General features: G+C 71.2%; 88 protein-coding genes and 7 pseudogenes (1 of these 95 running past the window's edge). 37 read left to right on the plus strand and 58 right to left on the minus strand.

Annotated features, from left to right (window positions below; genetic code table 11):
* The 4 genes and pseudogenes from ACFV8T_RS17510 to ACFV8T_RS17525 all read left to right on the plus strand — a co-directional run.
* A pseudogene (locus tag ACFV8T_RS17510) lies at positions 1 to 141 on the plus strand (electron transfer flavoprotein subunit beta); the annotation flags it as partial.
* A 72-nt stretch (positions 142 to 213) separates the two neighbouring features.
* On the plus strand, positions 214 to 1176 hold the full coding sequence (locus ACFV8T_RS17515; protein WP_385328354.1) for an electron transfer flavoprotein subunit alpha/FixB family protein: 963 nt from the start codon (positions 214 to 216) through the stop codon (positions 1174 to 1176).
* Positions 1177 to 1482: 306 nt separating this feature from the next.
* Entirely contained in the window at positions 1483 to 2517 is a 1035-nt protein-coding gene (locus tag ACFV8T_RS17520; RefSeq protein WP_385328356.1) for a sporulation protein, read from the plus strand.
* Positions 2517 to 2774: a twin-arginine translocase TatA/TatE family subunit gene (locus tag ACFV8T_RS17525; protein ID WP_385328357.1), complete on the plus strand. Its 258-nt coding sequence runs from the start codon at positions 2517 to 2519 to the stop codon at positions 2772 to 2774. Before ACFV8T_RS17520 ends, ACFV8T_RS17525 begins: the two co-directional genes overlap by 1 nt.
* Before the next feature lie 202 nt (positions 2775 to 2976).
* Here the strand turns inward: ACFV8T_RS17525 and ACFV8T_RS17530 are convergent, their stop codons facing one another.
* Both ACFV8T_RS17530 and ACFV8T_RS17535 read right to left on the minus strand, forming a co-directional pair.
* Positions 2977 to 4002 (minus strand): endonuclease/exonuclease/phosphatase family protein, encoded by a 1026-nt coding sequence (locus ACFV8T_RS17530; protein WP_385328359.1) that lies wholly within the window; start codon positions 4000 to 4002, stop codon positions 2977 to 2979.
* A gap of 54 nt (positions 4003 to 4056) precedes the next feature.
* Positions 4057 to 4701 carry a M15 family metallopeptidase gene (locus ACFV8T_RS17535; protein WP_385328360.1) on the minus strand — a complete coding sequence of 215 codons (645 nt, stop codon included), beginning with the start codon at positions 4699 to 4701 and terminating at the stop codon, positions 4057 to 4059.
* A gap of 186 nt (positions 4702 to 4887) precedes the next feature.
* Between ACFV8T_RS17535 and ACFV8T_RS17540 the strand changes: the two genes are divergently transcribed.
* The 3 genes from ACFV8T_RS17540 to ACFV8T_RS17550 all read left to right on the plus strand — a co-directional run bounded on the left by ACFV8T_RS17540 (position 4888) and on the right by ACFV8T_RS17550 (position 7912).
* Entirely contained in the window at positions 4888 to 5583 is a 696-nt protein-coding gene (locus ACFV8T_RS17540; protein ID WP_385328362.1) for a response regulator transcription factor, read from the plus strand.
* On the plus strand, positions 5580 to 6770 hold the full coding sequence (locus tag ACFV8T_RS17545) for a sensor histidine kinase (RefSeq protein WP_385328364.1): 1191 nt from the start codon (positions 5580 to 5582) through the stop codon (positions 6768 to 6770). The genes ACFV8T_RS17540 and ACFV8T_RS17545 overlap by 4 nt, the downstream gene beginning before the upstream one ends.
* 86 nt (positions 6771 to 6856) lie before the next feature.
* The gene (locus ACFV8T_RS17550) at positions 6857 to 7912 is read left to right on the plus strand and encodes a biotin/lipoate A/B protein ligase family protein (protein ID WP_385328366.1); all 1056 of its coding nucleotides are present in this window, start codon (positions 6857 to 6859) and stop codon (positions 7910 to 7912) included.
* Positions 7913 to 7943: 31 nt separating this feature from the next.
* Here ACFV8T_RS17550 and ACFV8T_RS17555 read toward each other — a convergent pair whose 3' ends face one another.
* Together ACFV8T_RS17555 and ACFV8T_RS17560 are read right to left on the minus strand one after the other, a co-directional pair.
* Positions 7944 to 10460, minus strand: coding sequence for a SpoIIE family protein phosphatase (locus ACFV8T_RS17555; protein WP_385328786.1), 2517 nt, complete (start codon positions 10458 to 10460; stop codon positions 7944 to 7946).
* 83 nt (positions 10461 to 10543) lie between these two features.
* Positions 10544 to 12022 carry an amidase gene (locus tag ACFV8T_RS17560; protein ID WP_385328367.1) on the minus strand — a complete coding sequence of 493 codons (1479 nt, stop codon included), beginning with the start codon at positions 12020 to 12022 and terminating at the stop codon, positions 10544 to 10546.
* A gap of 234 nt (positions 12023 to 12256) precedes the next feature.
* Here ACFV8T_RS17560 and ACFV8T_RS17565 point away from each other — a divergent pair, with 234 nt between their 5' ends.
* Together ACFV8T_RS17565 and ACFV8T_RS17570 are read left to right on the plus strand one after the other, a co-directional pair.
* Positions 12257 to 12919, plus strand: coding sequence for a hypothetical protein (locus ACFV8T_RS17565; RefSeq protein ID WP_385328369.1), 663 nt, complete (start codon positions 12257 to 12259; stop codon positions 12917 to 12919).
* Positions 12916 to 13956: a nucleotidyl transferase AbiEii/AbiGii toxin family protein gene (locus tag ACFV8T_RS17570; protein ID WP_385328371.1), complete on the plus strand. Its 1041-nt coding sequence runs from the start codon at positions 12916 to 12918 to the stop codon at positions 13954 to 13956. Before ACFV8T_RS17565 ends, ACFV8T_RS17570 begins: the two co-directional genes overlap by 4 nt.
* Positions 13957 to 14017: 61 nt before the next feature.
* On the opposite strand, the gene ACFV8T_RS17575 is transcribed toward ACFV8T_RS17570, so the two are convergent.
* Positions 14018 to 14371: a hypothetical protein gene (locus tag ACFV8T_RS17575; RefSeq protein WP_266429075.1), complete on the minus strand. Its 354-nt coding sequence runs from the start codon at positions 14369 to 14371 to the stop codon at positions 14018 to 14020.
* Between the two features lie 220 nt (positions 14372 to 14591).
* On the opposite strand from ACFV8T_RS17575, the gene ACFV8T_RS17580 reads away from it, so the two are divergent.
* Positions 14592 to 15368 (plus strand): hypothetical protein, encoded by a 777-nt coding sequence (locus ACFV8T_RS17580; protein ID WP_385328373.1) that lies wholly within the window; start codon positions 14592 to 14594, stop codon positions 15366 to 15368.
* On the opposite strand, the gene ACFV8T_RS17585 is transcribed toward ACFV8T_RS17580, so the two are convergent.
* From ACFV8T_RS17585 to hydA, 3 genes are all read right to left on the minus strand, one after another.
* Positions 15331 to 16881: an NCS1 family nucleobase:cation symporter-1 gene (locus ACFV8T_RS17585; RefSeq protein ID WP_385328374.1), complete on the minus strand. Its 1551-nt coding sequence runs from the start codon at positions 16879 to 16881 to the stop codon at positions 15331 to 15333. The two genes, ACFV8T_RS17580 and ACFV8T_RS17585, sit on opposite strands and share 38 nt — an antisense overlap.
* A 118-nt stretch (positions 16882 to 16999) precedes the next feature.
* The gene (locus ACFV8T_RS17590) at positions 17000 to 18001 is read right to left on the minus strand and encodes a TIGR03842 family LLM class F420-dependent oxidoreductase (protein WP_385328375.1); all 1002 of its coding nucleotides are present in this window, start codon (positions 17999 to 18001) and stop codon (positions 17000 to 17002) included.
* Between the two features lie 11 nt (positions 18002 to 18012).
* The gene (gene hydA, locus ACFV8T_RS17595) at positions 18013 to 19413 is read right to left on the minus strand and encodes a dihydropyrimidinase (RefSeq protein ID WP_385328377.1); all 1401 of its coding nucleotides are present in this window, start codon (positions 19411 to 19413) and stop codon (positions 18013 to 18015) included.
* A gap of 339 nt (positions 19414 to 19752) precedes the next feature.
* Between hydA and ACFV8T_RS17600 the strand changes: the two genes are divergently transcribed.
* The 5 genes from ACFV8T_RS17600 (at position 19753) to ACFV8T_RS17620 (ending at position 27386) form a co-directional block, all read left to right on the plus strand.
* Complete coding sequence (locus tag ACFV8T_RS17600; protein ID WP_385328379.1) at positions 19753 to 21639, plus strand: alkaline phosphatase family protein; 1887 nt, start codon at positions 19753 to 19755, stop codon at positions 21637 to 21639.
* Positions 21640 to 21909: 270 nt separating this feature from the next.
* Entirely contained in the window at positions 21910 to 23274 is a 1365-nt protein-coding gene (locus tag ACFV8T_RS17605; RefSeq protein WP_385328381.1) for an MFS transporter, read from the plus strand.
* Between the two features lie 106 nt (positions 23275 to 23380).
* Complete coding sequence (locus ACFV8T_RS17610) at positions 23381 to 24697, plus strand: hydantoinase/oxoprolinase family protein (RefSeq protein WP_385328382.1); 1317 nt, start codon at positions 23381 to 23383, stop codon at positions 24695 to 24697.
* Positions 24694 to 25824 (plus strand): DUF917 domain-containing protein, encoded by a 1131-nt coding sequence (locus tag ACFV8T_RS17615; protein WP_385328383.1) that lies wholly within the window; start codon positions 24694 to 24696, stop codon positions 25822 to 25824. The genes ACFV8T_RS17610 and ACFV8T_RS17615 overlap by 4 nt, the downstream gene beginning before the upstream one ends.
* On the plus strand, positions 25818 to 27386 hold the full coding sequence (locus tag ACFV8T_RS17620) for a helix-turn-helix domain-containing protein (RefSeq protein ID WP_385328385.1): 1569 nt from the start codon (positions 25818 to 25820) through the stop codon (positions 27384 to 27386). The genes ACFV8T_RS17615 and ACFV8T_RS17620 overlap by 7 nt, the downstream gene beginning before the upstream one ends.
* 111 nt (positions 27387 to 27497) lie before the next feature.
* On the opposite strand, the gene ACFV8T_RS17625 is transcribed toward ACFV8T_RS17620, so the two are convergent.
* From ACFV8T_RS17625 to ACFV8T_RS17645, 5 genes are all read right to left on the minus strand, one after another.
* Entirely contained in the window at positions 27498 to 29195 is a 1698-nt protein-coding gene (locus ACFV8T_RS17625; RefSeq protein WP_385328387.1) for a hydantoinase B/oxoprolinase family protein, read from the minus strand.
* Positions 29192 to 31234, minus strand: a complete 2043-nt coding sequence (locus ACFV8T_RS17630) for a hydantoinase/oxoprolinase family protein (protein WP_385328389.1) — start codon at positions 31232 to 31234, stop codon at positions 29192 to 29194. The genes ACFV8T_RS17625 and ACFV8T_RS17630 overlap by 4 nt, the downstream gene beginning before the upstream one ends.
* A 110-nt stretch (positions 31235 to 31344) precedes the next feature.
* On the minus strand, positions 31345 to 31809 hold the full coding sequence (locus ACFV8T_RS17635; protein ID WP_385328390.1) for a nuclear transport factor 2 family protein: 465 nt from the start codon (positions 31807 to 31809) through the stop codon (positions 31345 to 31347).
* Between the two features lie 85 nt (positions 31810 to 31894).
* Positions 31895 to 33178, minus strand: a complete 1284-nt coding sequence (locus tag ACFV8T_RS17640) for an aspartate aminotransferase family protein (RefSeq protein WP_385328392.1) — start codon at positions 33176 to 33178, stop codon at positions 31895 to 31897.
* Positions 33175 to 34017 (minus strand): nitrilase-related carbon-nitrogen hydrolase, encoded by an 843-nt coding sequence (locus tag ACFV8T_RS17645; RefSeq protein WP_385328394.1) that lies wholly within the window; start codon positions 34015 to 34017, stop codon positions 33175 to 33177. Before ACFV8T_RS17645 ends, ACFV8T_RS17640 begins: the two co-directional genes overlap by 4 nt.
* A gap of 277 nt (positions 34018 to 34294) precedes the next feature.
* On the opposite strand from ACFV8T_RS17645, the gene ACFV8T_RS17650 reads away from it, so the two are divergent.
* The 3 genes and pseudogenes from ACFV8T_RS17650 to ACFV8T_RS17660 form a co-directional block, all read left to right on the plus strand.
* Positions 34295 to 35563, plus strand: a complete 1269-nt coding sequence (locus ACFV8T_RS17650; protein WP_385328396.1) for an aminotransferase class I/II-fold pyridoxal phosphate-dependent enzyme — start codon at positions 34295 to 34297, stop codon at positions 35561 to 35563.
* Between the two features lie 114 nt (positions 35564 to 35677).
* Entirely contained in the window at positions 35678 to 36772 is a 1095-nt protein-coding gene (locus tag ACFV8T_RS17655; protein ID WP_385328397.1) for a Rieske 2Fe-2S domain-containing protein, read from the plus strand.
* Positions 36773 to 36950: 178 nt separating this feature from the next.
* Positions 36951 to 37151 (plus strand): annotated as a pseudogene (locus ACFV8T_RS17660) (serine/threonine protein kinase); the annotation flags it as partial.
* Here the strand turns inward: ACFV8T_RS17660 and ACFV8T_RS17665 are convergent.
* Both ACFV8T_RS17665 and ACFV8T_RS17670 read right to left on the minus strand, forming a co-directional pair.
* Positions 37139 to 38502, minus strand: a pseudogene (locus ACFV8T_RS17665) (hypothetical protein). The pseudogenes ACFV8T_RS17660 and ACFV8T_RS17665 overlap by 13 nt on opposite strands.
* A 160-nt stretch (positions 38503 to 38662) precedes the next feature.
* A complete protein-coding gene (locus ACFV8T_RS17670) occupies positions 38663 to 38932 on the minus strand; it encodes a helix-turn-helix domain-containing protein (protein ID WP_266429042.1) in 270 nt (89 codons plus the stop codon).
* Positions 38933 to 38973: 41 nt separating this feature from the next.
* Here ACFV8T_RS17670 and map point away from each other — a divergent pair, with 41 nt between their 5' ends.
* Positions 38974 to 39741: a type I methionyl aminopeptidase gene (map, locus tag ACFV8T_RS17675; RefSeq protein WP_385328398.1), complete on the plus strand. Its 768-nt coding sequence runs from the start codon at positions 38974 to 38976 to the stop codon at positions 39739 to 39741.
* 28 nt (positions 39742 to 39769) lie between these two features.
* On the opposite strand, the gene ACFV8T_RS17680 is transcribed toward map, so the two are convergent.
* Both ACFV8T_RS17680 and ggt read right to left on the minus strand, forming a co-directional pair.
* Complete coding sequence (locus ACFV8T_RS17680) at positions 39770 to 40498, minus strand: glycoside hydrolase family 75 protein (protein ID WP_385328400.1); 729 nt, start codon at positions 40496 to 40498, stop codon at positions 39770 to 39772.
* A gap of 178 nt (positions 40499 to 40676) precedes the next feature.
* Positions 40677 to 42485 (minus strand): gamma-glutamyltransferase, encoded by a 1809-nt coding sequence (gene ggt, locus ACFV8T_RS17685; RefSeq protein WP_385328402.1) that lies wholly within the window; start codon positions 42483 to 42485, stop codon positions 40677 to 40679.
* A gap of 140 nt (positions 42486 to 42625) precedes the next feature.
* On the opposite strand from ggt, the pseudogene ACFV8T_RS17690 reads away from it, so the two are divergent.
* Positions 42626 to 42811, plus strand: a pseudogene (locus ACFV8T_RS17690) (hypothetical protein); the annotation flags it as partial.
* An 89-nt stretch (positions 42812 to 42900) separates the two neighbouring features.
* On the opposite strand, the pseudogene ACFV8T_RS17695 reads toward ACFV8T_RS17690, so the two are convergent.
* The 6 genes and pseudogenes from ACFV8T_RS17695 to ACFV8T_RS17720 form a co-directional block, all read right to left on the minus strand.
* Positions 42901 to 43141: pseudogene (locus ACFV8T_RS17695) on the minus strand (IS5/IS1182 family transposase); the annotation flags it as partial.
* 25 nt (positions 43142 to 43166) lie between these two features.
* Positions 43167 to 43688, minus strand: a complete 522-nt coding sequence (locus ACFV8T_RS17700; protein WP_385328404.1) for a transposase — start codon at positions 43686 to 43688, stop codon at positions 43167 to 43169.
* 53 nt (positions 43689 to 43741) lie between these two features.
* Positions 43742 to 44254, minus strand: coding sequence for an Ig-like domain-containing protein (locus ACFV8T_RS17705; protein WP_385328406.1), 513 nt, complete (start codon positions 44252 to 44254; stop codon positions 43742 to 43744).
* A gap of 211 nt (positions 44255 to 44465) precedes the next feature.
* The gene (locus ACFV8T_RS17710; RefSeq protein ID WP_385328408.1) at positions 44466 to 45482 is read right to left on the minus strand and encodes an IPT/TIG domain-containing protein; all 1017 of its coding nucleotides are present in this window, start codon (positions 45480 to 45482) and stop codon (positions 44466 to 44468) included.
* A gap of 150 nt (positions 45483 to 45632) precedes the next feature.
* Positions 45633 to 46379 (minus strand): IPT/TIG domain-containing protein, encoded by a 747-nt coding sequence (locus ACFV8T_RS17715; protein WP_385328409.1) that lies wholly within the window; start codon positions 46377 to 46379, stop codon positions 45633 to 45635.
* An 804-nt stretch (positions 46380 to 47183) separates the two neighbouring features.
* On the minus strand, positions 47184 to 47570 hold the full coding sequence (locus ACFV8T_RS17720; RefSeq protein ID WP_385328411.1) for a winged helix-turn-helix transcriptional regulator: 387 nt from the start codon (positions 47568 to 47570) through the stop codon (positions 47184 to 47186).
* 151 nt (positions 47571 to 47721) lie between these two features.
* On the opposite strand from ACFV8T_RS17720, the gene ACFV8T_RS17725 reads away from it, so the two are divergent.
* Together ACFV8T_RS17725 and ACFV8T_RS17730 are read left to right on the plus strand one after the other, a co-directional pair.
* Entirely contained in the window at positions 47722 to 48345 is a 624-nt protein-coding gene (locus ACFV8T_RS17725) for an NAD(P)-dependent oxidoreductase (protein WP_385328412.1), read from the plus strand.
* Complete coding sequence (locus ACFV8T_RS17730; RefSeq protein WP_385328414.1) at positions 48342 to 48956, plus strand: LysR substrate-binding domain-containing protein; 615 nt, start codon at positions 48342 to 48344, stop codon at positions 48954 to 48956. The genes ACFV8T_RS17725 and ACFV8T_RS17730 overlap by 4 nt, the downstream gene beginning before the upstream one ends.
* Before the next feature lie 291 nt (positions 48957 to 49247).
* On the opposite strand, the gene ACFV8T_RS17735 is transcribed toward ACFV8T_RS17730, so the two are convergent.
* Together ACFV8T_RS17735 and ACFV8T_RS17740 are read right to left on the minus strand one after the other, a co-directional pair.
* Positions 49248 to 50039 carry an SAM-dependent methyltransferase gene (locus ACFV8T_RS17735; RefSeq protein ID WP_385328416.1) on the minus strand — a complete coding sequence of 264 codons (792 nt, stop codon included), beginning with the start codon at positions 50037 to 50039 and terminating at the stop codon, positions 49248 to 49250.
* Between the two features lie 565 nt (positions 50040 to 50604).
* Positions 50605 to 51777: a cytochrome P450 gene (locus ACFV8T_RS17740; protein ID WP_385328418.1), complete on the minus strand. Its 1173-nt coding sequence runs from the start codon at positions 51775 to 51777 to the stop codon at positions 50605 to 50607.
* Positions 51778 to 52665: 888 nt separating this feature from the next.
* Between ACFV8T_RS17740 and ACFV8T_RS17745 the strand changes: the two genes are divergently transcribed.
* Positions 52666 to 52860, plus strand: a complete 195-nt coding sequence (locus ACFV8T_RS17745; protein ID WP_385328420.1) for a hypothetical protein — start codon at positions 52666 to 52668, stop codon at positions 52858 to 52860.
* 46 nt (positions 52861 to 52906) lie between these two features.
* Positions 52907 to 53008, plus strand: a pseudogene (locus ACFV8T_RS17750) (IS5/IS1182 family transposase); the annotation flags it as partial.
* A gap of 189 nt (positions 53009 to 53197) precedes the next feature.
* Here the strand turns inward: ACFV8T_RS17750 and ACFV8T_RS17755 are convergent.
* On the minus strand, positions 53198 to 54322 hold the full coding sequence (locus ACFV8T_RS17755) for an amidinotransferase (protein WP_385328421.1): 1125 nt from the start codon (positions 54320 to 54322) through the stop codon (positions 53198 to 53200).
* A gap of 625 nt (positions 54323 to 54947) precedes the next feature.
* On the opposite strand from ACFV8T_RS17755, the gene ACFV8T_RS17760 reads away from it, so the two are divergent.
* Complete coding sequence (locus tag ACFV8T_RS17760; protein WP_385328423.1) at positions 54948 to 56816, plus strand: PQQ-binding-like beta-propeller repeat protein; 1869 nt, start codon at positions 54948 to 54950, stop codon at positions 56814 to 56816.
* A gap of 265 nt (positions 56817 to 57081) precedes the next feature.
* Here the strand turns inward: ACFV8T_RS17760 and ACFV8T_RS17765 are convergent, their stop codons facing one another.
* The 5 genes from ACFV8T_RS17765 to ACFV8T_RS17785 all read right to left on the minus strand — a co-directional run bounded on the left by ACFV8T_RS17765 (position 57082) and on the right by ACFV8T_RS17785 (position 62617).
* Complete coding sequence (locus ACFV8T_RS17765; protein WP_385328425.1) at positions 57082 to 57612, minus strand: hypothetical protein; 531 nt, start codon at positions 57610 to 57612, stop codon at positions 57082 to 57084.
* Entirely contained in the window at positions 57609 to 59045 is a 1437-nt protein-coding gene (locus tag ACFV8T_RS17770) for a sensor histidine kinase (RefSeq protein WP_385328426.1), read from the minus strand. The genes ACFV8T_RS17765 and ACFV8T_RS17770 overlap by 4 nt, the downstream gene beginning before the upstream one ends.
* Entirely contained in the window at positions 59042 to 59725 is a 684-nt protein-coding gene (locus tag ACFV8T_RS17775) for a response regulator (RefSeq protein ID WP_385328428.1), read from the minus strand. The genes ACFV8T_RS17770 and ACFV8T_RS17775 overlap by 4 nt, the downstream gene beginning before the upstream one ends.
* A 67-nt stretch (positions 59726 to 59792) precedes the next feature.
* On the minus strand, positions 59793 to 61457 hold the full coding sequence (gene murJ / locus ACFV8T_RS17780) for a murein biosynthesis integral membrane protein MurJ (protein WP_385328430.1): 1665 nt from the start codon (positions 61455 to 61457) through the stop codon (positions 59793 to 59795).
* Complete coding sequence (locus ACFV8T_RS17785) at positions 61454 to 62617, minus strand: lipid II:glycine glycyltransferase FemX (RefSeq protein ID WP_385328431.1); 1164 nt, start codon at positions 62615 to 62617, stop codon at positions 61454 to 61456. Before ACFV8T_RS17785 ends, murJ begins: the two co-directional genes overlap by 4 nt.
* 225 nt (positions 62618 to 62842) lie before the next feature.
* Between ACFV8T_RS17785 and ACFV8T_RS17790 the strand changes: the two genes are divergently transcribed.
* Together ACFV8T_RS17790 and ACFV8T_RS17795 are read left to right on the plus strand one after the other, a co-directional pair.
* Positions 62843 to 64051 (plus strand): Ig-like domain-containing protein, encoded by a 1209-nt coding sequence (locus tag ACFV8T_RS17790; protein ID WP_385328433.1) that lies wholly within the window; start codon positions 62843 to 62845, stop codon positions 64049 to 64051.
* 68 nt (positions 64052 to 64119) lie between these two features.
* Positions 64120 to 64461 (plus strand): annotated as a pseudogene (locus ACFV8T_RS17795) (CocE/NonD family hydrolase C-terminal non-catalytic domain-containing protein); the annotation flags it as partial.
* A 58-nt stretch (positions 64462 to 64519) separates the two neighbouring features.
* Here ACFV8T_RS17795 and ACFV8T_RS17800 read toward each other — a convergent pair.
* The 6 genes from ACFV8T_RS17800 to ACFV8T_RS17825 all read right to left on the minus strand — a co-directional run bounded on the left by ACFV8T_RS17800 (position 64520) and on the right by ACFV8T_RS17825 (position 69051).
* Positions 64520 to 65392, minus strand: a complete 873-nt coding sequence (locus ACFV8T_RS17800) for an amino acid ABC transporter permease (RefSeq protein ID WP_385328434.1) — start codon at positions 65390 to 65392, stop codon at positions 64520 to 64522.
* Positions 65389 to 66033, minus strand: coding sequence for an amino acid ABC transporter permease (locus ACFV8T_RS17805; RefSeq protein ID WP_385328435.1), 645 nt, complete (start codon positions 66031 to 66033; stop codon positions 65389 to 65391). The genes ACFV8T_RS17800 and ACFV8T_RS17805 overlap by 4 nt, the downstream gene beginning before the upstream one ends.
* 17 nt (positions 66034 to 66050) lie before the next feature.
* On the minus strand, positions 66051 to 66962 hold the full coding sequence (locus tag ACFV8T_RS17810) for a glutamate ABC transporter substrate-binding protein (protein ID WP_385328788.1): 912 nt from the start codon (positions 66960 to 66962) through the stop codon (positions 66051 to 66053).
* A 14-nt stretch (positions 66963 to 66976) separates the two neighbouring features.
* Positions 66977 to 67720 carry an amino acid ABC transporter ATP-binding protein gene (locus tag ACFV8T_RS17815; RefSeq protein WP_266428985.1) on the minus strand — a complete coding sequence of 248 codons (744 nt, stop codon included), beginning with the start codon at positions 67718 to 67720 and terminating at the stop codon, positions 66977 to 66979.
* A gap of 123 nt (positions 67721 to 67843) precedes the next feature.
* Entirely contained in the window at positions 67844 to 68284 is a 441-nt protein-coding gene (locus ACFV8T_RS17820; protein ID WP_385328437.1) for a DUF6278 family protein, read from the minus strand.
* Positions 68285 to 68418: 134 nt separating this feature from the next.
* Complete coding sequence (locus ACFV8T_RS17825) at positions 68419 to 69051, minus strand: TetR/AcrR family transcriptional regulator (RefSeq protein WP_385328438.1); 633 nt, start codon at positions 69049 to 69051, stop codon at positions 68419 to 68421.
* Between the two features lie 566 nt (positions 69052 to 69617).
* On the opposite strand from ACFV8T_RS17825, the gene ACFV8T_RS17830 reads away from it, so the two are divergent.
* A complete protein-coding gene (locus ACFV8T_RS17830; protein ID WP_385328440.1) occupies positions 69618 to 70796 on the plus strand; it encodes a Cmx/CmrA family chloramphenicol efflux MFS transporter in 1179 nt (392 codons plus the stop codon).
* Between the two features lie 124 nt (positions 70797 to 70920).
* Here ACFV8T_RS17830 and ACFV8T_RS17835 read toward each other — a convergent pair whose 3' ends face one another.
* The 3 genes from ACFV8T_RS17835 to pcaC are packed head-to-tail and all read right to left on the minus strand — an operon-like array spanning position 70921 to position 73696.
* A complete protein-coding gene (locus tag ACFV8T_RS17835) occupies positions 70921 to 71700 on the minus strand; it encodes an exodeoxyribonuclease III (protein WP_385328442.1) in 780 nt (259 codons plus the stop codon).
* A 48-nt stretch (positions 71701 to 71748) separates the two neighbouring features.
* Entirely contained in the window at positions 71749 to 72405 is a 657-nt protein-coding gene (locus ACFV8T_RS17840; RefSeq protein ID WP_385328443.1) for an MBL fold metallo-hydrolase, read from the minus strand.
* A gap of 13 nt (positions 72406 to 72418) precedes the next feature.
* Positions 72419 to 73696, minus strand: a complete 1278-nt coding sequence (gene pcaC / locus ACFV8T_RS17845) for a 4-carboxymuconolactone decarboxylase (protein ID WP_385328445.1) — start codon at positions 73694 to 73696, stop codon at positions 72419 to 72421.
* Between the two features lie 702 nt (positions 73697 to 74398).
* Here pcaC and ACFV8T_RS17850 point away from each other — a divergent pair.
* Positions 74399 to 77005, plus strand: coding sequence for an SdrD B-like domain-containing protein (locus ACFV8T_RS17850; RefSeq protein WP_385328447.1), 2607 nt, complete (start codon positions 74399 to 74401; stop codon positions 77003 to 77005).
* A gap of 186 nt (positions 77006 to 77191) precedes the next feature.
* Positions 77192 to 78013 (plus strand): hypothetical protein, encoded by an 822-nt coding sequence (locus ACFV8T_RS17855; RefSeq protein ID WP_385328448.1) that lies wholly within the window; start codon positions 77192 to 77194, stop codon positions 78011 to 78013.
* A 108-nt stretch (positions 78014 to 78121) separates the two neighbouring features.
* Here the strand turns inward: ACFV8T_RS17855 and ACFV8T_RS17860 are convergent, their stop codons facing one another.
* Complete coding sequence (locus tag ACFV8T_RS17860; RefSeq protein WP_385328450.1) at positions 78122 to 79462, minus strand: right-handed parallel beta-helix repeat-containing protein; 1341 nt, start codon at positions 79460 to 79462, stop codon at positions 78122 to 78124.
* Positions 79463 to 79519: 57 nt separating this feature from the next.
* On the opposite strand from ACFV8T_RS17860, the gene ACFV8T_RS17865 reads away from it, so the two are divergent.
* Complete coding sequence (locus tag ACFV8T_RS17865) at positions 79520 to 80731, plus strand: Dyp-type peroxidase (protein WP_385328452.1); 1212 nt, start codon at positions 79520 to 79522, stop codon at positions 80729 to 80731.
* 254 nt (positions 80732 to 80985) lie between these two features.
* Here the strand turns inward: ACFV8T_RS17865 and ACFV8T_RS17870 are convergent, their stop codons facing one another.
* Together ACFV8T_RS17870 and ctaD are read right to left on the minus strand one after the other, a co-directional pair.
* The gene (locus ACFV8T_RS17870; RefSeq protein ID WP_385328454.1) at positions 80986 to 81345 is read right to left on the minus strand and encodes a hypothetical protein; all 360 of its coding nucleotides are present in this window, start codon (positions 81343 to 81345) and stop codon (positions 80986 to 80988) included.
* A gap of 49 nt (positions 81346 to 81394) precedes the next feature.
* Positions 81395 to 83179, minus strand: a complete 1785-nt coding sequence (gene ctaD / locus ACFV8T_RS17875) for a cytochrome c oxidase subunit I (protein ID WP_385328790.1) — start codon at positions 83177 to 83179, stop codon at positions 81395 to 81397.
* A 522-nt stretch (positions 83180 to 83701) separates the two neighbouring features.
* Here ctaD and ACFV8T_RS17880 point away from each other — a divergent pair.
* Entirely contained in the window at positions 83702 to 85396 is a 1695-nt protein-coding gene (locus ACFV8T_RS17880; protein WP_385328456.1) for a GAF domain-containing protein, read from the plus strand.
* Positions 85397 to 85410: 14 nt separating this feature from the next.
* On the opposite strand, the gene ACFV8T_RS17885 is transcribed toward ACFV8T_RS17880, so the two are convergent.
* On the minus strand, positions 85411 to 86148 hold the full coding sequence (locus tag ACFV8T_RS17885) for a response regulator (RefSeq protein ID WP_385328792.1): 738 nt from the start codon (positions 86146 to 86148) through the stop codon (positions 85411 to 85413).
* Positions 86149 to 86414: 266 nt separating this feature from the next.
* Between ACFV8T_RS17885 and ACFV8T_RS17890 the strand changes: the two genes are divergently transcribed.
* Positions 86415 to 87752 carry a globin domain-containing protein gene (locus ACFV8T_RS17890; protein ID WP_385328458.1) on the plus strand — a complete coding sequence of 446 codons (1338 nt, stop codon included), beginning with the start codon at positions 86415 to 86417 and terminating at the stop codon, positions 87750 to 87752.
* Here the strand turns inward: ACFV8T_RS17890 and ACFV8T_RS17895 are convergent.
* Positions 87703 to 88383 (minus strand): vitamin K epoxide reductase family protein, encoded by a 681-nt coding sequence (locus ACFV8T_RS17895; protein ID WP_385328460.1) that lies wholly within the window; start codon positions 88381 to 88383, stop codon positions 87703 to 87705. The genes ACFV8T_RS17890 and ACFV8T_RS17895 overlap by 50 nt on opposite strands.
* Positions 88380 to 88859, minus strand: a complete 480-nt coding sequence (locus tag ACFV8T_RS17900) for a hypothetical protein (RefSeq protein ID WP_385328462.1) — start codon at positions 88857 to 88859, stop codon at positions 88380 to 88382. The genes ACFV8T_RS17895 and ACFV8T_RS17900 overlap by 4 nt, the downstream gene beginning before the upstream one ends.
* A 220-nt stretch (positions 88860 to 89079) precedes the next feature.
* On the opposite strand from ACFV8T_RS17900, the gene ACFV8T_RS17905 reads away from it, so the two are divergent.
* Positions 89080 to 89538, plus strand: a complete 459-nt coding sequence (locus ACFV8T_RS17905) for a pyridoxamine 5'-phosphate oxidase family protein (RefSeq protein WP_385328793.1) — start codon at positions 89080 to 89082, stop codon at positions 89536 to 89538.
* Between the two features lie 201 nt (positions 89539 to 89739).
* On the plus strand, positions 89740 to 90588 hold the full coding sequence (argB, locus tag ACFV8T_RS17910; protein WP_385328464.1) for an acetylglutamate kinase: 849 nt from the start codon (positions 89740 to 89742) through the stop codon (positions 90586 to 90588).
* 90 nt (positions 90589 to 90678) lie between these two features.
* On the opposite strand, the gene ACFV8T_RS17915 is transcribed toward argB, so the two are convergent.
* Positions 90679 to 91200 (minus strand): GNAT family N-acetyltransferase, encoded by a 522-nt coding sequence (locus ACFV8T_RS17915; protein WP_385328466.1) that lies wholly within the window; start codon positions 91198 to 91200, stop codon positions 90679 to 90681.
* 121 nt (positions 91201 to 91321) lie between these two features.
* A complete protein-coding gene (locus ACFV8T_RS17920) occupies positions 91322 to 91531 on the minus strand; it encodes an MbtH family protein (protein WP_385328468.1) in 210 nt (69 codons plus the stop codon).
* A gap of 268 nt (positions 91532 to 91799) precedes the next feature.
* Here ACFV8T_RS17920 and ACFV8T_RS17925 point away from each other — a divergent pair, with 268 nt between their 5' ends.
* Complete coding sequence (locus tag ACFV8T_RS17925) at positions 91800 to 92912, plus strand: alpha/beta hydrolase-fold protein (RefSeq protein ID WP_385328470.1); 1113 nt, start codon at positions 91800 to 91802, stop codon at positions 92910 to 92912.
* A gap of 48 nt (positions 92913 to 92960) precedes the next feature.
* Here the strand turns inward: ACFV8T_RS17925 and ACFV8T_RS17930 are convergent, their stop codons facing one another.
* The 8 genes from ACFV8T_RS17930 to ACFV8T_RS17965 form a co-directional block, all read right to left on the minus strand.
* Positions 92961 to 94661: an ABC transporter ATP-binding protein gene (locus ACFV8T_RS17930; RefSeq protein WP_385328472.1), complete on the minus strand. Its 1701-nt coding sequence runs from the start codon at positions 94659 to 94661 to the stop codon at positions 92961 to 92963.
* A complete protein-coding gene (locus ACFV8T_RS17935; protein ID WP_385328474.1) occupies positions 94648 to 105531 on the minus strand; it encodes an amino acid adenylation domain-containing protein in 10884 nt (3627 codons plus the stop codon). The genes ACFV8T_RS17930 and ACFV8T_RS17935 overlap by 14 nt, the downstream gene beginning before the upstream one ends.
* A gap of 57 nt (positions 105532 to 105588) precedes the next feature.
* Positions 105589 to 107376, minus strand: a complete 1788-nt coding sequence (locus ACFV8T_RS17940; protein ID WP_385328476.1) for an ABC transporter ATP-binding protein — start codon at positions 107374 to 107376, stop codon at positions 105589 to 105591.
* 46 nt (positions 107377 to 107422) lie between these two features.
* The gene (locus tag ACFV8T_RS17945; RefSeq protein ID WP_385328477.1) at positions 107423 to 108472 is read right to left on the minus strand and encodes an iron-siderophore ABC transporter substrate-binding protein; all 1050 of its coding nucleotides are present in this window, start codon (positions 108470 to 108472) and stop codon (positions 107423 to 107425) included.
* A 154-nt stretch (positions 108473 to 108626) separates the two neighbouring features.
* Complete coding sequence (locus ACFV8T_RS17950; RefSeq protein WP_385328479.1) at positions 108627 to 109469, minus strand: ABC transporter ATP-binding protein; 843 nt, start codon at positions 109467 to 109469, stop codon at positions 108627 to 108629.
* 38 nt (positions 109470 to 109507) lie between these two features.
* Complete coding sequence (locus ACFV8T_RS17955; RefSeq protein WP_385328481.1) at positions 109508 to 110569, minus strand: FecCD family ABC transporter permease; 1062 nt, start codon at positions 110567 to 110569, stop codon at positions 109508 to 109510.
* The gene (locus ACFV8T_RS17960) at positions 110566 to 111624 is read right to left on the minus strand and encodes a FecCD family ABC transporter permease (RefSeq protein WP_385328483.1); all 1059 of its coding nucleotides are present in this window, start codon (positions 111622 to 111624) and stop codon (positions 110566 to 110568) included. Before ACFV8T_RS17960 ends, ACFV8T_RS17955 begins: the two co-directional genes overlap by 4 nt.
* Before the next feature lie 11 nt (positions 111625 to 111635).
* Positions 111636 to 112988 carry a lysine N(6)-hydroxylase/L-ornithine N(5)-oxygenase family protein gene (locus tag ACFV8T_RS17965; protein WP_385328485.1) on the minus strand — a complete coding sequence of 451 codons (1353 nt, stop codon included), beginning with the start codon at positions 112986 to 112988 and terminating at the stop codon, positions 111636 to 111638.
* A gap of 244 nt (positions 112989 to 113232) precedes the next feature.
* On the opposite strand from ACFV8T_RS17965, the gene ACFV8T_RS17970 reads away from it, so the two are divergent.
* A complete protein-coding gene (locus ACFV8T_RS17970) occupies positions 113233 to 114180 on the plus strand; it encodes a methionyl-tRNA formyltransferase (RefSeq protein ID WP_385328487.1) in 948 nt (315 codons plus the stop codon).
* A gap of 144 nt (positions 114181 to 114324) precedes the next feature.
* Here the strand turns inward: ACFV8T_RS17970 and ACFV8T_RS17975 are convergent, their stop codons facing one another.
* Entirely contained in the window at positions 114325 to 114915 is a 591-nt protein-coding gene (locus ACFV8T_RS17975) for a hypothetical protein (RefSeq protein ID WP_385328489.1), read from the minus strand.
* Between the two features lie 14 nt (positions 114916 to 114929).
* Positions 114930 to 115343, minus strand: the final stretch of a protein-coding gene (locus tag ACFV8T_RS17980) for an ROK family glucokinase (RefSeq protein ID WP_376216758.1). The gene runs 750 nt beyond the window's last position; the window shows 414 of its 1164 coding nt (coding positions 751–1164); its start codon lies off the right edge, out of view; it ends in the stop codon at positions 114930 to 114932.

Consider the following 115343-nt stretch of genomic DNA (forward strand, 5'->3'; position numbering starts at 1 on the left):
GAGGTCGGTCTGGCGGGTGCGTGGACCGTGGTGGACTGCGCTGCGCAGCGTCCGGCCCGCAGTGCGGGCACGATCGTGAAGGACGAGGGTGAGGGTGGCCGCCGGTTGGCGGAGTTCCTCGCGGGTCAGAAGTTCATCTGATCGGGCGCGCCGTTTCGTTCGGTTCCTTTCCTCTTCCCTTCTTCTTTGCTACTCGCAGGAGTTTGAAGTCTCATGGCTGAAGTTCTCGTCTTTGTCGATCACGTGGACGGTGCGGTCCGTAAGCCCACGCTGGAGTTGTTGACGCTGGCGCGTCGGGTCGGTGAGCCGGTCGCGCTGGCGGTGGGTGCGGGTGCTGCCGGTACGGCCGGGGTGCTGGCCGAGCACGGTGCGGTCAGGGTGCTGACCGTGGAGGCGCCGGAGTTCGGTGAGTATCTCGTGGTGCCGAAGGTGGATGCGTTGCAGGCGGCGTGCGAGGTGGTGTCGCCGGTGGCGGTGCTGGTGCCGTCGTCGGCGGAGGGCAAGGAGATCGCGGCGCGTCTGGCGGTGCGTATCGGGTCGGGGATCATCACCGATGCGGTGGATCTGGAGGCGGGTGAGGGGGGTCCGGTCGCGACGCAGTCGGCGTTCGCGGCGTCGTTCACGACCCGGTCCCGGGTCTCCCGGGGTGTCCCGGTGATCACGGTCAAGCCGAACTCGGCTGCGGTGGAGGCGGCTGCGGCGGCGGGTGCGGTCGAGGCGCTGGAGGTGTCGTTCTCGGCGCAGGCGACGGGCACGAGGGTGACCGCGCGGACGCCGCGTGAGTCGACGGGGCGTCCGGAGCTGACCGAGGCCGCGATCGTCGTGTCCGGTGGGCGTGGTGTGAACGGTGCGGAGAACTTCCACCTCATCGAGTCGCTGGCCGACTCCCTCGGTGCGGCGGTCGGTGCCTCGCGTGCCGCGGTGGACGCGGGGTGGTACCCGCACTCCAGCCAGGTCGGCCAGACCGGCAAGTCCGTCTCGCCGCAGCTGTACATCGCGTCGGGCATCTCGGGCGCGATCCAGCACCGGGCCGGCATGCAGACGTCCAAGACGATCGTCGCGATCAACAAGGACGCCGAGGCCCCGATCTTCGACCTCGTCGACTACGGCGTCGTCGGCGACCTCTTCCAGGTCGTCCCCCAGCTCACCGACGAGGTCAACGCCCGCAAGGGCTGACCCGCGGCGGAACCGCAGGACACGTCCGACGGTCCGGGGCCGTGCGGTGCACACGCACCACACGGCCCCGCACCCTTTCCGACCACCATCCCGTACGGTAAAAGCACGGCAAAACACGCACGTCAAGCAGCTACCCGGACCTCCTGAGCGATCCTTTTCGGACTTTCCCGTCCGCCGAGCCCTCACGGCTCCGGAAGCCTCGCCACCGGCCCTATGCTCTACACGTCTGTAGAGAACGGGAGCCGCCGCAGGCGTTCCCGGACTCCCCCGCACCCCTCGTACGCACGTAAGGGAGTGAACGCCTCAATGGTGTTCAAACGACTGCTCGGCTCGCTCGGCGTGGGCGGCCCCACCGTCGACACCGTCCTCACCACCGGGGCGGCCGCTCCCGGCGGTCCCCTGTCCGGCCAGGTCCATCTCAAGGGCGGCAGCGCCGACTTCGACATCGACCACATCGCGCTGGAACTCGTCGCACGGGTGGAGGCCGAGCACGAGGAGGGCGAGGACGAGCACGTCGTGGCCTTCGAGCGTTTCGTCGTCGGCGGCGGCTTCCGGCTGGCCGAGGGCGAGCAGCTCAGTGTGCCGTTCACGGTCGCGCTGCCGTGGGAGACGCCGATCACCGAGCTGTACGGGCAGAGCCTGGGCATCGTGCTCGGCGTACGCACGGAGCTGGCGGTCGCCGGTGCCAAGGACAAGGGCGATCTCGATCAGCTCGCGGTGGGCCCGTTGCCGGTGCAGGAGGTGATCCTCGAAGCGTTCGGACAGCTCGGCTTCGGCTTCAAGTCCGCGGATCTGGAGTACGGCCGCATCGGCGGCACCGGCCAGCAACTCCCCTTCTACCAGGAGATCGAGCTGACCCCGTCGCCGCAGTACGCGCACGCGGTCAACGAGATCGAGGTGACCTTCCTCGCCACCGCGGGCGGCATGGAGGTGGTCCTGGAGGCCGACAGGCGCGGTGGACTCCTCTCCGGCGGGCACGACGCACTCACCCGGTTCACGGTCGCGCACGACGGCATCCACCATCAGGACTGGCGGGCTCTGGTCGACGGCTGGCTCCGGCAGCTGATCGAGCACCGGTCGGCGTACGCGGAAGGCTCCGCGTACGGACACGGCGATCCGTACGCCGGGCACCACGGCCACGAGCCCGCTCACGGCCACCACGGCGACCACCACCACGACGGCGGTCACCGCTCCGGGCCGGGCCTGGGAACGGCCGTCGCGGTGGGCGCGGCCGGACTCGCGGTCGGCGTCGTCGGCGGCATGGTCGCCGCCGAAGTCGTGGACGAGGTGGGGGACTTCTTCGAGGACGACAACGATGACGACGGGGACGGGGACGACTGATGTTCGGAATCAGCGAGATCGCGATCATTCTGATCGTGGTCATACTCGTCCTGGGCGCCAAGAAGCTCCCCGAACTGGCCCGTTCCGCCGGCAAGTCGGCCCGCATCCTCAAGGCCGAGGCGAAGGCGATGAAGGAGACGACCGGCGCCGAGGGGGAAGCGGGGGAGCCTCGCGTCATCCGCGGCGAGACCGTCGCCCGGCACGACGCCGGGGACCCGCAGCGGGATTTGGGGCCGCGGTCCCGGGACCGCACATGAGTCACCCGGCCCGGTAGGCGTCCACGCCGGAGTCCGTCCGGTGCCGACGCGCTTGCTGCCCGATCGCCGGGGTCCTTCATCCGCGGCACCGCCGCTGTTCGTCCATGGTCCCCACCCCGTGCCCTCCGGCCGAACGGTCGCGGCCCGGTGTGCCCGCGCCGGCCTGTGCACGGGGCCCGGCGGGGTCCGCCCGCTGTACGGCCTACGCCCTGAGCCTGGCGGCGACCGGCCGGTGGTCGCTGGCGGTGGCGGGGAGGGTCCAGGCGTCGGTGGGGGTGACGCCCCGGGTGAGAATGTGGTCGATACGGGCGATCGGGAAGGCCGCGGGCCAGCTGAAGCCGAAGCCGGTGCCGGCCTCGTCCTCGGCCGGCGTCAGCCGGGACACCAGGGGCGCGAGGTTGCGGTCGGTGGTGGTGCCGTTGAGGTCGCCCAGCAGGAGGACCTTCTTCTGCTCCTCGTGGTCGAGGGCCCGGTCGAGGGCGGTGAGGGTGTCATCGCGCCGGGCGATGGTGAAACCGGATACGCCGACGCGGACCGAGGGCAGATGGACCACGTAGACGGCGACGGGGCCGTTCGGTCCCTGGATCCGGGCGCGCAGCGAGCGGCTCCAGCCGGGATCGATGGTGAGGCGCCGGGACTCGGTGATGGGGTAGCGGCTCCACAGGGCGACGGTGCCGATGTGCACGGAGTGGGTGAGCCGGGGGTCCAGCACCTTCCGGTAGGCGGGCAGGGCGTCGCCGGTGATTTCTTCCAGGGCCACCAGATCGGGGTCGGCGGCCAGCAGCGTCCGGACGGTCGCGGCGGGGTCGGGGTTGGTGGCGTTGACGTTGTGGGTGACCACGGTCAGGTTCGGCTCGGCATCGCTGTGCCCGCCCAGGAACAGGGACGCGAACACGGCGCACCACACGGCGCCGAGAAGGAGGGCGGCGATGACGGCCGGCACGGACCTGCGGAGCAGGGCGGCCAGGAGCAGCACCGGTACGGCCAGGCCGGTCCAGGGCAGCACGGTTTCCAGCAGGCTGCCCAGGTTGCCCGGCGAGTTGGGCACGAACGAGTGGCAGACCATCACGAGCCCCGTCGCCACCGCGACGGCGCCCGCAATCCAGTTCCTGCGCCGTCCCGGGCCGGGCCGGCCGGGACCCTGGTCGGCGGGCGGTGTCCCGGCGGGATCGGAGAAGCCGCCTCCGATGTGCACATCCGGGTAGGGGTCCTCGCGCGGATCGGCCATGGCATGTCCTTCGGAAGGGGGCGGCGCTGACTCACGGGCTGAACGCATCGCCGGTCAGCCGGCGGCGTTGCTCAGGGGAGCCGGGCAGGTGCCACCGGGGCCGGTCAGGAGCTCGAAGTGCCACATCTCGTTGCTGTAGACCTGGCACAGGCCGTAGTCGGAGCCGTTGCGGATGAGCCAGTCGTCGGCATCGGTGGGACCGATGTCGACCGCCTTTCCGGACACGTGTGTCGACTTCTGCGGGGTGTTCACGAACTGCCTGGCCTTCTCCGGGCTTCCGTACTTCTCGATGCCCTCGTCCAGCAGGCGCTGCTGGTGCTCCTTGCTACGCCATCCCGAGGTGACCCGGAGTTCGATGCCGTCGTCACGGGCGTCCCGGGCCGCCGCCTGGACGGCCTTCAGCAACGGTTCGTCCAGCCGCCCGATGGCCGGGTACCGGGTGTCGAAGGGGGTGAGCTCCCGACCGCTCGGTATGTCGCCGCCTTCGGTACCCTCGGGAGTGGCCTCCGTGGTCGCTTCGCCGCCGTCCCGCTCGTGGTCCGCCGCCGCGGCGGCACGCGCGGCCGGTTCGCTCCGGGCCGTCACGCCCCATGTCGCCGCCAGTGCCACCACGACGACCGCACCGACTCCTGCCACCATCCGGCCGGGGAAGGGGCGCGCTGCCGTGGTGGAGCTGTTCGCGGTGGGGTCGTCGTGCATGGTGGCCTCCGGGCATCTCGGACGTGGCGGCGGGTGCCGCGGACGGATGCTTCGAGTGAACGGCAGGCCATGTTGTCGGGCCGTTTCGATTTCCCGATACGTTTTCGATATCCCCGGACCGTTCCCATGGGAACGGTCCGGCAGGCCGGCGAACGGCCGGGTGAGGCGCAGAGCAGGAGAGACCGTATGCGGGTGCTGATTGTCGAGGACGAGTTGTATCTCGCCGAGGCGGTGCAGGCGGGGCTGAGGCTCGAAGCCATCGCCTCCGACATCGCCGGGGACGGCGACACCGCCCTGGAACGCCTCGACGTGAACGAGTACGACGTCGTCGTACTCGACCGCGACATCCCCGGCACCCACGGTGACGACGTGTGCCGGATCATCGTGGAACGGCGCCTCGGCTGCCGCGTGCTCATGCTGACCGCGGCGGCCCTGATCAACGAGAAGGTCACCGGGTTCGAGATCGGCGCCGACGACTACCTGACGAAGCCCTTCGACCTGAAGGAGCTGGTCGTACGTCTGCGCTCACTGGCCCGCCGGCCCAAGGACGGCACACCCCCCGTCATCGACTACGCGGGAATCCGGCTGGACCCGTTCCGGCGTGAGGTCTTCCGCGACGGGAGGTACGTGGCGCTCACCAGGAAGCAGTTCGCCGTCCTGGAAGTCCTCATGACCGCACGAGGCGGCGTCGTCAGCGCGGAGACGCTGCTGGAGCGGGCCTGGGACGAGAACGCCGACCCGTTCACCAACGCGGTCCGCATCACCATGTCCACGCTCCGCAAACGGCTCGGTGATCCGTCGGCCATCCACACCGTGCCCGGCGTCGGATACCGTCTCGACGAGCCGGCGGGGCAGAACGAGCGGACGGGGCACGCGCAGTGAACCGCCGGACGGCACCCCACCTGGACGGCGACGCGGACACGGCCGGTGGCCCGGCACGGTCCGGGCGGCCGCGGCGGCTGACCGCCCGCATGAAGCTCACCCTCACCTACGCCCTGTTCGTCGTCGTCGCCGGGGCGTTCAGCCTGGTCGTGGTGTACCTGGCCATGCGCTTCGTGCCCAACTACCCGCTGGGCGACGTGAACCCGCAGGCCGCGGCCGTCGCCACCCGGCCGGACATCCTCCAGGCCCTGGCCAAGGCCTCCGGCGTCACCCTGCTGCTCCTCGCGCTGATCGGGCTCGGCGGCGGCTGGCTCATCGCGGGCCGCGTCCTGCGCCCCCTGCAGGACATCACCTCGGCGGCCCGCCGGGCCGCCGACGGCTCCCTGGACCACCGCATCGGACTCACCGGCCCGCGGGACGAGTTCACCGACCTCTCCGACACCTTCGACGACATGCTCGCCCGCCTGCAGCGGTCCTTCGACGCCCAGCAGCGCTTCGCCGCCAACGCCTCGCACGAACTGCGCACTCCGCTCGCCGTCAGCCGCACCATGCTCGACGTGGCCGTCGCCGATCCGGACGGCCAGAACTACCGCCGGCTCGTTTCCCGGCTCCGCGAGACCAACCAGCGCGGCATCGACATCACCGACGCCCTGCTGCAACTCTCCGCCCTCGATCACACCCCGCCCACCACGGAGCACCTCGACCTCGCCGACACCGCCCGAGCAGCCGTCGACACCGTCCGCGAGGAGGCCAGGACACGCGACATCACCGTCTCCGCCGACACCCGCCCGGCCCCGGCCACCGGCAACGACGTACTGCTGCGCCAGCTCGTCCTGAACCTGCTCCACAACGCCGTACGGCACAACCTGCCCACGGGCGGATCGCTCGCCCTCACCACCGGCCCCGACCCGGCACGTCCCGGCCGCGCCCTCCTGACCGTCACCAACACCGGACCGCCCCTGTCCGGCACGGTCGACCGCCTCACCGAACCGTTCCTGCGCGGCAGCGGGCGCCTGGCCGAGCAGGACCCCACGCGCCGCGGCCACGGCCTCGGCCTGGCGATCGTCTCCAGCATCGTCCGCGCCCACCACGCGGACCTGAACCTGACCCCCAACCCCGGCGGGGGACTCACCGTCCGGGTATCCGTGCCCGGCGCTCCGCAGGGCGCCGCACCTCCGTCACGCTGAGCGCGGGAACTAAACCGCACAGTGGTGACGTTATGGGTGTTCGGTGCCGATTCGTAGAGCGGTCGGGCGGATGTGGAGGCAAGGCTGTGCACGGTGAGTACAAGGTCCCCGGCGGCAAGCTCGTCGTGGTGGATCTCGATGTCGAGGGCGGGGCGCTGCGCAACGTACGGGTCGCCGGGGACTTCTTCCTCGAACCGGACGAGGCGATCCTCGCGATCGACGCGGCGCTGGAGGGCGCACCGGCCAACACCGACACCGCCGGTCTCGCCGCCCGGATCGACGCGGCCCTGCCCGCCTCGACGGTGATGTTCGGCCTCACCTCCGAGGGCGTCGCCGTCGCCGTACGCCGGGCCCTCGCGCACGCCACCGAGTGGAGCGACTACGACTGGCAGCTCATCCACGAGGCTCCGCAGTCGCCCGCGCTCCACATGGCCCTCGACGAGGTCATCACCGCCGAGGTCGCCGCGGGGCGCCGCCCGCCCACGCTCCGGGTCTGGGAGTGGGACTCCCCCGCCGTGATCATCGGCAGCTTCCAGTCCCTGCGCAACGAGGTCGACCCGCAGGGCGCCGAACGCCACGGCGTCACGGTCGTGCGCCGGGTGTCCGGCGGCGGGGCCATGTTCGTGGAGCCCGGCAACACCATCACGTACTCGCTCTCGGTCCCGGACGCCCTGGTCTCCGGCCTGTCGTTCGCCGACAGCTACGCCTACCTCGACGACTGGGTGCTCGGGGCGCTCGGCGAGATGGGCATCAGGGCCTGGTACCAGCCGCTCAACGACATCGCCACGGACGCCGGGAAGATCGCGGGCGCGGCCCAGAAGCGTGTGGTCGGCGGGGAGGGGGCCGTGCTGCACCACGTGACCATGTCGTACGACATCGATGCCGACAAGATGCTGGAGGTGCTGCGGATCGGCAAGGAGAAGCTCTCCGACAAGGGCACCAGGAGCGCGAAGAAGCGCGTCGACCCGCTGCGCCGTCAGACGGGGCTGGCGCGCGAGGCCGTCATCGAGCGGATGATCGAATCCTTCCGTACCCGGCACGGCCTCACCCGGGGCAGGGTGACGGACGAGGAGATGGCGCGGGCCGAGGAGCTGGTACGGACGAAGTTCGGCACGGAGGAATGGACCGCTCGGGTGTCGTGAGGGAGTAGTGGGGACGGCTCGGCCCGAAGTCTCAGGTTCCCGTCGCCGGGAGCTCCTGCTCGGTCCAGATGATCTTGCCTTCGGCCGTGTAGCGGGTGCCCCAGCGGCGGGTGAGCTGGGCGACGAGGAAGAGGCCGCGGCCGCCCTCGTCCGTGGTGCGGGCGTGCCTGAGCCGCGGCGAGGTGCTGCTGGTGTCGGAGACCTCGCAGATCAGCGCGGACTGGCGCAGCAGCCGGAGCCGGATCGGCCCGGTGGCGTAGCGGACCGCGTTGGTGACCAGCTCGCTGACGATCAGCTCGGTCGTCATCTCCAGTTCCTCCAGGCCCCAGGTCCGCAGCAGCTGGGCGGTCCGGGCCCGGACCCCGGCGACGGCGGCCGGGTCGTCGGGGACTTCCCACGAGGCGACGTGGTCGGCGCTCAGCTCGTGGGTACGGGCGAGCAGCAGAGCGACGTCATCGGGCTGGGGCACCGAGACCAGCTGCTCCACGACCGACGCGCACAGGGCGTCGAGCGGTAGTCCGCGCTGGGCCAGGGCGCCGCCGAGCCGGGACATGCCGAGATCGGGGTCCCAGTCCCTGCCCTCGATGAGTCCGTCGGTGTAGAGGCCGATCAGGCTCCCTTCCGGCAGGGTGATCTCCGCCGTCTCGAACGGCATTCCGCCCAGGCCCAGCGGGGGTCCCGCGGGCAGTTCGGGAAAGCTGACGCGCCCGTCCGGGGCTACGACGACGGGCGGCGGGTGGCCTGCGCGTGCCATGGTGCACTGCTGGGTGACCGGGTCGTACACGGCGTACAGGCAGGTGGCGCCGAGCACGGGTGTGCCGCCGCCCTCCTCACCCTCGGGTTCCGCGTCGCTCAGGCGGAGCACGAGGTCGTCGAGGTGGGCGAGGAGCTCGTCGGGCGGCAGGTCCATGTCGGCGAGGGTGTGGACCGCGGTGCGGAGCCGGCCCATGGTGGCCGCGGCGCCGATGCCGTGGCCGACGACGTCGCCTACGACCAGGGCGACCCGGGCGCCGGACAGCGGGATCACGTCGAACCAGTCGCCGCCGACACCGTCCTTGGCATCCGCCGGGAGGTAGGCGGAGGCCACGTCCAGGGCCATTCCGCCGGGCAGTGAATGCGGGAGCAGACTGCGCTGCAGGGTCAGCGCCGCGATGTGCTCGTGGGTGTAGCGGCGGGCGTTGTCCACGCACACGGCCGCCCGTGCCACCATCTCGCGGGCCGGAAGTACGTCGTCCGGTTCGAAAGGGGCGGGATTCACCGACCGGATGAACGTGGTCAGGCCGAGCACCGTGTCCCGGGCCCGCATCGGTACGGAGATGAGGGAATGGAGTCCGTATTCGCGGATGCGCGCCGCCCTGTCGGGCTGTTCGGCCGACCACGCGTGGTTGTCGGGGTCGAGGACCGGGATGAGGACGGGTTCGCCGTCGATCAGGAACCGCATGTCGTGGGGCGGGGGCACGAAGTCCACCGGCTCCCCGACCCGGCTGACCGCCTCCGGGCAGCCCTCGTGCACCGAACTCATCCCCGCACGGCGCATCCTCGGCCGGGAGGAGCCGGTGAGGGCACCGGAACGGGCGAGCTCCGGCCCGGACAGCCCCGTGCCCGGGAGCCACGGGCCGGGCTCATCAGGCCTGGCGACCGTCTCCAGCAGGTCGACGACGACGAAGTCGGCGAACCGCGGCACCGCGAAGTCGGCCAGCTCCTGAGCCGTACGCATCACGTCCAGGGTGGAGCCGATACTGGCTCCGGCATCGTTGACCATGGCCAGGCGCTGCTGGGCATTCCACCGGTCGGTGACATCCATCACCATGTAGCAGACGCCGGTGACACGGCCGTCGCTGTCGGTCAGCGGGAGGTACGACGTGGAGTAGGCGCGCTTGCGGCGCGGATCGGCCCAGGTCCAGCCCAGGTACTCGTAGTCGATGACGGGGATGCCGGTGTCCAGCACACCGCGCATGAGCGTCTCGATGGCCTCGGCCTCCAGCCCCGGGAGCACTTCGCTCAGTCGGCGGCCCATGCGGTCCTCGCGCGGAACGCCGCCGAGGCGTTCCAGGGTGTCGTTCATCCAGGTGTAGCGAAGGGCCGGGTTCAGCACCGCTATGCCGATCGGCGAGCCGGTCAGGAAGGCGTCCAGCACGGACTGCCCGACCGTCCACTCCGGCCGCCGTTCGCGTCCGGAGACCAGGAAGCACTCCCGGCCGTCCAGGTGAAAGGAGGCCGAGACCCGGAGGTCCAGCTCGACCTGGCCGCCGTCGCGCCGCCGCACGTCGGCGACGCCCCGCCACCCCACGCCCGCGCGGCAGCGCTCGGCGATCCCGGCCACCCGGACCGGGTCCTCGGGCATGGCGAGCAGGAAACCGGCGGACCGCCCGACCACCTCCGCGGCCCGGTACCCCAGCAGGTCCTGCGCGCTGTGCGTCCAGCCCACGACCGTTCCGGTGTCGGCGACCACCGCGGTCGCGTCGGTCGCCGTGTCGTAGGAGTGCCGGGGAGTGCTGGGCGGCGAGGGCTCGGCGCCGGGCGCCGACTGCGGACCTGCACACGCCATACTGGCCACCACCCATCCACTCCTTGTCCATGATCCCGCCTCCCGCGCTCAGGTGCGAGCGACCATGGGCGGGCACGGGGTGGTCAGTCCCCGGCCCCACCCGGCGCCGGCCCGACGGTCGAGGCCGGGGGCCGGTGCTCGTACCAACGCCGGTCGGCCTCCAGCTGGGCGGCGAGCGAGATCAGCCGCTCCTCGCTGCGGGACGGACCGAGCAGCTGCGCCCCGACGGGCAGCCCGTCGGCGGTGAACCCGGCCGGTACGTTGATGCCGGGCCAGCCCAGAACGTTCCAGGGCCAGGCGTACGGGCATGCCTCGGTCATCGCCAGATCGGTGCGCCAGGCGCTCAGCCCGTCGAACCGGCCGATCGGGGGCGGCGGCAGGGCGGTCGTCGGGGTCAGCAGTACGTCGTACCCGGCGCGGCCCCGGGACGGACGGAAGAACGCGCCGATCCTGCGGTGCTGACGCACCTCCCGCTCCCTGGCCGCTCGTACCACCCGGCCGCCGAGCCGGGTGCCGGTGCGCAGCGCGCTGCGGGTGCGCGGGTCGAGGAGGGCGGGGTCGGGGTGGCGGGCGGCGAGTTCGGCGATCCCTGCGGTGGCGCGGGGGACGAAACCGAGGCCGATCAGCCCGTACTGGGGTCTCGCCTCCTCCACGTCGTGGCCCAGTCGGGTGAGGGTCTCGGCCAGGGCGAGGACGGCCCGCCGCACCTCGGGGTGGGGGGCGGAGCCGGTGAGGGTGAGCGGGGGGCGCCAGGCGAGGGCGATGCGCAGTCGGCCGGGGTCGCGGCGGGCGGCGGTCGCGGCGGCGACGGGGGGCGGCCGGTGCGGGTCGTCGGGATGGGATCCGGCGACCGCGTCGAGCAGCAGTGCGGCGTCGGCGACGGTCCTGGCGAGCGGCCCGTTGACGGTCAGGCCCTGGAAGGCGTCGATGTGCGGGTGGCCGGAGATCCGGCCGCGCTGGGGCTTGATGCCGACGAGATGGGTCCAGGCCGCCGGGATCCGGACGGACCCGGCGCCGTCCGAGCCGAGCGCGGCGGGTACGAGACCGGCCGCGACGGCCGCCGCGGAGCCGCCGGACGAGCCGCCGGGGGTGTGGCCGGTGTGCCACGGATTGCGGGTGGCGCCGAAGGCGGGGCCCTCGGTGAACGGCCACTGGCCGAGCTCGCAGGAGTTGGTCTTCCCGACGATCACGGCCCCGGCCGCCCGCAGTCGGCGTACGGCCTCGCTGTCCGCGGTCGCGGCGGGCAGATCGCCGTCGCAGCCGAAGTAGGTCGGCATCCCGAGGACATCCGTGTCGTCCTTGACGGCCACCGGCACGCCGAGCAGGGGCAGCCGCTCCCCCGCCGCGAGCCGTCGGTCGGCCTCGGCGGCCTCGGCGAGCGCGGCCTCGGCGCGCAGATGCCTGAAGGCGTTGAGGGTGCCCTGGCTCGCTTCGATACGGCGCAGCGCGGCGGACACCTGCCCGACCGAGGTGGTGCGGCCCTCGGCCAGCTCCCGTGCGCTGTCGGCCAGCCCCGTCGGGCCGGCCGGTCCGGTGGTTTCCACGGCTTCCGTTGAGGACATGGGCTGACTGCCTTCCTCGTATCGGCAGAGGCGCGCGACGCGTCTGTGGGCCCGAAGCATCTGTGTGCCTGCAGCATCTGTATGCCCGAACGAACTTACCGGAGGGTAACGAGTAGTGAGCGGTCCGCTCAACCGTTCGGTGGAACGTGGGCGGGCAGCGCTCCGGAGAGTGTCAGTGCCACTTGCTACGTTCCCCGGTGGAAACGGGCGGCGAAAGCACTGCTGGAGGGGTACGTGGAAGCGGAGTTCGAGGGCGAATTCGAGACTCACCTGACGGTGCGGTTCGATCCCCGGGCCGACGGGGCGGCGGAGGGCGAGCGGCTGGCGCGCTGGGCGGAGCGGCACGGCCTGAAGCTCACCCGCATCGTCCTGGACCGCGGTGCCGTGCCCGACCAGCCCATGCTGACCGAGCAGGGGCGGGGTTCGCTCTCCCGGCAGCGGGCCGCCGCGGGGCTCCGGGCGGACGCGCTGCGCACGGCGGGGTTCCCCGTCGTGCGCGTGAAGATCGAGGCCGCGCCGTGGAACGAGGACATACCGGGGACGGCCGACGAGGCCGCCGCGCTGTCCCCCGACTGCCACTTCGAGCACCACGTCAAGCTGCTGCTCTCCGGCGAACCCGACCTCGCCGCCGCGCGGGCTGCGGCCGAGCGGCACAGCGCGCACCTGTCGCACAACGCCCGCCGCACCGACGGGCAGGGGCGCCACGAGCGGTTCGTCACGCAGCGCTGCCGCGCGATCGGCCGGTCCGGGGCGCGGGCCCGGCTCGACGCGCTCCTGCGCGCGCTGGACGGCGCGGGGCTCGAAGTCCTGGAGATCGAGGAGGAGTTCGTGGTGCACGACGACCATCCGGCGGTGGACGCGGGCTGGATCGACGAGCGGGCCGGGGCGGCGCTGTGAGCACGGGCGACCGCCCCGTTCCCGGGGAGCCGGCCTTCGACGACCCGGCGCTCGCTCCGCGCTGGCGGGCCGCCCGGCGCGCCGTCCAGGACCATCTGCTGCGCGTGATCGCCGGGTCGCCGTGGGGCGACCAACTGGTCCTGCGCGGCAGCCTCCCGCTCCAGGCGTGGGTGGGCGCGGCGGCACGGGAGCCGGGCGATCTGGACTGGGTCGTGTTCGGGCCGTCGGCGGAGGAGTTCGTGGACCGCCTCGACCCCTACCCGTACGTCGACGGGATCGAGACGGTCCAGCACTGGCCGGAAGCCGCGCACGGCGCCGCCGCTGCCGAGCTGTGGACGGACGAGGAGAGCCACGAGACCGCCGGCGCCCGGCCCGTGCTCGCCCCCGAGGGGCTGCGCTGGGTCGAGATCGAGGGCCCCGACGACATCGATCCGCCCTCCTCCCCCACCGAGGAGGTCGTCGCCGCCCTGACGGCCGGGCCGCTGCCGCCCGAGGGGATACGCATCGAGCCGAGCCGGGTGACGTCGGACGGGGTGTGGATGTACCGGGAGTACGACACGCCCGGCGTGCGGGTCGTCGTGCCCTGGCAGGCCGACGGCCTGCCGCCGGGCGAGCTGCGGATGGACTTCGCCCAGGACGAGCGGCTGCCCCGGGCCCCGGTGTGGACGGCCTGTCCGCGTGGTGACGGCGGGCCGCCGACACCGGTCCGCACCGCGGACCCGGGGCTCTCGCTCGCCTGGAAGCTGCTGTGGCTCGCCGAGGACCAGGAGGCGGAGGGCCGGTCGGCGGCCAAGGACCTGTACGACGCGGTGCTGCTCGCGGAGTACCGCAGGACGCGGCTCCCGCCCCGCCTGCTGCACACCGTGCTCGGCCCGCACGCGGAGGGCTTCACGCCCCGGGCGGTGCTGGACTGGCCGGTGGACTGGGCCCGGTTCCACGCCGCGCACCCGTGGGTGGACAGCGGTCCGGACCGGCTGCGGGAGCGGCTGGCCGCCGCGCTGCCGCGGCTGCTGGAGTGGAGCGCCCCGCAGCCATGACGGCCGGACCGGACCGGCCACCGGGACACGGCGGCCGGTCCGGCGGAGGTGCGGACGCGGCCTACGGCTGGACGGTGATCTCACCGATGCCGGTGCCGAGGCCGGCACAGTGCGCGGTGGACTGACCGGACTGCCCGGGGGCGAGTGTGACGTGCTCACCGTCCACGTCCGGGGACCAGCCGCAGACCAGGTGCACCCAGAAGGTCTGCGTCGTGCTGCCGTCGTTGCGGCACAGCGCGTAGCCCGTGTAGTCGTCGATCTCGTGCTTTCCGGTGTCGCAGGACAGGCCGGGCGGCGTCGCCGCGGCTGTCACGGCGGTGGCGACGGTCGCGGGAACGGCGAGCGCGGCGGCCGTCCCCGCCACGACTGCGCCCCGGAGCACGGCCCTGGACACACTCCCCATCGACAGCTTCATGTCTCCCTGTTCCTCCTCGCTGGTGATGAACCCGGTGCGCCGACAACCGTCCCCCACCGCCCATCACACAAAACGAGGCAAGACATCACACTGTGTATGCGCCGTGGTGGTGTTCTCCGCCGCGCGACCGGACCGCCCCCGGCGTACGCTCGGAGCAATCGGATGCACCTGAACAGGCCCGAGGGGTTCCGCACCCCGCGGGTTCTACGAGGGAGGCGACGTGACCGGTCGACACAGCGGCACACGCCCTGCCGTCTGGGCGGCGGTCGTCGTGCTGGGACTCTCCGGCGGCAGCGCCCTGGGCAGCGGTGCGGCACGGGCGGACGACGGCATCGACAAGCTTTCCGCGCAGCAGATCGCGGACCGTTCGCGCGACGCCCTTCTGAGCGCCCGTTCCCTGCACCTCAGCCTGCGCGGCGACCTCGGCGACGGCGCCCCACCGATGACGGTGGGACTCACCCTGGACCGGGACGGGAACTGCAACGGGTCGGTGGCGCTCGGCCACAGCCAGGGTTCGGTCCGGATCGTGAAGCATGGCGACGACGTCTGGGTCAAGCCGGACGCGGACTTCTGGAAGAACCAGGTTCCGGGCGGTGGTTCGGCCTTCGCCGCGATCCTGAACGGGCGTTACATGAAGGGTTCGGCCACCGACCCGCGACTGCGCAGCCTGGCGAACGGCTGCGATCTGGACACCTTCCAGAAGCTTGTCAGGGACAACGCGAACAACGACCGGGGGACGCTGAACAAGGGCAGGAAGACCACGCTCGACGGGACTCCGGTGGTGCCGCTGACCAGGGTGCGGGACGGCCGGACACTGACGATGTACGTGGCGGCCACGGGCAAGCCGTATCCCCTGAGGATCACGATCCGGGGCGGCGGGACGGACGCGGTCGTGGGCTTCTCGGCCTTCGACAAGCCGGTGCCCACGACCACGCCGCCGCCGGACCAGACCTACGACATCAGTGCTCTGCTGGGCCGTACGTCCGCGCCGGTGTGACGCCGGACCGGCCGCTGAGCACCACGTACAGCAGCAGCGACGAGGCCAGCCCGACCGCCCAGCCGTAGTCGGCGAGCGGCTTGAGGAACGGGATGAGACCGCCGGCCGGGAAGGGGCCCGCCCCGGGGGCGGAGTGCGAGCCCCCGATCGCGAGGACGCCGCCGACGGCGAACGCGACGACGGCCCGCCAGTTCCAGCCGTTCGTGTACCAGTAACGGCCACCGGGGCGGTAGAGGTCCGCGAGGTCGAGCACGGTGCGGCGGACGATCCAGTAGTCGGCGATCAGGATGCCCGCGACCGTTCCCAGCAGCCCGCCGACCAGCCCGAGCCAGGTGAAGATGTACAGCTCCGGGGTCTCGGTGAGCTTCCACGGCATGATGAGGACGCCGACGACGCCCGTGATCAGGGCGCCCGTACGGAAGTTGATGAACCGGGGCGCGAGGTTCGCCAGGTCGTACGCGGGTGACACGACGTTCGCCGCGATGTTCACGGAGACCGTGGCGACCAGCACCGTCACCAGGGCGTAGAGCAGCCCGAAGACATTGTCGGTCCTGGCGACGAGCTGGACCGGGTCCCAGATCGCCTCGCCGTACACGGCCTGCGAGCCGGAGGTGACCAGGACGGAGAGGAGCGCGAAGAGCGTCATCGTGGTCGGCAGGCCGAGCGCCTGGCCCCGGATCTGGGCGCGTTGGCCGGCCCCGAAGCGGGTGAAGTCGGGGATGTTCAGCGAGAGCGTGGCCCAGAACGCGATCATGCCCATCAGCGAGGGGAAGAAGACCGGCCAGAACTCCTTGCCCCAGCCGAGCTTCGAGGGCTGGTCGAGCAGCGGGCCGAAGCCGCCCGCCTTGACGGCGACCCAGACCAGCAGCACGACGGCGCCGACGATGACGAACGGTGCCGCCCAGTTCTCGAACCGCCGAAGGGCGTCCATCCCCCGGTGGATGATGGCGAGTTCGAGCGCCCAGAAGAGGACGAAGCAGAGCCAGAGCGTCCACGGCTGCCCGCCGATCTCGGACGCCTTCGCCCAGCCGCCGAAGATCTTCCCCAGCAGGGTGAAGATACCGACGCCACCGATCCAGGTCTGGATGCCGAACCAGGCGCAGGCCACCGCGGCCCGGATCAGTGCGGGCAGGTTGGCGCCGCGCAGCCCGAAGGAGGCGCGGGCCAGCACCGGGAAGGGGATGCCGTACTTGGGTCCGGCGTGCCCGGTGAGCAGCATGGGTCCGAGCACGATCAGGTTGGCCAGCGCGATGGTGAAGACGGCCTGTTTCCAGTCCATGCCGAGGGCCACGAGACCGGAGGCCAGCAGCCAGGATGGGATGTTGTGGGCCATGCCCACCCAGAGTGCGGCGAAGTTGTACGTCGTCCAGCGGCGCCGTTCCAGCGGGACGGGCAACAGGTCCTCGTTGACGAACCGGTTGTCGGTGGGGACGGCGCCGGGGGCGAGTTCGATGCGCCCCGGGGGGCCGGATATCGGGTCCTGCGATGGAATCGGTGGGACGGTCGAGGTCATGGCGGCTGGACCCTTCGCTCGGGAACGGTGCCGTGCGGGGCGGGGCAGGGGGCGGCGGTGCGGCAGTGCGGGGACGGGGGTGCGGACAGCCGTGGGGCGCGGCCGAGGGAGGGAAGGGTCAGTCGGACAGGGCGGGGATGATCTGCGCGCCGTAGGCGTCGATCGTCGCCTCCCGCGCGTCGTGCATGTTGTACACGGCGAACTGGTCGACGCCCAGATCGCGCAGGACCCGAAGCTTCTCGATGTGCGCCTCGGCGGGGCCCAGCAGGCAGAACCGGTCGACGATCTCGTCCGGCACGAAGGTGGTGTCGGGGTTCCCGGCCCGGCCGTGGTGGCTGTAGTCGTAGCCGTGCCGGTCCTTGATGTAGGCGGTCAGGGCCTCGGGGACGAGTCCGGAGTGTGCGCCGTACCGGGAGACGAGGTCCGCGACGTGGTTACCGACCATGCCGCCGAACCAGCGGCACTGCTCGCGGGCGTGGTCGAGGTCGTCGCCCACATAGGCGGGGGCGGCGACGCAGATGGTCACGGAGTCCGGGTCGCGGCCCGCCTCTGCCGCCGCGTCCCGTACCGCCTTGATCATCCACTCGGTGAGGAACGGGTCGGCGAGCTGGAGGATGAAGCCGTCGGCCTTCTGGCCGGCGAGGGCGAGCGCCTTCGGGCCGTAGGCGCCCATCCAGACGGGGAGTCTGCCGTCCTTCACCCAGGGGATCTGGACCGGCTGCCCGTCGACGGTCGCCTCGCGACCCTCGGCGAGGTCGCGGATGACATCGATGGCCTCGCCGAGGCGGGCCAGCGTGTTGGGTCTGCGTCCGGCGACGCGCATCGCCGAGTCGCCCCGTCCGATGCCGCAGACGGTGCGGTTGCCGTACATGTCGTTGAGGGTGGCGAAGGTGGAGGCGGTCACCTCCCAGGTGCGGGTGCCCGGGTTGGTGACCATGGGGCCGACGACGAGGTGTTCGGTGTGTTCGAGGATCTGGCTGTAGATGACGAACGGTTCCTGCCAGAGCACCGTCGAGTCGAAGGTCCAGCCGTAGCGGAAGCCGTTGCGTTCGGCGCGGCGCATCAGACCGACGACGGTCGAGGCGGGCGGGTCGGTCTGGAGGACGAGTCCGAAGTCCATGGCGGGTGCTCCTAGTCCAGGTACTGACAGGTGGCGCGCGGGGTGTAGCTGCCGTGTCCGGCCCGGCCGGTGAACTTCCGCGCGTCGATGACGACTTCACCGCGCGAGAGGACCGTCTCGACCTGGCCGGTGATCCGTTTTCCCTCGTACGCCGAGTAGTCGACGTTCATGTGATGGGTCTCGGCGGAGATGGTCTGTTCGGCGGTCGGGTCGTAGATGACGACGTCGGCGTCGGCGCCCGGGGCGATGGTGCCCTTCTTCGGGTAGAGGCCGAACATCCGGGCCGGGGAGGCGCAGGCGATCTCGATCCAGCGGCGGCGCGAGATGTGACCGTCCACGACCGCCTGGTGGAGGAGGTCCATCCGGTTCTCCACGCCGGGCATCCCGTTGGGGATCTTGGAGAAGTCGCCGCGGCCCATCTCCTTCTGGCCAGAGAAGCAGAAGGGGCAGTGGTCGGTGGAGACGACCTGGAGTTCGTTGTTCCTGAGCCCCCGCCAGAGCGCTTCCTGGTGCTCCTTGGGCCGCAGCGGGGTGGAGCAGACGTACTTGGCGCCCTCGAAGTCCGGCTCGGCCAGATTGTCGGTGGAGAGGAAGAGATACTGCGGGCAGGTCTCGCCGAAGACCGGAAGTCCCCTGTGGCGGGCGGCGGCCACCTCGGCGACGGCCTCGTCCGCGGAGACGTGCACGACGTAGAGCGGGGAGCCGGCGACGCGGGCCAGCTGGATGGCGCGGTGGGTGGCCTCGGCCTCCAGTGCCACCTTGCGTACGTCGCCGTGGTGGCGCGGGTCGGTACGGCCCTCGGCCAGGGCCTGTTCGACCAGTACGTCGATGGCGATGCCGTTCTCCGCGTGCATCATGATCAGGCCGCCGTTGTGGGAGGCCCGTTGCATGGCGCGCAGGATCTGGCCGTCGTCGCTGTAGAAGACGCCGGGATAGGCCATGAACAGCTTGAAGGAGGTGACGCCCTCCGAGACCAGCAGGTCCATCTCCTTGAGCGTGGACTCGTTCACATCGGAGAGGATCATGTGGAAGGCGTAGTCGATGGCGCATTTTCCGTCGGCCTTCGCGTACCAGGTGTCGAGACCTTCGCGGACCGCGTGGCCCACGGACTGGATGGCGAAGTCGACGATCGTGGTGGTGCCGCCCCAGGCGGCCGCCCGGGTGCCGGTCTCGAAGGTGTCGGCGGCGTAGGTGCCGCCGAACGGCATCTCCATGTGCGTATGCGCGTCGACACCGCCCGGGATGACGTATTTGCCGGTGGCGTCGATCCTCCGGTCGGCGCTCCAGCTCTCGGCCGCGTCGGTGTCGTGCGCCGCGAGGGCCACGATGCGGCCGCCCTCGATGAGTACGTCGGCATGGATTTCGTCGGACGCGGTGATGACGAGACCACCGTGGATGACGGTGCGGCTCATGTACCCCTCCTCACTGTGGCGGAATGGGTCTACGCACGTAGACAAGGTGCGTGATGAAGAACGTAGAAGTGGGTTACCCACTGTGGCAATACCGCTGCCGCCAACCGCTGAAGACGTTTCTGTTTCATCCGCCCGGCACTCCACCGGCCCAGAGCCGCGACGACGCCCATGACCGCCGCCAGATAACGGAATGATGACGGGTCTGGTCCAAATGTTGAGTACGGTTCATGCGCCCGTCCCTCACGCGGGGTGGTTCGATCACCACCGACGGCGAGCCTCGGGACACAGCACCGGACGCCCCCGATGTCCGGTGTCCACCGACCGATCCCGGAGGATCACGTGTCCCTGTCGCGCTCCGCGCGTACGGTGCTGGCCGCCGCCACCGTCGCCGCCGTCGCACTGCCGCTCGCCACCACCGCCGCCCACGCCCAGGGGTCCAAGGCCCCGGCCGCCACCCCGTACGCCGGCCTGCCATCAGGCACCAAGCAGGCGAAGACGCTGGTCATCGGCATCGACGGCGCCACCTTCGACTCCTTCTCGCGCGCCGATATTCCGCACATCGAGCAGCTGATGGCCAAGGGCCTGACCGCCCGGAGCAACCTCTACGCCGACCCGATGGCCCCGACCGTCTCCGGCGCCGGCTGGTCGTCCATCGCCACCGGCGTCTGGCCCGACAAGCACAACGTGAAGGACAACAACTTCACGGCCCCGAACTACGGCCGGTACCCGGACTACGCGACCCGTCTGGAGACCGCCGACCCGGCCACGTCCACCCTGGTCGTCGGCACCTGGAGCCCGATCCCCCAGATCGTCTTCGGCGCGAAGACCGATCTGCGGATCGCGGGCGGCAACGACGAGGGCACCACGGCCGAGGCCGCCGACTACCTCGCGCACGGCAACCCCGACTCCACCTTCGTCCACCTCGACGAGGTCGACGGCGCCGGCCACAGCACCGGCTCCGCGAGCGACGCCTACCTCAAGGCCCTGAACACCGCCGACGCCCAGGTCGGCCGGCTGCTCGACGCCGTGACCTCGCGGCCGACGTACGCGAAGGAGGACTGGCTCGTCGTCATCACCGCCGACCACGGCCACACCCCCACCGGCGGGCACGGCGGCAACACCCCGCTGGAGCGCGGCACGTTCGTGATCGCCCAGGGCAAGGGCATCCGGCCCGGTTCGGTGCGCGACGACGTCAAGATCACCGACATCGCGCCCACGGTCCTGCGCCACGAGGGCGTCGCCACCGACCCCGCCTGGAACCTCGACGGCACCTCGCTCGCCGAGCTGAAGCCGGACGCCTTCGACGCGCTGCGCCCCTCGCTCCGCGCACCCGTCGACGAGACCGGGCTCCCGGCCGACGCCAAGGGGTGGACGAACACCGCACCCGAGGGCTGGTCCATCGACAACTCCAAGATGCCGGCCGGCGGCGTCACCGAGTGGCGCGGCTGGTCCTTCGCCACCGACGAGTTCTGGACCGACGCCGAGCGCGGCCAGGGCCGCGAGACGAACGTCCGCGCCCGCAATGTGTTCGCGGTCGCCGACTCCGACGAGTGGGACGACAGGGCGCACGGCGCCGGACAGTTCGACTCCACCCTGGTCGGCCCCGCGTACCGGCTGAACGGCGCGGCGGGGGCGACCGTCTCGTACGCGACGAACTACCGGGTCGACGGTCCGCAGACCGGCGATGTGTACGTCTCGTTCGACGACGGCACCCCGCGGCTCGTGAAGTCCTACCGGGCCGACAGCAACACCGTCGAGCGTCTTGAGCTCGCCGTCCCGGCAGGCGCGCGGACGGCCCGGCTGAGCTTCCGCTACACCGGCACGAACAGCGCCTTCTGGACCATCGACCAGGTCGCCTTCGGCCAGCCCGACCCGCCCTCCCAGCTCGCCGTCGCCTCGCTGGAGGCCGACACGAAGCTCCTCGGCAGGCCCGGCTCCGACGCGGCCTGGAAGGTCACCGCGAACGGTGTGGTGAAGACCGCGCAGGGCAGGCCGGTGAAGGGCGCGAAGGTCACGGCCGAGCTGACGGCCGGCGGCAAGGTGCGGAAGCTGACCGGCACGACCAGGAAGGACGGCTCGGTCCGCTTCGGGGCGACGGTGCGCCGGGGTGTCGCCGAGGCCACGCTGAGGATCACCGATGTGCGCTACCAGCACCTCGCGTACTACGGCGAGCTCGACCCGGTCCACAGCCTGGACCTCACCCGCCCCACCGGCCACCGGGGCTGACCGACCGGCCGGGCCCCGGAACCATGGACCGGGGCCCGGCCGCGACGTACCCACCGGCCCCGGCCCCGGCCGCTGCGCGCCCGCGCCGGGTTACCGTGGCAGTTCCCGCCGGTACGGCCCCCTCCACGGGCCGCCGGGGCACACAGCACAGCGGCCCTCCACTCCCCTGTGCGCTGCGCACAGGTTCCCGCTCCCGGGCCTGTCTACTGTGCCGCCATCCCCACCCGCCGAGGGGTGAGTCGGTCGGTACGAAAGCCTGGAGGACAGCCGGTGAGCGCGACAACTGCACGTTCCGGTGCAACCGGAGAACCCCTGGAGACGGGGCCGGGCGGAGCCGCCGGGCTGCGGCCCATCGGTTCCTTCTTCGAGGCCATGCCGTTCGGACGCGCCCATGTCCTGGCGGCGCTGGCCCTGTTCATGGCCTTCGTCATCGAGTCGTGGGAGCAGCTCGCCCTCGTCTATGTCTCCGGCGATCTCGGCGACGCGTTCTCCATCGACACCGGCCGGATCGGCTGGGTACTGTCCGCCGTCGCACTCGGCATGATCCCCGGTGCGCTGGTCTGGGGTCCGGTCTCGGACCGGATCGGCCGGCGCGCGGTGTGTCTGTGGAGCCTGTCCGCGTACGGAGTCGTCGCGCTGGCCTCCGCCTTCTCCCCGAACTTCACGGTCCTGCTGGTCACCCGGGTGTTGTCGGGTCTGGCGCTGGCCGGGATCTACACGGTCACCTTCCCGTACTTCCTGGAGCTGCTGCCGTCCCGGATGCGTGGCCGGGCCGCGGTCTATCTGTCGATCGGCTGGCCGATCGGGGTGCTGGCCGCGGTCGGCGTGACGCAGTTGCTGGCGGGCCTCGGCTGGCATGTGGTGGCCATCGCCTCCGCTCTGGCCGGGCTCTGGGTCTTCGCGATCCGCGCCTGGGTTCCGGAGTCCCCGTACTGGCTGGCCGCGCAGAACCGGCACGACGACGCCGCTGCCGTGCTGCGCAGGCTGGGTGTCGACGTCCCGGACGGCACCCGATTCGCCGTCGTCGCCCCCGAGCGGACCGGACGCCCGGTGGAGCTGCTGCGTGGCAGGCTGCTGCGGATCACCGTGCTGATGCTCGTCGTGAACTTCACCTTCAACTGGGGCTACTGGGGCCTGCAGACCTGGCTGCCGACGCTGCTCCAGGACAAGGGCCTCAGCATGTCGGCGAGCCTCGGCTTCGTCGCTCTGAGCGCGCTGTTCATGATCCCCGGCTATGTGTCGGCGTCGCTGCTGACCGGACGCTTCGGCCGCAAGAAGGTCTTCCTGCCGTACGTGGCGCTTGCCGCGATCAGCGGAATCTTCTTCGCCTACTCCAGCTCCATGACCGAGCTGTACCTCGCGAACTTCGCCCTCGCCTTCTTCAGCCTCGGCGCCTGGGGTGTCTGGAACACCTGGAACGGCGAGTTCTTCCCGACCGCACTGCGCGGTACGGGGTACTCCTGGGCCACCGCCGCCCAGCTGGTGGCGACCTCCCTCGCTCCCTCGGTGGTCGGCCTTCTCCTGGCCCAGGCGACCGGATTCTCCACGACGATCCTGTTCATCACGGCCTTCCTGGTGGTGGCGCTGCTCTTCGCCGCCCCGCTGCCGGAGACCGAGGGCCGGGACCTGGAATAGCGGCCCGGCGCGTGGCACCCGCATCGGCTCCGCCTGCCCGGCCGACCACCCCGTACCGGCCCGGCAGTCGCTCTCCACGGCGCGGTCCGCAGGACGTGATGGCAGGATGACGCAGGTGAGACTGGGTGTGGACGTGGGGCGTACGACGACGGTCGCCGTTCTCGTACGCCCCGGCGACGCTCCTTTGGTGCATGCCGTGGTCGCGTCATCGGCCTCCCTCGACCGCTCGCTGCGCGATGTCCTCGACGCGCTGGACAGCCTCGGGAACGCCCCGTACGACCGTGCCGACGTCGTCTGTCTCACGACCGATCTCGACCGCACGCCGAACACGCCCTCGCCCGTCGCCGTACTCCGCATCTCGCCCGCCTGCCATCCCGCGCTCGGCCCGTCGCCGCACCCGGGCGGGCTGACGCGGGTGGTCGCGGGCGGCTCGTCGCTCACCGGCCGGCAGCTGGCACCGCTGGACCGGGCCGGTGTCGAGGTGTTCGCCCGGGAGGCCGCGGCGGCGTCGATCACCGCGTTCGCCGTCTGCGCGGCCGGGTCGCCCGCCCGGCCGGAGCCGGAACTGACCGCGGCCTCCGTGATCGCCCGCCTGCTGCCCGGTGCGCACATCACCCTTTCGTACGAGATCGGCTCCCCCGGCCTGCGCGAGCGCGAGAACGCCGCCGCCGCCAACGCCGCGCTCGGCCCCTGGGCCGAGCACCTCACCGACACCGCCGGGCGAACGCTGCGCGCGCGTGGCATCACGGCCCCGCTCTTCCTCGCCCGGGACGACGCCGGTCTGGTCTCCGCCGAGTACGTCCGCCGCTACCCGGTGATCGCCACCGCCTCCGCCACGGCCTGCGCGCTGCGCGGAGCCGCGCTGCTGGCGGGCGCCGAGCGGGCCGTCGTCGTGGACGCGGCCGGCTCCTCGATCCGCTGCTCGGCCGTCGCGGACGGCGAGCTGGAGGCCGGGGACGCGGGCCCGGGGCCCGGCGGACTCCGGATGGATGTGGGCAGGCCCCGCCTGGACACCCTGCCGTTCGGTGGCGAGGAACCGCCCGCCGACGCACGGCAGCGGGTGGCAGCGCTGGTGGCCGGTGTACTGGAGCGCTCGCCGGGCAGCACGGTGCTGTACGCGGGCGGCGCGGCCCCGCTCTTCGGGGGCACGCCGGACGGGATCCGGGCAGCCGCATACGGCGCGGCACGCGCGGACACCCGGGTGGAGCTGGAGCAGGTGGTGGTCGCGCCGGGCCGCGCGGAACTGGACCGGGTCATCGCCCTGGCCCGTGACCAGGCGCTGGCGCGGGTCGTGTCGGCGGGTGCGGCGCCGGGCGCGGCCCGGGTCGCACGGACCGTCCACACACCCGTCTCGTATCTCCCGGGCGGGGTGCACCGGATCAGGGTCCGGGCCGTGGGCGCGCCGGCGGGAGCGACGTCGTGACCGGCGCACCGGCCCATGTGGACGCCGCCGTGCTGGAGCAGCTGGCGGCCGGGTCGCTGGTGCTGGCGGCGGGCGCGGCGGAGTCCGCGTTCCGGGTGGCGCTGGACTGGGCGCGGGCGTCGGTCGCCGCACACGGGCCGGTGCGGCTGCTGGCCCCCGACGAGCTGAGCGGGTTGCGGCTCTGCGTGACCGTGACACTGGTCGGCTCGTCGGCGGCGCTCGCCGAGCAACTGCCGACGGGGGCGGAGACGGTACGGGCGGTGCGCGCCCTGGAACGGCTGCTGGGTGCCCGCGCCGATGCGGTCGTCGCGCTGAACACGGCCGGTGAGAACGCTCTGCTGTCGGTGGCCGCGGCAGCCGACTGCGGGCTGCCGCTGGTCGACGGTGACGGGTGCGGGCGGGTGCTGCCGCTGCTGGAGCAGTCGACGTTCACGCTGGCCGGGGTGGCCGCGGCGCCTCTTGCGCTGGCGACCCCGTCGGGCGATGTGGTCGTGGTGGAGTCGGCGGGCGGGCGGGTGGAGGACCTGGTGCGGCCGCTGGTGCCCGCGGCCGGCGGCTGGGCGGTGGCCGCCTGCTACGCGATGCCGGGCGAGGTGCTGGCCGGTTCCGTGGTGCCGGGCACGGTCGGCCGGGCGATCCGCGCGGGCACGGCCCGGCCCCGCGATCTGTTCGCACCGTGGTCGCCGCGGCGGCTGTGCCGGGGCCGGATCACGGCGGTGGAGCACCCGGTGGGCGCCCAGGACGATCCGTACGGCTACGGGCCGCCGGAGGCGTACGACCCCACCGGGCCCGGTTCCGCCCCGCCGTGGCCGGTGCTTCCGTCCAGTCCGACGAGTGTGCTGGTCGCCGAGACGGAGGGGATCGGCCGCCACTTCCGGCTGGAGGCGCACAACGAGGTTCTGCTGGCGCTGGCGGACGGGGCGCCGGTCGCCGCCGCCCCGGACCAGATCCTGATCCTCTCGGCCTCCGCCGACCGGCGGGTGCTGGATGTGGAACGGGCGGTGCCGGGCGTGGAGGTCGAGGTGGTGGTCATCCCCGCCGCGCCCGCCTGGCACACGCCCGAGGGCCGCCGGCTGGCCCGTACCGGCGTACTGGATCCCTTGGGCACGGAGGAGGAGCCATGGTGAACCGCCCGGCCGCCCGCCCGGTCCGCGAAGGCCCGCTCACCGTCGCGGAACTCGTCCAGCAGGGGCGGCTCGCCGGGGTCCGGATGTCCGGGGCGAGCGGGCGGGACGCGGAGGTCCGTTCGGTGCGCATCGTGGACCGGACATCGGTGCTCGACACCCTCGAACCCCATACCGCGGTCGTACTGACCGGGCGGGTCGCAGCCGCGGGCTGGACCGTGGAGATGGCGCTGCGCAAGGCATGGGAGCACGCCGCGGCCTGTGTCGTGGTCACCGAGGCGGCGGGCCGGCCCGGTTTTGTGGGCGCGCTCGCCGACCGCCTCGGGGTGCCGTTGCTGGTCATCGACGAGGACGCGCTGGACGCCGCGGTCCGGATCGCCTCCGCGGTCGCACGCCCCGACGCCGGGCGCACCGCGCTGGTGGCCCAGGCGGCCCGCGCGCTCGCGGACACGGGACCGCACGCCGGGCGGGTGCTGTCCGCCCTGCACGCGGTGCTGCCGTCCACGGCGGTCGCGCTGACCGGGCCGACGGGTGAACTGCTGGCGGGCCGGCGGGCCGCGCTCTCGGCGCAGGGTGGTGCGCTCACCGTCCGGGTGGAGGTCCCGGACGGTGCCGGCGGCTCGCTGGGCGCGCTGGTCGCCCGATCGGGCTCGCGGGTCGTGGGCTGGGGGGAGACGGTGCGCGACGTGCTCCGCCTCGCGGTCGCTCCGCTCACGGCCTGGTGCGCGGTGCGTCGTCTGGCCGACGAACGGACGGGCCACCGCGCGGCGTTGCTCCTGCGCCGGCTGCTGGAGGCGGACACCGGGGCCGTGGACGATGGCGAACCCGGCCAGGACGCGGCAGGGGCGGGGCCCGGCGAGAACGAGCAGGCCGAGGCGGCCGCGCTGGGCTGGCCCGCCCGGGGTCCGCTCATCGGCTACGCGCTGCGTCCCGTCGCGGGCTGGGACGGCCCCGATCCCGGCCCCGCGCTGCGCGCGGTCTGGAGTTCGGCGGGGCCGGGCGGACCGCTGGTCGCGTACGGGCGTTGCTGGGTGGCCTGGCAGTCGGTCGCCCCCGCGGACGGGGTGGATCCGCTGGAGGCGGCGACCCGGCAGCTGACCGACGCGCTCACCGCGGCGGCCCCCTATGTGCCGGTCGCCGGCGGGGTGGCTGGCACGGCGGCCTCGTTGTCCGCGCTCGGCCCGGTCCTGACCGACGCGTGCGCGGCAGCCGGGGTGGCGGCCGCCGGGGAGCCGGGGAGCGTGGTGCGTGGGGACCGGATGGGCGCGGCGCAGCTCCTGTCCGCCGTACCGGCCGAGATGCTGCGCGGCCCGGCGGAGGTGGTGCTCGCTCCGCTGCTCGCGGCGGACCGGGACGGCACCCTGCTGCGTACGCTGGCGGTCGTCCTCGACGCGGGTGCGGCGCCGACGGCGGCGGCCGAGGTGCTCGGCGTGCACCGCAACACGGTGGCCGCCCGGCTGGAGCGTATCCGCGCGCTGGGCTTCGATCCCGACGACGCGTCACAGCGGCTGGCACTGCATCTGGCGTGCCGGGTCCTGCTGCGCGACAGGGGCGCGGCGTCCTGAGGACCGTCCCTTCGCCGCTCCGTCCGCCGCCGGCCTGAGCGCGGAAAGCCGGGAGACGGCGGTGGCGGAAGAACCCACCGGGGTTCTTCCGCCACCGTCCCGGCCGGTCCGTCAGGCGCCGTACACGGCCTCCGCGTGTCCGGCCGTCAGCAGACCCTGCCGGACGTCCTCGGCCACTGCCCCGGCCGCCCGCTCCCCCGCCGGGCCGAAGCCGCCGCCACCACCGCTCTCGCAGCGCAGCACATCGCCCTCGCGCACACTCAGCGCGTTGGCCTTCAGCAGTGAACGCCGGTCGTCGCGGCCCGGGTTGAGGGTCACCCGCGGCGCCGCCCCCGCGGTACCCCCGAAGACGCCCCAGGCAGGGGTGACCGAACGCTCCCACCACAGGGAGAGCTGCTGGTCGGCGGCGAACCGGTACTGGCGCACCACTCCGTTGCCGCCGCGGGTACGGCCGGCGCCCGCGGAGTCGGGGCGGATCGCGTACTCCTCGACGCGTACCGGGAAGAGAGTCTCCAGCACCTCCACGGGCATGTCGCGCAGCGAGCCGTTGACGTTGTTGATCAGGCAGGACTCGCCGTCGGAGGCCTCCCAGGCACCCCAGCCGCCGACCGTCGCCTCCTGCGAGACGAAGAGCTTCCCGCTGCGCGGGTCGGTTCCGGTGAACTGGACGATCATCGAGTCGCCGTAGCTTGCCGCGGCGGCGCGGTCCGGGACGGCCGGGGCGAGCGCCTTGACGACCAGGTCGATGACGAGGCCGAGGTGGGAGTAGTAGTACTGGCAGGCGGCCGGTTCGACGGCGGCGAGCATGCTGCCGGGCCGGGTCAGTACGCCGAGAGGCTTGAACGACCCGCCGTTGAGCGGGACTTCACCGCTGACGAGCAGTTTGTAACCGACCCGGCAGGCCGCGACGGTCTGCGCCGCGCCGCAGTTGACGGGCCCGGTGGCCTGGTCGGCGCAGTCGGTGACGTCCATCGTCATGCGGTCGCCGTCGACGGTGACCCGGACCGTGACGTGCAGGGGTGTACCGAGGTCGATGCCGTCGTCGTCGAGATGTCCCGTGGCCTCGTACACACCGTCGGGGATCGCGGCGATCTCCCGCCGCTCCAGCCGCTCGGTCTGGGCGAAGATCGCGTCACGGGCGGCGAGCACGGTCTCCAGGCCCCATCGTCCGACGATCTCCGCGAGCCTGCGGGCTCCGGTCCGGGCACAGGCCACCTGGGCGCGCATGTCGCCGAGGGTGGGGTGCGGGAACCGGACCTGACGGGAGATCAGGTCATGGATGAGTACGCATGGTTCGCCGTTCTCGTAGATCTTCAACGGGCCCATGCGCAGGCCCTCCTGATGGATCGACGTGGAGTCCATGGAGCCGCCCGGGTCCTTGGAACCCATGTCGATCCAGTGCGCCCGGGAGGCCGCGAAGCCGACGAGTTCGTCCGCCACGAAGATCGGGCCGTAGACGGTGACGTCGTTGAGGTGCGTGCCGCCGATGTACGAGTCGTTCAGCACCCACACGTCGCCGGGCCGCCAGACGTCGGCGCCGTACATCCGCTCCGTGGCGCGGGTGCACTCCTCCAGGTTGCCGAGGAAGATCGGCAGGCCGGAGGACTGGCCGAGGACGTGGTGGTCGCGGTCCAGGAGTGCGACGGCACAGTCCTTGGCCTCGTAGATGGTCGGGGTGTAGGAGGACCGGATCAGGGTGGTGTTCATGTCCTCGGCGGCCTGGAGCAGCGCGCAGCGGATGATCTCCGTGGTGATCGGGTCGATGGCGGCCGTGGCCGAGCCGTCCTTGGCGTTGGTGCCGGTGGTCATGAGACGCCTCCGAGCTTGATGACGAGGAATCCGTTGTCGTCCACGGTGACGGTGGCGTCCGGTGGGACGACGGTGGTGGCGGTGGCCTCGACGATGACGGCGGGACCGGGGATGTACTGCCCGGGGGCGAGGTGTTCGCGGCGCAGTACGGCGGTGTCGTGCGCGGCACCGCCGAAGACGACCGGTTTGACGGGGGCTTCGGGGGCTTCGCCGGGCGCGGCGGCGTACGGGACGGCAGCGAGTTCGGGGAGCCCGCCGAGCGCGGTGGTGCGCAGGGTGACGAACTCGACGGGGGCCTCGGGTGTCGCATGGCCGTAACGGCGTTCATGGAGCCGGGCGAAGCGCGCGGCGACCGATGCGAGGAAGCCTTCGGCGGCGGGCTCGGCGGGACCCGCAAGCGGCACGGTCAGGGTGTAGTCCTGGCCCTCGTACCGCATGTCGACGGCGTGCTCGATACGGTGCCGCTCGGCCGGTACGCCCTGCTCGGCCAGGGCTTCGGCGCCCTCGGCCGCCAGGCCGGCGAGTGCTTCGGCCATCGCCGTGCCGTCGAGGCCGGCGCCGGGGGTGAAGAACTGGAGCGTGAGGTCGCGGCGGACTTCGGTGCCAAGCATGCCCCAGGCGGAGAACGCGCCGGGGAAGCGCGGTACGACGACCTCCTCGATACCGAGCTCGCGGGCGATCTCCACGGCATGCATGGGCCCGGCCCCGCCGAAGGCGAGGAGTACGAACTCGCGTGGTTCCAGGCCGTGTTCGACGGTGAGAGTCCGGATCGCCTGGGCCATCTTGGCGTTGGCGACGTCGCAGATGCCGCCGGCCAGCTCGACGGGGTCGAGGCCGAGGGTGCCGGCGAGTTCAGCGACGGCCCGGTGGGCCGCCTCGGTGTCGAGGGTCATGTGCCCGCCGGCGAACCAGTCGGGGTCGACACGGCCGAGGACGGCATTGGCGTCGGTGACGGTGGCCCGGGTGCCGCCGCGTCCGTAACAGGCGGGCCCGGGTACGGCGCCGGCCGATTCGGGGCCGACCCGCAGTCCGCCCCCCTCGGCGTAGGCGAGGGAGCCGCCGCCCGCTCCGATGGTGTGCAGGTCCACGAGCGGCATCAGGACGGGGAAGCCGTCGGCGGCGCCCTCGTTGGAGATGTCGGGGCGGCCGCCGAGCACGAGTGACACGTCGAACGAGGTGCCGCCCATGTCGACGCAGATCGCGTTGGGCCGGCCGAGCAGCGCGGTGGCCGCGACTCCGCCCATGGTGCCGCCGACCGGCCCGGACAGCAGGGTCTGGAGGGGGTGGCGACGGGCGAAGGAGGCGTTGACGACGCCGCCGGAGGACTGCATGACCTGGACGGGAACGGTCAGCCCGTGTGCGGCGAAGCGGTCCTCGATCCGGCCGAGGTAGCGGCGTACGACCGGGCCGGTGTACGCCTCCAGGACGGCGGACGAGGTGCGTTCGTACTCGCGCCATTCGCGGGCCACCTGGTGGGAGAGCACGACCATCACGTCGTCGCCGAGCTCCGCGGCGAGGATCTCGCCGGCCCGCAGTTCATGGGCGGGGTTCACGTAGGAGAACAGCAGCGCGACGGCGACGGCGTCGAAGCCCTCGTCACGGGCGCGGCGGGCCGCGGCCCGTACGGCGGCCTCGTCGAGCGGGGCCAGCTCGGTGCCGCGCGAGTCGAAGCGGCCGCCCGCCTCGGCGGTGGCGTACCGGTCCACGAGCGGCTCGGGCTTGCGGTAGTGCAGGTCGAACATGCGGTCCCGGTTGCCGCGGGCGATCTGGTAGACGTCGCGCAGCCCGGCCGAGGCGAGCAGCAGGACGCGGGCGCCCTTGCGTTCCAGCAGGGCGTTGAGGCCCTGGGTGGTGCCGTGGACGAAGAAGGAGATGTCGGCGGGGTCGTCGACCGCCCGGCCCAGCGAGGAGAAGACGCCCTCGGCGAGGTCTCCCGGCGTGGTGGGGGTCTTCGCCGCTTCGAAGGTGCCGCGCGTCTCGTCGTACGCGACGACATCGGTGAATGTGCCACCGATGTCCATGGCCACCCGGTAAGTCATGCCGCCTCCCGGCTTTCTCAGGGGAATGACGTGACGCTATCGGCGGGGCGCGGCGGCCGGCTGTGCGCTGCGCACGGTGCACGGGGTCCGGCCGTGCGCAGCGCCCGGCGTCAGCCGACGGGGCCCGGCTGCCGCACGTCCTCGTGGAGGTGGACGATCCGCCAGGACGCCCCGGCCCGGTGCAGGATCACGGTGTTCCGGATGAGCTCGGGACGGTGCGGGACGCCGTCCGGGGCGGGGGCGAAGTCGACCCGGAGCCAGAAACGCAGGACGGCGATGTCGCCGAAGACGTCGATGGTGCGGTCGTAGGCGGTGAGGCCGGTCTCCTGCGGCCCCTCACCGGCCGCCGGGCGGGCGTCGCGGATCCGGTCGAGGTCGGCCTTGCCGAGCAGGAGCGGGTCGGCGGCGGAGTCCCAGACGGTCGCCCCGGGATCGAGCGCCCGGTCGATCCCGGCACGGTCGCCCGCGTCGTACGCCTCGTACATCGCGGTGAGGACGGCCCATACGGCGTCGGCGTCGGCCGCCGACGCACCCGGCCGGGCGGTGGACGACAGAGGCAGGGGGTTCTCGGACATGGTGGTGCTCCTGAGCGGATCCGGGGGTGCGACGGCGGCCAAGCTACACAGCCGCCGGCCGGGCCGCCGCCCGCACCCCCGTCGCTCATTCCACCGAGCGGAGGGCCTCGGCCAGGATCTTCGCGCCCTCCTCCGCCTCCGGGATGGTCAGGGTGAGCGGTGGTGCGATCCGCAGCACGCTGGTGTTGTGGCCGCCGCCCTTGCCGATGAGCAGACCGCCCTCGCGGGCCGCTTCGAGCACCGCCGCGGCCGCCTCCGGGTTCGCCTCGTCGGTGCCGGGCTTCACCAGCTCGATGCCGATCATCAGGCCCCGGCCGCGCACTTCGCGTACGCATTCGAAACCCGCGCCGATCGCGCGCAGCCGCTCGATCAGCAGACCGCCGACGCGCCGGGCGTTGCCCTGCAGGTCGTGTTCGAGGAGGTAGGAGAGGTTGGCGAGACCGGCCGCCATGGTGACCGGGGAGCCGCCGAACGTCGAAATGGAGTTGGCGTCGAGGCAGTTCATGACGTCGGCGCGGGCCACGACACCGCCGATCGACATGCCGTTCCCGATGCCCTTGGCGAAGGTGAGGATGTCCGGCGGCCCGTTCTCGCCGTGTGCCTGCCAGCCCCAGAAGTGTTCGCCGGAGCGCCCCCAGCCGGTCTGCACCTCGTCGGAGATCCACAGGACGCCGTGCCGGTCCAGGACCCGGCGGAACGCCGCGTAGAGGCCGTCGGGCGGTGAGGTGAATCCGCCGACGCCCTGGATGGGTTCGGCGATCAGGGCGGCCGGTGCCCGGGTGTGCCCGAGCAGGTCCTCCAGATCGGCCACACATGCCTCGATGAACTCCGCGTCACCGAGGTGCGCGTACGGCCCCCGGGTACGGACGCCGCCGTGCACGTACAGCGTCTGCAACGGCGACAGGCTGGTCGGTGACCAGGCGTTGTTGCCGGTGATGGAGACCGCGGAGAACGATCTGCCGTGGTAGCTGTTGCGCATCGCGAGGATCTGGTTCGACCTGCGGTACGCGGTGGCGAGCAGCAGTGCCGTGTCGTTGGCCTCGGTACCGGAGGTGGTGAAGAAGACCCGGGCGTCCGGGATGCCGGAGAGCGTGGCGACGCGTTCGGCCAGCTCGATCATCGGCCGGTTGAGGTAGAGCGTGGAGGTGTGGATGATCCGGCCGGCCTGCTCGCCGACCGCCTTGGTCACCTCGGGCAGGGCGTGGGCGGTCATGGTGGTGAGGATGCCGCCGAAGAAGTCGAGATAGCGCCTGCCGTCGGCGTCCCAGACGTGACGGCCCTCGCCGTGGGTGATCTCCAGTGGGTGCTTGTAGTAGAGCGCCAGCCAGTCGGGGCTGACGGCGAGATGGCGATGGTGCAGGCTGCTCACGGCTCGACCAGTCCTTCGTACGCGTCGGGGCGGCGGTCCCGGTAGAACGCCCACTGCTGCCTGACCTCGTCGATGAGGCCGAAGTCGAGGTCGCGGACGACGAGTTCCTCCTCCTTGTCGCTGGCGACCTCACCGACGAACTGGCCGCGCGGGTCGACGAAGTAGCTGGTTCCGTAGAAGTCGTTGTCGCCGTACTCCTCCTGGCCGACGCGGTTGATCGCGGCGACGAAGTACTCGTTGGCGACGGCGGACGCGGGCTGTTCCAGCTGCCAGAGGTAACTGGAGAGGCCGCGCGAGGTGGCGGACGGGTTGTACACCAACTGGGCGCCGTTGAGCCCGAGTTGACGCCATCCCTCGGGGAAGTGCCGGTCGTAGCAGATATAGACGCCGACCTTGCCGACGGCGGTGTCGAAGACCGGCCAGCCGACGTTTCCGGGCTTGAAGTAGTACTTCTCCCAGAACCCCTTGACCTGCGGGATGTGGTGCTTGCGGTACTTGCCCAGATAGGAGCCGTCGGCGTCGATCACGGCGGCGGTGTTGTAGTAGAAGCCGGACTGCTCGACCTCGAAGACCGGCACGACGATCACCATGCCGGTCTCGCGGGCGAGTTCCTGCATCCTGCGGACGGTCGGCCCGTCCGGAACGGCCTCGGCCCAGCGGTAGTGCTCGGGTTCCTGCACCTGGCAGAAGTAGGGGGCGTTGAACACCTCCTGGAAGCCGATGATCTTCGCGCCCTGACGGGCGGCCTCGCGCGCATGCTCCTCATGCTTGGCGATCATGGATTCGGTGTCGCCGGTCCAGGTCGCCTGGACGAGTGCGGCGCGAACGACTTGGGACATGAGCTGCTCCTTCGACGCGGCGTCAGAGAGCCTCAACGCGTTTCTACGCCCGTAGACACGTGCGTAGAGGAGAACGTAAGCCCCGTCACACAGCGGGGCAAGACCATCGCCGTGAACCGGCGGAGTCGATCACGTTTCGCACCCGTGCGGTCCACACGTCCATCGTCTTTCCACCCCGGGGAGGACGGCTCATGCCTCCCGGGCCGTGGGGCCCGCGCGCCGGTTTGTATTCTCGGCAGGCGCCCCCGTCCGAGCGGCACCTGCGAGAGGAAACACCATGACCACCGAGCTGAGCCCCGACGCCCTGTCCGGGCTCCTCGACCGGGCCCGTCGGGACTACCAGGACCTGGCGGGGCTCGGGCTCTCGCTCGACCTCACCCGGGGCAAGCCGGCCCCCGAGCAGCTCGACCTCTCCGAGGACCTGCTGAGCCTGCCGGGCGGACGGCACACCTCCGCCGACGGCACGGACGTACGCAACTACGGAGGGCTGCAGGGGCTGCCGGAGCTCCGGGAGATATTCGCCGGGGTGCTCCAGGTGCCGGCCGACCAGCTGCTCGCGGCCGGGAACTCCAGCCTTGAGCTGATGCACGACTGCCTGGTCCACGCCCTGCTGAGCGTGCTGCCGGGCGCCGAGTCGCGCTGGGTGGATCAGGAACGGATCGCGTTCCTGTGCCCGGTGCCCGGCTACGACCGGCACTTCGCGCTCTGCGAGCGCTTCGGGATCGACATGATCCCGGTGCCGATGACGGCCGAGGGTCCGGACATGGAGGTCGTGGCACGGCTCGTCGCCGAGGACCCGGCGATCAAGGGCATCTGGTGCGTGCCGAAGTACAGCAACCCGGACGGCGTCTGCTACAGCGACGCGACCGTGGCCCGCCTCGCCTCGATGAGCACCGCCGCTCCCGACTTCCGGATCTTCTGGGACAACGCCTACGCCGCCCACCACCTCACCGACGAGCCCGTCGAGATCGCCGATCTGCTCGCCGCCTGCGCCGGGGCCGGCAACCCGGACCGGGCGTTCGTGTTCGGCTCCACCTCGAAGATCACCACAGCGGGCGCGGGCGTCGCGTTCTTCGGCTCGTCGCCCGCGAACCTCCAGTGGCTGCTCGGCAACAACGCCAATCGTTCGATCGGCCCGGACAAGGTGAACCAGCTGCGGCACGTCCTCTTCCTGCGCGACGCCGACGGGGTGCGGGGCCACATGGAGCGCCAGCGCGCCCTGCTCCAGCCCAAGTTCGAGGTGGTGGCCCGGATCCTGGACGCCGAGCTCGGCGGCACCGGGCTCGCGACCTGGACCTCGCCCGAGGGCGGGTACTTCGTCACCCTGGAGGTGCCGGACGGCTGCGCCAAGGAGGTCGTACGCCGTGCCGCCGAGGCGGGCATCGTGCTGACCCCGGCCGGCGCCACGCACCCGTACGGCGACGACCCGCGCGACGCGGTCATCCGGATCGCGCCCAGCTACCCGGGGCTCGCGGAGCTGGAGCAGGCCATCGCGGGGCTCGCCGTCTGCGTCAGGCTGGTGGGGTACGAGCAGCGGGCACACTGACCACTCCGTCAACTCCCTCCCCACTGTTTCCCGTTCGAGTGATGTACGGCATTTCGGGAGGATCCCGGAACAGTCTGGGCAGTCTCCAGGCGATCGAATCCGGAAGGGGCAGTGGTGGGACAGTCACGCGAGTACGGGCGCGCCATCAGCGAGGGGCCGACACCGGCCGATGCTGCGGGCGCGCCCGCCCTTCCCTATCCGAGCGGCTGGTCCGCACTGGCGTTCTCCGAAGAGCTGCGGCCGGGCACCGTGCTCACCCGGCCGCTCGCGGGTCAGGACGTGGTGCTGTACCGGCTCGGCACGGGAGCGGTCCGCGCCATCCGTCCGTACTGCCCGCATCTGGGCGCCCATCTCGGTCTGGCGAAGGTCGACGGGGACGATCTCGTCTGCCCCTTCCACTTCTTCGCGTTCGGCCCGGACGGCACGTGTGTGCGTACCGGATATGACACGACGCCCCCGAGGTCGCCGTTGTCGCAGCTGCCGGTGCACGAGGTCAATGGCGCCGTGTTCGTCTGGCGGCACCACGACGGCCGGGCTCCGGACTGGTTCATTCCCGACTGGCACGAGATCGGCCACCGGCCTGCGCGGCACGCGGCCTGGGAATTGGCCGGCAATGTCCAGGAGGTCATCGAGAACTCGGTGGACCTCGGGCACTTCGCCACCCTGCACGGCTGGGACAGGGCCGAGATCGGCGGGCCCGTGATCTATGACGACGCCGCGTTCCATGTGTCCATGCGGGCCCACGAGTCGGCGCCGCTCCTGGGCAGCTTCGTCGTCGACGTGGAGGTGGACGGCTACGGACTCGGCTGCCTGCACGCCGACGTGCACACGCCCCGGCTGGGGCTGCGGATGTGCACGATGGTGATGCCGACGGCCATCGCGCCCAACCGGATGCAGTTCCGGCAGCTCAACCGCATCGCCTTCACCGAGCCGGCCCGGCTGCCGGCCCCGCTCGCCCGTGCGGTGAGCCGGACCGCGGCCAGGCTGCTGGACCGCGCCGTCTTCCGGTCCAGCTGCGAGTTCACCGCCGCGGACTTCCCGATCTGGCATCACAAGCAGTACCAGCAACCGCCCCGGCTCGCTCCCGGCGACGGCCCGATCGGCCCGTTCCGGCGCTGGGCCCGGCGGTTCTACCCCCCGCCGCCGGGAAAGGACCGGGTGATGCGGCCCGATCACGTCGAGCAGGCCGACGGGGCCGAGGTGCCTTGAGAACCGCCCTTGCCAAATACCCTGCCCGATCAGGTATTTGAGGTGATCCCGGACCGGATCGACGTACGCGGCCCGTCCCGGACCTGTGCCCGACAGAGCGGTGTGCCTGAGTCATACCGGGCGCCGGAGCACAGGGAGAGGCATACAGCACACGGGGTACGGGGCGGACGGTGCCGGCCTGCCGGAGCGCATCGGCGGGTACGCCGTGGAGCGCGAGTTGGGGGCCGGCGGGATGGGCACCGTCTATCCGGCGCGTTCGCGCGGCGGACGCGCGGTGGCCGTGAAGGTGGCGCGCTCGGAGCTCGCGTCCGACCCGCACTTCCGGGAGCGGTTCCGCGCCGAGGTCGCGGCCGCGCGCAGCGTGGGTCAGGCCGGGTTCACGATGCCCGCCACCCGCAGTGCGTGGACGACATCCCGTTCCCTGGCCGGCGACACCGCTCGGGCCGCGGCCAGCAGTCGCGGGACGAGACGGCGCGCATCACCTGCCGCGACCCGAGCCGCGTCCTGCGGAGTCCGTACCCGGATGAAGGCGCCCAGCAACGCCTGTGCCTGCGCCCCGTGCCCCGCCCGCTCCAGGGCCGCCACCGCATCGGCGATCTCCCCGGCCGGCCTCGCCACACCCTGGCGCAGCAGCTGCGCGCAGTCGTCGGGGCGCCCCGCGGCGTTCAACGCGGCGGCAGCCGCGGCCAGTTCGGCGAGCGGCAGCGAGGACACCTCCCACAGCAGGGTCGCCCAGTCGGCGTCGAGCCCCGCACGGTGCAGCTCGACGGCGAGTACCGGCAGCCGATCGGCGGGCCGGCCGGCCGCCTCGCACAGCACGACATGCGCCTCGCCGCTGCGGCCCCCGGCCCGCAGCCGGATCAGCCGCTCGACGACCGCCGCGGCGGCCCGGCGGACCTCGGATCCGGGGCGGCGGCGCGGGCGGGGGCCGTGGATGCGTCGTCGGCCGGGGCGGCGGCGAAGCGGGCTCCGCGTGGCACGGCGGCCGTGGCCGGTGGGACGGGCAGGACGGGAGCGGTCACGGCCGGGACGTCGTCCGTGTCATCCGCGTCGAGCCCCGCGAACCGGGCACCGCGCGGCTTCCCGCGCCTGGCTGCGGGTGGCCGGGGAGCCGGGAGCGTGACTTCCGGGCCGTGCTCGGGTGCGGCCGCCTCCAGCCGCGCCGCCCCCTCCGCATCGGACGGGTCCCCGTGCACCGGCTCGGCCTCCCCGGCCCGGTCCGGCTCCTCCGTGCGGAACCAGCCCTTCGGCGCCGACACCGCGGCCAGCCGTGCGCGCAGCTCCGAGCAGCGGGCCGTGGCGCGTTCGTGGTCGTCCCGGGCCCAGGCGACCGCCTCCGTGTCCGGGGCCGTGCCGCCCGCAGCGGCGGCCCGGAGCCGCCGGGCCGCGTGCGTCTGCTCCCGCAGCATCAGCTCCAGCCGCTCGACGAGCATCTGCCGCCCACCCGCGCGCCGGTCATGGGCGGCCACCGAGGCGGAGTACAGCTCGGCACCCCGTACCGACTCGTGCTGCGCGAACGCCGTGCCACGCCTGGCCGCCAGGTCCTGGAGGAGCGACTCCATCACGTCCCAGGGCGGAATCTCGGCGCCGTCGAGACAGGCGCGCATCCCGGAAGGATCACGTCGGCAAAAGATCCCGTACCAGCCGCTCCCGGGGTCCAGCAGCGCCACAACATCCCGTAGGTATTGGATGAACTCCCGTACTTCCCCGCCATATTGATGCTCTGTCATCTTCGCCCTCGCCGACATCGACCGGAGCCTTCCAGCCCGCAGGCATTCGACATCAGCCGTGTTACGACGCGGCTACGCACGCTTTTCGGGCGCGATGCGGCCGAAGCACGACCGCCGCACCGCACCGCCGCCCGAGCGCCCCGCCCGGACCGCCGGGGACCTACCCCGCCAGCGGCACCACGTCCGGCTCCGGGGCACAGCGGGCGAGGATCTCGTCCATCGAGAGCCCGAGCGCCCCGGCCAGGGCCGCGACGGTGAAGAAGGCGGGGGTGGGAGCGCGTCCCGTCTCGATCTTGCGCAGCGTCTCGGCGGAGATTCCGGCGCTCGCCGCGATCTCGACCATGCTGCGTCCGCCGCGCGCCTCGCGCAGCAGCACGCCGAGGCGTTCGCCGCGACGGCGCTCTTCCGGGGTCAGGGGCGTTCGTACCATGCCGTCATTCTAATACCGCTCAGACCGGTATAGTAATTGGCATGGTGCAACTCAAGACAGACACATCCATCGAAGCGATGCGCGAGACCGGCCGGGTCGTCGCGCAGCTCCTGACCGCCGTACGCGAAGCGGCGGCGGTCGGCGTCTCCTTGCGCGAACTGGACGAGGTGGCCCGCGGGGTCCTGCGTGACGCGGGCGCCGGGTCACCGTTCCTGAACTACCGGCCGCATTTCGCGCCCACCCCCTTCCCCGCCGTCATCTGCGCGTCGGTCAACGACGCGATCGTGCACGGCATCCCCACCGACCAGCGACTGCGCGACGGCGATCTGGTGAGCATCGACGCGGGCGCGACGCTGGGCGGCTGGGCCGGCGACTCGGCGATCAGTTTCACCGTCGGGCGCGCCCGGCCCGCCGACACCCGGCTCGTCGAGACGGCCTTCGAAGCGCTGGATGCGGGCATCGCGGCGGCTGTCGTCGGCAATCGGATCGGCGACATCGCGCATGCGATCGGCACGGTCTGCCGCAGTGCGGGATACGGCATTCCGGAGGGGTTCGGGGGCCACGGCGTGGGCCGCTCGATGCACGAGGACCCGGCCGTCCCCAACGAGGGACGACCGGGTCGCGGCATGCCGCTGCGGCACGGGATGGTGCTGGCGATCGAGCCGATGCTGATCGGCAGCGGCAAGGACGCCTTCCATCCGGACCGGGACGGCTGGACACTGCGCACGTCCGACGGCAGCCGCGCCGCACACGCCGAGCACACGGTGGCGATCACCGACGACGGCCCGCGCATCCTGACCGCGCTGTGACGCCCCGGGTCCTGGAGCCCGTCCCGCGCTAGTTGTTCTGAATGAACTGCTTGGCGAGGGCGTCACCGGCGGTGACGGCGGCGCCGTGGCTCTCGATCGGCGACACCTTGGAGTTCTTGAACAGGATGTAGGTGACGCCGGACTCCGCGCCGCCGGTCTCCGGGTCCGGGTCGATGCCGAGGGCCTTGGCGGTGGCGTACGAGGCCTCACCGATGATCTTGTTGGGTCCGGTGTCACCGACGACCGCGTACTCGACCTGGTTGTTGTAGATGACGGCGACGACGCCACCGCCCTTGATGCCGGCATCGCCGTAGTTCCAGATGCTGCTGACACTCGGTACGACGACGTACGGCAGCTTCTCGGCGTTCAGCGGCTTTCCGGCGGAGGTGGGGAACGCCGTGTCGTTCTGGAACCACGGGTCGGTGTCCTTGTTGCAGGCGGTGGTGATCTCGCCGTCGCAGTCGATGTCCATGTCGGCCTTCCAGAACACGGCACCGTTCTTGCCGCAGACCGGAATGGTCGCCGAAGTCTCCTCGTCCGTACGGTACTTGCCGTTGGATATCTGCGAACACGAGGTGACCTTGGCCAGCAGGTCGGCCGCGCTGACGGAACCCTCCTTGAGGTCCGCCCCGGACCGGCCCGCAGGGGCGGGGGCCGCGCCCCGGGCCGGGTCGGCGTGGGCCGCCGGGGTCAGGGTGACGGCCGCGAGCAGGGCGGCGCCGGAGGCGGCAGCGAGGGCGAGCGTTCGGGTACGCACAGTGGGGGTGCCCTTCCATTAGGAAACTTTCCTTACCGACGCGCTCAACATGGCCCCGGGTGGATGCCTCCGTCAAGACCACGGGGCTGGTTCCTCATGAATGAACACAAGGAACCAGCCCCGCATGGCAGGCTATTGATACATCGTCACTTCTGGCTCGACCAACGGCCGTCGGCCGTCACGGGCGTCCGTCCGGCTTCACGACCATCGCCGATCCCCCACCCCGGCGCACCTTCTCCGCGGCAGCCAGCCACCGTCCGTCCGGCAGCCGCTGCACACCCGTCGCCGCCCCGATCTCGGGGTTGAGCTTGAAGACATGTCCCAGCGACTCCAGTTCCGCCCGGACCGGACTGTTCCACAGCTCCGGTTCGAGCTCCGTCGTCGCCGAGTTGCGCTGGCTGGCGCGCGGTGCCGCGATGGCGTCGACCAGCGGGAGCCCCCGGTCGACCGAGCCGATGAGCGACTGGAGGACGGTGGTGATGATCGTGGCACCACCGGGCGACCCCAAGGCCAGCACCGGCTCGCCGTGCTTCAGCACGATCGTCGGCGAGATGGACGAGCGCGGGCGCTTGCCCGGACCGGGCAGATTCGGGTCGTGGACCGCGGGGTCGGCGGGCGCGAACGAGAAGTCCGTCAGCTCGTTGTTGAGCAGGAAGCCCCGCCCCGGCACGGTGATGCCGCTGCCTCCGGTCTGCTCGATCGTCAGGGTGTACGCGACGACGTTGCCCCACTTGTCGGCCGCGGTGAGATGGGTGGTGTTCTCCCCCTCGTACGTCGTCGGGGCGGCCTTTCCACCGGCCTTGCAGTCCGCCGGGTGCCTCGGGTCGCCCGGTGCGAGCGGGCTGGTCAGCACCGCGTCGTCCTTGATCAGGCATTCCCGCGCATCGGCGAACCGCTGACTGAGCAGTTCCCGCGTCGGCACGTCCTCGAACGCAGGGTCGCCCACCCATCGTCCGCGGTCCGCGAACGCGATCCGGCTCGCCTCGATGTAGCGGTGCAGGTACCGCGCCTCGCTCGCCTTCGAAAGGTCCGTGGACTCAAGGATGTTGAGCGCCTCGCCGACGCTGGTGCCACCGGACGAGGAGGGCGCCATGCCGTACACGTCCAGGCCGCGGTAGCCGGTCTTCGTCGGGGCCTGCCGCAGCGCCCGGTAGGACCGCAGGTCCTTCGCGGTGAGATCGCCGGGCCGCACCACCCGGGTGGACTTCGGGTCGACGGGCGGGGTGCGCACGGTCCGTACGATGTCGTCGGCCAGCCCGCCCCGGTACAGCTCGTCGACGCCCTCGCGGCCCACCTGTTCGTAGGTGCGCGCCAGGTCGGGATTCTTGAACACGGAGCCGACCACCGGCAGTTGGCCGCCTGGCAGGAAGAGCTTCCTGGTCGCCGGGAAATCGGCGAACCTGGCCTGGTTGCCCTCCGTCTGCGAGCGGAAGGTGCTGTCGACGACGAAGCCGTCCCTGGCCAGCCGCTCGGCCGGTTTCAGCACCTGCCGCAGCGACTTGCTTCCCCAGGTGTCGAGCGCGGTGTCCCAGGTCGCCGGGGTACCCGGGGTGCCCACGGCGAGTCCGCTGGTCACGGCCGCGTCGAAGGCGAGCGGCTTGCCGTTCTCCAGGAACAGCGAGGAGTCCGCGCTGCGCGGCGCGGTCTCCCGGCCGTCGATCGTCTCCACGGTGTGCCTCTTGGCGTCGTAGTAGACGAAGTAGCCGCCTCCGCCGAGGCCTGCCGAGTAGGGCTCGGTCACACCGAGCGCCGCCGCGGTCGCCACCGCGGCGTCCACGGCGTTGCCGCCCTTGCGGAGCACCTCGATACCGGCGGCCGAGGCATCCGCGTCGACACTGGCCACCGCCCCTCCGTAGCCCACCGCGACAGGTGACTTGGGCGGCGCAGCCGACGGTGGCGCGGACGAGGACGGGGCAGCGGCCCCGATCGTGACGACAGCGGCGAGAACGGCCGACAACGACACATTCCGCGCAACGGAACGTCGCATGCGCACCTCCAGTGCAGGATCGTCCGCGCAGGGTAACGCCGTCCCGCCCACTCCGTCAGGACCGCCGTGATGCCGAGTCCGAATGCCCGCCTGCATACCCGCCCGTGGCTGCCGGGCAATTCCGAGTGCCTGCCAAGGGCTGTCGCTTGGTCGTCAACCGCGACGCGGGCGGCGACGGCGCCGTCCACCGCCACGCTGCGTTTGCCCTGCTGGAGCTCTCCGCGCTTCATCAAGGTCTGCTCGGCCCACGCGCAGATCCTGTCCCACGACATCGCGCAGCAGGGTTTCGGCGAGCGCGCCGAGTCTGTGTCGGCGGGCCTGTCTCCAAAGCACTGAACTGCTCGTTCCGGAATGAGGTTCAAAGGCGTAGCAAGCCGGTGATACTGCGGACGAGTTGGAGCATGGGGAGGTGAAGGTCGGCGAGGAGCCGTCGGGACCGGTGGCGGGACCGGCCCCGCAGGCCACGGACGCGGGGTGGGGCGTAGAGCAGTGACACGATCCGGGTGACGTCGTGACGGTTTCCGCTGGTCGAAGACGCAGGGAGCGAGTGGGGTGCCGTGGCGGTCGACGATGAGATGGCGTCTGCTCCCGGGCCGGGCCCGGTCCACCGGCGAAGGTCCGGTGTGCGCCCTCTTAAGGGCCCTGACGTGCGAGCCGTGAAAGACGTCCGCCTGTTCCAGCTCAAAGCGCCGGCCCTTGCCGTAGCCGGCGTCCGCGCTCACGGTCGTCCGTCCGGGAGACGGGCGGATACGGACGACGGTCGATCGGCGTGCGCCCGAGCGGGGCCGCGCAGGCGAGGAAGGCACCGACCTGGCAGTTCTCCGTGCGGCCCGCGGTCCCGGAGTACTGCCGACGCACCCCGGCCGAGCCGGTGCCCTTCTTCGGAGAGCCGGTGTCGTCCACGATCAGGACCGCCCCGGATCGCCGAGTTGTCGACCACGTAGTCAGGCACGTCGCCCAGGGGGCGCCGTCGGCGTCCCACTCAATTCGGTTCAGCGGCCGGTGGATCCGGTCCGGGCCTGCGTGCCCCGCCTCCTCGGCCGGCGTCCGGCCATTCTTCCGCTCCCGCGGCGCCATGAGTCCCCGTATATGGCCAAGAGCGGACTCACGCGGCTCCAACCTGCTGAACCGGTGCAGGAACCGCCCTTGCACCGCGCTCAACTCATTTGCCCGAGAAAGGAGCTCAGCAAGATCCCTACCCATGACAACACCAGCGATCGGCCTGCCCACCCGTCACGGCAAGCACCATGGGAGCACTAGCGCAGGTGCTGCTGACTCCGGGGCCCATGCCGGTGCCCGGAAATGTTGACGTTGTTGGTGATGTCGCCGACGGAGAAGTTGATCAGTCCACCGCAGGCGAGGAGACAGAAGCCGGCGGGGGGACCGGGCGGATTCGAGGCGGGCGTGGCCTGGGCGGTCGTGGTGTTGTTGGAGGCGCCGCAGTCCGCGTTGCCGTTGTAGGCGGCGGTGATGGTGTGCGCGCCGACGGTGGTGAACGTGGTGGTGTAGCTGGCCTGGCCGTTGGCGTTCACGGGCACGGTGTCGAGCTCGTCGCTGCCGTCGAAGAAGGTCACGCCGAGCCCGCCGGTGGGGTCGGCAGGACAGTCGACCGTGGCTTGCAGTTGCACCGCGGTGCCCACCTCGGCGGACTGCGGAGTGGCCGTCACCGTGGTGCTGGACGATACGGCCCAGGCGGGCGAGGCCAGCCCCAGTACTGCGGCCAGGGCCGTGGCGACGACCAGCTTCCCTCTGTGTTGTGTGATGCTCACCGGTTCGGCTCCTTGTTCTGTCGCCGGGCCCGCAGGGCGCGGGCGCCGTGCGGCTTCACGCTATGGCGATCTCCTTTGCCTTCCAGGGAAGCGGAGCCCACAAGTAACCTGGTTGGATCAGCCGCCCGGACCAGCTGTAGGGCAGCTGAGTGGGGATGCAACAAGGGGCTGTACGAGTTGTTTGCGGCGCCTTTTCCCCGACGTCCGGGTGTCAGATGCCCGGCGCGACGACCCTGGTGTAGGTCAGTCCGGGGCTGGTGCCGCCCGCCGTGGTGACGGTCACAGTGACCGGGCCTGCGGGGCCCGCGGGTGCGACCGCTGTGATCTGTGTGCCCGACACGACGGTGAATGAGACGGCCGTACCCCCGAAGGTGACGGCCGAGGCGGTGGCCAGGTTCGTGCCGGTGAGGGTGACCACGGTGCCTGCGGAGGTCGGACCGCTGCTGGGCACCAGCGCCGTCAGGGTGGGCGTGGCGACATAGGTGAAGGCAACAGGGTTGCTCGTGCCGCCCGGGGTGATCACCGTGATCGGTGCACTACCCGTTCCCGGCGGGGAGGTGGCCGTGATCTGTGTCGCCGACACCACGACGAAGGAGGCGGCGTCGGTGGCGCCGAAGCGGACGGCACCGGCGTTGAGCAGATTGCTCCCGGTCAGGGTGACCACCACGCCACCGGCCGTCGGCCCCTGGGCGGGGAGGGCACTGTTGAGGACGGGAGGCGCGGCGTAGAAGAAGAATGTGTCCGGGGCGCTGACGCCTCCTGGCGTCGTGACGGTCACCACGGCGGCCCCGGCACTTCCGGCGGGCGTCACGGCGGTGATCTGGGTGGCCGAGTTCACTGTGAACGACGTCGCCGGGATCCCGTCGAAGGCGACCGCCATGGCCCCGGTGAACCCGGTTCCCGTCAGAGTGACACTCGTGCCGCCCGACGCCGGACCGCTGCTGGGCGCCACCCCGGTGACCACCGGCACCTGCGCCACGACATAGGTGAACGTCACCGAGTTGCTGTTGCCGGTCGGATGGACGATGGTCACCGCCGCCGCACCCGCGGCGTGGGGCGGGCTCACAGCCGTGATCTGGTTGGCCGAGTTGACGGTGAAGGAGGTGGCGTTGGTACTGCCGAACCGTACGGCGGTGGACCCTGTCATCCCCGTACCGGTGAGGGTGACGGTGGTACCCCCGGTGGTGGGCCCTTGCGAGGGATTGATGGTACTGATCGTGGGCGGCATGAGGATGCTCCTATGGCAGCCTGGGCGAAGCCCGGGGTGACGCGGATACCGGTCCGGGCTGGGGGAACCCCCGTATCTGGGGCGTCGGCGGAAGTGGCGGTCAAGGCACGTTGCCGCCCGGTGAGGACCGGGCGGCAACGTGGGTGGGGGTCAGATACCGGGAGCCGCGACGTAGGTGAACGCGCCGGCGGCCGTGTCGGATCCGGCCAGGTTGGTCACCACCACGTCGACCGCACCGGCAGTGCCGGGCGGGGTCACCGCCGAGACCGTGGTGGAGTTCACCACGGAGAACGGTGCCGGGTTGCCGCCGAAGGTGACCGACTCGGTGGTGCCGAGGTTGGTGCCGGTGATGGTCACACCCGTACCGCCGGACGTCGACCCGGAGGCCGGCGTGACGGTGGTCACGGTGGGGACGTCCACGTAGGTGTAGGACAGACCGTTGTTCGTCCCGCCCGCGGTGGTCACGCTCACTCCGACGGGACCCGCCGCTGCGCCCGCCGGCACGGCGACGGTGAGCTGGGTGTCGGAGACGACCGTCGGCGTGGCGGCGTTGGCACCGAAAGACACACTGGTGGCCGTCGCCAGCCCGACACCGTTGATCGTGACTGTGTTGCCGCCTGCCAGGGGGCCGGAGGTCGGCGCGAGCGAGGACTTGAACGGGGCTCCGACGTAGAAGAACGGAACCGGGTTGCTCGTGCCGCCCGCGGTGGTCACGGTCACCCCGACGGGCCCGGTGCCCGAGGGCGATATGGCCGTGACCTGGGTCGGTGAGACGTTGGTGACGTTGGTGGCCGGCTTGGCGCCGAAGGTGACGGCGGTGGTGCCGGACAGATTCGTACCGGTGATGGTCACCAGCGTGCCACCGCCGGTGGATCCCTGGTTCGGAGAGATGGGCATGGAGAGACTCCTTGCTGACAGGACGGGACAGAGGACACAGCGGAACCGGGGCCGCCGGGTCGACCTTCGCGAGGACCCTTGCGGGAAAGCGGGCGGCTGAACCGTGCCGTCGGGTCGACGGAGTTCCCTCGTAGGTGCACAAAGGAAGAACCGGCAGACACCGCCCTTTGTCGTGTTCCCCGGTCATGGGATGGGCGGCCCACCGGTTCGCTGCCTCAAGTACTCCACAGGGAACCATCTCTGACAAGGCGTCAATCACAGGACTTGGATGGCAAAGCGCGCTACTGCGAGCGCCTGCGTACCACCGGCGTACGCTATCGGCCTCCGCCTGGCACACAAAACAAGCCAGTCGGCACCGCGCAAGCGGCACCGACTGGCGATCCAACCCCTTCGGGGTGCCCATCATGATCCCGGCGGACCTGCACCCTCCCCACGTGTGAAGGGCGACAACCCACCACGGCACCACGCGCCCCGAGCGGTACTGCTGCCCATTGGTTGGATGCCTTCAGTAACCCAACATCCCGGCATATGCCACAACCCCCGGGGCACCGCGTCACCCGTTTGGAGTAGTCCTGCGGGGGCGAAGCTCACACCCCACCAGAAAGCAGGTCATCCGCGGCGCCCTTGTCCCCTGGGAGGGCTTCGAGAGAGACGGTCAACGGCGGCCTGCCGATCCACATCGCTGCGAAGCTCCCGGCCACCTCGATCCCAACACCACTCAGGCTTGTGTCGCGGTCTCTCCCGAGGAGGCCATTCGCCACGGTCGGCACATCGTCGACCAGCGCAGGACCACCGGCAGCCTCGTCATCCGGCGCGGTCGAGGCGGGTGGCGCTGTCGTACGACTCCCGGGCGTCGAGTAGTTCGTCCCAGTGCTTCGCCGCCCAGGCGCAAGCAACCGCCAGCGGTTCGAGCAGGCTGCGGCCCAGCGGCGTCAATTCGTACTCGACATGCGGGGTGGCCTCGGCGTAGACGGTGCGCTTGACCAGACCGTCTCGTTCGAGGGACCGCAGCGACTGGGTCAGGACCTTGGGGGTGACGCGGCTCAGCGGCACGCGCAGCTCGGAGAACCGGCGCGGCCCGTGCTCAAGACAACAGAGGATGAGCGCTGCCCACTTGTCGCCGAATCGGATCGGATTGAGCGAGGACGGGCACAGTTCGTCGAACATGTCGGCGGGCAGCGGTTCCCTCATGGCTTCACCCTAAGGGCTGTCCCGTAATCCCCCGCCAGGGATTACGGGACAGCCCTTGGCCGGTATCCCACTGGTAACCGAGGCCCTCGCTAGCCTCCGAGTACTGGCCGGGGTGCACGGGCTCCGGCCCTCGTGAGAGAGGCGGTTCATCATGAACATCGTGGTCTTCGGCGCCGGCGGCCGGGCCGGGCGGCAGGCTGTCGCGGAGGCGCACCGACGCGGACATCAGGTCACCGCGGTGGTGCGCGACCCTGCGGGCCACAGCGATCTGACCGACGTGCGGGTGGTGGCGGGCGACGTCACGGACACGGCGAGCATCGGGCATGTGGCCGCCGCGCATGACGCCGCCATCAGTGCCGCCGCGGACCTGTCCGTGCCACCGCACGAGTTCTTCACCGCGTCGTCCCGCGCCCTGACCACCGGCCTGGCCGAAGCGGGCGTGCACCGCCTCGTGGTGGTCGGGCTCTCATCGGTCATGCCCGGTGCGTCGGGCGCTCCCCTGATGGACGAGCCGGGCTACCCGGACGAGTACCGCCCCTTCTCCCTCGGCCACGCGGCGGGCCTCGACGAGCTGCGGAGGTGTGACCTGGACTGGGCGTACGTGGCCCCGGCGGGCGACTTCGACCATGGGGGCACGCCCACCGGCCGTTACCGGATCGCTGAGCATGGCGACTCGGCCAGCCGGATTACGTACGCGGACCTGGCAGTCGCACTGATCGACGAGATCGAGGCGCCCCGCCATCACCGGGCCGCCGTCAGCGTGCGGGAGGCGTGACACGCAGGGTCCACGACAGCCAGGGGCGCGGGGTGCTGCTCCGGCGGCGCAGCGCCCGCGCGCGGGCGGCGCCGACGGTCGACCAGCCGTGGGGTGAGGGTCGGCGAGAGAATCGCGTCGACCCCGATGACCAGCATTGCGAGGCCGACTTGAACCGCGGACCGACGCTCCTGACCGAGGACAGGGTGCTGGCAGTCGCCGCCGGGCATACCCTGGCCGGACGGGACACGGTGACGCTTGAGGGCCTGGCCGGTGTGCCGTTGCTGACGATCGCGGGAGACAATCCGGAGTGCTGGCTGGAGCATCAGTTGCCGACGCGCACTCCCAGCGGCAGGCCGATCGGGCAGGGCCCGTCCGTCACCAACTTCCAGGAGGCACTGACGCTCGTCGCGGGCGGCAGTGGGGCTCTGCCGGCAGGGGCCCACGCCGCCCTGTACCACGGCCGACCCGGGATCCCCTACGTCCCGGTGGAGGGGGACAAGCCCCTCGGATACGGCCTGATGCGGCGGTCCGGCGGCGGCAACCGGGCGACGGAGCTCTTCGGTCGCACTGCACGCGAGATCGCACGGGGCATGGCTCCGGCCGGTCCGAGGAGCGCGATACCCGGCTGATCGCCCCTGGGCGCCGGCCCCGGAGCAGACACCACCTCACCGTCGACCGCCACGGCACCCCGCTCGCGGGATCACACCCCGCGATCAGGTCCTGGAGGCAGTCTGCTGACCAGCAGAGGGGACATCGCAAACCCACCCAACGATGCGAGACGAGACACTGGTTGCGGACGCGGCAGAGGTCGTTGTACTGGCCGAAGACGCCGCCCCTCGCCGAACTGCGGAGGTCGGTTCGTCGGTCCACAGCCGGTCCGGGGCCTCGGCCGTGGCCGGCGGGTGGGCAAGGGCCGCATATCACTTGCGGGCGACGAACCCCCACTGGTCGACGGGCTCAGCACCATCTTCGCTCAGGCTCGCACGCCACAGGGAGATGGACCCGAATCCCGGTTCGACCAGTTCCATCCCGTCGGCACTCGCGAGGATCTCCTCGGGCCGGCGCACCAGGTAGGGCGGAGTGTCCCCGGCCGCATAGGCTTCCTGGGCTGCCAGAGTCTGGGGGGTGGCGACCGTGTCGCAGAGGACCAGGTAGCTGCCTGTCACCGTGCCGGCCATGTATCGGCGCATGAGGTCGATACCGGCCCGGGGTTCGACGTGTCCCAGCGTGGACAGCACCAGGACGGCCACGGGCTGTGTCATGTCCAGGGTTCGGGACGCTTCCTGGAGTACTCGCTCGGCTTCCAGCATGTCCGCATGCACGTAGTCCGTCACCCCGTCCGACGCGCTTGTCAGCAGGGCGCGGGCGTGCGTCAGGACCAGCGGGTCGTTGTCGACGTAGACGATGCGTGCCTTCGGCTGGATGTTCTGGGCGACCTCATGGGTGCTGTTCTGGACGGGGAGCCCGGTTCCGATGTCGAGAAACTGGGTGATTCCCGCCTCGTCGGCCAGGTACCGCACCGCACGCGCCTGGAAGGCCCGCGACGCACGGGCGAGGTCCCGGGTCTGGGGGTAGCTCGCGATGACCTGGTCTCCCAGTTCCTGGTCGACCGGGTAGTGGTCCTTGCCCCCGATCCAGTAGTTCCACACGCGGGCCGAGTGCGGTACACCGCTGCGGATCTGGGCCTCGAGCTCTGTCTGCTGCTCAGTCATTTCGGTTCTCGTCTCGTAGTGTCCGAAGGGCAGCCGTGGCAACCGGCGCCCCGTACTTGCCCCCAGGGACGAGGTCTCGGAAGGCCCCCGTCACATCTGCGGCCCGACCAGGCCCCGCGGCCTTCCCGGGCCCGCTGCTGCTGAACGAACGCCTCGGGCCGGCGCGCTACGCACAACAGCTGATCAAACAGGATCCGAAAGGCCGTCTCGCCCCCGTGCATCCCAGGTCGACGGAGCGCCGGGTTCAGCTGGTCGACAAGGTACCCGAACCGTTGCCTGCATGGTCAGGCACACCCAGCTCCGGTTGTGGGCGAACGAGTTGACCTCGCTCGTGGCACCGGAGGCAGTGGTCACGGCCGTACGCATACGTCCGAACAACACGGCGCTTCCCCCTCGCCGCCGTACCACTCAGAGCCGCGGCGGGGCGTCCTGCTCTTCCCTCGCGGCGAGTCGGACGCGGACGCGATCGTCCGGTGGACCGGCGGTTCACCGGGCGGGGTTCCCGATTGGTGTCGCCCGGTGGGGTCAGGTGTCGCAGGCGCCACTGGTGTCGAGCAGCCGGGAGCTACCAGGTCGCGGGCAGGTGTCGGGGGCTTCGGGTGAGAGCACTCGTGTGCCACTCGACGGCGTCGACCGGAACGGTCAGGCGGAGGCCGGGGAGCCGGGTGGCCAGTCGGTGCAGGGCGAGGCGGAGTTCCGTACGCGCCAGGGCGACACCCAGGCAGTAGTGCTGTCCTCCGCCGAAGGCGAGGGTGGGGTGTTCCAGTGGGGCGAACAGGTCGGCGAAGGGGTCGCCGGGGAAGGCCGCAGGATCGCGGTTGGCCGCGCCGCGGTCGAGGGTGACGAGGTCTCCGGCCCTGATGGCTGCCCCACCGATCTCCAGGTCCTCGGTGGCGCGCAGCGGGTTGAATCGCTTCTCGGGGTCGTTGAGCGGGATCAGGTGTGTCAGGCGGTCGGCCAGCGCCCCGGCGGCTGCTTCGTCTTCGTCGGAGGCCAGACGGGTCCAGTCCTGCGGGCGTTCGTCCAGGAGGTAGAGAAGGGCGTTGCCCAGCATGGTCACGGTGGTGTCGTAGCCGGCGACCGCGAGGGTGGTGACGAAGTTGACGAGTTGGGGTTCGGGGATGCCGCCTTCGCGGTCGGCGGTCTGTACGAGGGTGGTGATCAGGTCCGGGCCGGGGGTGCGTCGGCGTTCGGCCATGAGGCGGGTGGCGAATTCGGTGAACTCGCGTGCGGCCTCGGCGGTTTCTTCTTCGGGGACCGAGGGTTCGGGGAAGGCGAGTTCGGTCCAGCGCAGCAGCCGGGCGTCGTCCAGATCGTGGATGCCCAGCAACTTGTTCATGACGGCGATGGGCAGGGGGCGGGTGTAGTGGTCGACGAGGTCTGCGGGTGGGCCGTGGTCGGCGAGGTCGGCGATGAACCGGTCGACCGTCTCGGCGACCATGGGCATCACGCGGCCGATCGCGCGAGGAGTGAAGGTGCCTTTGGCGGTGTGGCGCAGTCTCAGATGTCCGGTGCCGTCCTGCTTGGCCATGGCGTCGGGGGTGTCGGTGAGGGGCGAGGCGGCTTTCGTGGGCAGCAGGGCTCGGGTGAACCGGTCGTCGGCCAGCACCTGGCGGACGTCGTCGTAGCGGGTGAAGTGCCAGGCGGGGCTGCCGTCGGGCAGTGTTGTGTGCTGGGGCGGGCCGGGGGCGGCGAACGTCAGCCGGTGCAGGGGAAGAGTGTCCTCGTTGGCGGTCATGGTCCTCCTGCCGTGCGGCGGCCAGTGACACCGCGTCGGTGATGTCGGGTTCCCGTCCGTGTCCGCCGGCCACGTGACGGGTTTCGCGGAGCACGGGGTGGTGCCCATCGGCGGAGGAGCGGGCGCAGTGGTCCCCGTGGCTTCTGGCCTCGGCGCCTTCCGGCTCCTGGCACCCTGGGGCTGTACGGCTTCGCACCGTCACCTGACACAGCTTGAACACACAACGTAACACGTGACTACTTTCAGTGCCGTGCACGTTGTTGTGGCCTGCGGTCACGGCCGCGTCGTCCTCGCAGCATCCCGCCTGCTCACGGCCCGGGGCGGGCAGGTCTCCGGGCTCATCCGCAGTCCGGGGCAGGCCGACGATGCCCATGCCGCCGGGGCGCACCCGATCCTCCTGGACCTGGCGACGGCCACGGTCGAGCAGTTCGCGGAACGGCTCGCCGACGCGGGCACGGTGCCCTGCACAACCGGTACTGGCCTGGGCGCCTCAGGCCAGGCCGGACCGGTCGATCGCGACGCGACCCTCACCCTCGCGGACGCAGCGCAACTCACGGGACAGCCCTCAGGTCATGCCGGTCATGCCCTCCTCCACAGGGACCGACCCCGCAGGTCGTCACCCGAAAGACCCACTCGTCGAGACATATCTCGGGGCCAAGGACGAGGCCGATGAGAACCTGCCGTCCAGGCCCTTCCCGCATTGCACCGTACTGCGGCCCGCATGACTCCACGACGGCCCCGGCACCGGTCTGGACCACCTCACCGAACAACACCACCGCCCCACCCCGACGCCCGCCCGCCCCCGGGCCCGAGCCCGCACACGACGGCCCTTGGGCTCTTTCGTCTGGATCACTCCCGCCGGCCGGGGTTGTCGTTGATGATGTCCGTGTGACCAACCGCATCAGCACTCTGATCTCGGCCTTCGGCGTCCTTGTCAGCATGCTGCTGTTCGCCCTTGCCGTTCGTGAGTACCGCTCCGGGGCACCGGCCCTCTGGATCGGGGCCGGAGCCGTGATCTTCCTCAGCGCTCTGTACACGCTCGTGCGGGACGTACGGCGGCTCCGTCCGGGGCCGACGGCCTGACGAGCGGCGCCGGTTCCGACCGGTGCCTCCGGATCGTTGTCCACCTGTGCCGTTGGCTGACGCGCAATGGGCGCGGATCGAGCCGTTGCTCCCAGATCGGACACCGCGGCAGGGCGGCCGGTGGAGAGACCATCGAGAGGTGATCGATGCTCACGGGCTCCCCGAACTCCGCACCGCCGAGAACGACATGATCATCCTCGCCGGCGATCCCCAGCACAGGTGACAGGACCTCTCCGATCACGGAACTCATCAACAACCGTCGCCAATCTTGCGGCGCATTGCAATCACCTCACGCGAGCCCATTCCGGGCCTTAGCGCGCCGCAAACTGCTTGCCGATCAATGGAAATATGATTCGAGCGTGCCACGACGTCGGACATCGAGCGTTGCGCAGTGGAATGAGCCGCCGAACGGCGCGTAGTGCAGCAGGTCGCACGGGATCGGCTCGAATCCCCATTTCTCAAGCGCACGCAGCATGTTGACGTGGTGCCGCTCTGCGATCACTCGCTTGTTGTCGATCATGAGAATGTTCATGCTGAGCCACTTGCCGCACATCGAAGCGACCTTGAGCAGGCGCTCATCAATCGGGTTGGGTTCGGGTGCGATCAGGATGTCCCACGAGCTCAGAACATCAGGCAGGCGGTCGATATCGATGTATTCAGGATTGACCAGCACCTTGCCCGGAGAGAGCAAGAGAAACGACGTGTCGATGTGCATCGGCGTGCGACAGCGGCTCTCGATTTCATGGATGCGATAGCCGGATCCGAGGTGGCGACGTAGCCAGTCGATGCCCATCCGATTGGTGACGTTGCTCCGCATGGCGAACAGGTCGCGTCCAGCTCGCACGAAATCCGCCGCATCGAAGACTGGTTCGAATTCGGTGAGGATGTATCGCATGGGCTCGTCGGGCTCGGGGATGCGGAAATCCTTCTCGAAGAGCGCGTCAGTGAGCTGCGGCCTTGGCGCCGCTGTCCAGCGCGCGCCGCGCCGGAAGTAGTCCTTGACGATCCCGCGGTAGGAGTGGGTCTCGAAATAGCGGCAAGGCCATGCCATCGGCGTCTCGATGATCTCATCGCCGATCACGAGCATGCTGTCACGCGGACAGGCGTTGCAAAAACCGCGCGACGACCAGTCCGGGGTGCTGAAGCGTCGACTGTGGTCGACCGCGTCCGGGCGCGTGACTGCGACGCCGAGGGATTGCAGGAGAGCAATGAACTGATCGAGTTCATGCTGCGCGGACTCGATCAGCATGCGCGGATACTTGCGGCCGGCGGCCAGCCCCTGCAGTCGCGCAGCCCACGGCGGGATGTTGCAGGCTACAACCGGATGATTGGAAGGGATCGTGGCGCCTTCGAGACGCCCGACGATGACCTCCTCCAGCGGGTCCCACTCATTGTGTGAATTCACCGGCGAAACGAGAGATTCCGCAGCGCTGTCGGTCTTGGCCGATGGCGTCGACATCATAGGAAGTCCCCATCTCTGCCTACCGTTGCCGTCAGGATGCTGGGCCACTGCACTACTTCCATGTCCGGCAAACTGGACGAGCCCCCGAAAGGTACGGTGCGTGGGAAGCGCTCGCCCGATCGGCGGCACTCGATCATACGACCGCGCAGGGGCCGGCCCTGCGGGCGAGGATTGTGCCGGAGTGTGTGGAGCTGCACTTCACCCCCACGTGCTCGTCGTGGTTCGACCAGGTCGAACGGTGGTTCGCGGAGCTGGAAAGGCGCTGCCTTGGGCGTGGGGTGTTCTGCTCGACGATGCCCTGCCGTTCAAGCGGACCAGGACCGCCGACCGGATTCTCGACCGGACCCGCCGCTGCTGCTCACGCGTCCCCGAACCGGATCACCAGGTGTGGCACGTCCCGTGGCCGAGGAGGATTGCGCCAGTGCAGTCGCCGCTGGGCCGCGCTCTCCAGACCACGCCGAACCGCGCCCAACTCCCCCTCGAACCCGGCCAACAGCCCATCCGGTCGGACTGGCGCGCCACCGGTTGGTGAACCCGACGATTCTGTCCCCGGGCGGGGCCAGACATCCTTGCCGTGACGGGAGTTGGGGCAGGTAGGCTCCCTGGCCGAATGGAGGAGGCAGGCATGTCGAGGAAAAAGGATCAGCGGGAACACAGCGCGGCGCGGCGTCGTCTGGCGAAGGAACGCCGGTGGACGTACACGGACTGGCATCCCGAACGCATGCAGTTGTGCGCGGGGCCGCTCGGCGTCGATGCCGAGAAGGCGATGGCCCTGGACGCCGTGAGCGGCACCCTGGACGGCCATTGGTTCAGCGTCTTCGACTGTGTCACCGATGACCCCTCGGCCGCCCGCACCGTGTACCTCGTCCAGCTGCCGGCCGTGCTGCCGCTGGTAGCGGTGAGCCGGCACTCACTGGCTGTGGACACGATGGTTCCGCTGCTGAAGCGGCTCGTCACCGAGCGTCCGGACCGCCATCTGTACGAGATCGGTGACCCGGCCTACGACACCAACCATGTCGTGGAGAGCGTGGACCTGGAGACGGCGGCGCGGCTGCTCACCCCGGCCGTGCGCGAATTCGCCGACGACCGCCGCTGGTTGCAGTGGCAGGTGGAGGGCGGCTACCTCTTCTACGCCGAGCCTCCGGGGCCGCGCAGGGAGAAGGACGACACCCACGCGATCCTGACCGTACTGCGCTCACTGGTCGACCTGGTGGAAATCATGGACCCGGTGTTGTGGGGCGAGGTGGCGGACACGGTCCCTGGCGTCGGCGACGGCCATGCGGAGGCGGAGGCGGAGAAGAATCCAGGCGATGCCGAGCACGGGATGGCGAACGCCGTGCGCGGGGCCGTGCCGGACGCCGTTCCCTCCGTCGGAGCACGGCCGGTGCCCGGTCCCGGCAGCGGACCGTCCGCCATGGCCCACGGTGGCCCGGCCCACACCGGCGTCTATCCGAAGGGCACGCTGCCGTCCGGCTTCGAGGCGTGGAGCGTGCGGCTGCCGGACGCGGTCGTCGCCGCACCGGTCGTCTGCGCGGGCACGGTGTACGTCAACTGCTCCGACGGCCGCTGCTACGCGCTGGATGCGGGGACGGGCGCGGCGCGTTGGTCCTTCGACGCGATCGGTGCCCTGAAGGAGACGCCGGCGGTCGCCGACGGGACGGTGTACGTCGTCGGCGAGTCCGGTGTGCTGCACGCGGTCGGTGCCGTGGACGGGCAGGAGCACTGGCGTCAGCGGGTGGGCCACTCGGGTGCGCCGGTGGTCGCCGACGGCCTGCTCTACGTCGTCCACCACCCGGCCAACCTGCTGCGCGACAGCTCCCGGATCCGCGCGCTGGACGCGGCGACCGGCGAGGAACGCTGGGAGCGACGGTTGCCCGACGGGTCGGCCGCCGCGGCGGCGGTCTCCGACGGCCGGGTCTATGTGCAGGGCGCGCGGGCCCAGTTGACCGCCTTCGACGCGGTGACCGGCGAGGAGCTGTGGCACCAGGGGTCCACCGTGAGCCAGTTGAGCTGCTGCACCCCGAGCGTCGGGGGAGGCATGGTCTGCGCGGGCACCGGAGCCGGTCGGCTCTACGCCTACGACGCCGTCACCGGTGAGCAGTTGTGGGGAGCACAGGCGGCCGGTGTGGTCGACAGCACCCCGGCGCTGGCCGAGGGTCTGGTCTTCGTGGGCGACAGCCACGGCGGCGTGTACGCGGTGGACGGCAGCGACGGCGGGCTCCTCTGGCACCTGCCGAACCGTTACGGCGCCTCCTCCCCGGCGATCTGTGGCTCGTCCGGCTGGTTCGTCGGCACCAAGTACGGGCGCGGTCTGTTCAAGATCGGCCTGAGCGCCGGTGCGGTCCTGTGGCGGCACGCACTCGATGGCCGCGGCACCGGCCCCGTCTACGCCGACGGGGTCGTCTACGTGGGCACGCACGCCGGTACCGTGCTCGCGGTGGACGCCGAGACCGGTCGCAAGCCTCCCCGGGCGCGGCGCAAGATGCGGGTCTGAGCCGCCACTCCCTTCGCACGCGCCGCTCGCCGCCTACGCGTGGCCAGACCCCGTCCACGCCCGTGACGTGAGATCGACGCCCTCACGTCACGGGGCCGCTCCCCCGGTTTCGGTCGAGAACCGGGGAGCGGCCCGTTCGAGGACCGCGACGCACTCCACGTGATGCGCCGGGTGCAGCATGGCGATCACCCGTCCCGCCCAAGTCGGGCAAGGCGGGGGCCCGGCTCCACCCGGTCGAGCCAGGCGCCCTTTCCATCGGCTGGGATCACACGGCGCATCGGGCCGGCCCGATGACTCCGTCGGTGCCGACCACCTTCACCGCCTCGCCCCGGTCCGCGGTGCGGGCCTGCGCGGCGGTGCAGATCAGCTGCTGGCGGGCCACCTCGGAGAGTGTGGTGACGGCCCTGTTCAACCGGACCAGGACACCGTCCGGGCCCAGCTCGATGCTCAGAGCGACGCGGGCGTAGGGAAGTTCGGTGCGCAGGCCGGTCGCGACCTCACTCTTGTTCGGCCCTTCGAAGAGCAGGGCGACCGCCCGGTTGGCCCCTCCCCACGTCGCTTCCGTACCGCCCGAGAAGGTGCCTTCCGCCGGTATCTCGATGGGCCGTACGACGGGCATCAGCCGGTTCGCGGACGACGAGGACACGAAGTAGAGCAGTGTGCTCTGCTCGCGTCCCGGCGCCACGTCGACGATCGCCGGGTCGCCGACCTCGACGACGTCCGTGGCCTGTATCCCGCACCCGGTCGCCAGCAGGACGAGGGGCAGCAGTGCGCCGAGGGCGCGTACACCCCTCACGGCCCCTCCAGCGGCAGTTCCACGGTGAGGACCGCGCCGCCCCCGGGCCCGTCGGCGGCGCGCACGGTGCCGCCGTGCAGCCGTACGTTCTCCTGGGTGATCGCCAGTCCGAGTCCGCTGCCGGCCGACCGGGTGCGGGCCGCGTCGGCCTTGTAGAAGCGGTCGAAGATATGGGGCAGAACGGCGGGGTCGATGCCCGGACCGCTGTCCGCGACCTCGGCCACCAGCCGGTCCACCGCGCCCTTCCGCTCAATCCGCAGCCGTACCGTGACGGGCTCCGCACCGTGCCGCAGGGCGTTGCCGACGAGGTTGGCGACGATGACGTCGAATCGGCGCGGATCGAGCATCGCCCGTATTCCGTCGTGGAGTTCGGTGCGGACCCGGTCCTCCCAGTGCCTGTTCTCCAGGGTCTTGCGGATCGCTTCGGCGACATCGACCTCGTCGAGGTGGAGGTCCGCCGCCCTCGCGTCGAAGCGGGAGATCTCCATCAGGTCCTCGACGAGGGTGGCGAGCTTGCCCGTCTCGGCGCTGATCAGCCGGACGGCCGCCGCGGTGTCGGGGTTCAGCTGGGCCGCGTCCTCGTCGAGCACCTCGGTGACGGCGAGCATTCCGGCGAGCGGGGTGCGCAGCTCGTGCGAGACGTCGGAGGCGAAGCGCCGGGCCCGCGCCTCCGCCTGCCGGAGCTCCGCCACCGACTCCTGGAGCTTCGTCGACGAGTCGTTGAACGTCCGGGCGAGTCCGGCGAGTTCGTCGGAGCCGCGGACCTCGATCCGGGTGTCGAGTTCGCCCCGGCCGATGCCCGCGGCGGCCCGCCGCAGGTCGCGCACCGGGCGCAGCACGCTGCGGGCCGCGAGCAGTGCGGGCACCAGCGCGATCAGCAGGGCGGGCAGGGCGCCGTCGCGGGCCGCGGTCACCATGGCTTCGACATTGGCCTCCTCGGTGGAGAGCCGCATCACGGCGTAGAGGACGAGTCCGGTGGGCTGGCCCCCGTCGCCGCGGTCGATGAGGGCGGGCATTCCGACGGTCAGCCAGGGCACGCCGTCCTTGACGACCCGTTGGAAGGAGCCGTGCGCGCTGCCTCGGGCGGCGGCCTGCAGTTCGGGCGTGATCACCTCGGAGGTGGGACGGTTCGAGGAGGAGGCCCGGATCGTCCCGTACTCGGCGAAGACGACCCAGGGGTGCGGCTTGCCTTCATTGGCGAGGCTCCGGCAGGCCCGCCGCAGCTGTTCCTCGTCCACCGGCAGGGTCACGGCCTGTGCGCCGATCCGGTCGCGGAACTGGTCGACGGCCGTGTCCTGGGCCTGTTGCAGGATGGCTGAACGGGCCTCGCGGTAGGTGAGGGTGGCGGTGGTGGCGGCGCTGATCGCCGCGACCAGGAGGAAGGCTCCGACAAGACGGGTACGCAGTCCGAACCGGGCGGCGAAGAGTCTCATCCGAGCGGACCGAAGCGGTATCCGAAGCCGCGGACGGTCTGGATGTAGCGCGGACTGCCCGCCATGTCCTCGACCTTCTGCCGCAGCCGCCGCACGCACGCGTCGACCAGGCGCGCGTCCCCGTGGTAGCTGTGCTCCCAGACGTATTCGAGGAGCTGCTGTCTGCTGAAGACCTGCTCGGGCGAGGCCGACAGATGGAGCAGCAGTTTCAGTTCGGAGGGTGCGAGCAGGAGGCGCTGCCCGGCCTTGGAGACCGAGAGTCCGGCCCGGTCGACGGCCAGTTCGCCGTGGATCTCGGTGCCGCCGCGCCCGGCCGGTTCGACGAGCCTGCGCAGTACGGCACGGATCCTGGCCTCGATCACTTCGGTACGGGCCGGCTTGACGATGTAGTCGTCGGCGCCGGCCTCCAGCCCGACGACCACGTCGAAGTCGTCGCCCCGGGCCGTGAGCATGATGATCGGCAGCTGGCTGGTCTCGCGTATCCGGCGGCAGACCTGGACCCCGTTCATCGCGGGGAGCATCAGGTCGAGGAGCACCAGATCGGGCCGGAACTCCCCCAGGGCGGCCAGCCCCGCCTCGCCGCTCTCCACGGCGCGCAGTTCATGGCCGCGCCGCCGCAGCCCCAGCTCGACCCCTTCGCGTACGGAGGGGTCGTCTTCGATCAGCAACACGCGAGGCATGGCAGCAGTATCCCAGCGATCAAGAAATGGATTCGGATGGGTGAGCGAGCTGGTCTGCCCGGCGGGGTCAGGCCCGCCGCAGCCGTCCCCGGCCCGCCGCGATCACGGCGCTGACCTCCCGCAGCCGGAGCGGCCGGGCCAGCAGCGCGACCGTGAGCAGGAGCACGAAGGAACCCGCGCCCACCGCCGCGAAGTCCCCGAACCCGGCGCAGCTCCGAGCGGCCAGGTACCCCAGCAGCCCGGCGGGCACGGACGCCACCACCAGCCGGAGCTGCGCCCACAGCGCGGGCGAACGCACCGGCGAGGTTCCGGCGGCGTCACCGCGGCCGAGCCTGCGGTGCAGCACGTACGCGGTGGCCGCGAAGCCCGCGAACAGCGCCACCGAGTAGGCGCCGGCCATTCCCGTCACGGCCCAGCGGACCGGCAGCAGCAGATACGCGGCGACCGAGAGCCCGGCGTTGAGCGCCGCGATCACCAGATTGAGGAGGAACGGCGTGCGGGTGTCGCTCATCGCGTAGAACGCCCGGGAGAGCACGTACTGCCCCGAGTAGGCGATGAGTCCGGGCGCGAACGCCATCGTCATGCCCGCCATCACGGCGATGTCCGCATCGTCCGTGGCCCCGTACCCGTACACCGCTCCCATCACCCACGGTGCCAGTGCGAACAGCAGGGCCACCGCGGGCACCACGACCGCGGCCGAGGTGCGCAGGGCGTACGAGACGTCGCGCCGCAGGCCCGGCAGGTCGTTGTCGGCAGCCGCCCGGCTCATCCGGGGCATCATCGCGGTGACGAGCGAGACGGTCACGATGCCGTGCGGCACCACCCACAGCTGATAGGCGTAGCTGTACGCGGTGTAGCCGGCGCCGCCCGCCAGCTCCATGTCCTCGGCGCGCTGGCCGATGGTGGTGGAGAGCCGGGTCACCACCCAGTAGGCGATCTGGTTGGTCAGCACGAGCGTGACCAGCCAGCCGGCCGCGCGCAGCGGCCGGGTGAGGCCGCTGCCCCGCCAGTCGAACCGGGGGCGCCAGCGGAATTTCGCGGCGCGCAGCGCGGGCACCAGGGCGAGCGTCTGGACGACGATCCCGGCCGTCGTGCCCCAGCCGAGCCACCGGGCCTGGGCCGGGGCGAGCGTGCCGTCGGAGCCGGCCGCGATGCCCAGGTAGAGCCCGAACACGGCGATGATCACCACGTTGTTGAGGACCGGGGTCCACATCATCGCGCCGAACCGCCCCCGGGCATTGAGTACTTGTCCGAGGAGGGTGAACAGTCCGTAGAAGAGGATCTGCGGCAGGCAGTAGCGGGCCAGCGCGACGGTCACGTCCGCCTGTGCGCCGTGGTAGCCGGGGGCGTAGACGGCGACGATCCACGGTGCGGCGAAAACCGTGAGGCCGGTGAGGGCGAGGAGGCCGACGGTGCAGACGGTGAGCAGCCGGTCGGTGTACGCGGCCCCGCCGTCGGCGTGGTTCTTCGCCGCCCGCACCAGCTCGGGGACGAAGACGGCGTTGAGCGCCCCGCCGATGAGCAGCGTGTAGAGGATGTTGGGCACGGTGTTGGCGACGTTGTACCCGTCGGCCCGGAGCCCGGTGCCGAGCGCGGCGACGACGACCGCCGAGCGTATGAAGCCGGTCGCCCGGGAGACGATGGAGCCGGCCGCCATGACGGCGCCGTTGCGCAGCACCGAACGGGGCTTGGGGTCCGCGACCGTCGTGCCGGTCGCTTCGGTGGCCGTCATCGGCGGGCCAGGTACGCCTGGAACGCCCGGTACAGCGCGTTGTTCGTGGCTCCGCCCACCGATGTCTCCCACTCTCCGAGCGTCTCGACGACCTGACCGCCGGTGCCGAGCTTCCAGCGGAGCAGCCCGAAGGGGCGGTCGTCGGGGTCAAGGGTGGAGGGTACCCCGCGCATGTCGTGCACATCGGCACCGAGCCCATGGGCATCGAGCATCATCCGCCACTGCAACGCGTTGCTGGGACGGACCTCGCGGCGGTGGTCGGCGGACGCTCCGGTCTGGTACCAGACCCGTCGGCCGGTGCTGACCATGGTGTGGGCGGCCAGGATCTCGCCCTGGTGGACGGCGAGGTAGAGCCTCATCCGGCCGGGCTGTTCGGCGTTGAGCACGGCGTACTGCCGCTGGAAATAGGCGAGGGAACGGCCGAGCCGGAAGCCGTCGCGTTCCTCGGTGATCCGCAGCAGCCGGTGGAACTCCGGGAGCTCGGCCTCTGCGCCGATGACGATCCGCACCCCGGCCTGCCGGGCCTTGCGCACGTTGCGGCGCCATTCCTGGTTGAGCCCGGACCAGAGCTGGTCGGGGGTCCGTCCGGCGAGCGGCACGTGGAAGACATGGCGCGGCTGTGCGTCGGCGTCCTCGGCGTCGCCGCCGCAGCGGCGCCAGCCGCGGGCCCGGAGCCGATCGGCGACGGCCGCGCCGAGCGGGTCCACCTCGGTCGCCAGCACGTCGGAGACCTTCCGGCCGGGCCCGGTGGCCGCCTTGAGCCGGCCGGTGTCCCAGCGGCGGTACGCCGGTGAGGGACCGATCCGTACGGCGAAGGCGCCGGCCCTGCGCAGATGTGCCATGAGCGGGCCGAGCCAGCCGTCGATGTCCGGGTCGGCCCAGTCGGCCACCGGCCCCTCGGGCAGATAGGCGAAGTATTTGCGGGTTCCCGGGAATTGGCGGTAGAGCACCAGAGCGGCTCCCGTCAGTTCGCCGGAGTCGCCGTACCAGCCGACCATTTCCGAGGTCCAGCGGTCCTTCACCCCGGCCCAGGACGGGTATTGCAGAAAACTCGCCCCCGGGCGGGTGGACAGGAATGCCCGGTGCTCGGCGGCGGTCAGGCCGCGTATCCGCAGCTCCCGGTCATGGCCTCGGTCTCCGGTCGCGAGCAGCGCTGACATGTTCGTGGCCCTCCCTGGTCCGCCCCGCTGTCGGCTCTGCGGGGCCGCACAGGATGCTCACAGCGGTCCGTGACGGAGCCGAGCGGCATATGTGACCGAACGATGACCGTTGTGCTGCGGTACATGTCACACAGGGCATTTCCCGGTTTTTGGCCGATTTGCGGAACCTATCGTCGGACAAATACCTCTCCATCGACGAGAAGCAATGCCTTGGAGGTTTTTCCGTTGATCGCTGCACGCCGGCCCGTACGCCGTACCGCTCCGCTCGGCCGCCCGGTCCGGCTCACCCTGATCGCCGGTACCGCGGTGCTCGGTACCATGCTCACCGCCTGTTCCGGTGCCGCCGCGTCGGACTCGGACAAGGGCCACGCGGCGGCGTCGGCCCCCGACGCCAAGATCTCGGTGAACCTCCGGGGCGCCCAGGCGACCCCGGGCACGCCGGTGAAGGTGACGCTGGGCACCGGAAAGCTGAAGGCGGTCACCGTGAGCGCGGACGGCGGCGAGGCGCTCACCGGCCGGATATCCGCCGACGGCAGGACCTGGACGTCGGACCGGCCGGCCGCGCCCGGCACCGCGTACGGAGTCGAGGCGAAGAACACCGAGGGCGGCAGCGCGAAGGCCGGCTTCACCACCGCCGCCGCCGACAAGGTCAACAAGCTGTCGCTGGCCCCCGGCAAGAACACCACGGTCGGTGTGGCCCAGCCGCTCTCGGTCGTCTTCGACAACCCGGTCAAGGACAAGGCGGCGGTGGAGAAGGCCCTGAAGGTCTCCACCTCGAACAACACCGAGGGCTCCTGGGGCTGGCTGCAGGACTACTCGGGCAAGGACCGCGTCGACTGGCGGCCCAAGGAGTACTGGAAGTCCGGCACGAAGGTCACGCTCGACGCCGATCTCAACGGCATCGACTCGGGCCCGTCCGGCGGCTGGTTCGTCCGCGACTACCGGACCACCTTCACGATCGGCGCCGACCAGGTGGTCAAGGTCGATCTCGACCGTCACCGGCTGGCGCTGAAGCGGGACGGGAAGACCGTCATGGACGTGCCCATGTCGGCCGGCACCCCCGGCGGCGAGAAGGCGTCCTGGCGCGGCACCGCCGTACTGATGGCCAAGGAGGGCACGATCAACATGCGCTCCGAGACGGTCGGCCTCGGCGATGCCTACGACAAGATGGTCGACTCCTCGATGCGGCTGACCTGGTCGGGGATGTACGCCCACGCGGCGCCGTGGAACGCGGCCTACTTCGGGGTGGCCAACCACAGCTCGGGCTGTGTCGGGATGAGCGACGCCAACGCCGCCGCGCTGTACCAGCAGGTGCGGGTCGGCGACCCGTTCGAGATCACCGGCGCGGACGCCAAGGGCACGGTCGCGGAGGGCAACGGGTACGGCGCGTGGAACGTGTCGTGGTCCGACTGGCAGGCGAAGAGCGCGCTGTAGCGGGCCGGTGAGCCGCGCCGGGCCTCCGGCGGCAGGCCCGGCAATTGTTACCCTCACGTAACTTACCGCAGCACATCCGGGGCACGGCGAAGCTCCACACCACGGTGACCGGAAACAAGGAGAGCGGCACCTTCGTCGCGTATCTCCACGACGAAGGGCCGCTCGGCCTGGGCAAGCTGATCAGCAACGCCCCCTATACCTTCCATGGGCAGACGCCGGGCCGGCCGTTCCCCGTAGACCTGGAGCTGTTCTCCACCGCCTACGACGTTCCGGCCGGTCACCGTCTCACCCTGGTGATCGACACCGTCGATCCGCTCTACATCGAGCACAACCCGACCGGATCGCAGCTGACCTTCTCCTCGACCCCGGCGGACCCGTCGTACGTGTCCGTGCCGTTGCGCGAGAAGTGATCACCGGCTGCTGCCGGGCGGGCACCGCTCTGCCGGGACCGCCTCGCGGCGGACCCCGCTACTGCACTCCCGGCAGCAGCGTTCCTGGTTCGGCCGGTGCGATCTTCACGGCCTTCATCTTCGGATTACGCCGTTCCCGCTTGGCCACCCAGGTCGCGAACCAGGAGAGCAGCATGCACATCCCGATGTAGATCGGCGAGATCACCATCACCACGGGGATGAAGGGAAGATCGTAGTCGAGGTTGGACGCGATGAGCTTGCCCGCATGGAGAAATTCCTCGTAGGTGATCAGATAGCCGAGCGAGGTGTCCTTCAGCGCCACGACCAGCTGGCTGATGATCGTGGGCAGCATGGCGCGCACCGCCTGCGGGGCCAGTACGAAGGTGGTGACCTGCGTCTTGCGCAACCCCAGGGCGTACGCGGCCTCGGACTGGCCGCGCTCCACCGAGAGGATCCCGGTGCGGAACACCTCGGCGAGCACCGAGCCGTTGTACAGGGTCAGACCGGTGACCAGGGCGGGCAGCGGCTGCACCTTCAGCGCCACGAAGATGAAGAAGATCATCACCAGGACGGGCATGGCCCGGAAGAACTCCACGAGCAGCGTCGCGATCCAGCGCACGGCCCGGTGTTCGGAGAGCCGGCCGACGGCGAGGACGGCGCCCAGCAGGAGGGAGAGCACCGCGGCGTACGCGAACGCCTTGAGGGTGTTGCCCAGTCCGCGCAGCAGCAGTTCCTGGATGCCCTTGTACTCGAAAGGTGTCCACTTGGCGCTGGTGAACTGTTGGGTGTCGAAGAGCAGATAGACGACCCAGCCGAACAGGGCGAGGATCAGGGCCGTCGAGACGATCCCGTACAGGAGATGGCGCTTGCGGGTCGCCGGGCCCGGGATGTCGTAGAGCGCGCTGGCGGACGGCGCGGTGCGGGTGGTCATCGGGCGACTCCCCAGCGCTTCTCCATCACGTTGAAGAGCGCACTGATGGACAGGGTGATGATCAGGTAGCCGACGGCGATCCAGACGAAGGTCCAGATGATGCTGTAGCCCAGCTCGTTGAGGGTCTTGTAGGTGCCGAGCAGTTCGGTGACGCTGAACGCCCCGGCGATGGCCGAGTTCTTGGCCAGGGCGATGAGGGTGGAGCCGATCGGCGGGATCACCGACCGGAACGCCTGTGGCAGCACCACGGTGTTCAGCGTCTGGCCGAACGTCATGCCGAGGCTGCGGGCCGCCTCGCCCTGTCCCGTCGGCACGGTGTTGATGCCCGAGCGCAGCACCTCGCAGATGAACGCGGAGGTGTAGCAGCCGAGCGCGAGGACCGCGAAGACCTTGAAGGGAAGGACCAGGCCGAAGCGCGGCAGGCCGAGCAGGACCGCGAAGAAGAGGAGCGTCAGCGGGGTGTTGCGCAGCACCATCACCCAGACCGTGCCGAGCACGCGCAGCGAGCCGACGGGGGCCACCCGGCAGGAGGCCATGAAGAAGCCGAGGAGCAAGGCCAGGATCGAGGAGTAGACGGTCAGTTCGACCGTGCCCAGGAAACCCTTGCCGTAGAGCGAGAAATTCTCGGTGAGTACGTCCATGGTCGATGCCCGCCCTCTCAGGTAGCCGGGTAGCGGTCGATGGGCGGCGGCTTCGGCGCGGGCACTCCGGACAGACCGAGTGTGGCCTCGAACGCCCTCTTCCAGTTGCCGTTCCTCTCGTTCGCCTCCAGGGCGTCGTTCAGGGCGAACCGCAGCGCGTTGTCGCTGCGCGGGACGCCGATACCGTACGGCTCCTGGGAGAACGGCTTGCCCACGACCTTCATCTCCTTGGGCGCCTTGGCGGCGAAGCCCAGCAGGATGGCGTCGTCGGTGGTGACGGCGTCGACCTGGTAGGTCAGCAGATTGTCGACGCAGATCGAATACGTGTCGTAGGCGACCAGGATCGCCTTCGGGTAGTCGGCGGCGATGCGCTGGTACGGGGTCGACCCCGCGGCCGAGCAGACCGTCTTGCCGGCCAGGTCCTGCGGGCCGTTGATGTCGTGCTCGTCGGTGCGGACGAGGAGGCCCTGTCCGGCCATGAAGTAGGGGCCGGCGAAGCCGACGAGCTTCTTGCGCATGGCGTTGATGGTGTAGGTGCCGACGTAGTAGTCGATCTGCCCGTTCTGCAGCGCCGTCTCGCGGTTGGCGGAGGCGATGGTCTTGAAACGGATCGTCTTCGGGTCGAAACCGAGCGAGGCCGACATCATCTTGGCGATCTCGATGTCGAAGCCGGAGTAGACACCGGTGGCCGGGTCCTTCTCGCCCAGGTAGGGCTGGTCCTCCTTGGCCCCGACCCGGAGGTAGCCGCGCTTCTTCGCCTTCGTCCAGGTCGGCGAGGCGGGCAGCCGGAAGCCGGAGTCGACCTTGTACACCGGCAGTTGTTCGGGCTTCGGACCCTTCACCGGCGGGCTGCCCTCCTTGCCGCACGCGGCGGCGAGCACGGCCAGCAGGAGGCCGGCGCAGGCGGCCAGAACTCTTCTCGTACGCAACACGGAGCCCCCCGTCAGTGCTTGAGGATCTTGGACAGGAAGTCCTTGGCGCGGTCGCTCTCCGGAGCGGTGAAGAACGCCTCGGGAGTGCGGTCCTCGACGATGCGTCCGTCGGCCATGAAGACCACGCGGTTGGCGGCGGAGCGGGCGAAGCCCATCTCGTGCGTGACGACGACCATGGTCATGCCGTCCCGGGCGAGCTGCTGCATGACTTCCAGCACCTCGTTGATCATCTCCGGGTCGAGCGCCGAGGTGGGCTCGTCGAAGAGCAGCGCCTTGGGGTCCATGGCGAGGGCGCGGGCGATGGCCACGCGTTGCTGCTGACCGCCGGAGAGCTGGGCGGGGAACTTGTCGGCCTGCGAGGCCAGTCCGACCCGCTCCAGCAGTTCACGGGAGCGCCGGTCCGCCTCGTCCTTCTTCCGCTTGCGGACCTTGAGCTGGGCGAGCGAGACGTTGGCCAGCACGGTCCGGTGCGCGAACAGGTTGAACGACTGGAAGACCATGCCCACTTCGGCCCGGAGCTGGGCGAGGCCCTTCCCCTCCTCCGGGAGGGGTCTGCCGTCGATCGCGATGCGGCCGGACTCGATCGTCTCCAGCCGGTTGATGGTCCGGCAGAGCGTCGATTTGCCGGAGCCGGAGGGGCCGATGACCACCACCACCTCCCCGCGGCCGACGGTGAGATTGATGTCCCGCAGTACGTGCAACTGTCCGTAGTACTTGTTGACGTCCCGCAGCTCGATCAACGGATCGACGGCCATACGCTGCCCTACCCACTTTTCGCTGTGTCGAGGTCAGCGCAAACTATCCAGCCCGAAAAGGGACTTCGTCACCGACACGCACAAATGGGGCATAAGGCTTCTTATTCGGTTGTAGTGAAATCCCTACCCTTCGGCCGACTCCGAGTACACCTGCGAGAGTTCGGGACTGCCGGCCATCGCCCAGTCCAGCCCGGCCTCGACCACATCGATCTCCCGACCGGAGGCGAGCCGCACCACGGGCCGCCCACTGGGCCAGATGTTCCAGGCCGCGCCGGGGACGTTCCGCACCAGGACCGTCCCGAGATACAACCCGGCGTCGTTGCCCAGCCAGGGCAGCTCCTCGGGGTCGTCGCGCCAGCGTGGCGGCAACTGGTCGAGAGCCGCCAACGAGGCCGGGCTGTCGTCGAGTTCGAGCCCGCGCTGCCCCGCTCGGACACGCAGCAGCTCGCACTCGGCGAGGAGCTCGGCCACGCCATCGGGATCGGCGGCGACGGCGGCGGCGAGCCCCACCCCCCGTGCACCGTCGTGACGCTTACGCCAGTTGTCCAAGAAAGGGATGTTCATACCACTCAGGGTCGCATCCCTCCCGTGTCGCGCACCACAAGGCGCGCGGCCTGTCGTTCGAGTGCTGAACCCGACGCGGACGCCCGCGCGCGCTCCACCGTGCGCGCCGTGCACGGCCCGCCCCGGGCGGACGGTCACTCCTGCCTCGCGCCGGAAGCCGCCGGTTCCGGCGCGAGAAGGGCCAGCAGTTCGTCGACGAGGTCCTCGCCGAAGGATTCGCGGGTGGCCAGGACGCGGTACCAGAGCATGCCGAACACGAGGTCGAGCACCGTGGACGGCGCCGGGCGGGCCGGCAGGTCGCCGCGCCGTCCGGCCCGGTCGAGGATCTCCCGGAGCACCTCGCGGCGCCCCTCCAGGAAGCCGGTACGGAACCGCTCGCCGAACCCTTCGTCGATCTGGGCCTCCGCCATCAGCGCGCACAGGATGCCGGTGACCTGCCCGTTTCCGGCGAGCCGATAGGTGTCGCCCAGGAAGGCCCGCAGGTCGTCGCGGTACGAACCCTGGTCGGCGGTGGTGACGTACAACTCGCCCTTGACGGCGAGCACATCGAGCAGGACGTCGGCCCTGGATCGCCACCACCGGTAGATCGTCTGCTTCCCGCAGCCGGCCCTGGCGGCGATGCCCTCGATGGTCAGGCCCGCGTATCCGGCCTCGCCCATCAGCTCGAACGCGGCGACCAGGATCGCCATCCGGCTCTCCTCGCTCCGCTTGCGGCCCGGACGGGGTGCGGTGGGGGGTGCGGTGGGGGGTGTGATCTCCGTCGACATGATGCCAGCTTAATACGAGACGCAACGGTTCGAATTAGGAGATGTCCTGTGTCCCATCGCACCGCACTCGTTGCCGGAGGAACCAGTTCCGCGGTTTCGCGGCTTCGCGGTTTCGCGGCTTCGCGGTTTCGCGGTTTCGCGGTTTCGCGGTTTCGCGGTTTCGCGGTTTCGCGGTTCCGGCCGAAAAGGGGTGGAGGCGAGGCGATCCGGGCTGGTAGCTTCACGATCATGTCCAGCCCCGAGTCCGACAGAGGCTAGCCACCGGTCCGCCGGTGGCTGATCCGCCGTCGAATCGCTCCCGTCGCGCCGCGTGCCGGCCCGGAGCCGATTCCCCCGGCTGCCGCCGCAGGACCACTGCCGTGTGGGCTGCGCTCTTCCCGTCCGCGCTCGTGAACCGCTCCCGATGCGACCGTGCGTGGACTCTCCGGCTCCGGCGCCTGCCGCGTTGCCGAGTCACGTCCATGAACTCCCCGGACGTTCTTCCGCGTTGCCGCCCGTCATGACGGGCGGGCGTGGGCCCACACCCCCTGCCTGGTCCATCCTTCAGCCGTCCATGGGGTTCCTTCATGCCATTCGCTGTCTACGCGCTCGGGCTCGCCGTCTTCGCCCAGGGCACATCCGAATTCATGCTGTCCGGTCTGGTCTCGGACATCGCCGACGACCTGCATGTGTCCATCCCTGCCGCGGGGCTGCTGACCTCGGCCTTCGCGATCGGAATGATCGTCGGGGCGCCGTTGATGGCGCTCTTCAGCCGGAACTGGCCGCGCCGCCGCGCCCTCATCTTCTTCCTCTGTGTCTTCAGCGCCGTCCATGTCATCGGCGCGCTCACCCCCGGCTACGGTCTGCTCCTCGCGACGCGGGTCGTCGGGGCCCTGGCCAATGCGGGCTTCTGGGCGGTGGCCCTGGTGACCGCGGTCTCCATGGTCGGGCCCGAAGCACGGGCACGCGCCACATCGGTGGTGGTCGGGGGCGTCACCATCGCCTGTGTGGCCGGGGTGCCCGCCGGAGCGGCGCTGGGCGGGCACTGGGGGTGGAGGTCGGCCTTCTGGGCCGTGGCCCTGGTCTCCGTACCGGCCGTCGCCGTGATCGCCAGGACCGTTCCGGCGGGGCGGCCGGAGTCCACTCCCGCTCCCGCGAGCGTCGAGCTGCGGACCCTGGCCGGCCCGCGGCTGCTGCTGACCCTGGTGACGAGCGCCCTCGTACAGGGGGCGACGTTCTGCGCGTTCTCCTACGTCGAACCGCTCGCCACCCATGTGACAGGGCTCGCCTCGGTCTGGGTCCCCGGTCTGCTGGCGCTGTTCGGACTGGGCTCGTTCATCGGTGTCACGGCCGCCGGCCGGCTCGTCGACACACGGCCGGTCACCTTCACCGCGGCCGGCCTGGTGGCTCTGGTGATCGGCTGGACCGGGTTCGCGCTGACCGCGGGCAGCCCGGTCGCGACGGTGGCGCTCGTCCTCGTCCAGGGGATGCTCGCCTTCGGCACCGGTACGGCGCTGATCTCCTGGGTGTTCCGGCTGGCGGCCGACGCACCGACCCTGTCCGGCTCGTTCGCCACGGCCGCGTTCAATGTGGGTGGCGCGCTCGGCCCCTGGCTGGGCGGCCTGGCGATCGGTGCGGGATTCGGCTTCCGGTCGCCACTGTGGGTGAGCGCCCTGCTGATGGTCCTGGCGCTGGGCACCGCCGGGGCGGCACTGGGGATGCGGCGTACCGCCGATCGCGGTCGGGACGGCGTCCCCGCGGTCTGACGGACAGCGGCGGATGGAGCCCCGCCCGGCGCTGAACGGGCGGGGCTGTCCTGGTCACAGCAAGCAGCCAGCAAGCGGGATAAGGACAGGAACCACGCTATCGGCCACCACTGACAACGGGTCCTCAGATGTCGAGGTCCACGACCACCGGGGCATGGTCGGACGCGCCCTTGCCCTTGCGCTCCTCGCGGTCCACATAGCTGTCCGCGACCGCCGCGACGAAGGGCGCGTTGCCGTAGACCAGGTCGATCCGCATGCCCTTGTTCTTCGGGAAGCGCAGCTCCCGGTAGTCCCAGAAGGTGTACGGGCGGTCGTACTTGAGCGGGCGCGGCATGACGTCCGACAGCCCCTCCTCGCGCAGTGCGGCGAGGGCGGCACGCTCGGCGGGGGTGACATGCGTGGCGCCCTCGAACAGCGCCGGGTCCCAGACGTCCTCGTCGGTCGGGGCCACGTTGAAGTCGCCCAGGACGGCGAACGGCTTCGAGCCGGCGGCGTCCGGGGCGACGGCCTTCTGCAGGGCCTCGAACCAGCGCAGCTTGTACGCGTAGTGCGCGTGCTCGACCTCGCGGCCGTTGGGCACGTAGACCGACCAGACCCGGACCGGGCCGCAGGTCGCGGAGATGGCCCGCGGCTCCTGCACCCCGTCGTAGTCCGGGCCGTCCGGCAGGCCCTCGACCACGTCGGACAGACCGGCCCGGGAGACCAGCGCCACGCCGTTCCACCGGCCGGTGGCGTTGACCGCGGACTCGTAGCCGAGCTCGCGGAGCGCGTCCGCCGGGAACTGTTCGGCGGTGCACTTGGTCTCCTGGATGCACAGCACATCCGTGCCGGTGCTCTCCAGCCAGGCCAGCAGCCTCGGGAGCCGGGCGGTGATCGAATTGACGTTCCAGGTGGCGATGCGCATGTACGTAAACCTAGCGGCTGGCACTGACAGCCGCCGGTCCGGCGCCGGTCACAGGCCGGTCGAGTCCCCCGGGGCCAGCCGGCCGTGGTCGGCGCCGCCGAGGCTGCCGATCTGGTTGTCGTAGATCGGGCGGGCGAGATCGGTGAGCAGCGCGTCGTGGATGTCGATGGCGCGGCGCGGCTTGACCTCGCGTACGTAGTCGATGACCTCGGAGAGCTTGTTCCAGGGGGCCATCACCGGGAGCAACAGGGTGTCGACGGGCCGGTCGGGGACGGTGAGCGCGTCGCCCGGGTGGAAGAGCGAGCCGTCGACCAGGAAGCCGATGTTGGTGATCCTCGGGATGTCCGGGTGGATCACCGCGTGCAGCTCGCCGTGCACCTGTACGTCGAAGCCCGCCGCGGTGAAGGTGTCGCCGTGGCCGACGGTGTGGACGCGGCCGGGGAAGGCCGCAGCGAGCCGCTCGGCGACGCTGCGCAGGGTCCAGATCTCGGCGGCCGGGTCGGCCTCCATGCCTGCGCGCAGCCGTCCCTCGTCGAAGTGGTCGGGGTGCTCGTGCGTCACCAGCATCGCGTCGGCGCCGACGGCGGCGTCCTGCTCGGAGAAGCCGCCCGGGTCGATGACGAGCGTCCGCCCGTCCTTTTCCAGACGGATGCAGGAGTGCGTCTTCTTGGTCAGTGTCAGGTGCACGGGGTTCACGGCGTCCATGGCTCCCATCCTGCTACGGGCGGGGCCTCGTTTCTTCCTGAATCACTCTCTGGGCGACGGAGAAGGCGGCTCCGGCGGCGGGGACGCCGCAGTACACGGCGGTCTGCATCAGCACCTCCTTGATCTCGGCCGGGGTGAGGCCGTTGCGCAGGGCGGCCCTGACATGTGCGGCCAGGCCCTCCAGATGGCCGGAGGCGACCAGCGCGGTGAGCGTGACACAGCTGCGGGTACGGCGGTCCAGGCCCTCCCGGGTCCACACCTCGCCCCATGCGTAGCGGGTGACCAGCTCCTGGAAGTCCTGGGTGAAGTCGTCGGCGTCGGCCAGGGCCCGGTCCACATGGGCGTTGCCCAGCACCTCACGGCGGATCTTCAGGCCGGGCTCGTACGGGTCGGCGCGTCCGGTGGTCCCCGTCGGGGGCTGCGGCGTGGCCGCGGTGATCTCCGCGACGGGCAGCACGGGCGCGGAGAGCTGCGGGGTGGACGGCGGGACGGGGATGGCGGCGAGGGTGTCCTGCCAGGCCGTGGAGAAGTGGGTGAGGAGCAGATCGGAGACGGCTCCGGGCTGCTCGACCGGGGCGAGGTGGGCGGCGCCGGGGACGAGCGCGAGCCGGGCGTCCGGTATGCCCGCGACCAGGGTGCGTGCGTCGCCCGGTCCGGTGACCCGGTCCTCGGCGCCGACCAGGACGAGGGTCGGGGCGGTGATGCGGCCGAGTTCACCGCGGACGTCGAAGGCGGCGAGGGCCTCGCAGGCGGCGATGTAGCAGCCGGGGTCGGTGGTGCGGACCATCTGGACGGCCCAGTCGACGATGGCCGGCTGCGCGGCGGCGAACCCGGGGGTGAACCAGCGCTCGGGTGCGGTGCGAGCCATCGGCTCCAGTCCGTTGGTGCGCACGACCACCCCGCGCTGGCGGAATTCGTCGGCGCTGCCGAACCGGGGCGAGGCGGCGACGAGGGCCAGCGAGGCGACCCGGTGCGGCTGGCGCAGCGCGAGGTCGGCGCCGATCGCGCCGCCGATGGAGCAGCCCGCGTACCCGAAGCGCTGGACGCCGAGACCGTCGAGGGTGGCGAGCAGCCGGTCGGAGAGGTCGCCGATGGCGGTGGCGGGGTGGGCGGGGGCGCCGCCGTGACCGGGGAGGTCGTAGCGGAAGACTCTCCAGTGCTGGGTGAGCTCCGGTATCTGCCGGTCCCACATGTGCCATGAGGTGCCGAGGGAGGGGCCCAGGACCAGGATCGGTGCGTCTTCCGGCCCGTCAAAGCGGTATTGCAGGGTTTCAGTCGTCGTCTCACTCACCCGCTCACGCTCCCATAGCGCACGAGATCCCCCATCGCCGGGGGAACCTAGCGGTTTCCGTCCCTCTTCTGGCGACGGTCCCGGCACTGCCGGGACCCCGCGGGACCAGGTGGCTGCCCGGCGTGTACTCGTGCCCCCTCTTCCGGGATCTCGCCCACGAACAGCTTGCGCACCGGACGGTGGACCGGTTCCGTCTTTTCCCCTGCACGAGATCCGGCCGTAGCCGAACTGGCCCGCCCGATTACCGCTACCGGTCCAGGCCGGCAGCCGGACCGTCCTGCTCGCGCTTGGAGGGCGTCCGCGTCCGCAGCGACCGGTACGACAGGCGTGCGGGCCTCGCTCGCCACCACGCCGCCCGCCTGCGATGTGTTCGGAAGCCGTTTCTTGAAAGTTCGGCGGAGGACAAGTTCGCCATTCCGCCACGATCTTGACCAAAGCCCTTCTAAGATCCCTGGCAAGGCGGTTCTCCGCATCTCTATGTACTCCCTCATGAGCAGGGCATCAGGCCCTTCTGAACGCTGAGAGCAGGAGATGACATCTACGTATGAACAAACGAAGGGAGCCGCGCCCGAGCCGCGTCGGCGGCGGCCGGGCATGCCCGGCCGCCGCACCGTCGGCTGCCTGGCCGCGCTCGCCTTGGGAATCGGCAGTGGCTCGTTAGCCGTGGCGCCTGCGGCGCACTCGCAGACGGAGGAAGGATCGGTGACGGTCCGGGTGATCCGGGCCGTGGACAACACCGGAGTGTGGACACCCGCGTTGGAACCGGGCCTCGCGGGCGTCAAGGTGACCCTCACCGACGACGCCGGAACGGGCATCGAGGGGGTCACGGCGGCCGACGGCACCGTGACACTGACTCCGGCGGCGGGCAGCGCCACCAGCGGCAAGTACCGGGTGCAGGTGGTGAATCCGAGGCCGGGTGTGCTGTTCCCGGCCTTCGCCTCGCGCCAGGGTCTGGACGGTGCGCCCAACCAGTTGAGCAGCAATGAGGAGTTCGTCGACCTCTCCGGCGAGAAGAACGTGGCGTACACCACCGGGCTGTGGAGTCCGGGTGACTACTGCCAGAAGAACGCACCGCTGGTGACGACCTGTCAGCCCACCACGCGCGAGGGCGGGACCCAGCGCACGCTGGTCTCCTTCCCGTACGACGCACGCGGCCAGGACGGCGTCGACGTCAACGTCACGAACATCGCCACCAACGCCGAGACCGGCACACTGTTCGGCATCGCGTGGAACAAGGCCGACAAGCGGGTGTTCTCCTCTGCACTGGCCAAGCGCACCACGGACTACGGTCCGGGCGGCCCCGGGGGGATCTATGTGACCGACCGCGCGCAGAAGAAGACCACCCTGTTCACCGTCGTCCCGGACGCGGGGACCACGGCGCACGGCCAGGGTACGGACGATGCCTTCCTCACCGTGCCCGGCAGGGAGAGCCTGGGCGGCATCAAGATCACCGATGACGGCAAGGACCTGTTCGTCGTCAACCTCAACAACCGCAAGCTCTACCGCTACGACGCCACGGTGGCGACCGCGGCGGCACCCAAGGCCGTCGCAGCCATCCCGGATCCGGGCTGTCCGGCGGCCGGGGACTGGCGCCCCTTCGGCCTGGGCCTGCAGGACGGCGTCGGCTACCTCGGCGGGGTGTGCTCCGGCGAGTCCACCGGGAAGCTCTCGGACCTGCGCGCGGTGGTCATGCCCTTCGACCTCGACACCGGAGCGTTCCGCAAGGCGGTGCTGGACCAGCCGCTGGACTACCCGCGTCAGTCCACGGTCGGCAGTGGCCCATGCGACGGCGCGGGCTGGTTCCCGTGGACGAGCACCTACCCGGTCTCGCAGAACGGTCGTCCGTGTGGCAACTCCACCATTGCCAACCCCGAACCGGAGTTGGGCGAGATCGGCTTCGAGTCCGACGGCTCGATGCTGCTGGCCTTCCGCGACCGCTTCGGCGACCGCGCGCCAGCCGGTCCCACGCCGAACTCCGCCGCCATCGTCATGTCGGGCGGTGACCTGAACAAGGCCTGCCCGGCGAACGGCATGTATGCGATGGACACCAACAACGGCTGCGGGCTCTCCCCCCGGGGCACCCGTTTCTTCGACACCAGCTGGGGTGGTCACCGCAACACGGCGTTCGCCGGCATGGCGCTCTCCAAGGCCGAGAACACCATCGCGACCTCCGCTTTCGACCCCAACCACACCGCCCTCGGGTACGGCACGTCGTTCCTCCAGCGCGACGGCGCGCAAGACCCGGAGTTCGGCCTGCGCCTCAACCCGCCGGGCACCGTGGCCCCGTTCGGCAAGGGCGCCTCCATGGGCGACCTGGAGGTGCTCTGCGACCAGGCCCCGCTCCAGATCGGCAACCGGGTCTGGTACGACCCCGAGCGCAAGGGCATCCAGAACCCGGGCCAGCGCCCGGTCGTGGGCGCGACCGTCCACCTGTACGACGAGTCGGGCAAGCTCGTGGGGACGACCGAGACGACGGCGCGCGGCGAGTACTACTTCGACGACTCCAATGTCACCGGTGGCCTCCGGCCGAGGACCAAGTACACCATCCGCCTCGACAAACCGGCCGACTACGCCAAGGGCGGCCCGCTCCACCAGTGGGTGCCCACGGAAGCGGACGTCGGCGACAACCACTTCATCGACTCCAAGGGCATCGTCCCGCGCGACGCGCGCTTCCCGGAGCGGGCGTTGACCACCGGTGGGCCCGGAGAGAACGACCACACCTACGACTTCGGTTTCCGGCAACAGGAAGGCGCGCTGCGCCTGGTCAAGCACGACCAGGACGGCAGAGCGCTGGCACGGGCGAAATTCCAGCTGTGGAAGGAGACGAACGGCTCCGACAAGCTGCAGACCACCGGGGCGGAGCCGGACACGAAGGTCGGCAAGCCCTGCATGACCGGGACCGACGGCATCTGCCGCGGCACCGGTGCACCGGGCACGTACTACTGGCAGGAGGTCAGCCCGCCCGCAGGTTACGCCGTACCCGACGAGACCGTGTTCGGGCCGCTGGTGCTGACCTCCGACAACCTCGACGACGGGGTCTCGGTGACAGCGGTCAACCGACGGCTTCCCGCCACCGAGCCGACGCCGACACCGACACCGACGAAGCCGGTACCGGACAAACCGGGTTCGCCGGGGGCTCCAGGTGCACCGGGTGCACCGGGTGCACCCGGCCACGTACCCAACTCGGGCCTGGCTGCCACCGGCATGAGCCAGGTGGTTTCGCTGGCCCTGGCCGGCTGCGCCGCGCTCACAGTTCTCGGTGCGGCACTGGTCGTACTGATGCGCAGGCGAAGGGCACAGCACCGCTAGGGTCTTTCGTTCGGATCAGGCCGGACCCCGCAGGCCCGGCATGATCCGGACGAGAGGCCCCAGGGCCTGTCCCGGAGCGGGGCGACCGGCACCGGTGACCGTCCCGGCCGACTCGGGCGGGTTCGCGGACCAGCGGTTCGCGGACCCGCCCTCCTGTGTGACCGACCGATGAGAGAAGGCGACCGCATGGCTCGGAAGAGGAAGACCGACGGCCGTACGCCGCGTCGGGCCCTCTGGTTCAGGACACTGATCGCGGTCACGGCGTGCGGCGCCGCGGTGGGCGGCCTGGCCGCCTACCGGACCTTGTCGGAGGACACCGCCACCGAGCGTCCGGTGACGATGGAGGAGGCGTCCAGGCTGGCACTGTCGCGGCTGAATCTGTACCGGGCCAGTCCCGTGGCGGTGACCCTGACCGCCACCGAGGGCGGCGGAGTGGTGGTGCGGGTCGAGGGCGTCGTGGACTACCGCACCCACCGGGCCGTGGGGAGCTATCACGTCACCGGATCCTCCGGCGCTTCCGGGCCCGCCACCGGGCAGCTCGACCACGGGCTGATCGTCTGGGACACCGGCGGCCTCGGCCTGGCCCCCGTGCCCAAGGGCGACAACAGACCGGCCTGGCAGCAGGCCGAGCACATCCCGCGCTCGGGCTGGTCCGCGCGCTCCTACACGGCCGATCCCCTGGACGCCGGGCTCCGGTTGCTGATCGAGCTCGGCGCGGACCGCCCCGACAACCCGCTGTTGCTCGCACAGTCCGGGGCTCGCCGGCTGGAGCGTGATCGCATCGACGGCCGCAGCTACGACCGGTTCGCGGGGCCGCGCGCCCAGGGCGCCACGCCCGGTGCGGGTCCCGACGGCGGACGGTCGCCGCTGACGTACTGGGTCGACGGTGACGGCGGCCTGCGGCGGGTGACGATGCGGATGCCGGGCCTGGGGACTCCGGCCACCGTGGAGTTCTCCGGGCGCGAGGGACGCGCGAAGCTCCCCGAGGCGCCGTGGGGCACCGGCTGATGTCTCGGTGCCGATGCGCCCCGGCTTCCGCGGTTGCCGACGGCCCTCCTCGGCCCACCCCTCGGGGCGGCACGGTGAACGGGGGCCGAGTCCACCGCGGCGCCATGCTCAGCGTGAGTGCGGCGCGGCGTCCACGTCCTTCGGGAGCGGATACGCGGCCGCGTCGACGGCCCCGGGCAGGCCGGTCGCCGGGGTGCCCGGGACCGTCGGGTCCGGCATGGACGGCTGGGCGGGTGGGGCCGGTACCTGGCTGAACGGTACGCCCGGTGGCGCCTGCACCGGCGCGGTCCGGCCGGTGGGCAGCGCGCCCCGGCCGCGGGTGCCGCAGCCCGCGCGACCCTCCAGGCCGTTCGGGCTCTGGGTGTCGGGCCGGTTGCCCGCGAAACAGTTGCCGGGGTCGGCCGAGGCCAGCACGAGGTCGATGCCGTTGCCGGTGGCGCGGTTGCCTTCGACGCGATTGCCGCTCGCCGGATGCCCCGGCGGGTCGGTGACGACCACTCCGGCCGCCCGGTTGCCCCGGACCAGGTTGCGCTGGACGCGGTTCGCGGTGCCGCCGCCGATGCCGATGCCGATGCCGAAGCCCCCGTCCGCCTGCTCGGGCGTGTCGGCGGCGTTGTTGTCGGCGACCACGTTGCCCGCGATCACCGCGCCGTGCTGCGGGGCGAGGGCCTCCAGGTCGTTGGAGTTGACCGTGACGCCGACCCGGTTGCGGACGACGCGATTGCCCAGCACCGACAGGCCGTCCGAGGCATTGGTCAGTTCGATGCCGACCGCGTTGCGCTCCACGGTGTTGCCGCGGACGACGGTGCCGCAGGGCTTGCACTGGCCGACGTAGATGCCGGAGTCGGCGTGCCCGGAGGCGTAGGAGTCCTCGATCACGCCGTCGCGCGCGTCAAAGGCGTAGATGCCGTAGAGGCCGTTGTTGTATGCCGTGACCCGGGTCGCGCGGAAGCCCCGGACGGCAGGGAAGCGGGTGGTGTCCAGCGGGTCGTAGGCGGAGCCGCCGGCGCCGCGCTGCTGCAACCGCTCGTCGGTGACGCCGGTGAACAGCACGCCGTTGGCGAGGTAGCCGTGCACGGTGAGGTTCTCGACCACCGAGCCGGCGCCGGTCACGGTGATGCCGTTGGCCAGACGCACACCGCCGTCGAAGACCACCTTGTTGCGGTCCGTTCCGCGCAGCACCAAGCGGGGCTTGGTGACGCGCACGCTCTCCCGGTACACACCCGGGCCGATCAGCACCGTCTCGCCCTCACGAGCGACGTCCACCGCCTGCTGCACCGAGGGGAAATCCTGCGGAACGCGCAGCACGCTGCCCGCCGGATGCCGCGCATCGCCGGACGTCGACCCCGTACCGGAGCACCCGGTGGCCGCCAACGCGACCGAGACGACCAGCACCGACAGACGCAGCGCCGCCCGGAATACCTCCGCCGGGACTGCCCAACGGTTCAACAGGCGCTCTGCAGACAGGGTTTGCATGGCAGATGTTTTATCGTCTCCAATAGGCCTATGCCCACCGAACAGGGAAATGCGCAGGATCCACCCCGACCCGCGGCAACCGGTTTCGGGCGGCGTCGGGCACTGCTCGCAGCCGGAGCGGTGCTCGCAGCCGGGGCCGGCGCGGCAGCCGACGAACTGACGAGGGGCGACCGGACAGCCGGCCGTGCCACCTCGGGCGCCCCGCCGACCGAGGCCGCGATTCCCTTCCACGGCGCCCGACAGGCAGGTGTTACGGCGCCCCAGCAACCGGCGACGCACCTGCTCTCCTTCGACCTCCCCCGGACCTCTGCCGCCACCGACCGGAAGGCCCTTCGCAACGTCCTCGGCGCGCTGACCAGCACGCTCGCCACCGCAGCCGCCGACGCCCCGCCGGACCCGCGACTCCAAGGCGGTGGCGCGACCCGGCTCACCTCCCTGGTCGGCATCGGCCCCGCTCTCGCCGCTCGGCTCGACCTCAACGTCCCCGCCTCACTGGCGGAGTTGCCGCCGTTCCCCGGCGACCGCCTCGACCCGCGCCGCAGCAACGGCGATCTTCTGGTCCAGCTGTGCGCGGCCGACCGCTGGACGCTCACCGTCGTCGCCGAACTCGTCGGCAGGGCCGCACACACCGCCGGCGCCGTGCCGCGCTGGACCCAGTCCGGCTTCCTGCCCCACACGGCCCCGGGCACCACCCCGCGCAACTTGTTCGGCTCCAAGGACGGCACCGCCAACCCCGATCACGCGGCGGCCGAGCAGTGGGTCTGGGGCCCACCCGGAGCCCACGGGGACGGCACCGTTCTGGTCTACCGCAGGATCCGCATGGACGTCACCGGCTTCGCGGCCCTCTCCGAGGGCCGGCGCGACCGGGCGATCGGCCGCCGTGCCCACGACGGCGTCGCCCTCAGTGGCACCTCCGAGCATGACGAGCCGGACATCTACGCCAAGAACCCCGACGGTTCCTACGTCATCCCCGCCACCGCCCACGTGCGTCTCGCCAGCCCCCGCTTCGACGGCGGTGCCCGTATGCTCCGCCGCAGTTACAGCTACGACGACGGCCCGACCGACCGCGGCCTTCTGTTCTGTGCCTTCATGCGCGACTCCGCCCAGTTCACCCGCGTCCAGAACCGCCTGGCCGGCCGCGACGCCCTCACGCCGTTCCTCCAACACCGGGCCTCGGCCGTGGCCTACGTCCTGCCCGGCGCCACATCCGCCGGGACTCTCGGCGAACAGCTCTGGACATGAGGTCCGCCGCGCCAGGCCGGTCGGCAACGGCGATCCCGAGCACGACCGAGCCCCGTTGAACACCGTGAGGCCGCGACGCGTCGTCCCGCTCACCCGCCCGCGCTCCCCTATCTCACACTTTCCGACGGGAGAGCGGGTCGGGGCACTCGCCGGACCTCCACATGCGCACACCGCCGGACGAAGATCCTCCACCTCCGGCTCCGCATACCGGCGCTCCGCGGTGCTGATCCCTGGCCGAACTGTCTGCTGCTCGTCTACCCGTCCTCGGTGGTCCCGGCCGGACCGCCGGTCCGTACCGGAAAGAGCTTGGACCAGCGTGCTTCCTCCTCGCGCTGCTCCTGGCCCCGTCGCAGCCGCGCCTGGACGGTCAGGGACACCACGGCGGTGGTGCCGGCGACCGCCGGCAGCGCGGCCACGACCGGAGCGACCGGCATGAGCAGCAGAAGCATCGTGAGGGCCGCCGATCCCCACGCGGTCAGTACGGCGGCCGCGGCCGGCCGCCGGGAGCGCGGCCGGTCCTGGCCCGCTCGCAGATCGACATAGGCAGGCAGGTACCAGACGTTGCCGGACGCGAGGAGCACGACGACGCCGACCGCCAGAACACCGTGGGACATCGGGCAGCACTCTCCTGAGGGCGGGGTTCGGGGACGGGGGACGGAAGGGTCAGTGCGGTACAGCGGGTTCGAGTTCGAGCGCGGCGATCTCCGGATGGTGCAGATCGAGGGCCGGGGACTCGCTGCGGATGCGGGGCAGCGAACTGAAGTTGTGCCGGGGCGGAGGGCAGGACGTGGCCCATTCCAGGGAGCGGCCATAGCCCCAGGGGTCGTCGACGGTGACCTTCCGGCCGTACTGGCTGGTCTTCCAGACGTTGTAGAAGAAGGGCAGGAACGACAGTCCGAGGAGGAACGAGCCGATGGTGGAAAGGGTGTTGAGAGCGGTGAATCCGTCAGAGGCGAGATAGTCCGCGTACCGGCGCGGCATTCCCTCGGCTCCGAGCCAGTGCTGTACGAGGAACGTGAGGTGGAAGCCGACCGTCAGCACCCAGAACGTGATCTTGCCCAGGCGCTCGTCGAGCATCCTTCCGGTGAACTTCGGCCACCAGAAATGGAATCCGGCGAACATCGCGTACACGACCGTGCCGAAGAGCGTGTAGTGGAAGTGGGCGACGACGAAGTACGAGTCGGAGACGTGGAAGTCCAGGGGTGGTGAGGCCAGGATGACGCCGGTCAGTCCGCCGAAGACGAAGGTGATCAGAAATCCGGTGGTCCACAGCATCGGCGTCTCGAAGGACAGCGATCCCTTCCACATCGTGCCGATCCAGTTGAAGAACTTCACTCCGGTCGGTACGGCGATCAGGAAGGTCATGAAGGAGAAGAACGGCAGCAGTACGCCGCCGGTCACATACATGTGGTGGGCCCAGACGGTGACGGACAGTCCGGCGATGGCGATCGTCGCGGCGACGAGACCGATGTAGCCGAACATCGGCTTCCGGGAGAAGACCGGAATGATCTCGGAGACGATCCCGAAGAACGGCAGCGCCAGTACATAGACCTCGGGGTGGCCGAAGAACCAGAAGAGGTGCTGCCACAGAAGCGCGCCTCCGTTGGCCGGGTCGAAGATGTGTGAGCCGAACTTCCGGTCCATCTCCAGCGCGAAGAGCGCAGCGGCCAGGACCGGGAAGACCAGGAGGATGAGTACGGCGGTCAGCAGTACGTTCCAGGTGAAGATCGACATCCGGAACATCGTCATTCCCGGGGCCCGCATGCAGATGATGGTGGTGATGAAATTCACCGCTCCGAGAATGGAACCGAATCCGGAAAGCGCCACACCCATGATCCACATATCGGCGCCGATGCCCGGTGAATGCGTGGCGTCGGACAAGGGGGCATAGGCGAACCATCCGAAGTCGGCGGCGCCCTGCGGGGTGAGGAACCCCGCGGCGGCGATCAGCGATCCGAAGAGGAACAACCAGTACGCCAGCATGTTCAGCCGCGGAAACGCCACATCGGGTGCGCCTATCTGAAGCGGCATGAGCCAATTGGCGAATCCCGTGAACAGCGGCATCGCGAAGAGCAGCAGCATCACCGACCCGTGCATGGTGAATGCCTGATTGAACTGCTCGTTGGAAATGATCTGCGTCCCGGGGCGGGCGAGTTCGGCGCGCATCACGAGTGCCATCGCGCCGCCGATGAGGAAGAAGACGAACGCGGTGACGAGATAGAGCGTGCCGATCTGCTTGTGATCGGTCGTCGTGAGCCACGAGACGACGATCCGCCCGCGGGACGACCGGCCCGGCAGCTCGGTGCCGGGGGGCGTCGCCGGCTCGCCCGTGACCGCCCGGGTGTCTGCGCGGCCGTTCCTGGCGGAGGGCGTGTCGGCGACGGCGGCTCCGGGGTCCGGGGGCACCGGCCCCTGTGCGGGGGCGACTCGATTGCCCTGCGATTCCATTGCGTCCACCGGACCGTGTCCTCCAGCTCTTGCGGCTCTTCGAGCGCTCCCCGCCGCACGGGCGGAGGGGAGCGGTCGGAAAGGTCCGGCGGATCACGAGGGGACGGACCGGACCTTCCCGGCCGCACCATGCTGTCCGTGCCCCTCCAGGCCCTCCAGGGACCGACGGGTACCGTCCGCGGGGCCGACCGGCCCTACTGCCGGTCCCTCAGGCGGCCGACCGGCCTCACCCGGGCCGGTCCGGGAGGCGGCAGTGCACCGCCGGGCCCTCGTCCCCGTGGCTGTCGTAGGCTGACCGTCCGTGGACCGGTCCCAGCCCTGCGGTGATCCGGTGAGCGATTTCCCGGCATACGACACACGGATCCTGAGAGCGGCGCCCCGATGACAGAAACAACACCCACCGCGCCCGGCGGCTCCCCCTTCAAAGTCCCTTCTCCCGGCTCCGCCTCCCCCGCCCCCGATTCGCCCGGAGCCCGCTGCTCCGTTACGGCGGCCTGGCCCCAGCCCAGCCGGCCGGACAGGATGCGCAGTCTGCTGGATGCCGTGATGAGTCTGGGCCGGGGCCTGGAACTGCCCGAGGTGCTCCGCGGGATCGTGGAGGCCGCGGTGACCCTGACCGACGCGGAGTACGGGGCGCTCGGCATCGTCGGGGACGGGCAGAAGCTGCTGGAGTTCCTGCCGGTCGGCATATCGGAGCAGCTCGCCGCCGTGATCGGCCAGACGCCGTGCGGGCGCGGAATCCTCGGTGAGCTGATCCATCACCCGGAGCCGCTGCGGCTCACCGATCTGAGCAGCCATCCCCGCAGTTTCGGTTTTCCGCCCCATCATCCCCCGATGCGCACCTTCCTCGGGGTGCCGGTACGGGTTCGGGACGAGGTGTTCGGCAACCTCTACCTCACGGAGAAGCGGGGCGGGGTGAGCTTCGACGCCGACGACGAGGCGGTGCTGACCACCTTGTCGATCGCGGCCGGGGTCGCCATCGACAACGCCCGCATGTACGACGAGAGCCGTCGTCGGGAGCGGCGTCTGGAGGCACTGGGCGAGATCACCCGCACCCTGCTGTCGGGGACGGACGCCGACGAGGTGCTGCATCTGATCGCCGAGCGGGCGATGGAGGTGGCGGGCGCCGACCGGGCCGCGATTCTGCTGCCCACGCCCCCCGCGTCGCTCTCCGGGGCCTCGGAGACATCCGGGGCCGAGGCACGTCTGACCGTTGCCGTCGCCCATGGCAGGGACGCCGAGCGCGTGACGGGGCTGTCCGTACCCGCGCGGGGATCACTGGCCGGACTCGCCGCCCGTACGGGGACACCGGTGCACTGCTCCGATGTCCGTTCCGATCCCCGGGCCCACCCGTTCGGCGACGGTGCCGAGGACGGTCTGGGCCCGGTGGTGACGGTGCCTCTGCGAGTCGACACCGGGGCAAGGGGCGCACTGCGTCTGGGGCGGCCGGTGGACCGCCCGCCGTTCGACGACACCGAGGTCGCGCTCGTCTCGGGCTTCGCCGACCAGGCGGCCATTGCCCTGGAACTGGCCCGTAGGCGGGCCGAGTCCGAGGAACTCGCCGTCATGCACGACCGGGACCGGATCGCCCGCGATCTGCACGATCTGGCGATCCAGCGTCTCTTCGCGACCGGGATGACCCTCCAGAGCACCACGCGTGCCATCGCGGACCGGCCGGACGCGGCCGAGCGGGTCAGCCGCGCGGTGGATGATCTGGACACCACGATCCGGATCATCCGGTCCACCATCTTCGATCTGCGGACGGCGGACGGTTCGGGCCGCGGCGGGCTGCGGCACCGGATGGCGGAGACCGCCCGCTCGGCGGCGCACGCCCTCGGCTTCCGGCCCTCCGTGCGGATCGACGGGCCGGTGGACACCACCGTCCCGGACGAGCTGGCCGAACATGTGGTGGCGGTCGCCGCCGAGGCGGTGTCCAATGCCTCTCGCCATGCCCGTGCCACTCGTATCGGCATCGTGCTGTCGGCCGACGACGCGGTGACCCTGACCGTCACCGACAACGGCATCGGGATCCGGGACGGTGTCACGACCGAGTCCGGGACAGGAGCATCGGTCGATGCCGGTGAAACGGCGGCCGAACGCCTCGGAGGGCTGGCCAATATGCGTACGCGGGCAGAGCTCTGCGGCGGCACACTGGCGATCGAACGGCCGGCGGACGGCGGCACCCGGATCACCTGGCGCGTGCCGCTCCACGACTGACGCCCGAGCGTCCGTCAGCCGCGTGGGTCCGGGGACCGGCCCTGGCGGTCCTTGATCCGGCCGACGAGCATCGCGGCCTGGATGCGGCGGCCCACGCCCAGTTTGGCGAGGATCGAGGAGATGCGGTTCTTGACGGTCTTCTCGGCCAGGAAGAGACGTTCCGCGATCTCACGGTTGGTGAGGCCCTCGCCGATGAGGTCCAGGATCTGCCGTTCCCTGGGCGTGAGTCCGTCCAGTTCCGATGCCTCCGACGCCTCGGCGGGGGGTCGTTCGGTGCCCCGCAGCCGTGCCATCACGCGGGCGGTCGTCCGCGGATCGAGCATCGAGGTGCCCGACGCGACCGTGCGTACGGCGGCGATCAGATCGGCCCCGTTGATCTGCTTGAGCACGTACCCCGCGGCGCCCGCCATGATGGCGTCGAACAGCGCCTCGTCGTCGTCGAAGGACGTCAGCATCAGGCAGGCGAGTTCGGGCATCAGGGCGCGCAGTTCCCGGCACACCTCGATACCGGCGTGGTCCCCGCCCCGGTCGTCGCCGAGGCGTACGTCCAGCACGGCGACCTGCGGTCTGCTGGCCGGTACGCGGGCCAGCGCCTCCCGGGCGTCGGACGCCTCGCCGACGACCTCGATGTCGTCCTCGGCCTCCAGCAGATCGCGTACGCCGCGCCGTACGACCTCGTGGTCGTCGAGGATGAAGACGCGTACGGGGGCCGCGGACGGCGACGGGGTCGTACGCGACGGGGTCGTGCTCAGTGGGGAATTCGCGAACTCATTCACATCGTGCTCGATCGGTTCGGGGAGAGGGCCGGAAGACAGTATGTGCCCGTCCCGGGGCCCGTTCCCGCCGGGGTGCGACAGCATGGTGAACGGCGTCTGAACAGGGCCGAAAGGCCCTGTGGCCGGGGGCCGGTCAGCGGGCCGGACGCGGTGCCATACTGACGCCGCCAAGATCGTCCGGGCGCCACGGACATCTCCCTTCCCGGCCACCCCACTGCGCTGCACCGAGGAGTCACCGGCCCATGAACACCCCGAGCGAGGACTACCACGCACTGCTCGCACGGCATGACGCGATGCGGCTGCGACGACGCATCCTGGCCCCGTCCGGCAGCCGTGCCGAAGTGTGGAGCGCCGAGGCCCCGCAGGCGTACGACGGAACGGCCGACCAGTCGCTGATCGGCGACTCGCTCCCACTGGTGAACCCGCTGGAGGAGCTGATCGCCGAGCTGTACCGGATCCTGTTCGAGCGGCATCCGTATCTGCGGTCGCTGTTCCCCGAGTCGATGGCGTTCCAACAGGCCCATCTCGCAGGGATCTTCCGCTATCTGATCGGCAATCTGCACCGTACGGACGAAATGATCAGCGTCTTCGGGCAGTTGGGGCGCGACCATCGCAAGCTCGGGGTGCGCCCCGCACATTTCGAGGCCTTCGAGGCCGCGTTGATCGAGGCGCTGCGCGTGCGCGCGGGCGCCCGGTGGACCCGTGCGCTGGAGCACGCGTGGCTGCGGATGCTGCGGCTGGCCGTCTCGGCGATGGTCAGGGGCGCGGACGAGGCGATCGCCGAACCGCCCAGCTGGGAGGCGACGGTGACCTCGCACGAACTCCGCACGCCCGATCTCGCGGTGCTGCGGGTACGGCCCCATCAGCCCTACGCCTTCGAGGCCGGGAGTTACGCGTCCCTGGAGTCGCCGCTGCTGGAACATGCCTGGCGTCCCTACTATCTGGCCCGCGCGCCGCATCCGGACGGTGAACTGGAGTTCCACGTACGGGCCCGGGGCTCCGACGGGGTGAGCGATGCGCTGGTGCACAGCACGCGGGAGGGCGGCGCCGTCCGTCTCAGCGCCCCGCGCGGCGGGCTGGCCCTGCCGGATCACCTTCCGTCCTCGGAGATTCTGCTGATCGCCTCCGGTACGGGCTGGGCCCCGATGAAGGCGTTGCTCCAGCGGATCGACGCCGACCGGTCCCGTGCGCACCGGGTACGGCTGCTGCTGGTTCCCGCCGCGCCGGAGGAGAGGGCGGCGGCCGAGGAGATGTACGACGCGGCGTACCTGGAGGCGTTCCGGCGCGGACGTCCCTGGCTGACCGTCGTCGCGGCCGATGCGGCGAGCACGCGCTTCGCGGGTGCCGGGCTGCGGGCCCTGAACGGAATACTGCCCCCGCATCCCGGGGCCGCCGCCCGGCAGCACGCCTTTCTGGCCCTGGCCCCCGAGGCCGCCACGACCGGGCCGGCGCAGGCCGTGGCCGCGCGGCTGGTCGCCGCCGGAGTACCGGCCGCGCAGATCCATCACGAGACCACCGGCATCGTCGCGGTCACAGAAATGTCTGCCAGTACGACCAGAACCGGACTGCTATCAGCATGACGATGGCCAGGCACCAGGTCACCGGCACCACGAGGGGGAACTCCAGCACCGCCGCGACCAGGGCGCGCGGGGCGGGCAGGACGCCATGGCGCAGGTTGTGCACCGTGGTGTGCCAGAACATGAAGATGGTGGCCACCCACACGAGCATGCACCAGAGGCAGAGGGCGCCTATGTCGAACAGGGCCTGTGTCATCAGCCACATGCAGAAGCCGACCCCGAACAGCGTGCCGAGGTTCAGCCCCAACCAGTACCAGCGCCGATAGCGTGCGCCTGCGAGCAGGCCCGCGCCGGTCCCCATCACCGCTCCGAAGGCGACCAGCCCGATGAGCGGGTTGGGAAAGCCGAACACCGACGCCTGCTCGCTGCGCATCACACTCGTGCAGGACACCACGGGGCTCAGCGAGCAGGCGGGCACGAAGCCGGGATCGGCGAGCAGTTCGAACTTGTCGATCGTGATGACGAACGAGCCGAGCAGCCCGAGCGCGGCCGTGATGACCAGCAGCCACCCGAACCCGCGCCTCGCCCCGGCGCACTCCCGGTCGTGGCCCGTCCCGGACGCGCCGGCGCGGACCCGCTCGTCGGCCTCGGGTCCTTGCGCCGTCCTCCCCGTCCCGCGTTCCGGCAGTCTCATGTCCGCACCCGTACGGAACCGTCCGGCCAGACGACCTCCACCCGGATTCCTCGCGCACGCGCGAAGGCAACCAGATGGGCGGTGGCGTCCCGGCCGTCCGACGGCGATCCGTCCCACACGGCGAGCACGGTCCGGCATGTCTCCACCAGCCGTTCATCGGCGCCGACACACGCGTCGCGGTCGGCCGGATCGAAGGCCAGCAGCCGTACGTGTTCGGCCAGGACCAGCAGTTCGCCCGCGGCCGACCGGTCCCGCTCGGGCAGCACCGCGGGAACCGCGCCCTGAGCCGGCAGCAGCACCGTCAGCTTCCGCCCGGCCTCCCGGGCGGCCCGCCCGAATGCCAGCGGCAGCCCCGCGCCGACCCGCACCAGGGCGGCGGCACCTTCTGCCAATCGGTCCAGCCTCGCTCTCAGTTCGGCTTCCACCAGTTCCAGGGATCTGTTGCTGAGGTCTCTGTGCCCGACGACTGCGATCACCGTGTTTCCCTCCTGCGCGCACCCGCGGCGTGCGATGCACCGCAGTGAACCCATCGGAGGTCCGACGCCGCTAGGGCCGTTCGGCCCTGGGGCCGTTCGGCCCTGGCGTGGGGACGGCGCCACCCGGTGTACTCGTGCCTCAGGTGAGCAGACCAGGAGACGAGGCAGCCCCGTGAACCACTCATGCCATCAGTCGCCCCAGCCGTCCGTGCGCACGGCCGTGACCGCGCCACCGGAGGCGGCACCGTTCCCGGGTGCGGCGGCCGCAGGTCCGCGCCGCACGGTCGAGTTGACGGGTACCCAGGCACTGAGCCTGCTCGGCGGGGCGTCGCTCGGGCGGATCGTCTTCACCCAGCACGCGCTGCCGGCCATCCGACCGGTGAACCATCTGCTGGACCACGGTCAGATCGTGATCCTGACCCATCAGGACTCGGATCTGTTCGCCCAGGCCCGCGACCATGGCGACCGGGGGGTCGTGGTCGCCTACCAGGCCGACGACATCGATCCGCTGACCCATCTGGGCTGGAGTGTCGTCGCCACGGGCTACTGCCGGCCGGTCGCCGATCCGGACGCGCTGTCGCGTTATCGGCGGCTGCTCCGCCCCTGGCCGGGCCCGGTGATGAACTGTGCGGTACGCATCCGCCCGCATCTGGTCACCGGGATCCGGCTGGTCGCCTGACGCGAGGCGCTCCGCGCCGGCCGGAACGACGGTACGGAACCGCACCCGTGCGGTTCCCCGGCCGGAATCGAAGCACTTCACGCCCCGCTCGCTGATCGGCAACTCCCTTCGCAGGCAGGGAGTTGACCGCTGCTCAAGCTCCGGGAGGCGGGCCGGCCCGAACCAGGGTCACGGCTATTTAGGTTAGGCTAAGCTAATCGCGTGAACAGGGTGCGGGGCGGCGCGGTCGTCGTCAAGTTCGGCGGCAACGCCATGGTGGACGCGAGCCTGCAGCGGGCCTTCGCCCGGGACGTCGTGGAGTTGTGGCGGACCGGCCTGCGCCCGGTCGTCGTACACGGGGGCGGGCCGCAGATCAGCGCGATGCTCGACCGTCTCGGCCTGGAGTCCCGCTTCGAGGCGGGCCTGCGGGTGACCACCCCGGAGGCCATGGACGTGGTGCGCATGGTGCTGAGCGGACGGGTCCAGCGGGAGCTGGTCGGTCAGATCAACGCACACGGGCCCTTCGCGGTGGGCATGACGGGCGAGGACGCGCACACGATGACCGCGGTGCGGCGTCCGGCCTGGGTGGACGGCCGGCCGGTGGACATAGGTCTTGTCGGCGACATCGTGGACGTGAACCCCGGCATGGTGCGCACCCTTCTGGAGCAGGGGCACATCCCGGTGGTCTCCCCCGTGGCACGCGGCGAGGACGGACAGGTCTACAACGTCAACGCCGACCTCGCGGCGTCGGCCCTGGCCGTGGCCCTCGATGCCGAGCGGCTGGTGATGCTCACCGACGTGGCAGGGCTGTACGCGAACTGGCCGCACAGCACCGAGGTGATCGAGCACCTGACGGCCGACGCGCTGGAAGGACTGCTGCCCGGACTGGCCGGCGGGATGCTGCCGAAGATGGAAGGCTGCCTGCGGGCCGTCCGCAGCGGGGTGCGCTGGGCGCACGTGCTCGACGGCCGCGTGCCGCACGCGGTGCTGCGCTGCGTCCTCGGCGAGACCCGCCCCGGCACCACCGTGGTTCCCGACGACAGCCAGGATCGCCACAGCAGCACCGTATGACCGCGGCGGACGAACCGCCGCCGACGCGCCGCCGACGCGTCGCCGAAGGGCCGCACCGACGGAGTGCGGCGCGCACACGCGCGCCGGCCGTCACAGGACCTTGGTGAGGATCCGCGCGTTGCGCCGGGGATCCAGGGACTCCGCCCAGGACGAAGGCGCCAGGCGCGCGGTCGTGGGCGCGAAACCGTACCGGAGGAAGAGGCCGCCACCGCCGGTGGTCGCCGTGAACAGGGCACCGAGCGACTGGGCGCGCGCCATGGCCAGTACCGCACGCGGGAGCCCGGCGCCGACTCCGCGCCCCTGACTGTGCCCGGCCACGCAGAAGTTGTAGAGGACACCGACGGGCCCGCGGCTCTCCCCGGGAACGGCCGGGTGCACGCGCAGGCCGACGCACCCCTCGATGGGCTGCCCGGGGGGCTGCGTCACGAGGAAGTCGGCGGCGTGGGCGGCGTAGAGGGAGGCGGGCCGCTCCCGCAACGCCCCCGAGTGCACGAACGGCCGGGCCAGTGCGGCGAGTTCGACAGCGTCCTCCTCATGCGCGGAGCGCACGGAGGAGGACGGCACGGGGAGCGCGTGCGGCAGCGGGGCGCGGTGCGGCGTGGCCGTGATCAAGACTTTCCTTACTCGGTTCACGATCGGGGACCGGCTCATCGCCGTGTCGCTCCGAGGCGAGGAACGGGAGCATCGACGGGCCCGTCCCGCGGGCGGCGGCGGGGCGATTCGCCGCGCGGGGTCAGTCGGTGGATGCCGCGAGGGAACGGGGGCGCAGATCGGTCCAGTTGGTCTCGACGAACTCCAGGCACGCCTCCCGGGAGTTCTCATCGAAAGCGGTCGTCCATCCCCCGGGAACCTCGGCGAAGGACGGCCAGAGCGAGTGCTGCCCCTCGTCGTTCACCAGGACCAGGAAGCGGCCTTCGGGGTCGTCGAAAGGGTTGGTGCTCATATGTCAGTGCCTCCTGGGCCCGACGGGCCGGTGACGGCCGCGTCATGAGTGTGCGTCAGATCGTCGGTGCGGGTGGAATCAGAGACGAGGGGAGCCAAAACATTAGGTTAGGCTCACCTAATACGAGATGAGCCTAACCTCTCGCCCTTCCCCCTCACAAGGAGATGCCGATGCGCCTGGTGATCGAACGGCTCCGCACCGAGGACGGCACGAACGCGCCCCCGAGCACGTTCCTCCGGACCACGGCCGACCGCCTCACCGGCCGGCCATGACCGTTCCCGACACCGGCCTCAGGGCCGACGAGGAGAGCGTCTTCGCCGAGTTCGGACTGCCCGGCACACCCGGCACCGACGCGTTCTGGGCGGCTGCCCGGACGCCCGCCCCGGTGCCCGACGGCGACGGCGGCTGGCGGACCCTGTTCCTGTGGCGCGGGGCCGGGGCCTGCGTCGACTTCGAGAGCTGGTCACAGCCGGTTCCGCTGCGCCGATGGGCCGGCACGGACTGCTGGTACGCCGAAGTACGGATGCCCGCGCGGCTGCGGGTGACCTACCGGATCATCGCGGGCGACGCCGCCCACGCGGACCCGTTCAACCCGGTCGGGGCCGGCGCCGACCGGTCCATCGCCGCGACCCCGGACGCCCCGGCCCAGCCGCACTGGCCCGCCGTCGGCGCCGACGACGTCCTGCCCCTCCCCCGCACCCGGCTCCGCTGGAGCAGCGACCGGCTCGGCGGACGGCGCACCGTGCGCGTGCACCCGGCGGGCGGTGGCGGACCGGTGGTCCTGCTGCTCGACGGGGACGACTGGCTGCACCTGCACCCGGCCATGGCCGCGTTCGACTCGGCCGTCGCCGGTGGCGGGATGCCCCCCGTCACGCTCGTCTTCCTCCCGGCCAAGGACAGGGCGGCCGAGTTCGGGTGCAGGCCCGAGCTGTGGGAGGCGGTCCGGGACGAACTGCTGCCGCTGGTTGCGGAATCCGGCGTACCGGCCGACCTGGACCGGTTGGTGGTCGCCGGGCAGAGCCTGGGCGGGCTGAGCGCGCTCTACGCGGCGCTGGAATTCCCGGACCTGGTCTCGCGCGTCGCCCTCCAGTCGGCCTCCCTCTGGTGGGCACCCGGTGCCATGGACCTGGCGGACCCCCTGGGCGGCCCGGTCGGCGGCGCCGTCGCCGCGCGGCTGCGGCAGAACCCCGACCTGTCCCGTCTGCGGTGCGCGTTCGACGTGGGGGAACACGAGACGCGGATGCTGCCCCACTGCGAACTGGCCGAGGAACTGACCGAACGGGCCGGTGCGACGGTGCGGGTCTCGCGCTCGGCTTCGGACCACGACCGGGCGGGCTGGCGGCACGCCCTGCTCAGGGACGTCGCCTGGGCTCTCGGCTGAGCGGTTCCGGGGACGTGTTCGGGCACGTCCCCGGAACCGCCCGGCGCTTCACCGGGCCACGGCCAGGCAGTAGTCGGCGTCGCCGGCCAGGAGGTTGCGGTGGGTGTCCTCGGCGGTGATGACGCCGTCGTCCAGGACGAGGACACGGTCGGCGGCGTCCAGCAGGGCCGGACTGCTGGTGATCACGACCGTGGTACGGCCGCGGCGCATCTTCGCGACGTTGCGCGCGACGAGCTGCTCGGTGACCGCGTCGACGGCTGTCGTCGGGTTGTGCAGGACCAGCACGTCGCTGTCGGCGGCCAGGGCACGGGCCAGGGACAGCCGCTGCCGTTGCCCCCCGGAAAGGTTCGCCCCGCGGTCGCGGACCGCGTAGTCGAGCCCGTCGCGGTGGAGAGCGACGACATCGGTCAGCATGGACGCCTCGACGGCCTCGGGAATCCGCCGGCTGGTGCCCGACGGGTCGATGTTCGTGCGGAGCGTGCCCGCGAAGATCTCCCCGTCGTACGGATTCACCAGCATGTGCTCGCGGACCGCCTCGATCGACAGCTCCGCGATCGGCTGCCCGCCGAGCCGCACCTCTCCTTCGTACGCGTCGGGCGCGACGTTCACCGCGAGGACCGACGCGAGGTCGGCCGCCGCACGCGGCTGGTAGACGGCGACCGCCACGAACTCACCGGCGGCCACCTCGAACTTCAGCCTGCGCAGGGACCCGTGCCGCACGCAGTCGACCGTGAGGCCTCCGCCCTCGGCCGGACGCTGCGAGCCCGGCGTCGCCACCGGCGGAGCGGAGAGCACCAGCGCCATCCGCTCGGCCGACGCGCGCGCCATCATCACGTACTTGGGCATCTCCGAGAACATCTTGAGCGGTTCGATGATGAACTGCGCGAGGCCCACGGCCATGACCAGTTCCCCGATGGTGATCCGGCCGTCGAACGCCAGCCCGCCCGCCGTCAGGGACACGGCGGCGGCGAGGACCGCGTTGAGGGCCAGCGCGGTGCCCGCGTACGTGCCGTTCACCCTGGCGACCGTGATCGCCTGGCGCCTCGCGTCCGTGCTGACCTTCCGGTAGGACCCGAACGCCGCGTGGTTGCCGCCGAAGCCGTGCAGCGGGCGCAGGCCGATGATCAGGTCGGCGACCTTCGCACCCGCCCGCGCCACCCGGGCCTGCTGTTCGCGGGTACTGGCCCCGATCCGCCTGGACATCACGGCCAGGATCGACAGGATCGCGACGGTCCCCACGACCACCAGCAGGCCGAGCCGGATGTCGGCCAGGGACAGCGCGACCGCCGCGACCACCACCGCGACCAGGGAGCTGACCAGCAGCGGCACCACCTCGACGATGTCGGCGGTCTGGTCGGCGTCCTCGGTGGCGATGGTCAGCACCTCGCCGGACTTCAGGTCGACGTCCCTGGCCACCGGCTGGAGCCCGCAGGCGGCCACCTGCACCCGCCAGCGGTGCGCCTCGGTCGTGTTGGCCTTCTGCAGGACGCGCATCCCGAACCGCCACGACAGCGACACGGTCGTGATGATCACGGCCAGCGCGCCGATCGACAGGCCGAGCGCGCTCGGGCTCCGGTCCTGCATGGTGTGCTCGACAATCATGCCGAGCGCGATGGGGAAGGCGGTCTCCCCCGCCTGGTACAGGCCCATGAGGACGGTGCCCCGGACCATGGCGCCGACGTTGCGGCGCAGCGCGGTCCGCAGGATGTCCGACCCCGGCCGGGGCCGCTGCGTGTCAGGAGTTTTCATCAAGGTGGCGGGCAATCGCTTCCGGGGTTCGCAGGGTGAACAGATCACGGATCGTGATCACAGGACCGTACTCACGGCGGAGCAGCCCGGTCAGCCGCACCGCCAGCATGGAGTGCCCGCCGAGGGACACGAAGTCGCTCACCGCGCTCACCTCGTCGTCGTCCAGGTCCAGTGCCTCGGCGAAGAACTCGCACACCGTGATCTCGTTCCCGGTCTCCGGGCCGCGCTCTCCCCCGGTGGTCAGCGCGCCGAGCGGCCTGGCCTCCGGCAGCGCCTTGGTGTCGGCCTTCCCGTTCACGGTCAGCGGGATGCTGTCGACCTGGGCGAAATGCGTCGGGCGCAGGAAGTCCGGCAGCCCGGCGCCCACTTCGGCGGCGACCCGTGCCAGGTCCGCTCCCTCCAGCACGAGATAGGCGGCCAGCCGGTACGCGCCGTCGACCTGCGGGTCGGGCTGGGCGACCGCGGCGGCGAACCGCACCGCCGGGTGCGCCGCGAACATGGCCTCGACCTCCCCGGGTTCGACCCGGTGTCCGCGGATCTTGACCTGCTGGTCGGTGCGGCCCAGGTACGTCAGGTTCCCGTCGGGCCGGCGGACCACCAGGTCGCCGGTGCGGTACATGCGCTCGCCGGGCCCGCCGAACGGGCACGCCACGAAGCGGTGGGCGGTCCGGGCGCTCTGCCCGAGGTAGCCGCGCGCGATGCCGATGCCCGATACGTACAGCTCACCGGGGACCCCGTCGGGCAGCGGCCGCAGCCACGGGTCCAGCACGTACACCTCGGTGTTGTCGATCGCGACGCCCACCACCGGGTCCTGGCACTCGAAGGTGCCGACGCCGAGGGTGTTGATGGTGTACTCGGTGGGCCCGTACAGGTTGTAGCCGACCGTTCCCTCGGTCCCGGCGAGCCGCTGCCAGAGCGTCGGGGTGACGGCCTCGCCGCCCAGCAGCACCAGCGCCGGCCGCCGTGCCGGGTTGTCGAGCAGGCCCTCGGCGACCAGCTGCTGCGCATAGGTCGGGGTCACGTTGATGACATCGATCCCGTGCTCACGGCAGTACTCGACCAGCCGGGGGGCGTCGCGGCGCAGTTCCTCGTCGCAGATGTGGACCTCGTGGCCGTCGGCTAGCCACAGCAGTTCCTCCCACGACATGTCGAACGCGAACGACACGGTGTGCGCGATGCGGAAGGCCCGGTGGCCGTGGTCGGCGAGGACCGGTTCGAAGATCCGCCGCTGATGGTTGATCAGCATGTTGGTGAGCCCGGCGTACTCGGTCACCACGCCCTTGGGCTTCCCGGTCGAGCCGGAGGTGTAGATCGTGTACGCGGGGTGCCGCAGGCGGTCCGGGTCGTCCGGCGCGAACGTCACGTACGGATCGGCCTCGGGCAGCGGACGGTCCAGCTCGATGAGCTCGCCGCCGAGCCGGGGCGACACGGCGCTCACGGTGAGGATCACCTCGGGCCGGGCGTCCGCGACGATGGTCGCGATCCGCTCGTCCGGGTGGTCCAGTTCCAGCGGTACGTACGCGGCGCCGACGCGCAGCACGGCGAACAGCGCCACGATCGAGTCGAGGGAGCGCGGGATCGCGAGGCCCACCATCGTCTCGGGTCCGATGCCCCGCCGCGCGAGCACACCCGCCACCGCACGGCTGCGGTCCCGGAGTTGGGCGAACGTCATGGTCGAGCCGTGGGCGACGAGCGCGACCCGTTCAGGATCGCGGTCCGCCGCCCGGTCGAAGCGGTCGACGACGGTGTCCGTGCCGACTTCGGTGCGCCCGGCCGGTCCGGGGGCCGGGGCGAGGCCCGGAAGCGCGCCCACCCGTCCCGTCGACCGGGCCAGGTCCTCCAGCACGCGGAGGTAGTCGTCGAGGAGGCGACGGGCGCCCGCGGGGTCGTCGTCGCGGTGCTCCAGCTTGACCGTGAGCCGGTCGCCGGGCGTGACGACCCAGGTGAACGGGTAGTGCGTGGAGTCGTCGGCCTGCACCGAGGTGATGCCGTGTCCGGCGTTCATCTCGGCGAACGCGTCCAGGTCCAGGAAGTTCTGGAGCACGAACAGGTTGTCGAACAGGGTGTCGTGCCCACTGGCCCGCTGGATCTCGCCGAGCCCCAGGTGCTCGTGCTCCATCGCCTCGACCCTGGCCGCCTGTACGGCCGACAGGTACGCGCCGACCGTGTCGTCGGGCCGTGCCCGGGTCCACATGGGCACCGTGTTGAGCAGCACACCGACGATGCCGGCGTGGCCCTCGCCCTCCCGGCCCGAGACGGTCACGCCGAACACGGCGTCACCGCGCCCCGTGTGTGCGCCGAGAAGGAGGCCGAACGCGCCGGTCAGCACCGTGTTCAGGGTGACGCCGTGCACCCTGGCCGCGTCCCGCAGCAGCTGTGACAGTTCGGCGGAGAGCGTGCGCACGAGAGCGCGCGGCAGGTCGTCCGACAGGGCCGGGGCCGGTCCGGCGAGCAGTGTCGGGCCCGGGAGCCCGGCCAGGTGCTCCGCCCAGAAGCGGTTCGACACCGCGGGGTCCCTGGCGTCGAGCGTCCGGGCGTACTCCTCGAAGCTCGGCACGGCCGGGGCCGCGGCGGGCGGCTCGCCCGCCACGACGGCCTCGTACGCGTCGAACAGGTCCCGCAGGACGATCTCCCGGGACCAGCCGTCCCAGAGCAGCAGGTGATAGCTGAGCAGCAGGCCGTCCCGGCCGTCCGGCAGCCGCACCACGGTCAGCCGGACCAGCGGCGGCTCGCCCGGGTCGAACCCCGACTCGCGGTCCCGGGTGCGCAGCGCCTCGACCTCCGCGTCCGACGTCGCGGCGATCGTGCGGACGTCGACCCGCCGGCCCGCCTTGAGGACCTGGACCGGATTGCCGTCGTCGTCGGTGGTGAAGCCGGCGCCCACGACCGGGTGCCGCGCGATCACGTACGCCATCGCCTCGGCCAGCGCGTCGGTGTCCAGGCGCCGCTCGAAGGTGAACCAGCTCTGCGCGACGTAGTGTCCGGCCGCGCCCGCCATCTGGGCCTGGAAGAACAGGCCCCGCTGGAGCGGGGTGACCGGTGCCGTACGCTCGGCCGTCGCGGCGGCGTCCGCGAGGTGCTCCAGCGCGCCGCGCCAGTGCTCGGTGATCTCGTCGGGTATGCCCTCGGCGAGGGTGAAGGCCGCGTGCAGGCTTCCGGTGGCGTCGTCGGTCCAGGCGTTGACCTCGACGGCGTACGGGCTGCCCTGGTCGGCGCCGGTGACGTGCAGCGCCCCGGACTCGCTGCCCCGGCCGAGGTAGTTGAACAGCACCTGCGGGCGGGCGTTCAACAGCGGTGCCGTCTGCGGGTTGAGGTATCTGAGCAGGCCGTAGGCGACGTGCCCGCACTCGTCCGGCTGGCGCTCGGCGACCTCGCGCGCCGCCGCGACCGGGTCGGTGTGCGCCGTGAGCCGCACCGGTGCGATGGCCGTGAACCAGCCGACGGTACGGGAGTAGTCGTGGTGTTCCAGGGCCGGGACCCGGCCGTGCCGCTCCAGTTCGATCGCGAGGTCGGTGGGCGTGGGCTGGACGCGGGTCAGCGCGGTGCGCAGGGCGCCGCACAGCAACTCGGTGAGACCCAGGCCGAATGCGGCGGGGGCGCTGCGCGTCACCCGGTCGCTCACCTCGGGCGCGAGCACGACCGTGGTCTCGCGCGGGCCCTGGACCTGGGGCAGCAGGGCGGGGGCCCCGAGCGTGGTGATCCAGTGTCCGAGGTCGTCGGTGACCCGTGCGGACCGCACCGCCAGCGCTTCGGCGTACTCGGCGTAGGACGTGGTGGGTGGTGCCAGGGCCGCCCCGCTCATGGCGGTGACCAGGTCGTCGAGGAGGACCAGCCAGGACACCGCGTCGACGGCGAGGTGGTGCGCGGTGACCACCAGGGTCCGGCTCGCGGCCAGCCAGGAGAAGGCGATGACGTCCCCGGAGCCGGGATCGAGCCGTCCGGCGGCCTCGTTCGCCGCGGCCGTCGCGTCGCGGGCGTCGGTCGGTACGACGGCGACCTCGCGGGCGGGTCCGGTACGCAGGGTCCACACACCGTGCCCGACGCGCAGCCGCAACCGGAGGGCCGGGTGTGCGGCCACGACGGCGTTCGCGGCGCGCCGGGCGTCGGCGAGGTCGGTGCCCTCGGCCGCCACCACTGCCCTGGCCTGGGCGAACCGGGCGAGCGAACCGCCCAGTTCCCGCTGGCGCAGGATGATCGGGGTGGCCGGCAGCGGACCGTCCTCGCGGCGGGACGGCGCGGACGCCACGGGCTGCGGGGCGCGCGCGGCCAGGTGGTCGGCGAGCGCGCGCGGGGTCTTCAGCAGGAACACGTCCCGGGGGGCGATCGGCAGGCCGAGTGCCCTGGCCCGGTTGATCACGGTGATGGCGACGATGCTGTCGCCCCCGGCGCCGAAGAAGTCGGTGTCGGCGTCCACGGCGACGCCGGGCAGTGCCTCGGCGAAGACGTCGACCAGTGCGGTGAGCGCGGAGTCGCCCGTGGCCACCGGGGTGTCGTCCTGTGCGGCGCGCTCGCCCAGGGCCTTGCGGTCCAGCTTGCCGTTGACCGTCAGCGGCAGGGCGTCGACCGTCAGCACCCGGCCCGGCACCATGTGGACGGGCAGCTTGGTGGACAGCAGCGCGGTGAAGTCGCCGGGCACCCGGCCCACGACGTGTGCGACGAGGTGGTCACCGCTGTCCGCCACGGTGACGGCCGCATCGACGACACCGTCGAGTTCCCTGACCGCCGACTCCACTTCGCCGAGCTCGATGCGGAATCCCTTCAGCTGCACCTGGTCGTCGGCGCGGCCGGCGAACTCCAGCTCGCCGTCGAGCGTGCGGCGGGCGAGGTCGCCCGTGTGGTACATGCGGGAGCCGTCGGCTGCGAACGGGTTCGCCACGAACCGGCCCGCGGTGAGCCCGGGTCGGCCCAGGTAGCCGAGCGACACCTGGTCCCCGGCGACGTAGATGGCGCCCACCCGGCCCGGCGGCACCGGCCGGAGCCGGTCGTCGAGCAGGTGGGTGACCAGGCCGGGGATCGGGCCGCCGATCGGGCTGACGTCGTCGCCGGGGCCGAAGTCCTCGTCGGTCAGCACCCGGTGGGTGACATGGACGGTGGTCTCGGTGATGCCGTACATGTTGACCAGCTCGGGCGTACCGGTGCCGTGCCGCTCGACCCAGCCGCGCAGCCGCCCGAGGTCCAGCGCCTCGCCCCCGAAGACGATCCGGCGCAGCGCCGTGGCCGGTTCAGCGGCGAGCCGGTCGGCCTCGACGAACTGGTAGAACGCCGAGGGGGTCTGGTTGAGCACGGTCACCCCGCGCTCGCGGACCAGCCGGTGGAAGTCGACCGGGGAGCGGGTCAACGCGTACTCCGGCACCAGCAGTTCGCCGCCGTGCACCAGCGCGCCCCACAGCTCCCAGACCGCGAAGTCGAAGGAGAAGGAGTGGAACTGGACCCATACGTCGTGCGGGCCGAAGCCCATGTCGGGCCGGGTGTTCGTGAGGAGCGTCACCACGCTGGAGTGCGGGACGGCGACGCCCTTGGGCCGGCCGGTCGAGCCCGACGTGTAGATGACGTACGCGGGATCGTGCCAGTCGGCCCCGGGCCCGGCGGTGGTGGCCTGTGGCAGCTCGTCGCCCTGGACCAGCACCCGGGCCTTCACGTCCGCTCGGGCCAGCAGGCGGGTGAAGCGGCCTTGCTGTTCACGGTCCACGAGTACGACCTGCGGGGCGGCGTCGGCGAGGATGTACTCCAGCCGCTCGTCCGGGTACGCCAGGTCCAGCGGCACGTACGCGCCGCCCGCGCCGACGACCGCGACCAGGGCGACGACCTGCTCCACGGAGCGCGGGACGGCGACGGCGACCCGTCGGCCCGGCCCGGCACCGGCCGCGCGCAGGGCCGAGGCCAACTGGTTCTTGGCGTCCGCGAGTTCGCCGTAGGTCAGGGACCGGGTACGGCCGTCGAGAGCGCACTGGGTGACGGCGGTGGCCGCCGGGTCACGGTTCGCGGCGGCGTCGAACAGCTCGCCCAGGGTCGCCGGGGAGATGCGCGCCGGGCTCCGGCCGGCCTCGGGGGCCAGATCGTCGACCAGGGCGTCCGGCCGGTCGAGCAGGCCGGTGAGGGTCCGGGCGAACGTGCGCAGGATCGCCTCGGCGCTCTCCCGGCGCAGCAGTTCACCGTCGTGGATCAGGTTGAAGCGCGGCCGGCCGTCGGTGGCGCTCTCCACCACCAGCGTCAACGGGTAGTGCGGGGCGCCCTCGTTGACGATGCCGGTGATGACCAGCTCGTCCTCGGGGCCGCGCAGCGCGTCCACGTCGGTCGCGACGTCGAACACCACCAGGGTGTCGAAGAGGGGGCCGGTGCCGGCCCGGCGGCCGATCCTCGCCAGTGAGACGTGCTGGTGTGCCAGCACCGTGCTCCGGTGTTCCTTCACCGCGGCGAGCAGCTCGCGCGCCGTGGTGGTGGCGGCCCACCGGGCGCGCACGGGGATCGTGTTGATGAACAGGCCCACCATGTCCTCGATGCCGGGCACCTCCGCGTCGCGCCCGGACACCGTGGAACCGAACACGACGTCCCTGCCGTGCAGGATGCCGCCCAGCGTCACCGCCCACGCGCTGTGGACGGCCACGCTCAGGGGCACGCCGGCCGACCGGGCGGCGGCGTCGATGTCGTCGGCGGGCTCGACGGCGGTGTCGGCGAACCGTTCGGAGGGGGTGTGTCCTTCGGCGACCAGCGAGGGACCGGTCAGACCGGCGAGTTCGCCGCGCCACACCCGGTCGCTCTCGTCGTGGTCGCGTCCGGCGAGCCAGGCCACGTAGTCGCGGTAGCCGCCGAGCGGGTACGCGGTCCCCGGCGCGTGGTACTCGGCCAGCAGCGCGCGGAGCATCGGCGGCACCGACCAGCCGTCGGCGACGATGTGGTGCACGGTCTGCACCAGGACGGTGCGGCCGGAGCCGGCCCGGATGAGCGTGTAGCGCATCAGCGGCCCGGTGGCCAGGTCGAAACCGGCACGGCGGTCCCGCTCGGCGTGGTCGCGGATCTCGTCGTCGGTGAGGGAGGGGCGGTCCAGCGTGGTGAAGGGCGCCTCCGCGCCGCCCTCGACGACGGAGACGACCCGGCCGTCGGCGAGGGCCGTGAACCGGGCGGCCAGATTGGGGTACAGCGTGAGCAGCCGGGTGGCCGCCGCCGCGAGCCGGTCGGCGTCGACGTCGCCGTCCAGCGTCAGCAGCTGCTGCTCGACGTAGCTGCCGGTCGCGTCGTCGTCGAAGACCGAGTGGAAGTACAGGCCCTCCTGCAAGGGGGTCAGCGGCAGGATGTCCCGCAGCGCCGGGCCGTCCAGGTCGTCGACGTCGGCCTGGGTGAGCCGCACCAGAGGGAAGTCGCTGGGAGAGTGGCCGCCTCCTTCGAGTGCGGCGAGGGCGGACAGGGCGGCCCGGAAGTACTCGCCGAGGGTGGTGATGTCCTCGTCGGTGAACATCCCCTCGGGCCAGGAGAGGGTGGTGACCAGCTCGTACGCGCCGCTCGCGTCGGGTTCGGCGATGGCGTTGAACTCCAGGGCGCGCGGCATGCGCATCCTCGGGTCGCGCTTCTCGCCCAACTGCCCCGTGGTGCCCGCGAGCTGCCAGTCCCCGGCGGCGCCGGCGTCGAAGCGGCCCAGGTAGTTGAACAGCACCTGCGGTGCGGGCGTGGTCAGTCCGGTGTCGGTCAGATAGCGCAGGGCGCCGTAGGAGACGCCGTTGCTCGGCACCTGGGCGAGGTCCTCCTTGACCGCCTTGAGGGCGGCGGCCAGGTACGCGGATGCGGTGAAGTCGGCTGCCGCGCCGGGGTCCACGGTCACCGGGAACAAGGTGGTGAACCAGCCCACGGTCCGCGACAGTTCCGGCTCGAAGCCGGCCGCGTCCGCCACGTATCGGCTCTCGCGGCCGTGTCCCTCCAGTTCGATGTGGGCGAACGTCTGGTCCTGCCCGCGGTCGCGGCGCCACCGGGCGAGGGTGACGGCGAGCGCTGTCAGCAGTACGTCGTTGACGCCCGCGTGGAACTTCGCGGGGATCTGGCCCAGCAGCGCGGCCGTGTCCTCGGGCCCGACGGAGAAGGTCCGTGTCCGCTCCCGGGCGACGGTGTCGGCCTCGGTCCGCGTACGTCTGCCCAGTGGTGCGTCGGCTCCCGGCAGGGGGCGCTGGAAGTGGGTACGGTCGGCGTCGAAGGCCGTGCGTTCCAGCAACTGGGTCCAGCGCCTGAACGACGTTCCCACCGGCGGCAGTTCGACCGGGGCGCCCGAGGCGTACTGGCCCCATGCCGTGGCCAGGTCGTCCATCAGGATCCGCCAGGACACGCCGTCGATCACGACGTGGTGGGCGACCAGGACCAGTTGCCGCGCCTCGCGGCGCCACACCGCGCGCAGCATCACGCCGTGGTCCGGGTCGAGCCCCTCGGTGGCGAGCGCGACACACTCCTCCAGCGGGCGGTCGCTCTCCTGCCACCCCACGACGGCCCGGCCGGCCTCGGGGATGCCGAAGCCCCAGCGGTCGCCGCGCACCAGCCTGGCGCGCAGCATGTCGTGCCGTCCGAGCACGGCGGCGAGGATCGCGTCGAGGGCGCCGGCGGTCAGCTCCGCCGGCGTGTTCAGTACGACCGACTGCACGAAGCCGTCGATCGCGTCCGTGGTCCGGCCGAGCCACTGCACGATGGGTGATCCCACGACGGAACCGGTCGCGACATCGCCGTGGTCCACGGCGGAGACGTCCTCGCGGCTCGCCACCGCGGCCAGCGCCCCGAGGACGCTGTGGGTGAAGATCTGCCGCGCGGTGACGTGGAGCCCGCCGTCCCGCAGTGCGCTGAGCAGTGAGATGGCCAGGATGCTGTCGCCGCCGAGCTGGAAGAAGTCCTGGTCGACACCGGCCCTCTCCAGCCGCAGCACCGACGCGACGGCCGCGCACACCGCCCGTTCGTTGTCGGTGGCGGGCGCCACCACGGAACCCGTGCCGATCGCGGGCTCCGGCAGGGCGCCCCGGTCGAGCTTGCCGTTCGCGGTGAGCGGGAACTCCTTCATCACGACGAGATGGGCGGGCACCATGTACTCCACCATGTGCCGGGCGGCCCACTCCCTGACCTCGTCCGCCCGCAGCTCCTCGTGGCCGGCGGCCGGGATCACGTACCCCACCAGGTAGGTGCCGCCCGCGGCGTTCTTCTTCGCGACCACGCAGGTGTGCCGTACCCCGGGGTGTTCCGCGAGGCCGACCTCGACGTCCTCGATCTCCAGCCGCATGCCGCGGATCTTGATCTGGTTGTCGGCGCGGCCGAGGAAGTCCAGCGACCCGTCGGGGGCGAACCGCGCCAGGTCACCGGTCCGGTACAGCCGGGACCCGTCCTCGGCGAAGGGGTTCGCCACGAACCGGGACGCCGTCAGGCCGGGCGCGTTGACATACCCGCGGCCCAGGAGGAGCCCTCCCGCGTACAGCTCGCCGCCGACCCCGACCGGGACCGGGCGCAGCTCGTCGTCCAGCACGTACAGCTGGGTGTTGGGGTTGGCCCTGCCGATCGATGTCGACAGGCGTTCGGCCGCACCCCGGTAGATGACGTGGGAGACGCCGATGGTCGTCTCGGCCGGGCCGTAGCCGTGGTACAGGGGGATGCCGAGCCGGGCGCGGAACCGCTCGTACAGCTCCGGTGTCAGCACCTCGCCGCCGCACCACACGTGCCGCAGGCTGTCCAGGCGGCCGGAGTCGCCCGCGATCTCCAGCAGCACGTCCAGCATGGACGACACCAGGTAGGTGAAGGTGACGCGCTGCTCGGCGATGACGCTCAGCAGGTGGTGCGGGTCGCGTTCACCGCCGGGCCGCAGGATCACCAGCCGGCCGCCGGAGACCAGCGGCAGGAAGATCTCGTTGATGGAGATGTCGAAGGACAACGGCGCCTTGAACAGTGACGCGTCGTCGTGGCCGAAGCGCAGGATCTCGTCGACCTGCCACAGCAGGCGTTCGCTGATCGCCTCGTGCCGGATCATGGCGCCCTTGGGCCGTCCGGTCGAACCGGACGTGAAGATCACGTACGCCAGGGCCGTGCCGGGGACGGTCGCCTCCGGTGCCTCGGCGGGGTGGGCGCCGAACCTCCAGTCCCCGAGGTCGACGGCCACGGCGTCCGGTTCGCCCGCGCCGTGCTCGCCCGATTCGTTGAGCTGGAGCATGACCCGGGCGTCCTCGACGACGACGGCCCGTCGCGCGGCGGGCCACTGCGGATCGAGCGGCACGAACGCGCACTTGGCCTGGAGCACGGCGAGGAGTCCGATGACCATGTCGGCGGAGCGGCCGAGCGAGATCCCGACGACCTGCTCGGAGGTGAGGCCGCGTTCGATCAGATGACGGGCCAACTGGCTGGAGTATGCGGCTGCCTGGCGGTACGTCAGTGACCGGTGCTCATCGACGATCGCGACGGCGTCCGGCCTGGTGCGCGCCTGCTCGCGGAACATCTCCATGATGGTCGGGCGGACCCGGTCGGCCCGGGTGTCGTTCCACCCGGCCAGGGCTTCGAGCCTCGCCGCCGGGCCGGACGGGCCGATGGTGCCGATGGGCCGGTCCGGGAAGTCGGCCAGGTCGTCCAGCGCGAGCTGCGCGTCGGCAAGCACGACGCCGCCGGGGACGGTGATGCTCCGGCCGTCCGCGCCGACCTCCCAGTCGCCGCTCCCGGCACCGCCGTTGTCGACCCACGCCAGGAGGTCGGCGAAGAGCGTGCCGGGGGTGAGGTCCATGCCGTCGGGGCCGAGGCCGGTCGCCCAGTACGACAGCCCGATGGCACACGCTTCGGCGACGGTCCGGTCACCGTAGTCGCCGGTTCGACGGCGCACGTCGGCCAGGCGGGCGGGAGAGAGAAGTACGCGCGGGGCGCTCGGTTCCGTCATCGAAGACTCAGCATCCTTCCGAGGTATGAAAGTTAGCCTAACCTCACTGAGGTTCACCTAACTACCCTCTCTCCAGGCGCGCCACAGCCGCGCGTACTGGCCGCCCAGAGCCACCAGCTCCCCGTGCGTTCCCTCCTCCACCACGCGTCCCGCGGACAGCACGGCGATCCGGTCCGCCGCCATGGCCTGGGTCAGCCGGTGCGCCACGAACAGCGTGGTCCGGCCCGAGCACGCGGCCAGCACGGCCCGCTCCAGCTCGGCGGCACCCTCGCTGCCCGCCTCCGCGGTCGACTCGTCGAGCACCACCACCGGCGAGCGGCCCAACACCAGCCGGGCCAGGGCGATCTGGGCGACCTTGGTGACATCCAGGCGCTCGCCGCCCTCGCCGACCATGGTGTCCAGCCCGTCGGGCAGCAGCTCGACCCACCCGTCGGCCCCGACCGTGCGCAAGGCGTCCATCAGCTCGGCATCGCCCGCCCCGGGCGCGGCGAGCCGCAGGTCGTCGGCGAGCGGGCCCGAGAACACGTGCGTCTCCTGCGTCAGGATGCTCACCAGGGCCCGCGCCCCCGCCTCGTCCAGACCGGCGAGGTCCTGCGACCCGATGCGCACCGACCCGGCCTGCGGGGTCCCTGTGCCGGCGATCAGCGCGGCCAGCGTCGACTTGCCCGCACCCGTCGCCCCCACCAGGGCGAGCGAACCACCGGCCGGGATGGACAGGTTCACATCCCGCAGGACCGGTTCGTCGGTGTCGGGATAGCTGAAGGTCAGGCCCTCCACCGTCACCGGACACGGTCCGGTGTCCGCGGCCGGGACGGACACGTCTCCCACCAGCCGGTCCTCCGCGGGCTCCCCCAGCACCCCGACCAGCCGGGTGAGGCTCGCGCCCGACTTCTGCGCCTCGTCGAAGGTGAACATGATGGCGCCCAGCGGGGTGAACAGCCGGTGGAACATCAGCGGGGCCGCCGACACCTCGCCCAGGCTGGCGGCGTCGGCCTCCAGCAGGGCGTACCCCACCACGACGATCAGGGTCAGTCCGATGAACTCGGCGCGGTTCTCCCTGCCGACGAACCGTCCGAAGAACCGGAACACTTCGACGCCGTACTCGCGCACCCGCCATGACTCGTGGGTGACCTTCTCGCGGACGGCGCCCTCCATGCGGTACGCCCGGACCGTGTCGATCCCGTTCAGACCACTGATCAACGCCTGCGCACGGTCGGCCTGGGCCGCCCGCTGCTTCCGGTAGAGCGGTGCGGACCGGGGCAGGTACCACCGCAGGGCCAGTGCGTACGCGGGCAGCGCGCCGGCGCCTGCCAGGCCGAGCCGCCAGTCCAGTCCGAACATGCCCGCAGTGGCGATGACGACCAGCACACCGGCGGAGAACACCGTGGGGATGGCGGCCCGGATTCCCTTGGACAGTACGGCCACGTCGTCGCCGACCCGGGACAGCACATCGCCCCGGCCGACCTGTTCGACGCGTGCGCTCGGCATCCCCAGCACCGCGCGGACGGCGCCTTCCCGCAGCCGGGCGAGCAGATCCGCTCCCAGCCGTCCGATCAGATACGTCGACACCGCGGTGGCCACCGCGCCGAGCAGCGCGGCGGCCGCCATCAGTACCCCGATCCTGACGAGCACCGAGCGCGATTCGCCACCGACCACCCCGTCGACCACCTGGCCCAGCAGAAGCACGGGGAGCACCTGGAGCGCCGCCCCGGCCACCGTGGTGACCAGGGTGGAGGCCGTCAGCCACGGGGCCCGGCGGCAGTGCGTCGCGACCCATCCGGCGGCCTCGCCCCCCGTCGCCGTGCGCAGGGTCGCCGGGGCGACGGAGGTGTCGGTGACGCTCACACGAAGACCAAATCTCTCCGGGGACGGGGCAGTCCGATCGGCATTTCTAGTCGACCGACTTGACGAGTTCGTCGATCGCGTAGGGCAACGACAGCAGGGTGCCCTGGGACATGGCCGCGCCGACCGCCGGTCCCTCGCTGTCCAGCAGGTACGACACCTTGCCGTTCTTGACGGCGGAGAGGTTGGCGAACAGCTTGAACTTCTTCAGCGCCTCCGTGTCCGCCTTGTCGTTGATGACGAAGATACGGTCGACGTCGACCAGGTCGATGCGCTCGGGGGACAGCACGGTGAAGAACTTGCCGTCCGCGATCGTGTCGATCTTGGTCTGGTACTTGAAGCCGATACCCGTCACCAACCGTCCGCGCACGTCGGTGGAGGTGAACGGTCCGACGGAGTCCTTGTACCAGGACAGCGCCACGGCGGTCTGGTCGGCGAACTCCGGGTGCGCCTTCTTGGCCGCGTCGAGCTTGCCCTGGATGCCCTGGACCAGCTCGGTGCCCTCGTTCTCCTTGCCGAGCGCCTTGGCGATGTGCAGCGCGTTGTCCTGCCACGGCGCGCTGAAGGGCTCCTTCTCGCCCTTGGTGCGGCCCACCGTCGGGGCGATCTTGGAGAGCTTCTCGTAGGCGGCCCGGTCGATCTCGGAGTAGACCGCGATGATCAGGTCCGGCCGCAGGGAGGCGATCTTCTCGTAATTGGGGCCCGAGTCACCGTTGTTCATGATGACCTCGGGGCGGGTGTCGCCCCACTTGTCCTTGACCCAGGGCCACTGGGTGTTGATGTCGGGGGACTTGCCCGCCGGGTTCGGGTACTGGTCGACCATGCCGACCGGCTTGATGCCGAGCGCCAGGATCGCCTGGTCGTCCGTGTAGCCCACCGAGACGACGCGCCGGGGAGCCTTGGTGATCTCCGTGGATCCGAATGCGTGTTCCACGGTGACCGGGAACGCGCCCGAGGCGGCGGCCGGGGCGTCGTCGCCCTTCTTGTCCGCCGAGTCGGAACCGCATCCCGCGAGGAGGCTGACGCCCAGGGTCGCGGCGGACAGTATCCCCGCCACCCGCCGCCAGGGCCTCACGCGCGTCGTTCGATGGAGAAGCATCCGGAATCCCTTGCTTTCACACTGTCCACTGCACCTCTGTGTAAGGGCAGCCAAACCTTATCCTGCACAAGTGAGGCCAGCCTAGCCTAACTTCTGAATCACCCTCCGCCGGGCACGAGTTGGGCTCTCGCCCGCACCCGCACGCCACAGGGGGCTACGGGTCGAGCCGGACGTGCGTACGACCGATCGGCACGATGAGCGGCCGATCGCCCACCGGGTCGTCGATCACCATGGCGTGCAGCCCGAACGCCTCCCGCAGCAACTCGGCGGTGATCACGTCGCGCGGGTGCCCCTGCGCCAGGACGGATCCCTCCCGCATCACGATGAGGTTGTCGCTGTAGCGCGTGGCCAGATTGAGGTCGTGCAGCACCATGACCACGGTGCACCCCGACTCGTGCAGGTCGTCCACCAGGTCGAGCACATCGATCGCGTGCGCCAGGTCCAGATAGGTGGTCGGCTCGTCCAGCAGCAGCAGGTCGGTGCCCTGGGCCAGCGTCATCGAGATCCAGACGCGTTGGCGCTGTCCGCCGGACAGCGAGTCGACCGGGCGGCCGGCCAGCTCGGACACCCCGGTCATGGCCAGCGCGCGCTCCACGACGCCGGCGTCGTCCGAGGACCACTGCCGCAGCCAACTCTGGTGCGGATGACGCCCCCTGGCGACCAGATCGGCCACCGTCAGCCCCTCCGGCGCGACCGGTGCCTGCGGCAGCAGACCGAGCCTCTTCGCCACGTCCCTGGTCCTGAGCCTGCCGATGTCCTCGCCATCCAGCACGACCGCCCCCTCGGCCGGCTTGAGCAGCCGGGTCAGGGTGCGCAACAGGGTCGACTTCCCACAGCCGTTGGGACCGATGATCGTGGTGATCACCCCTGGCGGGATCACCACGTCGAGATCGTCGATGACCGTGCGGCCGCCGTATCCGACCGTGACCCCCCTGGCTGCCAGCCGTGGGACGTCCTCGACCCCGGTCCCGGTCTCGGTGATGAACTGAGCGGCCACAAGCCCCCCTTGTCTAGGTTCGCCTTACTTCTTGCCGTCTACCTCAGGTTCGCCCGCACCAGCAGATAGACGAGGAACGGGCCGCCGATCGCGGCGGTGACCACACCGACCGGGAGAGTGATCGGCAGCGCGGTGCGCGCGACCAGGTCCGAGCCGATCAGCAGCAACGCCCCCACCAGGCCGGAGGCCACCATCGGCGGCGTCGGGAACTTCGCCAGACGCATCGCCACCTGCGGAGCCACCAGGGCGACGAACGGGACCGGGCCCGCCGCGCTCACCGCCACCGCGGCCAGCAGGACCGCGCACAACAGCAGGACCGCCCGCACCCTCGAATACCGGACGCCCAGCCCGGCGGCGACCTCGTCGCCGAGGTGCATCGGCTTGAACTGGAACGCGACACCCGCCACCACCACGATGAGGACGAGCGTGCACCAGAACGCCACCCGGACCTGGTCCCACGACCGGTCGTCCAGTGAACCGACCAGCCACGCCTGGGCCCTGGCCACGTCCCTGATGTCGGCCGACACCAGCAGCCAGGTCGTGATCGCCTCCATCACGGCGCTCACCGAGATACCGATGAGGATGAGCCGGAAGCCGTCGATCCCGCGCCGCCACGCCAGGAAATACACCAGCAGCCCGGTACCGAGACCGCCCGCGAGCGCCGCCGCGGGCAGGCCCACCGAGCCGACGACCGCCGCGGCGGTCCCGCCCGACACCGTCACCAGGAACACCGCGACCGCGCTCGCTCCCCCGGTGATGCCCAGGATGTCCGGACTGGCGAGCGGATTGCGCGCGACCGACTGCGTGATCGCCCCGGACATCCCCAGCGCGACGCCCACGACGAGACCGGCCAGGGCACGCGGCATCCGCAGATCCATGACCACGAACTCGTCGACCTGTTCGCCCCGGCCGAGGATCGTGGCGATCACCCTGGACAGGCCGATGGGGAAGTCCCCGACCCCGATGGAGAGGCAGAACACCAGGAAGGTCGCCGCCAGCAGCAGCAGTGTGACCAGGACGAGCCAGGGCCGCCATACGAACGACACATGGCCGAGCCGTACGCCCGGCGCCACCGATGGGTTCACGTCTGTCCCGTTCATGCGTTCCTGAACTTTCCCCGCCACACCAGAATCGCGAAGAACGGGGCGCCGAGAAGGGCGACCACCACACCCGCGTCCAACTCGCCCGGCCGCACCACCAGACGGCCCACGATGTCGCAGACCAGCAGGACGACAGATCCGAGCAGACCCGCGTACGGCACCAGCCAGCGGTAGTCGGGGCCGGTCAGGTACCGGGCCACATGGGCCACCATGAGCCCGAGGAACGCGATGGGGCCGCAGGCCGCCGTGGCCGCACCCGCGAGCAGGGTGATGGCGACGATGCCGATGGTCCGGCTCAGCGCGATGTTCACTCCCAGCCCCCGCGCCACGTCGTCGCCCAGGTTGAGCAGGTTGAGGGCGGGCAGGGTGATCAGCGCCAGCACCAGTCCGGCCGCCATGAACACGGTCACCGGCCAGATGACGTCGAATCCGACACCGGCCACGGAGCCCGCGTTCCAGAACCGCAGCGCGTTCAGCGACTTCTGGTCGCAGAGCGCGACCGCCGTGGTCATCGCCGCGAGGAACACCGTGATCCCCTGCCCGGCCAGGGCGAGCGTCAACGGATTGCCCGCCCCCCGGCCGATGCTCGCCAGGCCGAAGACGACGACGCCGGCGACTCCCGCGCCCGCGAAGGCGAACCAGACGTACTGGAACGGGTCGGCGAAGCCGAACACGGCGATCACCGACACCACCGCGAACGAGGCGCCGGAGTTCACCCCCAACAGACCCGTATCGGCTATCGGGTTGCGGGTGTACCCCTGGATCAGCGCACCGCCGACCCCCAGCGCGAGGCCCGCCACGACCGCGAGCACCGTCCGGGGCACCCGCACGGTCTGCACGATGAGCCTGATCTCGGTGAGCCGCCGGTCGGCGTCGGGCTCCGCGAACAGTCCGTGCCAGACCTCGGCGGGACTCAGCGCGCGCGTGCCGACGGCCAACGACACCGCCGCGGCGATCACGAGGATCACCACGAGCGCGACCAGGCCCACGACCCGCCGCCTGCGGGCCTCTGTCGTACCCCCGGGCGCGGGGCGCTCAAGTGCAGTCGTGCGCATGTCGACGTTCGCTATCCCTTTGCTCCGGTGCCGTCGACGACCGGCCGGGCCTCGTCGGAGGCGGACTTGACGCCCCGGTCGAGCAGTGAGTCCAGGATCTCGCCGACCCGTATCGCGGTGTTGGACAGCAGGGAGGTCGTGATGCCGTGCGTGTGCTCCGTACCGCCCTGCAGATAGATGCCGCAGCGCAGACCGGGGTCGGTCGAGACGCGGTAGTCGCGCTCGACGCGGACGCGGCCCTCGTCGTCGCGCAGGCAGCGGTCGGCGACCTCGCCGAGGAGGCCGAGGGGGTCGGCGGGGCTGTAGCCGGTGGCGAACACCACGACATCGGCGTCCAGGAGCGTCTCCTCGCCCGTGACGAGGGACTTCACGGTGGCACGGACGCCGTCGGGCGTCTCCTCCACGTCGCTGACCCGGGACACGTTGAGGAAGCGCAGCCGTTCGGTGCCGAGGACCTTCTCCTGGTACATCTGCCGGTACAGGTCGTCGATCAGGTCGATGTCCACCACGGAGTAGTTGGTGTTGCCGTGGTAGGCCATCAGCCGGCTCTTCACGCTGTCGGGCGCGGTGAAGTAGTCGTCGACCGCCCCGGGGTCGAAGATCCGGTTGGCGAAACTGCTGTCGTCGGCGGGACTGTAGCCGTAGCGGGAGAAGACCGCGCAGACCTCGGCCTCGGGGAAGCGGCGGTGCAGGTAGGCGACGTTCTCGGCGGCGCTCTGCCCGGCACCCACGACGACGAACCGCGAGGGCGAGGTGCCCTCCAGGCCGTCGACCTTGCGCAGCAGGTCGGAGTTGTGCCAGATCCGGTCACCGCGCTCCACGCCCGCCGGCATGAGGGGGCGCAGCCCGGTGCCGATGACGAGGTTGCGGGCCCGGTGGACCTCCAGCCCCTCCCCCGACCGGACGGTCACGTCCAGGTACTCCACGGCACCGTCGTGGACGAAGGGCGTGACGGCGACGACCTCGTGGCCGTAGGAGACCATGTCGTCGACCTTGGCCGCGGCCCACTCGAAGTAGTCGTGGAACTCCACCCGCAGCGGGAAGAGGTTCTTGTGGTTGATGAAGTCGATCAGCCGGTCCTTGCTCTGCAGGTAGCAGAGGAAGCTGAACTCGCTGGCCGGGTTCCGGAGCGTCACCAGGTCCTTGAGGAAGGACACCTGCATGGTGGCGTCGTCGATCAGCATGCCGCGGTGCCAGCCGAAGCTCGGCTGCTGCTCGAAGAAGTGAGCGGTGACCGGCTCCTGCCTGCCGACGCCTGAGTTGTGCTCGCTCAGCGCAATCGCCATGGCCACATTGGAGGGGCCGAAGCCGATGCCGATCAGGTCGTGGACCAGTGGTGCGTCGCCAGGAAGAACCTGAGACATGTCACTCCCATCGTGCGGGAAAGCCGCCTGTCAGGCGTAGGGAAAGTACGAAAGATGGGCACGCCGACGGAGCTGCCCAGAAAACTTAGGTGAGCCTAAGCTAATCACACGATGTTGTCGATAGGGCAACCAGGCATCGGGCACTGACGATCCGTCAACTAGAGCCCGAAATCACCCTGTTGCAAACTAAGGTAAGCCTTGCTTTACTTGCTGCCGGTCTATCCCTGCCCTGAGGAGGAACCCCATGCGGGTCGTCATGTTCGGTTACCAGACCTGGGGGCACCGCACCCTGCAAGCCCTCCTGGACTCCGAGCACCACGTGGTACTGGTCGTGACGCACCCCAAGAGCGAGCACGCGTACGAGAAGATCTGGAGCGATTCCGTCGCCGACCTCGCCGAGGAGCACGGCGTCCCGGTGCTGATCCGCAACCGCCCCGACGACGACGAGCTGTTCGAGCGCCTCAAGGAGGCCGACCCGGACATCATCGTGGCCAACAACTGGCGGACCTGGATCCCGCCGCGGATCTTCGGCCTCCCCCGCCACGGCACGCTGAACGTGCACGATTCGCTGCTGCCGAAGTACGCCGGCTTCTCCCCGCTGATCTGGGCCCTGATAAACGGCGAGTCCGAGGTGGGCGTCACCGCGCACATGATGGACGACGAACTCGACGCCGGCGACATCGTCCGCCAGGATGCGGTTCCGGTCGGTCCGGCGGACACCGCCACCGACCTCTTCCACAAGACCGTCGACCTCATCGCCCCGGTCACCATCGGCGCACTCGACCTCATCGCCGCCGGGCAGACGGAGTTCACCAAGCAGGACCGCTCCCGGGCGAGCTTCTTCCACAAGCGGTCCACCGAGGACATCCGCATCGACTGGAGCTGGCCGGCGGAGGACCTCGAACGCCTGGTCCGCGCCCAGTCCGAGCCGTACCCCAGCGCCTTCACCTTCCACAGGGGCAAGCGTCTGGAGGTCCTCGCCGCGGTGGTCTCCCAGAACCGCTACGGCGGTACGCCCGGCCGCATCTTCTACCGCGAGGGCGAAGGCGTGGTGATCGTCGCCGGAGCCGACGCCCGCACCGGCCGCAATCACGGCCTGGCCATCACCCGCGTACGGACCGAGACCGGCCGGGAGCTGCCCGCGACGGAGTACTTCACCTCCATGGGCGGCTATCTGACCGACCGCCCCTGACGCACCGTCACCACCGCGGCCCCGTGGCGCCTCCCCCGGGCACCCTCAGGAAAGGGCGCCCCGCTCGAAGTCGAGGAGCCACTTGAGGGTGCGTTCCCGGGAGGCTCGCACGTACTCGCCCGCGGCGGCGTCGGCCCGTTCCGGTCAGGGGGTCGCCGCGGACACGACGTAGACGACCGGGTTCATCGGATCGGTCATGTTCACCGTGATGTCCTGGGCGGGCCGCGGTTCCTTGTTGGTGTGCCTGGTGCCCGCCCACTCGACCCCGGGGCCGAACGTCCAGCCGGAGACCTTCTGGTCGCGGGCGCCGATGGTCACCTTGCCGGCCTCCAGGTCGGAGCGCCCGCTGCCCATCCGGCCGAGGAAGCGGTCGAGCCCGGCGGACGTGGTGCGGAACTCCACGTACAGCCGGCTGGCCTTCCAGTTGTTGGTCTCGTAGTACTGCACGTCCAGGGAATTTCCGGGCATCGGCAGTTCGAAGATCCGGCGCTGCAGCCGGGACGGCCAGCCCTCCCGGAGCCCCTGCGCGGAGGCCTCGGCCTCCTTGTTCTGGCCGGCGCGGCGGCTCTGCCCGGCGGAGATCAGCAGATAGCCGGCCGGGATGCCGATGAGCAGCACGATGATGGTCGCCGTGATCAGCCGGCGGCGGATCATCCGGCGCCGGTCCTGCGGCGGCCGGCGGTCGTCGGGCGGCGAGGACTGACGCGGCAGGACGGGGTGCTCGGCTGCGGTCATGTGTCTGGGGATCCCTAGGAGGTGCGGGTGTTGCGCGTATTGCGGATGGTGCTCGCGGCCTGGTCGTAGATCTGGGCGTACCGCTCGTACCGCTCGACGCGTCGGCGATTGGCACGGCGGAATCTGCGGGCCACCAGCCGGGCCAGGTCCGCGGCGCCGACCATACCCGCCTCCGGGCCGAGCTGTGCCTTGGCGATCCGGGCCTCGGGCCGGTAGCCGCGGCCGGTGAGATGGCGCTTGAAGGCGTCCCTGGCGGGGCCGATGAGCAGGTCGTCGGCGGCGCTCACACCGCCCCCGATGACGAAGCAGGAGGGGTCGAGCGCGGCGGCCAGATTGGCGATGCCCACACCCAGCCACTGGCCGATGTCCTGGAGCAGCTCGACGCACATCGCGTCGCCCTCACGGGCCAGTTCGGTGATGAGGGGCCC

Origin of the sequence: Streptomyces sp. NPDC059832 (assembly GCF_042731715.1) — a bacterium.
In the GTDB taxonomy this organism is placed as follows: Bacteria; Actinomycetota; Actinomycetes; order Streptomycetales; family Streptomycetaceae; genus Streptomyces.

Bases quoted from the DNA above. Each gene is read 5' to 3' on its own strand.
- ACFV8T_RS17515 (WP_385328354.1), top strand. From the start codon at position 214: ATGGCTGAAGTTCTCGTCTTTGTCGATCACGTGGACGGTGCGGTCCGT.
- ACFV8T_RS17520 (WP_385328356.1), top strand. From the start codon at position 1,483: ATGGTGTTCAAACGACTGCTCGGCTCGCTCGGCGTGGGCGGCCCCACC.
- ACFV8T_RS17525 (WP_385328357.1), top strand. From the start codon at position 2,517: ATGTTCGGAATCAGCGAGATCGCGATCATTCTGATCGTGGTCATACTC.
- ACFV8T_RS17530 (WP_385328359.1), bottom strand. From the start codon at position 4,002: ATGGCCGATCCGCGCGAGGACCCCTACCCGGATGTGCACATCGGAGGC.
- ACFV8T_RS17535 (WP_385328360.1), bottom strand. From the start codon at position 4,701: ATGCACGACGACCCCACCGCGAACAGCTCCACCACGGCAGCGCGCCCC.
- ACFV8T_RS17540 (WP_385328362.1), top strand. From the start codon at position 4,888: ATGCGGGTGCTGATTGTCGAGGACGAGTTGTATCTCGCCGAGGCGGTG.
- ACFV8T_RS17555 (WP_385328786.1), bottom strand. From the start codon at position 10,460: ATGGCGTGTGCAGGTCCGCAGTCGGCGCCCGGCGCCGAGCCCTCGCCG.
- ACFV8T_RS17560 (WP_385328367.1), bottom strand. From the start codon at position 12,022: ATGTCCTCAACGGAAGCCGTGGAAACCACCGGACCGGCCGGCCCGACG.
- ACFV8T_RS17575 (WP_266429075.1), bottom strand. From the start codon at position 14,371: ATGAAGCTGTCGATGGGGAGTGTGTCCAGGGCCGTGCTCCGGGGCGCA.
- ACFV8T_RS17585 (WP_385328374.1), bottom strand. From the start codon at position 16,881: ATGACCTCGACCGTCCCACCGATTCCATCGCAGGACCCGATATCCGGC.
- ACFV8T_RS17590 (WP_385328375.1), bottom strand. From the start codon at position 18,001: ATGGACTTCGGACTCGTCCTCCAGACCGACCCGCCCGCCTCGACCGTC.
- hydA (WP_385328377.1), bottom strand. From the start codon at position 19,413: ATGAGCCGCACCGTCATCCACGGTGGTCTCGTCATCACCGCGTCCGAC.
- ACFV8T_RS17610 (WP_385328382.1), top strand. From the start codon at position 23,381: ATGACGCAGGTGAGACTGGGTGTGGACGTGGGGCGTACGACGACGGTC.
- ACFV8T_RS17620 (WP_385328385.1), top strand. From the start codon at position 25,818: ATGGTGAACCGCCCGGCCGCCCGCCCGGTCCGCGAAGGCCCGCTCACC.
- ACFV8T_RS17625 (WP_385328387.1), bottom strand. From the start codon at position 29,195: ATGACCACCGGCACCAACGCCAAGGACGGCTCGGCCACGGCCGCCATC.
- ACFV8T_RS17630 (WP_385328389.1), bottom strand. From the start codon at position 31,234: ATGACTTACCGGGTGGCCATGGACATCGGTGGCACATTCACCGATGTC.
- ACFV8T_RS17635 (WP_385328390.1), bottom strand. From the start codon at position 31,809: ATGTCCGAGAACCCCCTGCCTCTGTCGTCCACCGCCCGGCCGGGTGCG.
- ACFV8T_RS17645 (WP_385328394.1), bottom strand. From the start codon at position 34,017: ATGTCCCAAGTCGTTCGCGCCGCACTCGTCCAGGCGACCTGGACCGGC.
- ACFV8T_RS17650 (WP_385328396.1), top strand. From the start codon at position 34,295: ATGACCACCGAGCTGAGCCCCGACGCCCTGTCCGGGCTCCTCGACCGG.
- ACFV8T_RS17670 (WP_266429042.1), bottom strand. From the start codon at position 38,932: ATGGTACGAACGCCCCTGACCCCGGAAGAGCGCCGTCGCGGCGAACGC.
- map (WP_385328398.1), top strand. From the start codon at position 38,974: ATGGTGCAACTCAAGACAGACACATCCATCGAAGCGATGCGCGAGACC.
- ggt (WP_385328402.1), bottom strand. From the start codon at position 42,485: ATGCGACGTTCCGTTGCGCGGAATGTGTCGTTGTCGGCCGTTCTCGCC.
- ACFV8T_RS17700 (WP_385328404.1), bottom strand. From the start codon at position 43,688: ATGGGTAGGGATCTTGCTGAGCTCCTTTCTCGGGCAAATGAGTTGAGC.
- ACFV8T_RS17710 (WP_385328408.1), bottom strand. From the start codon at position 45,482: ATGCCGCCCACGATCAGTACCATCAATCCCTCGCAAGGGCCCACCACC.
- ACFV8T_RS17715 (WP_385328409.1), bottom strand. From the start codon at position 46,379: ATGCCCATCTCTCCGAACCAGGGATCCACCGGCGGTGGCACGCTGGTG.
- ACFV8T_RS17720 (WP_385328411.1), bottom strand. From the start codon at position 47,570: ATGAGGGAACCGCTGCCCGCCGACATGTTCGACGAACTGTGCCCGTCC.
- ACFV8T_RS17725 (WP_385328412.1), top strand. From the start codon at position 47,722: ATGAACATCGTGGTCTTCGGCGCCGGCGGCCGGGCCGGGCGGCAGGCT.
- ACFV8T_RS17735 (WP_385328416.1), bottom strand. From the start codon at position 50,039: ATGACTGAGCAGCAGACAGAGCTCGAGGCCCAGATCCGCAGCGGTGTA.
- ACFV8T_RS17740 (WP_385328418.1), bottom strand. From the start codon at position 51,777: ATGACCGCCAACGAGGACACTCTTCCCCTGCACCGGCTGACGTTCGCC.
- ACFV8T_RS17755 (WP_385328421.1), bottom strand. From the start codon at position 54,322: ATGATGTCGACGCCATCGGCCAAGACCGACAGCGCTGCGGAATCTCTC.
- ACFV8T_RS17760 (WP_385328423.1), top strand. From the start codon at position 54,948: ATGTCGAGGAAAAAGGATCAGCGGGAACACAGCGCGGCGCGGCGTCGT.
- ACFV8T_RS17770 (WP_385328426.1), bottom strand. From the start codon at position 59,045: ATGAGACTCTTCGCCGCCCGGTTCGGACTGCGTACCCGTCTTGTCGGA.
- ACFV8T_RS17775 (WP_385328428.1), bottom strand. From the start codon at position 59,725: ATGCCTCGCGTGTTGCTGATCGAAGACGACCCCTCCGTACGCGAAGGG.
- murJ (WP_385328430.1), bottom strand. From the start codon at position 61,457: ATGACGGCCACCGAAGCGACCGGCACGACGGTCGCGGACCCCAAGCCC.
- ACFV8T_RS17785 (WP_385328431.1), bottom strand. From the start codon at position 62,617: ATGTCAGCGCTGCTCGCGACCGGAGACCGAGGCCATGACCGGGAGCTG.
- ACFV8T_RS17800 (WP_385328434.1), bottom strand. From the start codon at position 65,392: ATGACCACCCGCACCGCGCCGTCCGCCAGCGCGCTCTACGACATCCCG.
- ACFV8T_RS17805 (WP_385328435.1), bottom strand. From the start codon at position 66,033: ATGGACGTACTCACCGAGAATTTCTCGCTCTACGGCAAGGGTTTCCTG.
- ACFV8T_RS17815 (WP_266428985.1), bottom strand. From the start codon at position 67,720: ATGGCCGTCGATCCGTTGATCGAGCTGCGGGACGTCAACAAGTACTAC.
- ACFV8T_RS17820 (WP_385328437.1), bottom strand. From the start codon at position 68,284: ATGAACATCCCTTTCTTGGACAACTGGCGTAAGCGTCACGACGGTGCA.
- ACFV8T_RS17825 (WP_385328438.1), bottom strand. From the start codon at position 69,051: ATGTCGACGGAGATCACACCCCCCACCGCACCCCCCACCGCACCCCGT.
- ACFV8T_RS17830 (WP_385328440.1), top strand. From the start codon at position 69,618: ATGCCATTCGCTGTCTACGCGCTCGGGCTCGCCGTCTTCGCCCAGGGC.
- ACFV8T_RS17835 (WP_385328442.1), bottom strand. From the start codon at position 71,700: ATGCGCATCGCCACCTGGAACGTCAATTCGATCACCGCCCGGCTCCCG.
- ACFV8T_RS17840 (WP_385328443.1), bottom strand. From the start codon at position 72,405: ATGGACGCCGTGAACCCCGTGCACCTGACACTGACCAAGAAGACGCAC.
- ACFV8T_RS17855 (WP_385328448.1), top strand. From the start codon at position 77,192: ATGGCTCGGAAGAGGAAGACCGACGGCCGTACGCCGCGTCGGGCCCTC.
- ACFV8T_RS17865 (WP_385328452.1), top strand. From the start codon at position 79,520: ATGCCCACCGAACAGGGAAATGCGCAGGATCCACCCCGACCCGCGGCA.
- ACFV8T_RS17870 (WP_385328454.1), bottom strand. From the start codon at position 81,345: ATGTCCCACGGTGTTCTGGCGGTCGGCGTCGTCGTGCTCCTCGCGTCC.
- ctaD (WP_385328790.1), bottom strand. From the start codon at position 83,179: ATGGAATCGCAGGGCAATCGAGTCGCCCCCGCACAGGGGCCGGTGCCC.
- ACFV8T_RS17880 (WP_385328456.1), top strand. From the start codon at position 83,702: ATGCGCAGTCTGCTGGATGCCGTGATGAGTCTGGGCCGGGGCCTGGAA.
- ACFV8T_RS17890 (WP_385328458.1), top strand. From the start codon at position 86,415: ATGAACACCCCGAGCGAGGACTACCACGCACTGCTCGCACGGCATGAC.
- ACFV8T_RS17895 (WP_385328460.1), bottom strand. From the start codon at position 88,383: ATGAGACTGCCGGAACGCGGGACGGGGAGGACGGCGCAAGGACCCGAG.
- ACFV8T_RS17920 (WP_385328468.1), bottom strand. From the start codon at position 91,531: ATGAGCACCAACCCTTTCGACGACCCCGAAGGCCGCTTCCTGGTCCTG.
- ACFV8T_RS17925 (WP_385328470.1), top strand. From the start codon at position 91,800: ATGACCGTTCCCGACACCGGCCTCAGGGCCGACGAGGAGAGCGTCTTC.
- ACFV8T_RS17930 (WP_385328472.1), bottom strand. From the start codon at position 94,661: ATGAAAACTCCTGACACGCAGCGGCCCCGGCCGGGGTCGGACATCCTG.
- ACFV8T_RS17935 (WP_385328474.1), bottom strand. From the start codon at position 105,531: ATGACGGAACCGAGCGCCCCGCGCGTACTTCTCTCTCCCGCCCGCCTG.
- ACFV8T_RS17945 (WP_385328477.1), bottom strand. From the start codon at position 108,472: ATGCTTCTCCATCGAACGACGCGCGTGAGGCCCTGGCGGCGGGTGGCG.
- ACFV8T_RS17955 (WP_385328481.1), bottom strand. From the start codon at position 110,569: ATGAACGGGACAGACGTGAACCCATCGGTGGCGCCGGGCGTACGGCTC.
- ACFV8T_RS17960 (WP_385328483.1), bottom strand. From the start codon at position 111,624: ATGCGCACGACTGCACTTGAGCGCCCCGCGCCCGGGGGTACGACAGAG.
- ACFV8T_RS17965 (WP_385328485.1), bottom strand. From the start codon at position 112,988: ATGTCTCAGGTTCTTCCTGGCGACGCACCACTGGTCCACGACCTGATC.
- ACFV8T_RS17970 (WP_385328487.1), top strand. From the start codon at position 113,233: ATGCGGGTCGTCATGTTCGGTTACCAGACCTGGGGGCACCGCACCCTG.
- ACFV8T_RS17975 (WP_385328489.1), bottom strand. From the start codon at position 114,915: ATGACCGCAGCCGAGCACCCCGTCCTGCCGCGTCAGTCCTCGCCGCCC.